Origin of the sequence: Pseudomonas brassicacearum subsp. brassicacearum (assembly GCF_008801605.1) — a bacterium.
Taxonomy (GTDB): Bacteria; Pseudomonadota; Gammaproteobacteria; order Pseudomonadales; family Pseudomonadaceae; genus Aquipseudomonas; species Aquipseudomonas brassicacearum.
This window is the reverse complement of the sequence record NZ_VZPJ01000012.1, coordinates 1-113,241: the sequence shown is the minus strand read 5'-3', so window position 1 is coordinate 113,241 and position 113,241 is coordinate 1. Positions and strand designations below refer to the sequence as shown.

Genomic DNA, 113,241 nt, shown 5'->3' with positions numbered 1-113,241 from the left:
ACGCCGGCCAACACCATGGTTGCGCTGCTGAGTAAATACAACATGCCAGCCCCCGCACCAGTGACGCTGGTGGCGGCCCAGGACGTGAAGCCCGTGGCCCCGGCCCCAGCGCCTGCGGCGAAAAAAGCCGTGACCCCGACCAGCAAAAAAGCACCGGCCAAAAAAGCCGTGGCCAAGGCACCTGCCAAGAAAGCCCCTGCCAAGGCCACTACCCCGGCGAAGAAAACCCAACCGGCCAAAGCCGCCACCGATACCAAGAAAGTCGCGGCCGCCGATACCCCCAAGCAGTGATGGGCTAACCACAAGGAACGCGCCATGACCCAACCGCTGGCTGATATGCGCCGCGACTACACCCGCGATGGCTTGACCGAGGCGCAAGCTCCGGCCGAGCCGTTTGCACTGTTCCACCAATGGTTCGCCGACGCGGTGAAAACCGAACAGGCCCCGGTGGAGGCCAACGCCATGACCTTGGCGACGGTGGATGCAGAAGGGCGCCCGCATTGCCGGATCCTGCTGCTCAAGGGCCTGGATGCCCTGGGTTTCACGTTCTTCACCAACTACGACAGCGCCAAGGGCCAGCAATTGGCCGCGAATCCATTCGCGGCCATGACGTTTTTCTGGCCGGCCCTGGAGCGCCAGGTGCGCATCGAGGGCAAAGTGGTGAAGGTCACCGCGCAGGAGTCGGACGCGTATTATCAGGTTCGCCCGCTAGGCAGCCGCCTCGGCGCCTGGGCTTCACCCCAGAGCCGAGTGATTTCAGGGCGCGCTGAGCTGGACGACTTGCTCAAGGCCACCGAACAACGCTTCAGCGACAGCCAACCGCACTGCCCGGAACATTGGGGCGGTTATCGTTTGCTGCCCGAGCGCATCGAGTTCTGGCAGGGGCGTCCGAGCCGCCTGCACGATCGCCTCAACTACCGCCTGCAAGGGGCGAACTGGACGCGCGAGCGTCTGGCGCCTTAACTTTCGGGGTAACCTGCCGCAGCGGTTTTAAGCCATTGCGGCAAGTCCCGGCGCTTGACCCCTTGCTCCCGGGCGCGGGCCAATTGTTGCAGCATGTAGGTCTTTTTCTGCTCATCCTGCCCCGCCAGGGACAGCGCCAGGTCGCGGTCCATCCAGCGTTTGATTCGTACGTACAGCCACCAGTGGAAGTACAAACCGGCCACGGTGACCGCGACGATGATGAAATAATCCATGAAAATCCCCGGGTTGATGACGCAGGTTTCGGAAATTGGCGCTACTGTTTGGTGAATTTTTCGGGTGCGCCTGTATCCCACCTGAATGAAAACAATTTTATCCCGGCGAGGCCGTGACAGGCGTCAAGCTGCGGAGTTTAATGAATCCCTGTCTTTTGGAGTTGATGCTATGCGTAAGTCTGTTTTGCTGGTTGCTTCCTTTTCCACGATGGCGATGTTGCTCACTGGCTGTCAGTCGAGCCTGACCGGTGACTCCTACTCCCGTGACGAAGCGCGTCGCGTGCAGACGATTCGCATGGGGACCATCGAGTCCTTGCGCCCTGTGAAGATCGAAGGCACCAAGACCCCGATCGGCGGTGCGGCCGGTGCGGTGGTCGGTGGTGTCGGTGGCAGTGCCATCGGTGGTGGCCGTGGCAGCATCGTCGCCGCTGTGATTGGCGCGGTAGCTGGTGGCCTGATTGGTTCTGCGACTGAGGAAGGCCTGACCCGTACCCAGGGTGTGGAAATCACCGTTCGTGAAGATGACGGTAGCATGCGCGCCTATGTGCAGCAGGTTCAGGAGAACGAGGTGTTCCGTGTGGGTGAGCGGGTTCGTATTTCCACTGTGGATGGTACGAGTCGCGTATCGCACTAAGCTTGAGTCGGTAAGAGAAAACGGCGCTTATTCCGGGAATGGAAAGCGCCGTTTTTTTATGGGGTTGGATTGGATTGGGTACATATCCGTTGCTGTGGTAACGGCCACTTAGGGTTCCGCCCTGACGGCGGCTCACTTTTGAAAAGCGCAAAAGTAACCAAAACGCTCTTGCCCCACCACTCGGTGCCTCGCCTAGGCTCGGCATGCCTGAACGAAGGCCTTGCTCCGTGGGCCCGCCGCGAAGGGCCATCCATGGCCCAGCGCGGCTACCTCGGCATCCATGCCGAGGTGCCCACTGCGCAAGGCCTTCGTTCAGCCATCGTGGTTAACGGGGCGCCCCAGATCAAAAACAGAACCGAGGCGGCCTGATAGCCGACCTGGTTCTGGGTGGGACCGTGTTTCTCCTGTGGGAGCGGGCTCCGGGTGCACACGAATAGGGCGCCTGCTGAAGATCCAATGTGGGAGCGAGCCTGCTCGCGATGGCGGTGGTTCAGTTACATGGATGCTGGGCTTGCTGGCCTCATCGCGAGCAAGCTCGCTCCCACAGGAAAAACGCGGTCCCACCCAGAACCAGGTCGGCTACTAGGCACGCCTCGTGGCGGACGTTGATCTCGGCGCCCCGTTAACCACGCTGGCCGAACGAAGGCCTTGCGCAGTGGGTATCCCGGCATGGATGCCGGGATAGCCGCGCTGGGCCATGGATGGCCCTTCGCGGCGGGCCCACGGAGCAATGCCGGAGTGAGGGCACACCGAGCCTAAGCGAGGTGCCAAGTGGTGGGGCAGAAGCGCTTTGCTTACTTTCGCGCTTTTCGAAAGTGAGCCGCCGTCAGGGCGGAACCCTAAGTGGCCGTTACCGCAGAAACGGATATACACACCATTCCTTAACCTCCCATGGCTCTCAAGACGCTAACGCAGAAGCAAGGATCAACCAGGCAATGCAGGCTGCTTGCGACTGGCCGCCGCCGTCACCGCATAACCCAACAACGCCGCCAGTATCGAACCAGTGAGAATCCCCATCCGGTCCATGCCCGCATAGTCGCTGACACCCGGCTCAAACGCGAGGGAGCCAACGAACAGGCTCATGGTGAACCCGATACCGCACAGGATCGCCACCCCCAATACCTGGCCCCAGTTGGCGCCAAGGGGCAGGCTGGCGATGCCGATTTTCACGGCCAGCCAGGTCAGGCCGAAGACGCCGACGGTCTTGCCCAGCAACAGGCCGATGGCAATGCCCATTGGCACATGATGGGTGAAGCTTTCGACGGTGACGCCGCTCAGGGACAAGCCGGCGTTGGCGAAGGCGAACAGCGGCAGGATGCCATAGGCCACCCAGGGATGCAGGGCATGTTCCAGGGTGAGCAGGGGCGAAGTCTCGGCGTTTTTCGTGCGCAGCGGGATGCAGAACGCGAGGGTTACCCCGGCCAGGGTGGCATGGACACCGCTCTTGAGCACGCAGACCCACAGAATCAGGCCCACAACCATGTAGGGCCCGAGCTTGACCACGCCCATCCGGTTCATCGCCACCAGCGCGGCGATGCAGGTTGCCGCCAGTATGAGCGACAGGCTGGACAGGGCGCCGGAGTAAAAGATCGCGATGATGATAATGGCGCCCAGGTCGTCGATGATCGCCAGGGTCATCAGGAACAGCTTGAGCGACACCGGCACCCGCTTGCCCAGCAAGGCCAGCACGCCGAGGGCGAACGCGATGTCGGTGGCCGTCGGAATTGCCCAGCCGGCGAGGGCGGGAGGATTGTCGCGGTTGAGGAACCAGTAGATCAGCGCCGGCACTACCATGCCGCCAATCGCTGCTGCACCGGGCAAGACGATTTGCGACGGTTTCGACAGTTGCCCGCCGAGGACCTCTCGCTTGACTTCGAGGCCGATGAGCAGGAAGAACATCGCCATCAAGCCGTCGTTGATCCACAGCAACAAGGGTTTGGCGATCTTCAACGCGCCGACCTGGGCGACCACCGGCGTGTCCAGCAGACCGTTATACAGCCAGGACAGCGGTGAATTATTGATGGCCAGGGCCAGCAGGGCGGCGGCGATCAGCAGCAGGCCGCTGGCAGCCTCCAGTTGGAAAAAACGTGTCAGAGAATTACGTAGAGCCACGATCGCTCTCCATTCATTGAATCAAAAAGATGGCACACCCTAACCCGTACTGTTAGTTGTTAAAACAAAAGTTATATTCTTTTTTGTTATATGTCGTTACAACGCTTGCTCCACGCAGTCAGGCAGTTATGGGCCATATTGGACCTTAGCTGTACCTGTGCGCGATGTCGGTTTTTTCCTAAGCTTGCGACTGGTTTTTCCGAGACCACGTTGCGCCTGCATGACCATCAGCTTTCCCCGCGTCGAACCGAGCCAGTGAGAAAACATCATGAACGACCATCGCCAGTGGGCGCGCGAAGCGATCCGCATCATCGAGGCTGACTTCCAGCGCAGCGCCGATACTCACCTGATTCCGCTGCCGCTGCCTGGCCTGCCGGGCATCGAACTGTATTTCAAGGATGAGTCCAGCCATCCCACCGGCAGCCTCAAGCACAGACTGGCTCGTTCGCTGTTTCTCTACGCGTTGTGTAACGGCTGGCTCAAGCCCGGAGCGCCGGTGATCGAGGCCTCCAGCGGCTCGACGGCGATTTCCGAGGCTTACTTCGCCAGGTTGCTGGGCCTGCCGTTCATTGCGGTAATGCCGGCGACCACCTCCCGGGAAAAAATCGCACAGATCGCTTTTTATGGCGGCCAGAGCCACCTGGTGGACGATCCTACGCAGATCTACGCCGAATCCGAACGCTTGGCCCACGAGCATGATGGACACTTCATCGACCAATTCACCTACGCCGAGCGCGCCACGGACTGGCGGGCCAATAACAACATTGCCGAATCGATCTTCCAGCAGATGCGCTTCGAGCGGCACCCGGAGCCGAGCTGGTTGATTTCAAGCCCCGGCACTGGCGGCACCACGGCCACTCTGGGGCGCTACGTCCGTTATCGCCAGCACGGTACCCGCGTGCTGTGTGCCGACGCCGAGCGTTCAGTGTTCTTCGACTACTACCGCAGCGGCGATGCCAGCCTGCGCCTGGATTGCGGTTCACGCATCGAGGGTATCGGCCGGCCACGGGTCGAGGCGTCGTTCTTGCCGAAAGTCATCGATGCGATGGTCAAGGTCCCGGACGCCTTGTCATTGGCGGCCATGCATTACCTGGCCCAGCGCTTGGGACGACGGGTCGGCGGGTCCAGCGGCACCAACCTGATCGGCGCACTCATGGCGGCCCGGCAGATGGTGGATGCGGGTGAGTCGGGGTCGATCGTGGCGATTTTGTGTGACGGTGGCGAGCGCTACGCCACGACCTATTACGACCCGGTGTGGCTCAAGGCCCAGGGGTATGAGTTGAGCGGGCTGATGGACATCGTGGCGGCGTGTGTGGAACGGGGCGAGGCGCTGCCGGAGAGCGTATTGCGGGCCAATATCTGAATCACTGAGGTCCCTTGTGGGAGCGAGCCTGCTCGCGATAGCGGTGGATCAGTCAACATCTGTGTTGATGACAGGCCGCCATCGCGAGCAAGCTCGCTCCCACAGGGTCATGCTGTTCACTCAGGCAAATTCTGCCTTGAGTGAACAGCATCGGCCCCTCAGGCCTCGAGCCCGAGGATATCCCGCGCCACCGCCTCGGCAATCCGGATCCCGTCCACGCCCGCCGACAGGATCCCGCCGGCATAACCGGCGCCTTCACCGGCCGGGAACAGGCCCTTGACGTTCAGGCTCTGCAGCGATTCGTTGCGGGTGATGCGCAGGGGCGATGAGGTGCGGGTTTCGATGCCAGTCAGCACGGCGTCGTGCAGCGAGTAACCGCGAATCTGTTTCTCGAACGCCGGCAGGGCCTCGCGGATCGCTTCGATGGCGAAATCCGGCAGGGCCAGGGCCAAATCGCCCAGGGACACCCCGGGCTTGTAGGACGGTTCGACGCTGCCCAGTGCCGTAGACGGTTTGCCGGCGATGAAGTCACCCACCAGTTGCGCCGGGGCCTCGTAGTTGCTGCCACCGAGTACGTACGCGTGGGATTCCAGGCGTTCCTGCAACTCGATCCCGGCCAGCGGGCCACCGGGATAATCCACTTCCGGGGTAATCCCGACGACGATGCCGGAGTTGGCGTTGCGCTCGTTGCGCGAATACTGGCTCATGCCGTTGGTCACGACGCGGTTCGGCTCGGACGTCGCGGCTACCACGGTGCCGCCCGGGCACATGCAGAAGCTGTACACCGAACGACCATTCTTGGCGTGGTGCACCAGTTTGTAGTCGGCGGCCCCAAGTTTCGGGTGGCCGGCGTACTTGCCCAGGCGCGCGCTGTCGATCAGCGATTGCGGGTGTTCGATACGGAAACCCACCGAGAACGGCTTGGCTTCCATGTACACGCCGCGGCTGTGAAGCATGCGGAAGGTGTCCCGGGCGCTGTGACCCAGGGCCAGGATCACATGTTTCGAATGAATCTGTTCGCCGCTGGCCAGTTCGACGCCGACCAGTTGGCCGTCTTCGATCAGTACATCGGTGACCCGCTGCTGGAAGCGTACTTCGCCGCCCAGGGCGCGAATCTGCTCACGCATGGTTTCCACCACACCTGTCAGACGGAACGTGCCGATGTGCGGCTTGCTGACGTAGAGGATTTCTTCCGGCGCTCCGGCCTTGACGAATTCGTGCAAAACCTTGCGGCCAAGGAATTTCGGATCCTTGATCTGGCTGTAGAGCTTGCCGTCGGAAAACGTCCCCGCGCCGCCTTCACCAAATTGCACGTTGGATTCGGGGTTGAGCACGCTTTTGCGCCACAGGCCCCAGGTGTCCTTGGTGCGCTGGCGCACTTCCGGGCCACGCTCGAGGATGATCGGCTTGAAGCCCATCTGTGCCAGCAGCAGGGCGGCGAAGATCCCGCACGGACCGAAGCCGACCACGATCGGCCGTTCGCTCAAGTCGGCCGGTGCCTGGCCCACCACTTTGTAGCTGACATCCGGCGCCTCGTTGACGTTACGGTCATCGGCGAACTTGCGCAGCAGGCTGGCTTCGTCGCGCACCGTCAGGTCGATGGTGTAGATGAAGCACAGTTCGGAGGATTTCTTGCGCGCGTCGTAGCTGCGCTTGAACAAGGTGAAGTCGAGCAGGTCATCGCTGGCGATACCCAGGCGCTGCACGATGGCGGGGCGCAGGTCTTCTTCGGGGTGGTCGATCGGCAGCTTGAGTTCGGTGATTCGTAACATGGTGGGATCCGGTTCGCGGGATGCACAACTGCACCAGGGCGTGAACCGGCGATTATAAGCCAAAACCGGCGAATCAGTCGTTGCGCGCACCACCGAAGTAGGCGCAGCCACGCTGGACCTGGCCGTTGACCCGCAGTTCGGCGCTCATGTGCTGCACACCGCCGGTGACGCTGTCGACGCAGCGCTGGGCGGCGAGCCAGAGCTCGACCTTCTGGCCATTGGCTTCGGTGCTGAGATTGAAGCGACCATCGCCCAGTTGTTCTTCAAGGTAAGGCACCGCCAGTGTCGGTTGGCCTTCACGCTCGAGCACCATGCCTTTGCCGCTGGCCTTGAGGTTCCATTCCGGGCCATGACCGGCGGCACGCAAGACCAGCAGTTTGAAATTACCGTCATCGCAAGCGGTGCCCGAGCGCTCCAGGCGATACAACTGTTCCAGGTCCAACTGGCTGTCGGTGCCGGCCGCTGCGCTGGAGACGATACGGCCGCGCACATCGGCAAACAGCTTGCCCTGGTCATCGGCCAGGCTGGCGGCCTGCTGCAGCACGCTGGTGCCACCGCTGTCATTGACGATGTAGCGGCGCTGTTCCTGGCACGGCTGGAACACCAGCTTGCCGTCGGCCGCCGTGAGCTCGCCCTGCATACGCGTCTGGCCGGCGTGGGAGGCGCTCTGACGAGGGGCATCGAGCAATTGGCAGCCGGTGAACAGCGGCAGGAGGGCGACAAACAGCAGGGAGCGGGCGGCACGCATCATTGGGTCTCCAGACAAGTGCCGCCACGTTACTCAGACTGATCCTGCATCACAAGGGGGTTAGCCCACGTGAAAGGTCTGACCGGTTTGCAGGCCTTCGACACTCTTGGCGTAGGCCAATGCGACATCGACGGCCGGAACCGGTTTGTAGCCGCGGAAGTACGGGGCGTACTTGTCCATGGCTTCCAGCAACACGTTCGGGCTCACCGAGTTGACCCGCAAGCCCCGTGGCAACTCGATTGCCGCGGCGCGCACGAAACTGTCCAGGGCACCGTTGACCAGGGCCGCCGAAGCACCACTCTTGATCGGATCGTGGCTGAGCACGCCGGTGGTGAAAGTGAAGGACGCGCCGTCGTTGGCGAACTCGCGGCCGATCAGCAGCAGGTTGACCTGGCCCATCAGTTTGTCTTTCAGACCCAGGGCGAAGCTGTCTTCGGTCATGTCGGCCAGGGGCGCAAAGGTGACGTTGCCGGCGGCGCAAACCAGGGCATCAAAGCGGCCTGTCTTTGCGAACAAGGCGCGGATTGAAGCGCTGTCGCTGATATCCACCTGCAGTTCACCGCTGTGGCGGCCGATTCGAACGATCTCGTGGCGCGGCGACAATTCGTTATCAATGGCCGAACCGATGGTGCCGTTAGCGCCGATCAACAGGATTTTCATGAGCTGTTCCTCAATGGGGTGAATGAGTTTTCAGTCTAGAGGGGTTCTTTCCATTGATAATCATGCTAATAGGCAACCTTTGGTTTTCAATTGGAAACAATCCAATGAGCGAAATGGATGACCTGGCGGCGTTCGCCGTGTTGATGGAGGCCGGCAGCTTCACCCAGGCGGCCCAGCAGTTAGGCTGCAGCAAGGGCCAGTTGTCCAAGCGCATCAGTCTGTTGGAGAGGCGGTTTTCGGTGGTGTTGCTGCAACGCACCACGCGGCGCCTGAGCCTCACGGCGGCAGGGGCGGCGTTGCTGCCCCAGGCCCAGGCGCTGCTGGTGCAGGTAGAAAGGGCGCGTCAGGCATTGGCCCGGTTGAAGGACGATATTTCCGGACCGGTGCGTATGACGGTTCCGGTTTCGTTGGGCGAAACGTTCTTCGAAGGCTTGCTGATGGAGTTCGCTCGTACGTATCCCAACGTGCAGATCGAGCTGGAGCTCAACAACGGTTACCGTGACCTGACCCGCGATGGTTTCGATCTGGCGATCCGTTCCGACGCCGCCATCGACGAGCGGCTGGTGGCCCGGCCATTGTTGGCGTGGCACGAAATGACCTGCGCCAGCCCGGCCTACCTGGAACGCTATGGCGAACCTGAGACCCCTCAGGCCCTGGCTGAGCATCGCTGCCTGCTCAACAGCCACTACAGCGGCCGGGAAGAATGGCTTTACCACCAGCAACACGAACTGCTGCGGGTCCGAGTGTCGGGGCCGTTCGCCAGTAACCACTACAGCCTGCTGAAAAAAGCCGCCTTGGCCGGCGCCGGAATCGCCCGGCTGCCGTCGTACCTGCTGCATGAGGAGTTGGCCGACGGACGCCTGCACTGGCTGCTGCGCGACTACCAGACCCGGCGCATGCCGATGTACCTGGTGCACCCGTACCAGGGTGGATTGCCCAAGCGCACCCAGGTGCTGGCTGACTATCTGATCGACTGGTTCAAGCGCAGCGGCGAGGCGTTGGATCGGCTTCAGCGATAGTCCATCCATTGGACAGTCCCTGTGGGAGCGAGCTTGCTCGCGAAGGCGGTGGCACATCCGGCATTTGTGCAAGCTGACCCGCCGCTATCGCGAGCAAGCTCGCTCCCACAGGGGATCTGTGTTCAGTCGTGGGCGTAACGCCTGGCAATCAGGTGGTCGATGGACAGTACCCCCGGCCCGCGCGCCATCAAGTAAAGCAAGACCGCTGCCCAGGTGCCATGGGTCGGGTAGGCGTCCGGGTAGACGAACAGCTGGATGGTCAAGGTCATCCCCAGCAAGGCCAGCGCTGAAAAGCGTGTCGCCAGGCCAAACAGGATCAGGACCGGGAACACATGCTCGGCAGAGGCTGCCAGGTGCGCAGCCAGTTCCGGTGACAGCAACGGCAGGGCGTATTCGCTTTTGAACAGGGGAACGGTCGAGTCCGCCAGCCGCGGCAGACCGATCTGGAAGGTGCCGTCGAACAGGTCGATGGCCAGGCCTTCGATTTTGGTCTGGCCGGATTTCCAGAACACCGCGGCAATCGAGAATCGCGCGATGAAGGCGATCAGGCTGTGGGGGATTTTCTCCAGCCATTGAATGGAACCGGCAATCAGCGTGTTCATGGGGATACCTGTCCAGCTAGGAGGTGAGTGATAGCTCTGTGGCGAATGAGCCCCGCCAGGGTCTGTTCCAGGTCGAGGTCGATTGAGGTTTCAATGGCGGCGGTCAGGGACCGCCCCTGTTGCAGGGCGCTGATGAACCCATGGGCCGTGTGATTGATCGCGAACACTTGCACATCGAGGCCGTCGCGCAGCACCAAGGCGTTTTGTGCAGCAGACGCCTCGAACGGTACGGGTGTCTCGTGCTGATGGGCGGCCCAGATCGTCACCACGGCGAAGGGCGATTGCAGCAGCCGCAGTGACGGGTGCAGACCGATCTTCAGGTGCCTTGTCAGCGTGGGGGATGACAGCGCCTCGACGATGCGTTCTTGCGCCATGGGCTCGGCGTCGGCGGCATGCCAGGCTTGCAGGTGCAGTCGTTCCAGGCGGGCGACGTCCGCCAGATACGGTACGCAGGCGGCGGGTTCGAAGCCTTCGATGAACCCGGCAAAATCATCCCCATAGTTGCTCATCACCGGGCTTCGCGGTGGCGCCGACTGGACGTAGACCCCAGCCATGCCTCGGAAAAATTCCTCGCCCACCAGTTGCGTCACCACCGGGTAATTGTCGGCCAGGGCGTTGATCAATGAGCTGAGCACGTTATTGCGGTACACCGCGAAGCGGCTCTGCGGGTCGGCGCCGTTGGCGCTGACCAGGCCGGGCGGACAAGCCTTGCGCGGGTCGAGCAGGGCGGCGGCGAATGTGCGCTGGTCGCTCATGACCGGGCTCCAACGGCATTTAAAAGTTGATCGGCCTGGCGCGCTTCGGCCAGCAGCACCTCCCATGGGGGGATGTGGTTGTCGCGCTCGATCAAGGTGGCTACCGGCCCGGTCTGCGCCAGAACCTTGAGGTACAGCTGCCAGACTGCGTTGTCGATTGGCGCGCCGTGGTCGTCTATCAACAGACGCTCGCCAAGGCTGTCGGTGTCTTCGGCAAAACCGGCCAGATGGATTTCGCCGGTCGCTTGCAGCGGCAGGGCGTTGAGGTAGGCCAGTGGATCGCGGCGGTGGTTGATGCACGAAACGTAAACGTTGTTCACATCCAGCAGCAGGCCGCAGCCGGTGCGCCGGATCACTTCGCTGATGAAGTGTGGCTCGTCGAGTGTCGAGGCTTCGAACGCCAGATAGGTCGCCGGGTTCTCCAGCAAGAGCGTGCGTTTGAGGCTGGACTGCACCTGGTCGACGTGTTCGCAGACACGGTCTAGGGTCGCTTCGCCGTAGGCCAGGGGGAGCAGGTCATTGAGGAACACCGGGCCGTGGCTGGACCAGGCCAGGTGTTCGGAAAAGGATTGGGGCTGATAGCGGTCGATCAATGCGGCCAGGCGCTGCAAATGCGCGATATCCAGCGGCCCCTCCCCACCGATCGACAGGCCGACGCCGTGCAGCGACAGCGGGTACTGTTCGCGTATCCGCCCCAGGAAGTGGTGAAGCGGCCCGCCGGCCACCATGTAGTTTTCCGCGTGCACTTCGAAAAAGCCCAGATCCGGTTGGGTCTGGAGCACCTCACGAAAATGCTCGCTCTTGAGCCCCAACCCTGCCCTTGGCGGCAGCCGGTTATCAGTGGCGAGGGATGGGGTATTCAACATGGTGACGGGCCTCAGGCAGATGCGATCAGGACTTGGCTTTGAACGCTTCGAGCTGGCCGAAACCAGTTGGGGAGGTTTTGCTTTCCATGGTGGTGCAAGTGCCTTTGGGTACCGATTTCCAGGAGTTGCCCTGATAGTCCATTTTTGATGTACCGGCGCAGGTGGTGCCGGCACCGGCGGCGCAGTCGTTCTTGCCTTTGAGGGCAACGCCGAAGCATTTTTCCATGTTGGCGTCGGCTGCGTGGACGGTCGAGACGGCTGTCATGCTCAGGGCAGAACCCAGGGCCAGGATCAGGGCGGTGGCGGACAGGGTGCGGGTCGAAGCAGTCATGATGATTCTCCAGTCATTCAGGGAAATGAACCGGCGTTAGCGCCGGTCTGCTGAACTAGAGAAGGGGGATGGGGAAGTGTTACAGCGGGTTCTCGATTTTTTTGTCTACTCAAAAAAAAACGGCCCGAAGGCCGTTTTTTTACTGCGACAGACTCAACCGCCCAGGTACGCCTCGCGCACTTTCGGGTCGGTCAGCAGGGCTTCACCGGTGCCTTGCATCACCACGCGACCGTTCTCCAGCACGTACGCCCGGTCGGCGATTTTCAGCGCCTGGTTGGCGTTCTGCTCCACCAGGAACACCGTCACGCCATCCTTGCGCAGTTGTTCGATGATGTCGAAGATCTGCTGGATGATGATCGGTGCCAGGCCCAGGGAAGGCTCGTCGAGCAGCAGCAGCTTGGGCTTGCTCATCAGCGCACGGCCGATGGCGAGCATTTGCTGTTCGCCGCCGGACATGGTGCCGCCGCGCTGGGTAAAGCGTTCTTTCAGGCGTGGGAAAAGGTGCAGGACCTTGTCCATTTGTTCCTGATAGTCGCCCTTGTCAGTGAAGAATCCGCCCATGGCGAGGTTTTCTTCCACGGTCAGCCGGGCAAATACCCGACGACCTTCCGGCACCACCGCGATGCTCTTGCGCATGATCCGTGACGAGTCCTGGCCCACCAGTTCCTCACCCATGTAGCGGATGCTGCCGCTGTGGGCCTGGGGCGAACCGCAGAGCGTCATCAGCAGGGTGGATTTGCCGGCGCCGTTGGCACCGATCAGCGTCACGATTTCGCCCTGGCGGACTTCGACGTTGACGCTGTGCAAGGCCTGGATCTTGCCGTAGAAGGTGGAAACGTTTTCGAATTGCAGCATTTACGCTTCCCCCAGGTAGGCTTTGATCACTTCAGGATTGTCGCGGATCTGTTCCGGCGAGCCGTTGGCCAGAGGGGTGCCCTGGTTGATCACGACGATGTGGTCGGAAATGCTCATGACCAGCTTCATGTCGTGCTCGATCAGCAGCACAGTGACGTTGTGCTCCTCGCGCAGCACGCCGATCAGCGCTTTCAGGTCTTCGGTTTCCTTGGGGTTCAGGCCGGCGGCCGGCTCGTCGAGCATGAGGATCCGCGGACGGGTCATCATGCAGCGGGCGATTTCCAGGCGTCGTTGCTGACCGTAGGCCAGGGTCCCGGCGGTACGGTTGGCGAATTCCTTGAGGTTGACCTTGTCCAGCCAGTACTCGGCGTACTCCATGGCGTCGCGTTCGCTTTTGCGGAACGCCGGGGTCTTGAACAGGCCGGCAAAGAAGTTGGTGTTCAGGTGACGATGCTGGGCGATCAACAGGTTTTCGACCGCCGTCATGTCCTTGAACAGCCGCACGTTCTGGAAGGTGCGCACCACACCCTTGCGGGCGATCTGGTGGCCGGGCAGGCCCTGGATCGGCTCGCCGTCCAGCACGATGGTGCCACCGGTGGGCTGGTAGAAGCCGGTCAGGCAGTTGAACACGGTGGTCTTGCCCGCGCCGTTCGGCCCGATCAGCGCAACGACCTGTTTCTCTTTCACGGTCAGGGCTACGCCATTGACCGCCAGCAAGCCGCCGAAGCGCATGCTTAAATTTTCAACTTTCAGGATCTCGCGGCTCATTTGCGCAGCTCCATGTGGGGGCGTTGCATAGGAAGCAGACCTTGAGGACGCCAGATCATCATCAGCACCATCAAGGCGCCGAACATCAACATGCGGTATTCGCTGAATTCACGCATCATTTCGGGCAGCAGGATCATCACGATGGCTGCCAGGATCACGCCCAGCTGCGAGCCCATCCCGCCCAGCACCACGATGGCGAGGATGATCGCCGACTCGATGAAGGTGAAGGATTCCGGCGTCACCAGGCCCTGGCGTGCGGCGAAGAAACTGCCGGCAAAACCGGCAAACGCAGCACCGAGGGTGAAGGCCGACAGCTTGATGATCGTCGGGTTGAGACCCAGGGCACGGCAGGCGATTTCGTCTTCACGCAATGCCTCCCAGGCGCGGCCGATCGGCATGCGCAGCAGGCGGTTGATGACGAACAGCGCGGCCAGGGCCAGCAACAGGGCAACCAGGTAGAGGAAGATCACCTTGTTGATCGAGTTGTATTCCAGGCCGAAGTACTCGTGGAAGGTCTGCAGGCCTTCGGCGGCTTTACGTTCGAAGGTCAGGCCGAAGAACGTCGGTTTCTCGATGTTGCTGATGCCGTTCGGGCCACCGGTGATGTCGGTCAGGTTGCGCAGGAACAGACGGATGATCTCGCCAAAACCCAGGGTCACGATGGCCAGGTAGTCACCGCGCAAGCGCAGGACCGGGAACCCCAGCAGGAAACCGAAGGTGGCGGCCATCATCCCGGCGATCGGCAGGCAGATCCAGAAGCTCAGGCCGAAGTAGTGGGACAGCAGCGCATAGCTGTAGGCGCCGACGGCGTAAAAGCCGACATAACCCAGGTCCAGCAGGCCGGCCAGGCCTACCACGATGTTCAGGCCAAGGCCGAGCATCACGTAGATCAGGATCAGCGTGGCGATGTCCACCGCGCCGCGGGAGCCGAAGAACGGCCAGACCAGTGCCACGACGATCAGGCCCAGCACGATCCAGCGCTGGGTCGATGGCAGGGTGAGGAAGTTGCTGGCCTTGGCCGGGATCACCGGCAGGCCGGGCGACGACTTCCACATGGCGCTGATCTGCGTGCTGAACAGCACCCGCAGGAACATCAGCAGCGAACACACGGCGATGGTCGCCAGGATGGCCGGGCTGGTGCCATGCACTTCCAGGTTGATGCCGACGATGGTCAGTTTAAGACCCAGTACCGGGTAGGCCACGGCCCAGACCAGCAGGGCGCTGAAGAGCGCCGATTTGAGATGCCTAGTCATACTTTCTCAACCTCCGGGCGGCCCAGGATGCCGGTCGGCCGGAATAACAGAACCAGAACCAACAAGCCGAATGCCACGACGTCCTTGTACTGGTCGCCGAAGATGTCGGCGCCAAAGGCTTCCGCCACGCCCAGCACCAGCCCGCCGAGCATCGCGCCGGGAATGCTGCCGATGCCGCCCAGTACCGCGGCGGTGAAGGCTTTCAGGCCGACGAGGAAGCCGGCGTTGGGGTTGATCACGCCGTATTGCATGCTCAACAGCACCGCGGCGATGGCCGCCAGGGCCGCACCGATGACGAAGGTCAGGGCGATGATGTTGTTGGTGTTGATGCCCAGCAGGTTGGCCATCTTGATGTCCTCGGCACAGGCGCGGCAGGCGCGGCCCAGGCGGGAACGGGAGATGAACAGCGTCAGGCCGAGCATGGCGACCAGGGTCACCACGAACACCACGATTTGCATGTAGGAAATCAGCACTTCATGTGCCCCGCCTGGCCCGATGGCAAAGTTGCCCGGAATCAGGTTGGGTATGGATTTGTCCTTGGAGTCTTGCGAAAGCAGTACCGTGTTCTGCAGGAAGATCGACATGCCGATGGCGGAAATCAGCGGGATCAGACGGTTGCTGCCGCGCAGGGGGCGGTAGGCGATCCGTTCGATGCTGTAGCCATAGGAGCTGGTGACGACGATGCTCGCGATGAAAGCCGCGGTCATCAACAGCGGGACACTGTCGAGTCCCATCATGCTCAGCCCGGCGATGGCGATGAACGCCACGTAGGAGCCGATCATGTACACCTCGCCGTGGGCGAAGTTGATCATTCCAATGATGCCGTAAACCATCGTATAGCCGATGGCGATCAGGGCATACGTGCTGCCAACGGTCAGGCCGTTAACCAGCTGCTGGAAGAAGTGATAGATGTCAGGCATTACAGCGCTCCTAAAAACCTGATACGCATTTCACTGGTGGAGTCATTTTCCCGCCCGGGTCCCGTGGATCTGCATCCACTTCGAACACGAGGTTTGCCAGCGAACCGCTGATGACGGTTTTGAGATTTTCAGGTGGGGAGACTGGCGGATCACGCCAGCGCGGCCCAATACATTTAAAACAAAGCCCACGGCACGCCGTGGGCTTTATTGGCAGTCAGTCAGACCAGGCCTTACTGAGGCGAAGCTTCGGTTTTAGGTTTGCCGAAGTGCCACTCGTAGACCACGAACTTGAAGTCCTTCAGGTCGCCCTTCGCGTCGAAGCTCAGGTCACCGGTTGGGGTCTTGAAGGTGCCGGCGTGGATGGCTTCAGCCACTTTGGCCGCGTCTTCGCTCTTGGCTGTGGTGATGGCCTGGGCAATCACCTGGACAGCGGAGTAGGACGGGAACACGAACGGACCGCTCGGGTCTTCTTTCTTGGCCTTGAACGCGTCAGCCAGGGCGACGTTGGCCGGATCCTGGTCGAAGGATTTCGGCAGGGTCACCAGCAGGCCTTCGGAAGCGTCCTTGGCGATTTGCGAGATGGAGTCGTTACCCACGCCTTCCGGACCCATGAACTTGGCCTTCAGGCCTTTTTCCTGGGATTGACGCAGGATCAGGCCCAGCTCCGGGTGGTAGCCGCCGTAGTAGACGAAGTCGACGTTGGCTTGCTTGAGCTTGGCGATCATCGAGGAGAAGTCTTTGTCGCCGGCGTTCACGCCTTCGAAGACGGCAACCTTGACGCCTTTGCCTTCGAGGGTTTTCTTCACGGCGCTGGCGATGCCTTCACCGTACTGCTGCTTGTCGTGCAGGACCGCAACGATCTTCGGCTTGACGTGGTCGGCGATGTAGTTGCCGGCCGCAGGGCCTTGGGCGCTGTCCAGGCCGATGGTGCGGAAGATCATCTTGTAGCCGCGAGCGGTGATGTCCGGGCTGGTAGCGGCCGGGGTGATCATGACCACGCCTTCGTCTTCATAGATGTCCGAAGCCGGCTGGGTGGAGCTGGAGCACAGGTGGCCGACCACGAACTTGACGCCGTCGTTGACGACTTTGTTCGCGACCGCGACCGCTTGTTTTGGATCGCAGGCGTCATCGTATTCAACGGCGACGAGTTGCTTGCCGTTGACGCCGCCCTTGGCGTTGATCTGTTCGATGGCCATTTTGGAGCCACTGAACTGCATGTCGCCGTATTGGGCTACAGGGCCGGTTTTTGGGCCGGCGATGCCGATCTTGATGGTGTCGGCGGCGAACGAATGGCTGGCAACCCCGGCCAGAACCATAGCGGCAAACAGTTTGGAAATCTGCTTAGTAGCCTTAGTCATAGTGCTCCACTCATGCTGTTGTAGTTTTTATAGTCCTGGCGCCGTAGCAGCAGAACCGGGTCAGATATCTTGGATATCCTCGCGGAAAATGCCCCCGGCAACTGTACCGGTACAGTGTAGAGCGCCGATTGTTGGCAAGGGAAGCTGGCGCTTGGGGGCAAAACCTGAGGGTGTCGCTTAATTGAAAGAAAAAGACAGAATAGCGGCGGGGTTTTGTCCGGTCATATCGGCAATCCTTGGCTTTCCTGCGCTTTTCAATCGGTACTGCAGTTACTACCGGGTTTTTCTGCCAGAGCACCGACGTTATCATTCGCGCCGATTTCTTTTCCGGACAGGTCCCATGAGTCAAGAACCTAGCACCCTCTATGCCAAGCTGCTTGGTGAAACCGCATCCATCACCTGGAAAGAGCTGGAGCCGTTCTTTGCCAAGGGTGCCCTATTGTGGGTCGATCCGGCACTGGATTTGATCGCAGCCGCCGAGGCCGTCGCCCAGGACGAAGGTACCAAAGTCGCCGCCTGGCTGGCCGCCGACCAGCTCGCCAAGCTGTCTGAAACGCGGGCGCTGGATTTTCTGGAACGCGATCCGCAGCTTTGGGCGGTGGTGGTTTCGCCCTGGATTATGATCCAGGAAAGGGCGTCGAACTGATCGATGCACCAAGTTGGTTCGTGTTCGGGTGGGCAAGAAAGTGTGTAGGTGAGTAGCGTGATGGCGTCCTGCCGTGGCGAAACGCCACAGGGGAGGGTGACGTATACGTAACGGGAACAGTTTATGGAGCAGCCTTTGGGCTGCTCAATTGTTTCTGGATGTTGTCCAGGTGCGGGATTCAGGACCGCTATCGCGAGCAGGTTCGCTCCCACATTGGGTCTGTGTTCACAAATCCCTGTGGGAGCGAGCTTGCTCGCGATTGGAGGCAACACGGTGCTGCGCCGGCCTCAGTAAGTCCTGCCAGTATGGTTATTAAGGGAAATAACCTTGGTCTTGCCAATGCGGTGACGGTAGATCTCGCGCAGGTACTTGATGGCTTTTTTCACGCAGTCGCGGGACAGGCGGATGTCGTTGATCGAGACGAACTTGTCCTTGTCGTTGATCAGCTCGCGATACTTCTTCTCGTACATCGGCTTGATCGCGTACCAGTTGGTGTCGAGGATCTTCGCCGGGTTTTCGAATTCGTTGAGCAGGTCGTCGATCCGTTCTTCGTCGAAGTCTTCATTGATGATGAAGTCCAGGATCGAGTTGTCCAGGGTGTCGTCGAAGCGGTACGGGGTGCGGGCGAAGCAGCGTTTGATGAAGGCCACGATCAGGGTCAGGAAATCATCCGACAGGCACGGGCTCTTGGCGATCAGGGTGGTCAGCGACAGGTTGGCCGACGCGCCGATCACCAACGCGTAACGCTTGAGCGTGGTGTTGGGGAACAGGCTGTTGAGGTGGGTCTTGAGCCGGTTCAGGTCCATGTAGGACAGCTTGTAGTCCTTGGGCAGGGAGACGATGGACACCACCGACGAGCAGTTCTTGAAGAAGTGCAGGTCATGCAGGGCCGCGGCGTCGTAGCCGGAATTCTTGTACTGCTCCAGCGACGCCCGGTAGCGCTTGGATTCGATCGGCAACAGACTGATGCCTTCGATGGCCTGGGTGACTTTGTTGAAGTGCGGCAGGTCGATGGAACGGAAGAACAGGTCGTCGATGTTCAGGCGCGGCGGTTCTTTCTCGAACACCTTGAACTTGTCGCCGCTCGGCGCCGGGGTTTCCGGGACGACGGACTCGGCGTAGGCAATCGCCACCGGGCCGGCCAGACTCATGAACAGGTCGTTGGCGTCCAGGCGAATGGTTTCGCCAATGTCGATGCCGGCACGGCGGAAGTAGTTCTGATCGTAGTCGGTGGTAACCGCCTGGGCCGTCAGGATGTTGAAGATCTGCTGGGAGATGTACTGGTTGGCGTGCTTCTCCATGGCATTGACATCAATGTTCTGGATGTTGCCGTCATCGCTTTCTTCGGCATAGCGCATGATGTCGTTGGAGATCAGCATCATCGCGTTCCATGGGCGGATACGGCCCATCACGCTGGCTTCGCTGCTGTCTTCGTTGGCGAAGTTGTACGAGAAATCCCATTCTTCCGACAGGTACTTGCACAGCAGGCGTCCGGCGTTGATGTGCAAGGCCTCGGACATTTCGCTGCGATGGTCGGAAATATTCGGCAGTACGCAGATGCCGCTGGTGAAAATCGGTTCGAAGACGAAGGAGTGACCGCTCTTGCTGTCGTGTTCGTCCATCGGCTTGGTGTCGAACGTCTTGTTCATGTACGAGTATTGCTGGGCCAGGCCGAACTCCGAGGCCATGCCTGAACCGGTACCGCCGCCAGCACTGAAGATCGAGAAGTACAGGCGCGACTGGTTGGCCTTGATGCCGCAGCTGTCGATCAGGTACGAGTGGATCATTTTCCAGTCGGGGCTGGAGAAGCGCTGGGTGTCCTTGTTCAGGATGATCTTGGCCAGGTACTGGCCCAGGATCGGCGCGTTACCGGCGCCACCGGCATGGACTTCCGACAAGTCCATGATCTTCATCTTGCTGTAGTCGCGCAAAAAGCCGCTTTTCTCGCCCTTGCGCGAAAAACGGATACGCCCGGCGATGTCCTTGTCCAGGTCGCCGAGCATCACCAGCGGTTCCACCAGGAACACCGGTTTGCTGGCCTTGCTGGTGCCAAGACGCAGGTTGTTGCGGATCCACTGCGCGGGGCTGTAGCCCTTGTCGCTGTAAGCCTTGTCTTCAGCATTGAATTCGTTGAGGTAGAACTTGCGGGCGTTGTACACCAGCTCCGCCACGTCCAGGGCGATGTTGGAACCGCAGCGCCCCAGGCCGATCAGGCACACCGACGGGAATTCCTGCTGGGCGCGGTCGCTCTCGTCTTCCACCAGATGGGGCGGTCGCGGGAACACCGCGTCGCGCAGGCCATCGAGGTTGTCGAGGATCCGGTCGGTGTTGGTTTCGGTGAAATACAGATACTGCTGAGTCGACAGGGGACGCGAGCTGCTCGATGGTTTCGAGACTTCAGGGCCGTTGGCGGCCGGGCTCAGGGTCAGATCGGATACCGCAGTGGCTGTTTTTTTGGAAGTCATTGTGCGCCATATGCCTGAACTGGTTGGCTCGACGAGCGCTGTCATCGAGCCATCGCGGATGGGAGCTCGCGTCCTGGATGGCGCGAAGGTCGGCCCCGAGCGTCCAGGGCTATAGCCTGGGCGCCGCTCGAGAGATTCTTTCCTGATAGGTTGAATCGGCCATCGGCAGGCGATCTTTAATCAAGAATGGGCGAAATGATGGCAATTGTTACAGGAAATTGACCGTTATCAAGAAACGCGCCGCTCGCCATGGGTGGGTATCAGCCTTGCGAATGATTGGAGACAGTCCGCGCACCGCTGTCTAGATTGCAGATTCCGCTAATGCTCCATAACAATAAAAGAGACGGACCCATGCAGAACTCGACCCAAGCGGCGAATGCCTGGCGCATTCTGTTCCTGTTGTTCCTGGCCAACCTGTTCAACTTCTTCGACCGCACCATCCCGGCGATCATCATCGAGCCGATCCGCATGGAGTGGAGCCTCAGCGACTTCCAGATCGGCATCATCGGCACCGCTTTCACCATCGTCTACGCCATTGCCGGGTTGCCATTGGGACGCATGGCCGATACCGGTTCGCGCAGCAAGTTGATGGGCTGGGGCCTGGCGACCTGGAGCGCGCTGACGGCGGTCAACGGTCTGGTGGGCAGTTTCTGGGCGTTCCTGCTGGTGCGCATGGGCGTCGGGATCGGCGAGGCGAGTTATGCGCCGGCGGCCAACTCACTGATTGGCGATCTGTTCCCGGCCCATCGCCGGGCGCGGGCCATGGGCATTTTCATGCTGGGCCTGCCGATTGGCCTGCTGCTGGCGTTCTTCACCATCGGCGCGATGGTCAAGGCCTTTGACAGCTGGCGCGCGCCGTTCTTTATCGCGGCGGTGCCAGGCTTGGTGCTGGCGTTGTTCATGTTCTTCATCAAGGAGCCCAAGCGCGGCGCGGCGGAAACCGTGCAGGTGTCCCAGGAAAAAATCGACCGGCCGATCCGTCGAGTGTTGGCGATTCCCACTTTCCTGTGGTTGGTGCTGGCTGGGTTGTGCTTCAACTTCGCCACTTATGCCTGCAACTCCTTCCTGGTGCCGATGCTGCAACGCTATTTCCTGATGCCGCTGCACGAGGCGGCGGTGGCCACCGGGATCATGGTGGGCGTGACCGGGTTGTTCGGCTTGACCCTCGGCGGCTGGATCGCCGACAAGATTCATCAGCGCGTGCCCAGTGGTCGCTTGCTGTTCGCCGCGTTCAGCCTGGTGATCTCGACGCTCACCACTGCCTGGGCATTGCATGCCGGGCGGATTGAAATCGGTGTGTTCGTCGCGGTGTTCAGTGTCGGCTGGTTGTTCGCCTATACCTTTTATACCTGCGTGTACACGGCGATCCAGGACGTGGTCGAGCCGCGCCTGCGGGCCACGGCGATGGCGCTGTTCTTCGCTGGCCTGTACTTGCTCGGTGGCGGCCTGGGGCCGGTGGTGGTGGGTGGCTTGTCCGACTACTTCGCCCGCACGGCCATGGCCGCGGCCGGGGTCGACCAGATGACCGAAGCGTTCAAGGCCATCGGCCTGCATGACGCGATGTACCTGATTCCGGTGGCACTGTTCCTGACCATGGTGTTCCTGTTCCTGGCGTCACGTTGCTTTGTGCGCGATGCCAAGCGGATGAAGGACGGGATGAGCGCGGTGGTGCTGCCCGAAGGTGTCGTGGCGACTGCCTGATATCCATCTGTGGGAGCAAGGCTTGCCCGCGATGAAGGCGATGCGGTCTTTCAGAAAACCGAGGCGCCTGTTTCGCGAGCAAGCTTTGCTCCCACAAATCCCTCGCCACAGGTTCTTGTGCATTCTTGCTAGCGGACCTTCTCATCTCGCCCGCGCAGCAAGCGATTGGGCATCGCCAGCGCCGCGGCCAACCCCAGCAGCGACACCGCCGCGCTGATCGCCAGCAAATGCCGGAACGTCGCCTGCAACTCCTGGCGCAAGGCATTTTGTGCCTCGCCCGGGGCGGCGTTCAGGCCGTCCAGCAAGACGCTGCCGGAATGCCCTTCACCGATCATCGACGAGCTGGCGAGCTGGGCGAAGCTTGAATCCTGCAGCAAGGCCAGCAGCAACGCGGACATCAGTGCCACGCCCACCGCGCCGCCAAGGGAGCGGAACAGGTTGGTGGTGCTGGTGGCGACGCCGATGTCCTGTTGGTGCACGGCGTTCTGCGCACCCACCAGTGAAGTGGGGAACTGCATGCCGGAGGCGATGCCGCTGAGCAGCATGAACAGGCTGCTCAGCCAGAGCGCGGCGGGCGGGGTGAAAGCCATGCCCAGGATAGCGAACGGGAAGAGCAGGGCGCCGCTCAGGATCATCGGCTTGTAGCGCCCCGTGACCGAGGTCCGGCGTCCGGCGAAATACGCGCCGATCGGCAGCCCGATTGCCAGCGGCAACAAGTGCAACGCCGCACTGTCGGCACCGGCGCCGGTCACGCTCTGGAAGCGTAACGGCACCAGCACCGTCAGGGAGATCGCCTGGAAGCTGGTGAAGAACACCGTGCACCAACACAGCACCGCATCGCGGTTGGCGAACAGGTGCATCGGCAACAACGGCTCCCGCGCCCGGCGCTCGTGCCAGGCGAACACCCCCAGCGCTGCTCCTGCGCAACCCAGCAATCCCAGCACTTCACGGCTGTGCCAGGCATGACCCTGGCCGACCTGGGTGATCCCCAGCAGCAGCGCCGTCAGGCCGATGATCAGCAACACGGTGCCCAGGTAATCGATGATCGGCGTGCGTTGCGGCACCGGCAACCCGACCAGGCTGCGTCGGGCCACCCACCAGGCCACCAGTCCCAGCGGCAGGTTGATCCAGAACACCCAGCGCCACGACAGGTACTCGGTCATGTAGCCGCCGAGCACCGGCCCGGCGACGCTGGCCACCGCGTACATGCTGCTGAAATAACCCTGGTAGCGACCGCGTTCGCGGGGCGGGATAATGTCGCCGATGATCGCCTGGCTCACCGAAATCATCCCGCCGGCGCCGATGCCCTGGAAAATCCGCGCCAGCACCAGTTGCTCCATGTTTTGGGCCAGGCCGCAGAACAGCGAGGCCAGGGTGAACAGGCCCATGCCGAACAGCATCAGTGGCCGGCGACCGTAGAGGTCACCGAGCTTGCCGTAGATCGGCACCGCCACGGTCATGGCGACCATGTAGCCGGAAATCACCCAGGCCAGCAGGCTGACGTCGGCAAACTGTGCGGAGATGGCCGGCATCGAGACGGCGACGATGGTCTGGTCCAGCGCACCCAGGAAAATCGCCAGCATCAGGGCTGCCAGCACGCTGCGGATGGCCGGTTTTGGGGCTTGGAGCGTATTGAACTGAGTCAAGGCAGAACCTGCGGGCATCGCGCCGGAGAGGCAAAATGGACGAAACCCGCAGTTTAAGTCGATAGGCGACTATTCGATAGCCTCGTAAGGAAGTCCGACGTAATTTTCCGCGATGGTCTTGCGACCGGCCTCGGAGTCGACGAAATATTCCAGCTCGGCTTCGCTGATGCGCTGGTTGAAGGCATCGTCGTCGAAGCGGTGCAGCATCGAAGTCATCCACCAGGAGAACCGTTCGGCTTTCCAGACGCGCCGCAGGCAGATGGCTGAATACTTCTCCAGCAGATCCACACGGCCGTCGCGATAGACCTTGAGCAGGATGTTGAACAGCGTGCTGACATCGCTGGCCGCCAGGTTCAGCCCTTTGGCGCCGGTGGGCGGGACGATGTGGGCCGCATCGCCTACCAGGAACATCCGCCCATACTGCATCGGCTCGACCACGAAGCTGCGCAGCGGGGCGATGCTTTTCTCGATGGACGGGCCGGTCACCAGGGCTTCGGCCAGGTCGGCGGGCAGGCGGTTTTTCAGTTCATCCCAGAAACGCTCGTCCGGCCAGTCGGCCACTTGTTCCTCGGCGGGCACTTGCAGGTAATAACGGGTGCGGGTCTTGGAGCGCATGCTGCACAAGGCAAAGCCGCGTGCGTGGCGAGCGTAGACCAGTTCTTCGTGGACCGGTGGGGTGTCGGCCAGCACGCCGAGCCAGCCAAACGGGTAGACGCGTTCGAAGACCTTGAGTTTTTCCGCAGGAATGGACTGTCGCGCCACGCCGTGGAAACCGTCGCAACCGGCAATGTAGTCGCAGTCCAGGCGCCAGGTTTCCCCTTCATGCTCGAAGGTCACGAAAGGGGTTTCGGTTTGCATGTCGTGGGGCTGGGCATTGCTGGCCAGGTACAGGGTCCGGGCGCCGGCGGCTTCGCGGGCGGCCATCAAGTCGCGGGTCACTTCGGTCTGGCCGTAGACCATGACATTTTTACCACCGGTCAGGCCCTTGAGGTCGATGTGCACCCGCCGATCGTTGAGCACCAGTTCAAAACCGTCATGGGGCAGGCCTTCGGTGTCCATGCGCTGGCCAACGCCAGCCTGGCGCAGCAGCTCGACCATGCCTTGCTCCAGCACACCGGCGCGGATGCGGCTCAGTACGTATTCCGGGGTCTGGCGTTCGAGGATGACAGTGTCGATTCCTGCGTTGTGCAGCAACTGGCCGAGCAGCAGGCCAGAGGGGCCGGCACCGATAATAGCGACTTGGGTCTTGAGGGTTTTCATTGTTGTTATGACTCGCACGAAGCACGCGACCAGGGTCGGTGTTGATTATTAGAAATCGAGTGCCTACATTTTTCGCTTGCGGACCTGTCAGTTGAAGGGGAAAACTGAGCCGATACCTGTTCTTTTTACCAATTGGTGCGATTATCGCCCGCAACCCCAGGCCCGGATCCACGTTATGAAAAAACCTGACCTGCCTTCGATCCCGGTGTTCAAGCTCTATGGCGAGAGCCAGGAATGGCCGACGCCGGACTTGTTGCACTGCGAGACCATCTCCAAGCGCAGTCGCGAGCATCAATGGGAAATCAAGCCTCATCGGCATGCCGATCTGTGCCAGTTGTTGTTTGTCTTCAAGGGCCAGGCGGAACTGGAAATCGAGGGCCGGCGCACGCTACTCACCGAACCGGCCGTGCAGATCCTGCCGCCGCTGTCGGTCCACGGCTTTCGTTTTTCCGAGGATGTGGAAGGTTACGTGGTGACCCTGGCGGCGCCGCTGGTCACGCACCTGCAAGCGCAACTGGGGCATTCGGTCAACGTCCTGGCCCAGGCCGAAAGCTACCCCGCCCTTGAGAATGCCGAGTACCTCAACAGCCTGTTCAGCGCCTTGCAGAATGAGTACGTGGGGCATCAACCGGCGCGGGAAATGCTGATGCATGCGCTGGTCAGCGTGATCATGGTCTGGGTCAGCCGCCAGGTGATGCAGCGACACACCCAGGCCCAGCGCCCGCAACGGGCCCGGGAATACCTCAACGGCTTCATTCAGTTGGTGGAAGAAACCTATCGCGAGCACGTCAAGGTCGAAGACCTGGCCCACCGCCTGGGCATTTCCGTGTCGCACCTCAACGGCACTTGCCGGGAACTGGCGGGGCAACCGGCGTTGCAGATCATGCATGAGCGCCAGTTGCTGGAAGCCAAGCGTCTGCTGACCTACACCGGCATGACCATCTACGAGATTTCCGAAATGCTCGGGTTTTCCGACCCGACCAACTTCACCCGGCTGTTCCGCCGACGCGTCGGCATCTCGCCCAAGGCGTTCCGGGACCGGCTCAAGACCGATCAACAGGACGACTGACCACGCCTCAGCGCAGGGCGTTCAGGGTTGCGCTGTGGGGGATGCACCGTTCGAAGTTGCAACTGGCGTATTCACGGGGCAGTTGCCTGGCCTGCTCGACCCGGTAGGCCGCGGTGCCGTACAGCGCAAGCGTGGCGGCGCAGGTGACGAAAATGGCGAGGCGTCTTTTTATTTTAATGTTCATGGCGGTGACCTCTGAACGAATACCCGGGGGTACTACTTTCAGAATAGGTCAGCCGTGGCGAGTTGCCAGCCTGGCAGTGAGTGTGTTTAACCCGATATTCAGAGCACTGATAACCCTTGTGGGAGCGAGCTTGTGGGAGCAAGGCTTGCCTGCGATGCAAACACCTCGGTGTAACTGATAGACCGAGGCGATGCCATCGCGGGCAAGCCTTGCTCCCACAGGTCTGCTCCCACAAACAGGGGTAGGGGGTTTCGGGCGGTTATGCCAGGTGTTCTGGTTTCATCGGGTCGCCCGGCTTGACGTCCAGTTGCTTGCGCACGTCCTCGAACATTTCGTCGTAGTACTTGTGCATCGAGCCGATGCTCGCGGTCTTGGGCAAGCCATACTTCTGGGCGACGCGCGTGGCATGGCGGGCGAAGTCGAAGGCCTGGTCCTTGGCCAGGAAGAACGTCTCGTCCAGGGACTTGTCTTCGACGGTGCCATGCACCCGGAATGACATGCCCGTGCCCTCCTTGCCGTCCTGATCGACCTTGTAGTCGATGAACAGGTTGTAGCTGAAGTCATCCTTGTTCAGCGCATGGCGCTCCATGTGCAGGTGTCCGGGTTCGAACATGGCCATAAGCAACTCTCCTTTGAAGGCATGGGGAGTAGGGCAGACCCTGGATCCGCCCCGCAAGTTTCCTGTTATCGATAAGCGATGCCAGGTGTCGCCGTGCTGATGCGGGTGCCGGCCTTGCCCTGGACGATCGCTTCGATGTCCGAGAGTGAACCGATCACCGCAACCTTGCCAGTGTTGCGCGCGAATTCGCAGGCGGCCTGTACCTTCGGCCCCATGGAGCCGGCAGCGAAGCCGAGCTTTTCCATTTCGTCGGGGTGGGCCTGGGCGATGGCTTTCTGGGTCGGCTTGCCGAAGTCTATGAACGCGGCGTTGACGTCGGTGGCGATCACCAGCAGATCGCTTTCCAGCTGTTCGGCCAGCAGCGCCGAGCACAGGTCCTTGTCGATCACCGCTTCCACGCCTTGCAGCTTGCCGTCGGCGTCGTACATCGTCGGGATGCCGCCACCGCCGGCGCAGATCACGATGCTGCCCTTTTCCAGCAGCCATTTGATCGGGCGGATTTCAAAGATGCGCTTGGGCCTGGGGCTTGCGACCACGCGGCGGAACTTGTCGCCGTCGGGGGCGATGGACCAGCCCTTTTCGGCCGCGAGCTTTTGCGCCTCGCTTTTGCTGTAGACCGGGCCGATGGGCTTGCTGGGCTTCTGGAAGGCCGGGTCGTTGCCATCCACTTCGACCTGGGTCAGGAGCGTGGCGAAGGGGACTTCGAAGTCCAGCAGATTGCCCAGTTCCTGTTCGATGATGTAGCCGATCATGCCTTCGGTTTCGGCGCCGAGCACGTCCAGCGGATACGGCGTGACCGAGGTGTAGGCCGCCGCCTGCAACGACAGCAGGCCGACCTGCGGGCCGTTGCCGTGGGCGATGACCAGTTGGTTGCCAGGGTGGATTTTCGCGATCTGTTCGGTCGCGGTGCGGATGTTGATGCGTTGATTGTCTGCGGTCATGGGTTCACCCCGACGCAGGAGGGCGTTACCGCCCAGGGCAACGACGATACGCATGGTGCTGTCCTTTCAAAAATGGAACGAGAACGCAGTGATGATCGTTCCCACGCTCTGCGTGGGAACTCCGCCCGGGACGCTCCGCGTCCCCTGTGACGCAGAGCGTCACCGGATGCATTCCCACGCAGAGCGTGGGAACGATCACTCTTCAAGCGCCTAGATATCCGCCAACGCCGACACCAGGATCGCCTTGATGGTGTGCATGCGGTTTTCCGCTTGCTCGAAGGCGATGTTGGCCGGCGATTCGAACACTTCCTCGGTCACTTCCACGCCATTGGCCAGGTTCGGATAACGGGCGGCGATGTCCTTGCCGACCTTGGTTTCGCTGTTATGGAACGCCGGCAGGCAGTGCATGAACTTCACCCGCGGGTTGCCCGAGGCTTTCATCATTTGCGCATTGACCTGGTAGGGCAGCAATTGCTCGATGCGCTCGTCCCAGGCTTCCACCGGCTCGCCCATGGACACCCAGATGTCGGTGTGGATGAAGTCCACGCCCTTGACGGCTTCCTTCGGGTCTTCGGTGATGGTGAGGCGGGCGCCACTTTCGGCGGCGAAGGCCTGGCACTGGTCGATGAAGTCCTGATGCGGCCACAAGGCTTTCGGCGCGCCGATGCGCACGTCCATGCCCAGTTTGGCGCCGATCATCAGCAGCGAATTGCCCATGTTGTAGCGGGCATCGCCCAGGTAGGCGTAGCTGATGTCATGCAGCGGCTTGTCGCTGTGTTCGCGCATGGTCAGGGTGTCGGCAATCATTTGGGTGGGGTGGAATTCAGCGGTCAGGCCGTTGAACACCGGCACCCCGGCGAACTTGGCCAGTTCCTCGACGATCTCCTGTTCGAAGCCTCGGTATTCGATGGCGTCGAACATCCGCCCCAGGACCCGGGCGGTGTCTTTCATGCTTTCCTTGTGACCGATCTGCGATGACACCGGGTCGATGTAGGTGACGTGGGCGCCCTGGTCATGGGCCGCGACTTCGAAGGCGCAGCGGGTGCGGGTCGAGGTCTTTTCGAAGATCAGCGCGATGTTTTTGCCTTGCAGGTGTGGACGCTCGGTGCCGGTGTATTTGGCACGTTTGAGGTCGCGGGACAGGTCCAGCAAGTAGTGCAGCTCGCGGTTGGTGTGGTGCATCAGACTCAGCAGGCTGCGGTTGCGCATGTTGAACGCCATGATGTGGATCTCCTCAGGTGTAGGTTATCCCCGGGGCCGGTCTCTGCCGTTGGATGCAGAGCAGTGCCGGCCCAGGCTCAAAGGTTAGTAATCGATCGGGTCGCGGATGATCGGGCAGGTCATGCAGTGACCGCCGCCCCGGCCCCGGCCCAGTTCGCTGGCACTGATGGTGATGACTTCCACACCGGCCTTGCGCAGCAGCGTGTTGGTGTAGGTGTTGCGGTCGTAGCCGATCACCACGCCCGGCTCCACGGCCACCACGTTGTTGCCGTCGTCCCATTGCTCGCGTTCGGCGGCGAAGCTGTTGCCGCCGGTTTCCACCACTCGCAGCGCTGGCAGCTTGAGGGCCGCGGCCACGGTGTCGAGGAAACTGCTGTCCTCGCGGCGCACGTCGATGCCGCCGGGTTTGCTCTCGTCAGGGCGCAGGGAGAAGGCGACGATCTGGCTCACCACTTCCGGGAAAATCGTGACCAGGTCGCGGTCGCAGAAGCTGAACACGGTGTCCAGGTGCATGGCGGCGCGGGATTTCGGCAAGCCGGCGACGATCACCCGCTCCACGGCTTTGTGCTTGAACAGGTTCAGCGCCAATTGGCCGATGGCCTGGCGGGACGAGCGTTCGCCCATGCCGATCAGCACCACGCCGTTGCCGATGGGCATCACGTCGCCGCCTTCGAGGGTGGCGTTGCCGTGCTCCTGGTCCGGGTCGCCGTACCAGACCTGGAAGTCAGCCTGGGTGAACTCGGGGTGGAATTTGTAGATGGCGCTGGCCAGCAGGGTTTCCTGGCGGCGCGCCGGCCAATACATCGGGTTCAGGGTCACGCCGCCGTAGATCCAGCAGGTGGTGTCGCGGGTGAACTGGGTGTTGGGCAGCGGCGGCAGGATGAAGCTGGAGTGCCCGAGGAAGTCGCGGAACATCTGGATGGTCTTGCCACCGAAGCTGTCCGGCAGGTCATCGGCCGAGACGCCACCGATCAGGAATTCGGCGATATGGCGCGGCTCCAGGCTGCGCAGCCACGAACCGACTTCGTTCACCAGGCCCAGGCCCACCGAGTTGGCGGTGATCTTGCGCTGCAGGATCCAGTCCAGGGCTTCGGGGATGGCGACGATGTCGGTCAGCAGGTTGTGCATCTCCAGCACGTCGATGTCGCGCTCGCGCATCTTGGTGACGAAATCGAAATGGTCGCGCTTGGCCTGGTTGACCCAGATCACATCGTCGAACAGCAGTTCGTCGCAGTTGTTCGGGGTCAGCCGCTGGTGGGCCAGGCCTGGGGAGCACACCATGACTTTACGTAATTTGCCGGCTTCGGAATGCACGCCGTATTTCACTTTTTCCGTGGTCATTACAAATCCTCCAGTTAGAACAATCAGCCAACTACAAGGTCAGGAAGCCGTCGTAGAGTCCGTAGGCCGCCACCAGGGCGCCTGCGATCACTGCGGCAAAAATCAGCTTCTCGACAGAGGTGAAAATCGGTTTGCCCAGCTCGTGCTTGGCCTTGGCGAACAGGATCGCGCCGGGGGCATAGAGCAGGGCGGAGAGCAGCAGGTACTTGATGCCGCCGGCATACAGCAGCCACACCGCGTAGATCAGGGCGATGGCACCGATGGCCAGGTCTTTGCGGCGCTCGGCCAGGGCGTTCTCATAGGTCTCGCCGCGCACCGCCAGCAGCACTGCGTAGGCCGCCGACCACAGGTACGGCACCAGGATCATCGAGGTGGCGAGGTAGATCAGTGACAGGTAGGTGCTGGCCGAGAACAGGGTGATGACCAAAAACAGCTGGACCATTGCATTGGTCAGCCACAGGGCGTTGGCCGGTACGTGGTTGGCGTTCTCCCGGCGCAGGAACTCGGGCATGGTGTGGTCTTTGGCGGCGGCGAACATGATCTCGGCGCACAGCAACACCCAGGACAGCAGGGCGCCGAGCAGCGAGATAATCAGGCCGACGCTGATCAGCACCGCGCCCCAATGCCCCACGACATGCTCCAGAACGGCGGCCATGGACGGATTCTGCAACTTCGCCAGTTCAGGCTGGGTCATGATGCCCAGGGACAGCACGTTCACCAGTACCAGGAACAGCAGCACGGTGATGAAGCCGATGACGGTGGCCTTGCCCACGTCGGTGCGTTTCTCGGCGCGGGCGGAAAAAATACTCGCGCCCTCGATGCCGATGAACACCCACACGGTGACCAGCATCATGTTGCGCACCTGGTTCAGCACGCTGCCCAGGTCTGGGTTCTTCAGGCCCCAGATATCAGCGGTGAAAATATCGAGCTTGAACGCGAATACGGCGATCAGCACAAACAATACAAGCGGTACGACCTTGGCGATGGTGGTCACCAGGTTGATGAATGCCGCTTCCTTGATGCCTCGCAATACCAGGAAGTGCACGGCCCATAGCAGGACCGATGAGCCGATCACCGCTGCGACGGTATTACCTTCACCAAACACCGGGAAGAAGTAGCCCAAGGTGCTGAACAGCAGCACGAAGTAGCCGACGTTGCCCAGCCAGGCGCTGATCCAGTAACCCCAGGCGGATGAGAAACCCATGTAGTCGCCGAACCCGGCCTTGGCGTAGGCGTACACCCCGCCATCCAGATCGGGTTTGCGGTTGGCCAGGGTCTGGAACACGAAGGCCAGGGTCAGCATGCCGACGGCGGTAATCGCCCAGCCGATCAGCACTGCACCGACATCGGCACTGGCCGCCATGTTTTGTGGCAAGGAAAAGATTCCCCCGCCGATCATTGAGCCGACCACCAGTGCAACCAGCGCACCCAATCGAAGTTTTCCGGGCGTATCAGACATTTGCGAGACTCCAGTGCAGGAGAAGAGAGTCAATAGACTAAGTCGATTTGAAAGTTGAATATCTGATCTGGATCAGTGCATGACAACATTCCATTGTTAATGAAGGAGTTAACACCGTCCGTTGGCGTCTTGAAGTTGCTCGAAAGGCCCGTTTCAGGGCATTTGGCAAAGGGTTTGTGAAGGTTTTCTTGCCGCAGGATTATTCACGCTAGTTGATTTCCGTTGAGTCGCAACTATTTTGTAGGCTGCATTCGTGACAAAAAAATAACGGGCGTCATGGTCTTTTTAATTACGCTCTTGGAGAATGGTCGAGTCATAAGCCTTTGGACTTTGTGTGGATGACGTTATTCAAAAACGTTATGTCGCTTTATTTACTTAATTTAATAGTGAGAAAAAATGCCGCAGCCGATTGAAAAGTTGCCACTGGGCGCACTGATCGCCCTGGTGGTGGGGTCAATGATCGGCGGCGGGATTTTTTCCCTGCCGCAAAACATGGCGGCTCGGGCCGATGTCGGTGCGGTGCTGATCGGCTGGTCGATTACTGCCGTCGGCATGCTGACCCTGGCCTTCGTGTTCCAGACCCTGGCCAATCGCAAGCCGGAATTGGACTCGGGCGTGTACGCCTATGCCAAGGCCGGGTTCGGCGACTACATGGGCTTCTCGTCTGCCTGGGGCTACTGGATCAGCGCCTGGATGGGCAATGTCGGCTACTTCGTCTTGCTGTTCAGCACCTTGGGCTACTTCTTCCCGGTGTTCGGCCAAGGCAACACGCCGGTGGCCATCGGCTGTGCGTCGTTATTGCTGTGGGCGGTGCATTTCCTGGTGCTGCGCGGGATCAAGGAGGCGGCGCTCATCAACCTGGTGACCACCGTGGCCAAGGTCGTGCCGCTGTTGATGTTCGTCGTCATGGCCGCCGTGGCCTTCAAGGCCGAGATTTTCACCCGCGATATCTGGGGCGCGATGAGCCCGGACCTGGGCAGTGTGATGGACCAGGTGCGGCACATGATGCTGGTGACGGTGTTCGTGTTCATCGGCATCGAAGGCGCCAGCGTCTATTCGGCACGGGCAGAGAGACGTGTGGACGTAGGGCGTGCGACGGTGATCGGGTTCCTCGGGGTATTGGCGCTGCTGGTGCTGGTGAATGTGTTGTCCCTGGGGGTCATGAGCCAGCCGGAACTGGCGCAGTTGCAGAACCCGTCCCTGGCCGGTGTCCTGGAGCACATTGTCGGGCCTTGGGGTGCGTTGCTGATCAGCCTGGGGCTGGCGGTTTCACTGTTGGGAGCCTTGCTGTCCTGGGCGCTGTTGTGCGCTGAAATCCTCTACGCCACCGCCCGGGACAAGACCATGCCGGCGTTCCTGACCAAGGAAAATGCCAACCACGCGCCGGTCAACGCGCTGTGGCTGACCAATGGCATGATCCAGCTGTTTTTGCTGATCACTCTGTTTTCCGCAGGCACCTACACCAGCCTGATCTACCTCGCCTCGTCGATGATCCTGGTGCCATACCTGTGGTCGGCGGCCTATGCGGTGCTGCTTTGCGCCCGGGGGGAAACCTACGAACAGGGCTCGGCCCGGCGCATGAAAGACCTGTTCATCGGTGGTGTGGCGCTGTGCTACGCGGTGTGGTTGCTGTACGCCGGCGGCGTGAAATACCTGCTGCTGTCGGCGTTGTTGTATGCGCCCGGGGTGATCCTGTTTGCCCAGGCCAAGCGCGAGCAGCGCCAACCCTTGTTCACCCATGTGGAAAAGGGGATTTTTGCTTGCGTGATGTCAGGGGCGGGCATGGCGGCGTATGGGTTGTACAGTGGGTTTTTGGAATTGTGAGGCTTACCGCGATGTTGAGGTGTCTCCTGTGGCGAGGGGGGTTATGTGGGAGCAAAGCTTGCTCGCGAAACAGGCACCTCGATTTCTGAGAGACCGCATCGCTTCCATCGCGGGCAAGCCTTGCTCCCACATCAACGCGTCACCAACGTGCTCTATGCGCGCCCAGCTCCGCCGCTGGCAAGGTCCATTGCAGCGGCGTCCCGGTGATTTTCAAGGGCACCTGCAGGCGATGGGCCGGTCCCCATGGGGTCTGTTCGACCACCAGGCCCTGATCATCCTCGGCCTCGGCTCGCAATGGGCTCGAATCCCCGACGCCACGCTCGATCAACAGCTTTGCCGTGCGTGCCAGTGACAAGCGTGCCGAGCCGCCGTGACCGCTTGCCAGGCGCCGGGACAACAACACCAGGGCGCTGGTCGCCAGCAGATAGCCGGTGCCGTGATCCAGCGCTTGCACCGGCAGTGGTGTCGGTTTGTCGGTGTGTTTCCAGCCCATGCCGGCTTCGGCGATGCCGCTGCTCATTTGCACCAGGCTGTCGAAGCCGCGCCGGTTCAGCCACGGACCGCTCCAGCCATAGGCATTGAGGCTGACGTCGATCAGGCCGGGGGCCATCTGCCGGCGCTGCTCGGCGCCGTAGCCCAGGCGTTCCAGGGCGTCGGCACGGTAGCCGTGCAAGAGGATGTCGGTGTCCTTGAGCAATGCCTCGAACGCCACGCGATCTTCGGCCCGATGCAAGTCGAGGCGGGCGCAGCGTTTGCCCAGGGTGACTTCCGGCACCACGCCGGGTTCGTTCCAGGTCGGCGGGTCGATGCGCAGCACGTCGGCCCCCAGGCCGGCGAGGAAGCGGCTGGCGACGGGGCCGGCCAGCACGCGGGTCAGGTCCAGCACCTTGAGCCCCGCCAGTGGCTGGGTCACGGAGCCGAGCCAGGGTTTGCGCTGCTCTCCAGTCGTCTCACTCAGGTGCACCAGCGGCTCGGCATTGACCGCCAGGCCTTGGGGATGGGCCTGCCACGCTTGCCACGAACGCATCTCGGCGGCGCAACCGCCAGCGTCGACCACGGCCTGCTCCAGCTCGGCCTTGTTCCATCGGGCCACCCTGGCCGCCATGTCGGCGCGGTCGGTACAGGTGCCGAGAACTTTTTCCGCCGCAAGGCGATGATGCGGTGCGTTGGTGTGCAGGCGAATCCAGCCGTCGGCGCTGGCGTAGTCGCCGGCCACCGGGTCCCACATCGGCGGCACGCTCCAGCCGATGGGGCGCAGGGAGGTGGAGAACCAGAACGACGCCAGGCGCCGGTCGACCTCGACAGGCGCCTGGCGAGCGGTTTGTTGCTGGATGAGTTCGGCGGTCGCCTGCCCGGCCACGGCGATGCTGGCGCTGGCCAGCTCCGTGACGGCGAAGGCCGAGGGCAGCGCGCCGTCGCCAGTGAAGGTGATCGGGGTCGTGGGCAAACCGAGTGCGGTTTGCATGGACGTGAGCAGATCTGACATCGAAAGCCCTCCAGTACGAGAGGGCGATCATAGTTCAAAAATCCGTTGGGGGCCGCTTTGCGGCCCAGCGGGAACAAGCTCCCTCGCCACGAGAGCCCTTTGCCTGTTCCGGGCGCGACCAGATCCACAGATTGCCCAGGCCCATGCCGGCGAGTGCGAGGTAAACCGGCCAGGCGTGGTCGAGCAGCACCAGCATCAAGCCCGCGCAGAGCAGCATGCTGGTGGTGGCACCGACCTTGGCCCGGCGCGGGATGACCTTGCCGTTGCGCCAGTTGTGCAGCATCGACCCGAACAGACGATGGTTCTCCAGCCAGGCGCTCAGGCGCGGCGAACTGCGGGTCGCGGCCCAGGCGGCCAACAGGATGAACTCGGTCGTCGGCAAGCCGGGCACGACGATGGCGACCAGGCCGATGGCCAGGCTGGTGTAGGCGAGCAGGGCGAAGAGCAGTTGGGTGAGTTTTGAGGGGCGGTTCATCAGCTTGCGTTCTGGCATGCGAATTTGCGGTGTGATCACTGATTGTTATTCGCTGATGTCCCTGTGGGAGCGAGCCTGCTCGCGATAGCGGTATGTCAGTCACATTGATGCTGACTGATCCAACGCCATCGCGAGCAGGCTCGCTCCCACAATGGAAAGTACGGACACTTCAGGCCAGTTCGGCCGCATAAGCGCGTTCCAGGAGCACCGTAAACCGGTTGAAGGCGTCCAGTGCGCCTTGGTCCGCCTCGGCTTCCTGTTGTTCGCTGAAGGCCAGGCCGTCGAGGGTGCGGGTGAAGGATTTCCAGCCTTCGGCGCGCCCTCCGGCAGGTTCTGCCAGGTGCCGGGCGCCGAAGGTCTCGCTCAATCCCAGGCCCACGGCACGCTTGATCAAGAACGCGGCGCCGAGCTTGGAGCCCTCGGAGACGAACAGCCAGCCCAGGGCTTCGGCCTGGGTCGGGTTTTTCACCGCACCGGCCACTGGCGCAGGGACTTCGGTGTCCAGGTCTGCCAGATCCGCCTTGGCCGCCTCTGCCCGGCACCGGGCCGGGAGGTCGGGGATCAGGGCGGACAGTTCGGCGTCGTTGTACAGCGCCACCAGTTCCGACTGGAACAGGTACTGAGCGACGACGAAACGGGCGAAGCTGGCCGGGGTTTCGAACGGGGCGTGGGCCTTGACCAGCGCGTCGAGCCGGCTGTGGGGCTCGTGGGTGATCTGGTTCAGACGTTGGGAGCGTGAAGCGGGATGTTGTGTGGTCATGAAAAAAATCCTTCGAATTAGACCGGTGTGGCAAGGGGTGTGGGAGCAAAGCTTGCCCGCGAAACAGGCGCCTCGATCTCTGAAAGACCGCATCGCCTGCATCGCGGGCAAGCCTTGCTCCCACATGACTCTCCTCATCACAGGTATTTGTTTTGCCTGGCAAATCGAGTCAGATATCCCAGATCAGGTTCACCGCGAAGTTACGCCCTGGTGCCGTCAGGCGATCGAGATTGGCGGGGCTCAGCACCGCCGCTTCGCCGACGCTGTCGTAGCCGCGCACGTCGTCCCACAGCCAGTACTTCTTGTCGGTGAGGTTGTAGAGGCCGCCGCTGACGGTTACGTCGTCGGTCACCTTGTAGAAACCGCTCAGGTCGAGGATGCCGAAGCCCGGTGTCTTGAACTGGCTGCTCACGCCATCGGGCGAGTTGAAGTTGCTGTCGTCGACGCGGTCCTTTTTCTTGACCAAGGTCCAACTGAGCAACGTGCCGTAGCGGTCCTGGTCGTAGCCCAGGCCGAACACGCCGGTCAGCGGGTTGACGCTGTTGAGCGGCTCGCCGGTGTCGTTGTTGCGACCGTACGCGTAGGCCACCGAGCCTTGGGTGTACAAGCCCTTCGGTGCGCCAAACACGTCCAGTTCCAGGCGTCCCCTGGCCTCGGCGCCCTTGATGGTGGCGTGCTGGATGTTGTTGCTCTGGAAGGTCAACTGGTCGGCGCCGGGGGTGATGGCATCTTCGTTGATGAAGTCGCGGTACTTGTTGTAGAACACCGCCACGTCGAACGAGCCGGAATCGAAACGGCCGCGCAGGCCGGTCTCGTAGCTCTTGCTTTTTTCCGGTTCCAGATCGGGGTTGGGTTCTACGCTATAGCCGGCGCCGGGGTTGTCGAAACGACCGTACAGGGCCTTGGCGGTCGGGGTGCGAAAGCCTTCGGCGTACTGGCCGTACCAGGTGTACTCATCGCTCAGGGCGTAGGTCACGCCGAACTTCGGTGAGACGCGGTGCCAGGTCTTGTTCTTGCCGCTGACGTCACCGCCGCCGCTGGGGTCCACGGTGTTGAGGAATTCCTCGGTCAGGTGCGGCTTGAGCCGGGTGTAGTCGTAGCGCAGGCCAGGCGTGAAGGTCCATTTGTCCCAACTGATCTGGTCCTGGGCGAACAGGCTGTAGGTGTTGATGGTCGGGTCCGGGAAATCGCTGGCTTTTGCCAGCACGTCCCGGGTGCTGATGGCGCCTACCGCGGAGCAACCGACGCCGACCGCCAGGCACACGCCATTGCCGCTGCGCGAGCCGGTGACTTTCTGCTGCTTGAGGGTGGTGCCGTAAGTCAGCGCGTGATCGGTGTCGGCTACGCTGAAGGCCTTGTCCAGTTGCGCGTCGAAGACCCACTGTTTCTCTTCATAGAGGGTCTCCCGGGTGCGCAGGACCCGGCGGGTGATGGGGAAGTAGAATTCGGCGGTGCTCTGGTCGGTCTTGGCGACCTGGTGATTCAGGCTCCACTTCATGTGATCGGCCAGCAGGCTGTCGAGGGCGAAGCTGTGCTCCAGGCCGAAACGCTCGCGGGTGATGGTGTCGTTGCCGGTGCGCCACTGGTACATGCCGCCGGGCAGCACAGAGGCGGGGATGGCCGGTTGACCGTTGGCGTAGGGGCCGCCGTAGGCGCTTTTCAGGTCGCTGTCGCGGTCGTCCTTGTATTTCTCGTAGACCAGGCCAAGGCGTGATTCATCGCTGTAGTTCCAGCCGAGCTTGGCCAGCACGTTGTTGGCGCGCACGTCTTCGGGGTTGGCGGCGGTGCGGTCCAGGCCCGTGCCGTTGTGGCTGCCGTAGGATTCGGTTTCATGACCGTCGCGTTGGCTGTAGTGCAACAGGCCGTCGAACTGCCCGCTGCGGCCAGCGACGGTGGCGGACTTGAGCCAGCTTTCGTCGGCGGAGCTGTAGCCGGTCTTCAGGCGGGCGCCAACGTCTTGGCCCGGCTTGATGATGTCATCTGGATCGAGAGTGAAATAGCTGACGGCACCACCAATGGCATTGCTGCCGTACAGCACCGAGGCCGGGCCGCGCAGGATTTCCACGCGCTTGATGATTTCCGGGTCGACGTAGTTGCGCTGGGTCTTGGCGTAGGGGCCGTTGAAGAAGCCGCCGGGGATCTCCACGCCGTCGACCTGGGTCAGGATCCGGTTGCCGTCGATGCCGCGGATATTGTAGCCGCTGATACCGCCGCGCTGGCCCGCGCCGCCCACCGATACGCCCGGCTCATAGCGCACCAGGTCCTTGAGGGTATTGACGTTGTTGCGGTCCAGTTCCTGGCGGTCGTGGACGGTGACCGTGCTCGGCACGCTGGTGATGTCCTGTTCCTGGCGGGTGGCGCTGATGGTCACCTGTTGCAACTCCAGCGCGCTGCCGGCACTGCGTTTTTCCAGGACGACGCTGTTGTCGCCCAGCTTGCGGTAGCTCAGGTTGGTCCCCACCAACAGGCGCTCCAGGGCTTTTTCAGGTGGCAGCGAGCCGTTCACCCCAGGCGAGGCTACGCCTGCAGCCAGTTCCGCCGGCATGCCGACTTGCCAGCCGGTGACCGCAGTGAATGCATTCAGGGCCGAGACCAGTGGCTGCCGGGCGATGGCAAAGCTGTAGTCGCCCATGTTGCGTGCAGCGGGTTGCACGGTGGTGGCGGCCAGGGCGAGCGGCGCGGCGCCGGCCATCAGCAGGGCGGCGGTGAGCAGTGACAGCGTGCAAGAGGGGGCAAGGAACCGGCAAGTAAGACGAGAGGACATCGATAGCGCTCCGTGTCGCATCTGTTATAGGTGCAGATTCACATCGTTGGATGCGAATCAATTGCATTGGCTATAACGAGACGAATCAACGGAGCCTATCGAGTAAAAATAATTCTCATTTAGTTCAGGATCACCAGCGCCGGGAACTCCTGGAGCCGAGCCGAGGTGATATGGGCCAGCGAACGGACCACCTCCAGCGGCTGGTCGAGGCGGTAATTGCCAGTCACAGCAACGTTGGCCAATTGTTCGTTACCGTTGATGATCCAGCCAGGGTAATAGCGTCGCAGCTCGGCCAGTACCTGGTTTAATGGCCGGTTTTCGAACACCAGCCGACCCTGGACCCAGGCCAGGTCGGTGTTGGCATCGAGCCGGGCCGGACGGTCGAAGCCGTTGGGGCCGATGCGGATGCTTTCGCCGGCTGACAGCCGCACATGGGTGTCGTTGCGGGTGGCCCGCAGGTCCACGTCGCCGCGCTGCACCTGGACCTGGGCCACGCCGTCGAGGTAACGCACGGCGAACGTGGTGTCGCTGACGCTGGCCATGACCGGGCCGGCATCGATTTCCAGCGGCAGGCTACGGTTGCCCGGGACTTCGAAAAACGCCTCGCCCTTGTACAGACGCGCCACCTGCCGCTGCTCGTTGAACGTGCTGGAGAAGGCCGAATCGGTGTTGAGCAGGACCTTGGAGCCGTCCTCCAACTGCAAGCGCTGGCGCTCACCGACCACGGTCAGGTGGTCGGCCTGCAAGCGCAGGGGCAGGTCGCTGAAGTTGAACAGGCCGAGAAACAGCACTGCGGCAGTGGCCAGGGGCTTCCAGTGGGCGCGCAGGCGCGACAGCGCGGTGACCTTGGGCGTGGCTTCAAGTTGGCGGGCACTTTCCATCACCTGCGGGCCGTTCCAGATCGCCTGGGCCCGGGCGAACGCCTCGCCATGGCGTGGATCGGCCGCCAGCCAGGCGTGGAACTGCCGCGTCTGTTCCTCGCTGGGGTTGTCCAGCAGGATCAGCCAGTCCAGCGCCTGTTCCATGGCATGGGCGGTTTGCTGCGTCGCAGTGTGCTCGGCAGAGCGGTGATTGTCCGTCACAGTCGGTTCTCGGTATTTAGCGGCACGGGCTCAAGCTACAAGCTGTACGCAGCAAGTGGCAAGCGTGTGCGCAGCTTATGGCCTGAAGCGTGGAGCGGGTCACTGCTCGCCGTGGCTACGTTCAGCCACACCCACACAGATCGCCATGATCAATTTCAGTTCCTTTTGCACGGTGCTCAGGGACACGCCCAGGCGTTCGGCGATTTGCTGGTAACTGTGGCCATGCAGGCGGCTGAGAATGAAGATCTGCTGCTGTCGCGAACTCAGGGCCTGGAGGCTGACGTTCAGGCGCTCGAGCAGTTGTTGGGCATGGGCGGCGTCCTCGGCGCTGCTCTGGGGGGCGACGACGTTGTGGACGACCTCCGGCGGTACGTCATCCAGCAAGGTTCGCGACTGGATGCGTCGGGCACGCAGATGGTCCAGCGCCAGGTTGCGGGCGGTCTGGAAAACAAAGGGTTCGAGGTGCTCGACCGTGCGTTCGCCCAGTGCGCGGGTGACGCGCAGGTAGGTTTCCTGGAGCAGGTCTTCGGCGGTACTGGGGTTGCTGACCATGCGCTCGAGGGTGCGCAGCAGCGGCGTGCGCTGGGCGAGGAAGACGTGATGAAAGCGAGATTGACTCACGGTAGGGCCCGATCCGGTTTGAGTAGATGATAATGCTTATCATCTGCTGGGCAGGTCAAGCCTTCATTTCATCACGCCGAAACCCTGTGTGGAGCGCAAACCTGTGGGAGCAAAGCTTGCTCGCGATAGCGATTTCAAAGCCAGCACAGATGCTGCATGTGACGGTGTCATCGCGAGCAAGCTTTGCTCCCACAGGCCTGCTCCCAGGGTTTGCTCTTACAGGCCCGCTCCACATTGGCCAGCAATGAGTTACTCGGCGTTACACAACGCCAGGCAGTTATCCAGCATGCGGTTGGAGAAGCCCCATTCGTTGTCATACCAGGCCAGTACCTTGAGCAGCTTGCCGCTGGCCTTGGTGTGGTTGGCGTCGAAGATCGACGACAGCGGGTTGTGGTTGAAGTCACTGGAGACCAGCGGCAGGGTGTTGTAGCCGAGGATCTTCGAATGCTGGCTGGCATGGCGCAGCAGTTCGTTGACTTCTTCGGCCGACGCTTCGCGCTTGAGCTGCACGGTCAGGTCGACCAGGGACACGTTGATCACCGGTACACGCACCGCCATGCCGGTCAGCTTGCCCGCCAGTTCCGGCAGCACCAGGCCCACCGCCTCGGCGGCGCCGGTCTTGCTCGGGATCATGTTCTGGGTCGCCGAACGGGCGCGGTACGGGTCGCTGTGGTAGACGTCGGTCAGGTTCTGGTCGTTGGTGTAGGCATGGATGGTGGTCATCAGGCCGCTTTCGATGCCCAGCTCGCGGTGCAGTACCTGGGCCACTGGGGCCAGGCAGTTGGTGGTGCACGAAGCGTTGGAGATGATCTGGTGGGACTGGCGCAGGATATCGTGGTTCACACCGTACACGACGGTGGCATCGGCGCCCTTGGCCGGGGCCGAGATGATCACCTTGCGGGCGCCGGCGCTGATATGCGCGGCTGCCTTGGAGCGATCGGTGAACAGGCCGGTGCATTCGAACACGACGTCGATTTTTTCAGCCGCCCAAGGCAGTTCGGCCGGGTTGCGGATGGCGCTGACCGAGATGCGGTCGCCATTGACCGTCAGGCTTTCGTGATCGTGCTGCACGTCGGCATCGAACGTGCCGTGGACGGTGTCGAACTTGAGCAGATGAGCATTGATTGCACTGTCACCCAGGTCGTTGATGGCGACGATCTGCAGGTCGCGACGATAGCCTTGGGTATACAGTGCACGGAGGACGTTGCGGCCGATGCGGCCAAAACCATTGATTGCGATTCTAAGAGTCATTAACTGCGCCGCCGTCGATTTGTTGTTGGAATTACAAGATTATTCGCATAAAAATAGAAAACAAGCCTTTTTAGTGGCAATATTTTGTTTTATCTACAACGAGTGACCTGAATCAACTGGTCCGAATGGTCAAAAATCGTCTGTCGCCTCGCCTTTTACACAGCGTGCAGCGGGCTTTTGATCAGCATAGACAATCAGGTCGCCACACCCGTTAGCCTGGAGTTCTACACATGCATCCCCGCGTTCTTGAGGTCACCGAACGGCTTATCGCCCGCAGCCGCGCCACGCGTCAGGCTTACCTTGCATTGATCCATGGTGCTGCCAGCGACGGTCCGATGCGCGGCAAGCTGCAGTGCGCCAACTTCGCTCACGGCGTGGCTGGTTGCGGCACCGAAGACAAGCATCACCTACGGATGATGAACGCCGCCAACATCGCCATCGTGTCGTCCTATAACGACATGCTCTCGGCCCACCAGCCCTACGAAACCTTCCCGGAACAGATCAAGAAAGCCCTGCGCGAAATCGGCTCGGTCGGCCAGTTCGCCGGTGGCACGCCAGCGATGTGCGATGGCGTGACCCAGGGCGAGGCGGGGATGGAACTGAGCCTGCCGAGCCGCGAAGTGATCGCCCTCTCAACGGCGGTGGCGCTGTCCCACAACATGTTTGACGGCGCACTGATGCTCGGCATCTGCGACAAGATCGTCCCGGGCCTGATGATGGGCGCGCTGCGCTTCGGTCACTTGCCGACGATCTTCGTGCCAGGCGGGCCGATGGTCTCGGGCATTTCCAACAAGGAAAAAGCCGACGTCCGCCAGCGCTACGCCGAAGGCAAGGCCACCCGCGAAGAGCTGCTGGAATCGGAGATGAAGTCCTACCACAGCCCCGGCACCTGCACCTTCTACGGCACCGCCAACACCAACCAGTTGTTGATGGAAGTGATGGGCCTGCACTTGCCGGGTGCCTCGTTCGTCAATCCGAATACGCCATTGCGCGATGCCCTGACCCGTGAAGCGGCGTTCCAGGTCACGCGCATGACCAAGCAGAGCGGCAACTTCATGCCCATCGGCGAAATCGTCGACGAACGCTCGCTGGTCAACTCCATCGTTGCGCTGCACGCCACTGGCGGCTCTACCAACCACACCCTGCACATGCCGGCCATCGCCATGGCGGCGGGCATCCAGCTGACCTGGCAGGACATGGCCGACCTCTCCGAGGTGGTGCCAACCCTGAGTCACGTCTACCCGAACGGCAAGGCCGACATCAACCACTTCCAGGCGGCGGGCGGGATGTCGTTCCTGATCCGTGAATTGCTGGAAGCCGGTTTGCTCCACGAAAACGTCAACACCGTGCTCGGTCACGGCCTGAGCCGCTACACCCAGGAACCGTTCCTCGAGGACGGCGAGCTGGTGTGGCGCGACGGCCCGATCGAAAGCCTCGACGAAAACATCCTGCGCCCGGTGGCTCGCGCGTTCTCGTCTGAAGGCGGCCTGCGGGTGATGGAAGGCAACTTGGGCCGTGGGGTGATGAAGGTCTCCGCCGTGGCCTTGGAAAACCAGGTTGTCGAAGCGCCTGCGATGGTGTTCCAGGATCAACAGGACCTGGCCGACGCGTTCAAGGCCGGCCTGCTGGAGAAAGACTTCGTCGCGGTGATGCGTTTCCAGGGCCCGCGCTCCAACGGCATGCCGGAGTTGCACAAGATGACGCCGTTCCTCGGCGTATTGCAGGACCGTGGCTTCAAAGTGGCGCTGGTGACCGACGGGCGCATGTCTGGCGCATCGGGGAAAATCCCGGCGGCCATTCATGTCAGCCCCGAAGCTTATGTCGGTGGTGCGTTGGCCCGGGTGCAGGAGGGCGATATCATCCGTGTCGATGGCGTCAAAGGCACCTTGGAATTGAAGGTGGACGCCGAGGAATTCGCCGCGCGCACGCCGGCCAAGGGCCTGTTGGGCAACAACATCGGCACTGGTCGCGAGCTGTTCGGTTTCATGCGCATGGCCTTCAGCTCGGCGGAGCAGGGCGCCAGCGCCTTCACCTCTGCCCTGGAGACGCTTAATTGAAACTGGCTTTGGTCGGTGATATCGGTGGGACCAACGCACGCTTTGCGCTGTGGAAAAACCACACCCTGGAAAACATCCAGGTGCTGGCAACGGCGGATTATGCCTGCCCGGAAGATGCCATTCAGGTGTACCTCAGTGGCCTGGGCCTGAAGCCGGGCGCCATCGGTTCGGTGTGCCTGTCGGTGGCCGGTCCCGTGAGCGGCGATGAGTTTCGCTTTACCAACAATCACTGGCGCCTGAGCAACCTGGCGTTCTGCCAGACCTTGCAGGTGGAGAAGCTGTTGCTGGTCAACGACTTCTCGGCCATGGCCCTGGGCATGACTTGCTTGCGTCCCGATGAGTACCGGGTCGTGTGCGAAGGCACCCCGGAGCCGTTGCGCCCGGCAGTGGTGATCGGCCCGGGCACCGGGCTGGGCGTCGGTACGCTGCTGGACCTGGGCGAGGGTCGTTTCGCGGCGTTGCCGGGGGAGGGCGGCCATGTCGACCTGCCCATGAGCAGCCCGCGGGAAACCCAGCTGTGGCAGCACATCTACAACGAAATCGGCCACGTCAGCGCCGAAACCGCCCTGAGTGGCAGCGGCTTGCCTCGGGTGTACCGGGCCATTTGCGCAGTGGACGGCCATGTGCCGGTGCTCGACACCCCCGAATCCATCACTGCCGCTGGCCTGGCTGGCGACCCGATTGCCCTGGAAGTGCTCGAGCAGTTCTGCCGCTGGCTGGGGCGCGTGGCCGGCAACAATGTGTTGACGCTGGGCGGGCGTGGCGGTGTCTATATCGTCGGGGGCGTGGTCCCGCGGTTTGCCGATTTCTTCCTCGAAAGTGGTTTCGCCCGTTGCTTCGCCGACAAGGGCTGCATGAGCGATTACTTCAAGGGCATTCCGGTCTGGCTGGTGACCGCGCCGTACTCGGGCCTGATGGGCGCGGGTGTGGCGTTGGAGCAAAGTTAAGACCGCGTCGCTTGCATCGCGGGCAAGCCTTGCTCCCACAAGATGTGCTTGATCTTGCGGGGAGCACTGTGGGAGCAAAGCTTGCTCGCGATAAGGTCCGAACAGGCGATAAAAAACTCGATGTCCATCAGGCATAATCGCCCCCATCCAAACAACAAGGACGAGGCCCGTGAGTTCAGTGAACAAATCGATTTTGTTGGTCGACGACGACCAGGAGATTCGCGAACTGCTGGACACCTACCTCAGCCGTGCGGGGTTCCAGGTGCGGACCACACCCGACGGTGCCGGGTTTCGCCAGGCGCTGAACGATGCACCGAGCGACCTGGTGATCCTTGATGTGATGCTGCCCGATGAAGACGGCTTCAGCCTTTGCCGCTGGGTTCGCCAGCATCCACGCCAGGCCCATGTGCCGATCATCATGCTCACCGCCAGTTCCGACGAGGCCGACCGGGTCATTGGTCTTGAACTGGGCGCCGATGATTACTTGGGCAAGCCTTTCAGCCCACGGGAATTGCAGGCGCGCATCAAGGCGCTGCTGCGTCGGGCGCAATTCGGCCAGGAACGCTCCGGCGGCGAAGTGCTGGCCTTCGATGAATGGCGGCTGGACATGGTCAGTCATCGGTTGTTTCACACCGACGGTGAAGAAGTGATTCTCTCCGGTGCCGATTTCGCCCTGCTCAAGTTGTTTCTCGATCATCCCCAGGAAATCCTCGATCGCGACACCATCGGCAATGCGACCCGTGGTCGTGAGCTGATGCCCCTGGACCGAATCGTCGACATGGCAGTCAGTCGCCTGCGCCAGCGCCTGCGTGATACCGACAAGCCGCCACGGCTGATTCGCACGGTGCGTGGCAGCGGTTATCAGCTGGCGGCCAGTGTGGTTGCCAGCAATGGTCATTGACTGGATCAAAAAAGTCGCCCGACGGGTACCGGTACCGCGCTCGTTGCTGGGGCGGATGCTGTTGCTGACCTTGCTGGTGGTGCTGTTCGCCCAGACCCTGTCCAGCCTGATCTGGGTCTCGCAACTGCGCGCCACCCAGCTCGAAGGTCTGGTCACCAGTGCCCGCAGCCTGGCTCATTCGATGACCGCCAGCGTCAGTTATTTGCGTTCGCTGCCAGTGGCGTATCGGCCATTGGTGCTGGACCAGTTGCGCAGCATGGGCGGCACGCGGTTTGTCGTGACGCTCAACGATAAGCCCCTGGGTATGGATGTGCTGCCGATCACGCCGCGCAAACTGGCGGTGCTCAAGGCAGTGGACGACGTGCTGCGCCGGTCCCTGGGCAATAGCGCCGACATCTCGGTGAATTTTGTCAGCCCCGACGACCTGCGGATCTTCAATGCCGGGCTCAAGCTCGATGAGCTGCCCCGTTCGTGGGCTCACTACGCCTTGACCCTGGAACCGGTGAACCCGCCGGTGCTGGTCACGCAGATCCAGATGGCGCCGGGGGAGTGGCTGTACATCGCCTCGCTGCTGCCCGAACCCTACACCAGCCTCGAAGAGCAGGACCTGCCCAAGCAACAGGTCGGTTTCATCGTGCTCACCAGCAGCTTGTTGTTGCTGTTCATCGGTTTGCTGGTGCACTGGCAGAGCCGACCGCTCAAGCGTTTGGCCCGGGCCGCGCGGGACATGTCCCTGGGCGCCGAAGTGGAGCCGGTGGCCGAGGGCGGTGGTAGCGAAGTGGTGGAGGTGGGGCGTGCGTTCAATGCCATGCGCGAACGCATCAGCCGTTACCTGACGGAGCGCAGTCAATTGTTCAGCGCGATCTCCCACGACTTGCGCACACCGATCACCCGATTGCGGCTGCGAGTCGAGCTGCTGGAAGACGAGAACCTGCAGGCCAAGTTCGGTCGTGACCTGGATGAGCTGGAACTGCTGGTCAAAGGCGCGCTGCAATGCGTCAAGGACACCGACATCCACGAAAACATCGAGCCGGTGGACCTCAACCATGTGCTCGATTGCCTGGTCGAACCTTACCTGGCGCCCAACGGCAACGGCCGGGTGACCCAGGATGGCCGGGCGCTGGCGCCATATCCCGGCAAGCCGCTGGCCCTCAAGCGCTGCATCGGCAACCTGATCGACAACGCCTTGAAATACGGCCAGAACGCCCACCTGCACATCGATGACGATGAAACTGCCTTCATCCTGCACGTCGACGACGAAGGCCCCGGCGTGCCGGAACAGCGCCTGGAGCAGGTCTTCGAACCGCACTTCCGCCTCGCCGGGCAGCAGCAAGGCTATGGCCTGGGCCTGGGCATCGCCCGCAACATCGCCCACAGCCATGGCGGGGAAGTGAGCCTGCAGAACCTGCGCGAAGGGGGGTTGCGGGTGACGTTGCAGTTGCCTCGCAGTGTGGAGTAGCCAGCCGTGTTGACTGATCATTCCCACGCTCTGCGTGGGAATGCAGCCCGGGACGCTCTGCGTCCCATCTAAAGCCGAACGCGGAGCGTCCGTTGATGCATTCCCACGCAGAGCGTGGGAACGATCATCAAAGTAAATGTCACAACTCGGTGACATAACTCGCCCCTTTCGTTACCTGCCCCTCGCCATCCCTTGTTTAGACTCCCTGCGTCAAAACAACAAAAAAGGTACCACCCAATGGACACCTTCCAACCGGCCTTCAGCAGTTGGCTGAACGCCCCTGCCCACCAGCAATGGCTTGCCGACGAAGGCTTGCGGCTGCTGGCGTTCGCCAAGGCGTCGAAGCTGGCGGACGGCTTCGGCAACCTGGACGAGGGCGGCCACCTGCCGGCCGATGCCCGGGCCGAGACCATGAACACTGCGCGCATGACCCACAGCTTCGCCATGGCCCACATCCAGGGCCTGCCGGGGTTTGCCGAGCTGGTGGACCACGGCGTCCAGGCGCTGAGCGGCTCCTTGCGCGACGCCGAGCACGGTGGCTGGTTTGCCACGACGCGGCCTGATGAAGACGGCGCGGGCAAGGCGGCCTACCTGCATGCCTTCGTTGCCCTGGCGGCCAGTTCCGCGGTGGTGGCCCAGCGTCCCGGCGCCCAGGCGTTGCTGGACGAAGCGGTGCGGATCATCGATGAGCATTTCTGGAGCGAGGAAGAGGGGGCACTGCGCGAATCCTTCAACCGCGACTGGAGCGAGGAAGAGGCCTATCGTGGCGCCAACAGCAACATGCACGCCACCGAAGCCTTCCTCGCCCTGGCCGATGCCACCGACGACCCACGCTGGCTGGCTCGCGCCCTGCACATCGTCGAACGGGTGATCCACACCCATGCCGCCGCCAACGACTACCTGGTGGTGGAGCATTTCGATCGCCACTGGCAGCCGCTGCGCGAATACAACCAGGACAACCCTGCCGATGGTTTTCGTCCCTACGGCACCACCCCAGGCCACGGTTTCGAATGGGCGCGACTGCTGCTGCACCTTGAAGCGGCGCGCGTCCAGATCGGCATGCTGACCCCGGGCTGGCTGGCCCAGGATGCGCAAAAGCTCTTCGACCATAACTGTCGTCACGGCTGGGACGTCGATGGTGCGCCGGGCATTGTCTACACCCTGGATTGGGACAACCGCGCCGTGGTTCGCCATCGCCTGCACTGGGTTCACGCCGAAGCGGCGGCCGCTGCCAGCGCCTTGCTCAAGCGCACCGACGAGGCGAAGTACGAAGCCTGGTACCGGCGCTTCTGGGAGTTCTGTGACAAACATTTCATCGACCGCTGCAACGGCAGTTGGCATCACGAACTCGATCCGCAAAATTGCCCCAGCGCCGATATCTGGCCGGGCAAGCCGGACCTGTATCACGCCTGGCAGGCGGTCCTGATTCCGCGCCTGCCCTTGGCACCAAGCATGGCCTCAGCCCTGGCGCGGTTATCCAGTCCTTCGCCTGTGTAACCATGTCGTGACATTTGCACGTCCCTTCGTTACCTGCGAAGGGATTCCCTCTGATTAGAATCCATGCAGCGCAAGCACCAGACTTGCATGCATAACAACAAGAAAGGTAATTCTAGATGAATGCGATTTCTCGCCTCGCTACTGTCATTTCTCTTGCTTCCTTGCTTCCCGTCGCAGCATTCCCTGTCACTACCCTTGCCGCCGAATCCAAAGGTTCCGTGGAAGTCGTCCACTGGTGGACGTCGGGTGGCGAAAAAGCCGCGGTCGATGTGCTCAAGGCCCAGGTAGAAAAAGACGGCTTTACCTGGAAGGACGGCGCTGTCGCCGGTGGTGGCGGTTCCACTGCCATGACCGTGCTCAAGAGCCGTGCCGTGGCCGGCAACCCACCGGGCGTCGCCCAGATCAAGGGTCCGGACATCCAGGAATGGGCGTCCACCGGGCTGCTCGACACCGACATCCTCAAAGATGTTGCCAAAGCCGAGAAGTGGGACGGCCTGCTCGACAAGAAAGTCTCCGATACCGTGAAGTACGAAGGTGACTACGTCGCCGTGCCGGTGAACATCCACCGCGTCAACTGGCTGTGGATCAACCCGGAAGTCTTCAAGAAAGCCGGCATCACCAAGAACCCGACCACCCTCGAAGAATTCTACGCGGCCGGCGACAAGCTCAAGGCAGCGGGCTTTATTGCGCTCGCCCACGGTGGCCAGCCTTGGCAGGACAGCACCGTATTCGAAGCCGTGGTGCTCTCGGTCATGGGCGCTGATGGCTACAAGAAAGCCCTGGTCGACCTGGACAGCAAGGCGCTGACGGGGCCGGAAATGGTCAAGGCGCTGACCGAACTGAAGAAAGTCGCGACCTACATGGACGCCGACGGCAAGGGCCAGGACTGGAACCTTGAAGCGGCCAAGGTCATCAACGGCAAGGCCGGCATGCAGATCATGGGTGACTGGGCCAAGAGCGAGTGGACCGCGGCGAAGAAAGTCGCCGGCAAGGACTACGAGTGCGTGGCCTTCCCGGGCACCGACAAGGCCTTCACCTACAACATCGACTCCCTGGCGGTGTTCAAGCAGAAGGACAAGGGCACTGCGGCTGGCCAGCAGGACATCGCCAAAGTCGTGTTGGGCGAGAACTTCCAGAAAGTCTTCAGCATCAACAAAGGCTCGATCCCGGTTCGTAACGACATGCTCGGCGACATGGCCAAGTACGGTTTCGATTCCTGTGCCCAGACCGCTGCCAAGGACTTCCTGACAGACGCCAAGTCCGGCGGCCTGCAGCCAAGCATGGCGCACAACATGGCGACCACGCTGGCCGTACAGGGTGCGTTCTTCGATGTGGTGACCAACTACATCAACGACCCGAAAGCCGACCCTGCCGATGCCGCCAAGAAACTCGGCGCAGCGGTTCAGTCTGCGAAGTAATTAGCGCCGCTTCCCTTGTGGGAGCGAGCCTGTGGGAGCAAAGCCTGCTCGCGATGAACGATAACGCGGTCATTGGAAAGACCGAGGTGCCTTCATCGCGAGCAAGCTCAGCTCCCACACAAACCCGCTCCCACACAGGGAATGTTTTGTAGTCCTTTTCTCTTGTACTGGATCTTCCCATGAGTTCTGTTGCTGTGTTCAGCAAGGCCTCGCCGTTCGATGCATTGCAGCGCTGGCTCCCGAAACTGGTGCTGGCGCCGAGCATGTTCATCGTCCTGGTGGGCTTCTATGGCTATATCTTGTGGACGTTCGTCCTGTCGTTCACCACGTCGACGTTTCTGCCGAACTACAAATGGGCAGGCCTGGCGCAATACGCGCGGCTGATGGACAACGATCGTTGGTGGGTGGCGAGCAAGAACCTGGCGCTGTTCGGCGGCCTGTTCATCGGTATCACCCTGGTGATCGGCGTGTTGCTGGCGGTGTTCCTTGACCAGCGCATTCGTCGCGAAGGTTTCATCCGCACCATTTATCTGTACCCGATGGCGCTCTCGATGATCGTCACCGGTACGGCCTGGAAATGGCTGCTCAACCCGGGCATGGGCCTGGACAAATTGTTGCGTGACTGGGGTTGGGAAGGCTTCCGCCTGGATTGGCTGATCGACCCGGATCGCGTGGTGTATTGTCTGGTGATCGCCGCGGTATGGCAGGCCTCGGGTTTCATCATGGCGATGTTCCTGGCCGGCCTGCGGGGTGTCGATCAATCGATCATCCGTGCCGCGCAGATCGATGGCGCGAGCATGCCGCGCATCTACTGGAAAGTGGTGCTGCCGAGCCTGCGCCCGGTGTTCTTCAGCGCCGTGATGATCCTGGCGCACATCGCGATCAAGAGCTTCGACCTGGTGGCCGCGATGACGGCCGGCGGCCCGGGCTACTCCTCCGACCTGCCAGCCATGTTCATGTATTCCTTCACGTTCAGTCGCGGTCAGATGGGCATGGGCTCGGCCAGTGCAATCCTGATGCTCGGTGCGATTCTCGCAATCATCGTGCCTTACCTGTACTCCGAGCTGAGGACCAAGCGTCATGACTAGTCTCGCTGCCAAACCTTCCATCAGCCTGAGTCGCATCGCCATCTACGCGGTGCTGATCCTCGCCGTACTGCTTTACCTGGTGCCGTTGGTGGTCATGCTGTTGACCAGCTTCAAGACGCCGGAAGACATCAGCACCGGCAACCTGCTGAGCTGGCCGACCGTGGTCAGTGGCATCGGCTGGGTCAAGGCCTGGGCCACCGTCGACGGCTACTTCTGGAACTCGATCAAGATCACCGTCCCGGCGGTGCTGATCTCTACCGCCATCGGTGCCTTGAACGGCTACGTGCTGTCGATGTGGCGTTTTCGCGGTTCGCAGTTGTTCTTCGGCCTGTTGCTGTTCGGGTGCTTCCTGCCGTTCCAGACCGTCCTGCTGCCGGCCTCGTTCACCCTCGGCAAAATGGGCCTGGCCAGCACCACCACAGGCCTGGTGTTTGTGCACGTGGTCTACGGCCTGGCATTCACCACGCTGTTCTTCCGCAACTACTACGTCAGCATTCCCGATGCATTGGTGAAGGCGGCGCGACTGGACGGTGCGGGGTTCTTCACCATTTTCCGGCGGATCATCCTGCCAATGTCCACCCCGATCATCATGGTCTGCCTGATCTGGCAGTTCACGCAGATCTGGAACGACTTCCTGTTCGGCGTGGTGTTCTCCAGCGGTGACTCGCAGCCCATCACGGTGGCGCTGAACAACTTGGTCAACACCAGTACCGGGGCCAAGGAATACAACGTGGACATGGCGGCGGCGATGATCGCCGGGCTGCCGACCCTGCTGGTCTATGTGGTCGCAGGCAAGTATTTCGTGCGCGGTCTGACGGCCGGCGCAGTCAAGGGGTAATCATGGCAACGCTTGAACTTCGCAACGTAAACAAGACCTATGGTGCCGGCCTGCCGGACACCCTGAAGAACATCGAGTTGTCGATCAAGGACGGTGAGTTCCTGATCCTGGTCGGACCTTCGGGCTGTGGCAAGTCGACACTGATGAACTGCATCGCCGGCCTTGAGACCATCACCGGCGGCGCGATCATGATCGGCGACCAGGATGTCAGCGGCATGAGCCCGAAAGATCGCGACATCGCCATGGTGTTCCAGTCCTACGCGCTGTACCCGACCATGAGCGTGCGCGAGAACATCGAGTTCGGTCTGAAAATCCGCAAGATGAAACAGTCGGACATCGACGAAGAGGTCAACCGCGTGGCCAAGCTGCTGCAGATCGAGCACCTGCTCAATCGCAAGCCCGGCCAGCTCTCCGGCGGCCAGCAACAGCGTGTGGCCATGGGCCGGGCACTGGCGCGGCGGCCGAAGATCTACCTGTTCGATGAACCACTGTCCAACCTCGACGCCAAGTTGCGGGTCGAGATGCGTACCGAAATGAAGCTGATGCACCAGCGCTTGAAGACCACCACGGTCTACGTGACCCACGACCAGATCGAAGCGATGACCCTGGGCGACAAGGTGGCGGTGATGAAGGACGGGATCATCCAGCAGTTCGGTACGCCGAAAGACATCTACACCAACCCGGCCAACCTGTTCGTGGCGAGTTTCATCGGTTCGCCACCGATGAACTTCATCCCGCTGCGCCTGCAACGCAAGGACGGTCGCCTGCTGGCGCTGCTCGACAGCGGCCAGGCTCGTTGCGAACTGCCGATGGGCATGCAGGACGCCGGCCTGGAAGACCGCGAAGTGATCCTGGGCATGCGCCCGGAGCAGATCATGCTGGCGGGCAGCGAGGCCAACGGCTTGCCGACCATTCGCGCCGAAGTCCAGGTCACCGAGCCCACCGGGCCGGACACCCTGGTGTTCGTCAACCTCAACGACACCAAGGTCTGCTGCCGCCTGGCGCCGGACGTGGCACCGCAAGTCGGGGAGACCCTGACGCTGCAATTCGATCCATCGAAAGTGTTGCTGTTCGACGCCAAGTCCGGTGAGCGCCTGGGCGTGGCCGGCCAGGCGCAAGCCGATGCCCGGTCGGCGAACGTGGCGCAGTTCAAAGGCCGATGAAGAACAAATGGGGGAGCAGGCCTGCTCCCACAGCAAGGAGTATGCGGTGGATGGGGACATCCGCCGCAATCGTTGTAAACCGCGTTAGATAAAAACAGTTAATAACAATAAAGACGAGGATGTAGGGATGAAGAAGAAAAATAACGCCCAGCTTATCTGCCAGTTGTCAGCCGTTGCGGCGATGATGCTGGCCGGTAGCGCACACGCTGCCGACGCGTTCAGCGCCGATTCGCAGTGGATGACGGGTGACTGGGGTGGCGAGCGGACCAAGCTGATCGAGCAAGGTATCGATATCAAGGCTGACTACGTCGGTGAAGTGGGCGCCAACCTGCATGGCGGCTACAACAACGACAAGACGGCGCGTTACTCCGACCAGTTCGGTCTGGGTGTGGCGCTGGACCTGGAAAAACTGATGGGCTGGGATAACACCCAGGCCAAGGTCCAGCTTACCAACCGTAACGGTGAAAACATTTCCAATGACCGTGTCGGCGACCCGCGTGCCGGCACCTTGAGTTCTTCCCAGGAAGTCTACGGCCGTGGCCACATGGTCCGTCTGACCCAATTGTGGATCAAGCACCAGTTCCTCGATGGCAAGCTGGACGTCAAGGCCGGTTACTTCGGCGAAGGCGAAGACTTCAACACCTTCCCTTGCGAGTTCCAGAACCTGGCATTCTGTGGGTCCCAAGCGGGTAACTGGGCGACCGGCATCTGGTACAACTGGCCGGTCATGCAGGCGGCGATTCGCGTGAAGTACAACATCACGCCTGAGTTCTATGCGCAGATCGGTGCATACAACCAGAACCCATCGCAACTGGAACACGGTAACGGCTTCAAGCTCAGCGGCAGTGGTACCAAGGGTACCGTCATCCCAGTCGAGCTGGTCTGGTCGCCGAAGGTCAACAACCTGCCGGGCGAATACCGTGTCGGGTACTACAAGAGCACGGCTGATGCCAATGACGTCCGTGAAGACGACAATGGCGATGACGCCGCGACTACCGGCAACGCCTATCGCAGCCACAACAGCAAACACGGCTACTGGTTTGTCGCGCAACAACAACTCACCACTCACAACGGTGACGCTTCCCGCGGCCTGAACATCGCGGCCAACGCGACCTTTCACGACAAGGACACCAACTTCGTCGACAACTACCAGTCGCTGATGTTCGTGTACAAGGGGCCGTTTGATGCGCGTCCTAAAGATGACATCGGGATTGGTTTCTCCCGTATCCATGTCAACGATGACGTGAAGAAAAACGCTGAGCTGACCAACGCTGCCAATGGTGTCACCGACTACAACGACCCACTGTTCGCACCGCTGCGTAGCACTGAGTACAACTACGAACTCAACTACGGCGTCCACGTCACCAACTGGCTGACCGTGCGTCCCAACCTGCAATACATCACTCATCCAGGTGGTGTGGATGAAGTCGATAACGCGCTGGTGGCCGGCCTGAAAATTCAGTCGGTGTTCTAACGTTGTTGCGATAAGCTCCTCTCTATGTGCGCATATTTGCGGACGGCCAAGGCTGTCCGCTTTTTTTTGGGGTACGTGTTTGGTTGCGCGCAGACCTGTGGGAGCAAGCTTTGCTCCCACAGATAAATCGCCTTGCCACAACAAGCGTTGCAAACAGATGAGCAATTCAATGATTTCCAGGACCGCGGCCCATGCATGAGCATCCGCTACAACGCTTTTTCAGATCCTTGCGCGAACGCCCGGTGTTCGCGTGGGAGCGCTATCGGCAGCGCGATGTGTTGGTGATCGACCACCCGTTGTGCCAGGCGGTGTTCAGTCGCCAGGGCGCACAGTTGCTGCATTTTCAACCGCGAGGCCAAAAGCCGTGGTTGTGGTGCGCGGCCAAGTGGCCACACGTCGGGGCGATCCGTGGCGGGGTGCCGGTGTGCTGGCCTTGGTATGGTCGTCATCCCAGCGAAAACGCCTGGCCATCCCACGGTTGGGCGCGGTTGATCGACTGGAAGTTGCTCGACAGCCGCAGTGATGAAGACGGTGTGCATTTGCACTGGCAACTGCAGCTGTGCGACTGGCAAGTGGACCTGCATGCGGACTTGGGTGAACGCATGGAACTGCGCCTGAGCACCGAGCACCAGGACAGCCTGCCGTGCCAGCTGAGCCAGGCTTTGCACGCCTATTGGCGTATTGGAGACGTCGGTGAGGTAGCGCTGTCTGGGCTCGAGGGCGCACAGGGTTACGATCAGTTGAGCCGTGCGGTTTGCCAGCAGGAAGGCGAGTTGCGGGTCGAGGGCGGCTGCCAGCGGGTGTTCCAGCATGAGGGGGAATTGCAGCTCAAGGACCACGCCTGGCAGCGCGAATTGTGCATCGACACCGGCGACAGCGCCGACACCGTGGTCTGGCATCCCGGCGCGCGACCGTTGCTGGGAGTGAGTTGGGATGAGGTTAGCGAATTCGTCTGCGTCGAAGCGGCCAGTGGCGGCACCGACAGCCTGTGCCTGGCGCCGGGGGAGCGGGCGCACCTGAGTTTGCAGGCGTGGGTGGGGGCTTAGCTCTGGATCTGCGGTGAGGCGGCTGGCCCCATCATCGGATCGCCGCCCGGAGCAAGCTCGCTCCCACAGGGGGCTTGTGAACGCCGAAGATCCAGTGTGGGAGCGAGCCTGCTCGCGAAGACGGACTATCAGGCACCGAAGATTCTGGACCGAATCAGTTGAACTCATCCCCCACCGGATACCGGCTGGCATTCAAGCTTTCCTTGATCTTGCGCAGATGCGGCTGGAAGTCCACGCCCCGACGCAGGGTCATGCCGGTGGCGAGCACGTCCAGTACGGTGAGCTGGATGATCCGTGAGGTCATCGGCATATAGATATCGGTGTCTTCGGGCAGCGGAATGTTCAGGCTCAAGGTACTGGCCTTGGCCAATGGCGAGCCTTCGGCGGTCAGGCCCAGCACCGACGCGCCGTTTTCCCGGGCGATGCGCGCCACTTCCACCAGCTCGCGGGTACGACCGGTGTAGGAAATGATCACGAACAGTTCACCGGTATGGGCCACCGACGCGATCATGCGCTGCATCAGTACGTCGGCGTGAGCGGTCACCGCCAGGTTGAAGCGGAAAAACTTGTGCTGGGCATCCAGCGCCACCGGGGCGGAGGCGCCGAGACCGAAGAAGTGGATCTGCCGGGCCTGGATCAGCAGGTCCACGGCGCGACTGATCAAATTGGGATCAAGGGCCTGGCAGGCGCTGTCCAATGAGGCAATGGCACTGCCAAAGATTTTCCGGGTGTAGGCTTCCGGGTTGTCGTCGGCCTCCACCGCACGGCTCACATAAGCAGCGCCGCTGGCCAGGCTTTGGGCCAGTTGCAGCTTGAGTTCCGGGTAACCGCTGACGCCGAACGAGCGGCAGAAACGGTTGACGGTCGGTTCACTGACCGAAGCCGCCTGGGCGAGGGCGGCGATGCTGAAGCGGGTCGCCTGCTGCGGGTTGAGCAGGATGATCTCGGCCACTTTGCGTTCGGCCTTGTTCAGGTCTTCAAGGCGACTCTGGATCTGTTCCAGTAAATTTCGCACGCGGTCCATACAAGATTCCTAGGAAGACGGGTCTTTGATACGACCCTTTGCGGTGGCCTATCCTACTGATGGCTCCGACGGACCACCACTCGGAATCGGTATTTTCGAAAAATGTTGTGGTTATTACTACATTTTTCCTTGAGTGATACCTTGAAAAAAGGTATTTGTAGTTTAACTTGATAAAAGAACAAACATCATGCCTTCGATTACGGTTGAACCGTGCACCTTTGCCTTGTTCGGCGCGTTGGGCGATCTGGCCTTGCGCAAGCTTTTTCCTGCCCTGTATCAGCTCGATGGCGCCCAGTTGCTGCACGAGGACACGCGAATCATTGCGCTGGCCCGTGAACCCGGCAGTGAGCAGCAGCACCTGGCATTCATCACCGCCGAACTGCGTCGCTACGTCGGGGAAAAAGACCTGGATGAAGGCGTACTCGAGCGCTTCCTGGCACGGTTGACCTACCTGCACGTGGATTTTCTCAAGGCCGACGATTACGTCGCCTTGGCCGAAGCAGCCGGTTCGACCCAGCAGGTCATTGCCTATTTCGCCACCCCAGCGGCGGTGTATGGGGCGATTTGCGAGAACCTGGCGAAGGTTGGCTTGAGCGAAAACACCCGTGTCGTGCTGGAGAAGCCCATCGGCTCGGACCTGGAGTCTTCGCGCAAGGTCAACGACGCCGTGGCGCAGTTCTTCCCGGAAAACCGTACCTATCGCATCGACCATTACCTGGGTAAAGAGACGGTCCAGAACCTGATCGCGCTGCGGTTCGCCAACAGCCTGTTCGAAACCCAGTGGAACCAGAACTACATTTCCCACGTGGAAATCACCGTGGCCGAGAAGGTCGGTATCGAAGGCCGCTGGGGCTATTTCGACAAGGCCGGTCAACTGCGGGACATGATCCAGAACCACCTGTTGCAGCTGCTGTGCCTGATCGCCATGGACCCACCGGCCGACTTGTCCGCTGACAGTATCCGTGACGAGAAGGTCAAGGTGCTCAAGGCCCTGGCGCCGATCAGCCCGGAAGGCCTGACCACCCAGGTGGTGCGCGGCCAGTACATCGCCGGCCACAGCGAGGGCAAGGCAGTGCCTGGCTACCTCGAAGAACCCAACTCCAACACCCAGAGCGACACCGAGACGTTCGTCGCCCTGCGCGCCGACATCCGCAACTGGCGTTGGGCCGGGGTGCCGTTTTACCTGCGTACCGGCAAGCGCATGCCGCAAAAGCTGTCGCAGATCGTCATCCACTTCAAGGAACCGTCCCACTACATCTTCGCGCCCGAGCAGCGCTTGCAGATCAGCAACAAGCTGATCATCCGCCTGCAACCGGACGAAGGGATTTCCTTGCGAGTGATGACCAAGGAGCAGGGCCTGGACAAGGGCATGCAATTGCGCAGCGGTCCGTTGCAACTCAACTTCTCCGACACCTATCGCAGCGCACGTATTCCCGATGCCTACGAGCGGTTGTTGCTGGAAGTCATGAACGGCAATCAGAACCTGTTTGTCCGTAAAGATGAAATTGAAGCCGCGTGGACGTGGTGTGACCAGTTGATCGCCGGGTGGAAGAAATCCGGCGATGCGCCCAAGCCGTATGCGGCTGGGTCCTGGGGGCCGATGAGCTCCATTGCACTGATCACGCGGGATGGGAGGTCATGGTATGGCGATATCTGAATTGAAACTGCCGCAGGGCGTTAGCGCCCATGAATTCAAGAACCCGGTGGTGCTGGCCGAAGGCCTGGCGCTGAACGTGGCCGAGCAGTTGCGCAATGCAATCGAGGCGCGCGGTGCGGCGACCCTGGTGGTCTCCGGTGGCCGCAGCCCGGTGGCGTTTTTCCAGCACCTGGCCAAGCAGGCGCTGGACTGGTCCAAAGTGGTGGTCAGCCTGGCCGATGAGCGCTGGGTACCGGTTGAACACGCCGACAGCAATGCCGGCCTGCTCAAGCGTTACCTGCTGCAAGGCGCGGCGGCCAAGGCCCAGTTCCTGAGCCTCTATAGCGCCAGCGCCAACCTGGAAGCGGCTGCCGAGCAGGCCGATCGCCTGTTGGCCGAGCTGCCGCCGATCGATGTGCTGGTATTGGGCATGGGCGATGACGGGCACACCGCCTCGCTGTTCCCAGGTAGCCCGAACCTGGCCCAGGCCCTGGACGCCAATGGCACACGTCGCTGCTGGCCGATGCTGGCGCCGACCGTGCCGCACCAGCGCTTGACCATGAGCCGCGCCTTGCTGGCTTCGGCGCAACATAAAGTGCTGTCGATTTCCGGTCAGTCGAAATTGACCACCTTGAACGCTGCGGTGGCCGGTGACGATGTCGCCGAAATGCCGATCCGCGCGTTTCTGCAATCTACGTTAGAGATTTACTGGTGCCCATGAACCAAGGATCAGCCGCTATGACAAACCCATCCCCGACCGTTTCCATGGCGGACAAAGTTGCCCTGATCGACAGCCTCTGCGCCAAGGCGCGGATCCTGCCGGTGATCACCATCGCCCGTGAACAGGACATCCTGCCGCTGGCCGATGCCCTGGCCGCCGGTGGCCTGACGGCGCTGGAAGTGACGCTGCGTTCCCAATACGGCCTCAAGGCCATCCAGGTGCTGCGCGAGCAACGTCCGGAGCTGGTGACCGGTGCTGGCACGGTGCTCGACCGCCACATGCTGGACGCCGCCGAGGCGGCCGGTTCACAGTTCATCGTCACCCCGGGCATCACCCGTGATCTGCTTGAGGCCAGCGTCTACAGCCCTATCCCGTTACTGCCAGGTATCAGCAACGCTTCGGGCATCATGGAAGGCTACAGCCTGGGCTATCGCCGCTTCAAATTGTTCCCGGCCGAAGTCAGTGGCGGCGTCGCGGCCATCAAGGCCTTGGGTGGCCCGTTCGGCGAAGTGAAATTCTGCCCGACCGGCGGCGTGAGCCCGGCCAACATCAAGAGCTACATGGCGTTGAAAAACGTGATGTGTGTGGGCGGAAGCTGGATGCTTGATCCTGAGTGGATCAAGAACGGCGACTGGGCCCGCATTCAGGAATGCACCGCCGAGGCCTTGGCGCTGCTGGACTGATTGTTTTACCGAACCTCGTTGGGTGTTCTACGGTTTTACGGTGCGCTTGGTCGGCGCGCCGTTTTTTTTTGCCTGGGTTTTATCTCTCCAAGCAGGGTGAACACTGAATTTGTGGCGAGGGGATTTATCCCCGCTGGGCTGCGCAGCAGCCCCAAACAAGGTTGACTCAACCTATCTGACGCACCGAGTTGTCAGGTTTTGGGGCCGCTGCGCGCCCCAACGGGGATAAATCCCCTCGCCACAACTACATTCGGTTCAGGTGAATAAGTGCTTGGGTCAACCGCTCGATATCACTCGCCAAGGTAATCAGCCCCGGGGTAATGCGAATGCACGGTCCGACGCTGGTATGGCGCACCACGGTGAAGATTCCATGCTCATTGAGCAATCGATCGGCCATCGCTTGTTGATCGGCTCGGGCGGTGAAGCGCATCGCGGTGATCCCGCAATAGAGACGCCGGTCATCCGGGGTCATGACTTCGATGCCCGGCACATCGCGCACGGCGCTCACCCACAGGTCACGCAGATAACAGAGGCGCGCGCCTTTGGCCGAAGCGCCACCCAGGGCCTGGTGTTCTTCGAAGACCAGCGGCAGGGTGAGCAAGGCAGGGATGTTGGGCGTGCTGTGGGGCGTGCGCGAGCGGACGTCGGTGGCGGGGTAGCTGTCTTCGTCCATGTCCGGGTCGATGTCGGCCAAGCGCTGCGGGGCGATGTACAGGAAGCCCTGGGAGAGGGGCCCGCCAATCCACTTCTGCAGGTTGAACCCGGCGAATTCGATCCCGAGCTTCTTCAGGTCGAAATCGATCTGGCCCAGGGCGTGGGCACCGTCGAGGATGATGTCGACGGCAAACTCGCGGGCATTCTCTGCGATGGCCTGGACCGGCATCACCAGCCCGGTGAGGTGGTTGACGTAGGTCAGCGCCATCAACTTGAGGCGAGGGTAGCGAATGAACGCTTCGCGGTAAGTGCCCACCAGGCTTTCGAAACTGGCCGGGTGCTGGTGGACGATTTCGATCACCTCCACGCCACGCTGGCGGGCCAGCCAGCGCATTGCACTCTTGACCGAGGCGTATTCCAGATCACAGATCAGTACTTGATCCCCTGGCTTGAGGCCGTTGTAGTTGCGAATCAGCGTCTGCAAGGCATCCACCGCGCTGCCAGCCAACCCCACGCTCTGGGGTGAAGCGTGGATAAGCTGGGCCACCTGTCGACGAATGGCTTCGCCGTGTTCACGGTCGAAATGCTGGCGCACGTACACCGAGTTGCCTCGGTTGATGAACTCGATGTTGCGCTGGTACTCCTCCACCACGGTGCGGGACATGCGTGCGAAGTAACCGTTTTCCAGGTTGAGCGGCCCGACGGGATCGACGTCATAGCGGCCGACAAACGTCTGCCAGAAAGCTTCATCGTGGGCGCGTAGCGTGTTTTCGGGCATGACGGGGGCTCAACTGGTCAGGGGCGAGGCTTGGGCTTGCCGTGTTTGGCACGCAATGGATCGAGCAGGTCCGACAGCCCGTTGTGATCGATTTCCTGCATCAGTGCCAGCAAACCACCCAGTTCACCGTGAGGAAAACCCTCGCGGGCGAACCAGTTCAGGTATTGACCGGGCAGGTCAGCCAGGATTCGACCCTTGTATTTGCCGAACGGCATTTGACGCGTGACGAGCAATTCGAGCTTTTCCGGGTTCATGGCAATCGTCTGATTCAAGTCTGCCTCGAAAATACAGGCATTCTGCATGCAGGCCAAATGACAGATCATGCAAATAACGCGGATACAGTTTTCTTGTTTTTTTGTAACTAACTGATTTTAAAGAAAATTAAATGGGTTCTTTGACTGGCATGGCCGATGCAACATCCCTTGCAGGTTTTTTATTCACCAAGCAAAGGAACTGAAAAATGACTGACATCAACAAAGAATCCATCTCCGTCTTGAACGACCTGATCGAGACCAGCAAAGATGGCCAGGAAGGCTTCAAGACCTGCGCTGAAGACATCAAGCACCCACAACTCAAGGCGCTGTTCGTTCAACGTGCTGCCGATTGCGCGACTGCTGCGGCTGAACTGCAAGCGGCGGTTCGCTCCCTGGGCGGCGATCCGGAAACCTCCACCAGCGTCGCCGGTGACCTGCACCGTCGTTGGGTGGACGTGAAATCCATGTTCACCGGCAAGGACGAAGAAGCGGTGCTCAACGAAGCCGAGCGTGGCGAAGACCATGCGCTCAAGGCCTACAAGGAAGCGCTCGAGAAAATCACCAAGCACAACCTGGTCGGCATTCGTGACCTGGTTGAGCGTCAGTACCACGGTGTGCAACGCAACCACGACCAGGTCAAGGCCCTGCGCAACCAGGCGCGCGCCAGCTAACAACGCGTCCTGATCGAAAAAAAACGCCAGCATGCTGGCGTTTTTTTGTGGCGACGACTCAGATTTAAGGTGAACACTGTTGTGGCGAGTGAGGGCGATGGCATTTCAACTCGCTCAGCATCAAACAGAAAAGTGTGTTGTTGAATCCATCAATAATCAGCTCTGGACTCGGATAGATAGCTAGCTAATAATTGCGTCGTCTATCCCCCTGCATTGCATCTATTGTTACTGGCGTCCCCCAAAGAGTTTTTCGCGTGCCCATTACCTTCCAGGCCTTGTTTGCCCCTGACCGCCTCGCTTTGCAGTTCGCCATCAAGACGGTGCTTGGTGCTGGGCTGGCGTTGTGGCTGGCGCTGCGCTGGGGGCTGGAGCAGCCGTCATGGGCGCTGATGACCGCGATCATCGTCGCCCAGCCACTGTCCGGGATGGTGGTGCAGAAGGGGTTGGCGCGATTGGTCGGCACGCTGGCGGGCACCGTCATGTCGGTGGTGTTCATGGGCCTGTTTGCCCAGGCGCCCTGGTTGTTCCTGCTGGCCTTGGCGCTCTGGCTGGGGTTGTGCACAGCGTGTTCGACGCTGCTGCGCAGTGCCTGGTCGTATTCGTTCGTGCTGGCCGGTTACACGGTGGCGATCATTGCCTTGCCAGCCATTTCCCATCCGCTGGGTGTGTTCGAGCAGGCGGTGGCGCGCTGCACCGAGATCAGCCTGGGCATTGTCTGCGCCACGGCGGCCAGTGCCTTGCTCTGGCCGTTGCGGGTCGAGCGGCAACTGGCCGGTCAGGCCCTTGCGGCCTGGCAGAGCGGCATGCTGGCCGCCCGCGTGACCCTGGCTGGCGATGTCCAGGCGCGAAAAGGGTTGCTGGAAATTCTGGGCAGGATCGTCGCGGTGGATGCCCAGCGCGAACATGCCTGGTTCGAAGGCAGCCGTGGTCGACAGCGAGCCCGAGCCATCAGCGGCTTGAGCCAGAAATTGCTGATGTTGCTGCGCCTTTCGCGCTCGGTGCGGCGGCAGTGGAAACAGCTCGACCCCGAGGAGGCCGAGGCCCTCCAACCCTGGATGAACGAGGTACAGCAGGCCCTCGATGCCGACAGTGCGACCTTGCAGGCCTTACGCCCCCGGGTATGGGATGCGTCTCACGACCCGCAGATCAGCTCGGCGCAAAGTTACTGCCTGGCGCGGTTCGCCTTGTTGCTCGATACCGCCCTGGCGGCCTGCGCAGCCTTGACGGCGGTACGGGAGGGCAGGGAGGCGGCGGATCCACCGCGAACCCTGGCGCCTCATCGTGATCTGTCCCTGGCCATGGTCTTTGGTGCTCGCAGCGCCCTGGCGTTCCTGGCGGTTGCCTGTTTCTGGCTGGCGACTGCCTGGCCCGCCGCTTCGGGTGCGCTGGTGCTGACGTGCGTGGTGTGCAGCCTGTTTGCCAGTCGCGAAAACGGCGCGCAGATCGGCATGAGTTTTCTGCGGGGCATCCTGTTGGCCGTGCCGACGGCGTTCGTGATCGGTGAACTCGTACTCCCGCAATGGAGCAGTTTTGCGATGCTCTGCATGGCCATGGGCGTGCCGTTGTTTTTCGGCGCGCTGGGTATGGCCAAGCCGCAGATCTTCGCCACGGCGACCTCGTTCTGCCTGCATTTCGTGGTGTTGATTTCACCGCTCAATGCCATGAAGTACGACGTCGCGGCGTTCTTCAACAACGCCCAGGCCATGATGATTGGCGTGGGCGCGGCGGTGCTGGCCTTCAATCTGCTGATTTTGCGCAACCCGGCCTGGCACAGCCGCCGCCTGCTGGCCGCGACCCTCCACGATCTGGTGCGCCTGACCCATCGCAGTCTGCGTGGCGCCGAGAGCTGGTTCGGCGGGCGCATGGCCGACCGGCTGTTGCAGTTGGCGCGGCATTACCCCGAATTGCCGGTGCAGGCGCGCAGCCGTTGGGATGATGGTTTGCTTGGGTTGGACATTGGCGATGAACTGTTGCATTTGCGCCTGAGCCTGGCCGTCGCCCAGGTGCCCGATACCCGGGCGCAGCGCCGTTATTTCGAAGCGCTGGAGCAGGTGCTCGAACACGGCCCGACCGGTGACCAGGCCGATGCGCTGGCCCCGGCAAGCGCCGAGCTCCTGAAGGTGTTGTCGAGCCAGCCGCCCGGTGACGCATTGAAGCTGGCCCAGGGCGCGGTGGTGCAATTGCAAAACAGCTGGCGCGCCTGGTGCCACCAGCACGAACCTGAACGACGGGAGCACAGCCATGGGCTTGCGTGAGTGGTCGATTGGCGGGGTGTTGCTCAGCCCGTTCCTGATTTATGTGGTGCTGGCGTTGCTGGTGACCGGTGCGTTGCGCCTGTTGCTCAGCCTGGTGCCGGCCGGGCGCTGGATCTGGCATGAAGCCTTGTTCGACTGCGCCCTGTATGTCTGTGTCCTGACCGTTATTACCGTGGTCCTCGGGCCGCTATAGGAGTTGAACATGCGTACATCCGTACGTGTCGCCGTCACGCTGTGCATGGTGGCCGTGGCGATCTTCGCCGGGTTTCACCTGTGGCAGTACTACATGCTCACACCCTGGACCCGCGATGCGCGGATCCGCGCCGACGTGGTGGTGATTGCACCCGATGTGTCGGGTTGGGTGCGCGAGCTCAAGGCGGTGGATAACCAACAGGTCAAGGCCGGCGATGTGTTGCTGAGTATCGACCGCGAGCGTTTCGAGGCGGCGGTGGAGAAGGCTCGGGCGGTGGTGCAGACGCGCCAGCAGCAACTGAGCCTGCGTGAACACGAAGCCAGCCGCCGTGCGGCCCTTGGACCCCAGGCCATCAGCGCCGAACTGCGGGAAAACGCCCAGATCAACGCCGGCATCGCCCGCGGCGAACTGCGCGAAGCCCAGGCCGAGGCCAAGGTGGCCGAGCTCAACCTGGCCCGCAGCCAGGTCCTGGCCCCACGCAACGGCCACATCACCAACCTGCGCCTGGCCGAAGGCAACTACGTGAATGCCGGGCAGCCAGTGATGGCGTTGATCGACGACTCGACGTTCTATGTGCAGGCCTATTTCGAAGAAACCAAGTTGCCGAGGATCCGCGTGGGCGATCCGGTCAAGATCTGGCTGATGAGCGCCGGCCATGCGCTGGAGGGTCATGTCGAGAGCATCAGCCGTGGCATTACCGACCGCAACACCAATCCCGATGCGCAGTTACTGGCGGAGGTCGAGCCGACCTTCAACTGGGTGCGCCTGGCCCAACGGATACCGGTGCGGATCAAGTTGGACAAGTTACCGGAGGGGGTGAACCTGAGCGCGGGGATGACGGCGAGCGTGCAGGTGCGCGAAGACCAGCCATAACTTGCCGCGTAACCGTCATTGTGGCGAAGGCCTGCTGTGTGGGAGCAAGGCTTGCCCGCGATGAAGATAACTCGGTCTCTCAGGGAACCGAGGTGCCTGCATCGCGAGCAAGCTTTGCTCCCACACAACGGCTCGCCACAAGTCACTCACCATAGGCGCCTGTGAATCAACCGACGGTGATCGCCGGCAACGTCGGCAAGGTCACGGTCTGCTGCTTGCGCGGTGCGAGGATTTCGGCTTCGCCGTCCACCACCAGCTCGTCGCGCTGGTTGAACACGCGCGTGGCGATGCGCACACGGAATTTCGGCAGTTTTTCCAGGATCTCCAAGCGCACGGTCAGGGTGTCGCCGATTTTCACCGGCTTCTGGAAGCTCATCTGCTGGCCGATATAGATAGTGCCCGGCCCAGGCAACTCGCAGGCCACCGCGGCGCTGATCAGCGCACCGCTGAACATGCCATGGGCGATGCGCTCCTTGAACATGCTCGCGGCGGCGAACTCGGCGTCCAGGTGCACCGGGTTGTGATCGCCCGACATCGCCGCGAACAGCTGGATGTCACGCTCTTCGACGGTCTTGCTGTAGCTGGCGGTCTGGCCTACTTCGAGGGCTTCGTAAGGAGTGTTGGTAACCTGGGTCATCTGTTTCAAATCCTGTGAAGGAGTAAAGGAAAAATGCTGCAAGCCTACTCGCTGCGTGGCGGCCGCTTGTGGCTCAGGGCCTGGGCAATCCAGGCCAGTACGTCGGCGGTCACTTCATCGCGGTTGGTTTCATTGAACAGTTCGTGCCGGGCCTGCGGGTAAATCGTCAATTGCAGGTGCCGGATGCCGGCGTCACGCAAGGCGTCGGCCAGATCCTTCAGACGCTTGCCTTCGCTCACCGGATCACATTCGCCACCGATCACCAGCACGGGCAGGCCCGGATCGATCTGGGCGAGATTGGACGCTTTGCTGATTTGCTGCAACCCGCCGAGCAGGTCGACCCACAGTTGATTGGTGCAGCGAAAGCCACACAGCGGGTCGTGGACATACTGGTCGACTTCGGCCGGGTCGCGGCTGAGCCAGTCGAAGGGGGTACGCGTGGGTTTGAATTTCTTGTTGAAACTGCCGAACGACAGCCACTCGATCAACGCGCTGCGCCCCGTGGCACCCTGGCGCCGACGTTCGAAGCGGGCGATCAGGCGAGCGCTGCGGTAGAGCGTCACCGGTTGAAAGTTCGATCCGCTGAGAATCGCCCCGTGCAGGCTGGCGCTGTGATGCAACAGGTAACCCTGGGCGATGTAGCTGCCCATGCTGTGGCCCAGCAGCAGGATCGGGGTATCGGGGTATTGCTGGACGATGTGGTGGTTGAGGCTGGCCAGATCGCCCACGACCTTGGCCCAGCCGTCCTCGTCGGCAAAATGGCCGAGAATCGCTTCCTCGCCGGTCTTGCCATGGCCGCGCAGGTCCATGGCGCAGACACCGTAGCCTTCGTCGCACAACGCCTGGGCCAGACGGGCGTAGCGGCCGCTGTGTTCGGCCATGCCGTGGGCCAGCATGATCACCGCCAAAGGGGCGGTTTCGGGCAGCCACTGGTTGACGAACAGGCGGCTATGGTCGGTCGCGGTCAGCCAGAACGTTTGGTGGATCATGGCGATTCCTTTGCACAAAGTCAGACGCAGCGTCGCTGCATTGTATAGCGCATCCGCTGCGTCTCGCCTGATCAGGCCACGCCATGGCAGGAAGATTCACACAATCTATGACGCAGGTTGCCATATTTGCCTGATTGGCCATAGCTGCTAGTGTCCCAGGAGCTCCGCCTCTGCAAGCGATACAGATGCGGCCCGGACATGCTCAGGTAAAGAGGACAAAAACAATGCAGCCTGATTTCTGGAATGACAAACGCCCGACCGGCGTGCCCCTGGATGTTGATCTTGGGGCCTACAAGTCGGTGATCGAGGTGTTCGAACGTTCCTGTAAGAAATTTGCCGACCGTCCGGCGTTCAGCAACATGGGGGTGACCCTCACCTATGCCGAGCTGGAGCGCTACAGCGCGGCTTTCGCCGGCTACCTGCAAGCCCATACCGACCTGGCGCCGGGTGATCGAATCGCGGTGCAGATGCCTAACATCCTGCAGTACCCGATCGCCGTGTTCGGTGCCTTGCGCGCCGGGCTGATCGTAGTCAACACCAACCCGTTGTACACCGCGCGGGAAATGCGTCATCAGTTCAAGGACTCCGGTGCCCGGGCGCTGGTGTACCTGAATATGTTCGGGCAGAAAGTCCAGGAGGTGTTGCCCGATACGGACCTGCAGTACCTGATCGAAGCGAAGATGGGTGACCTGATGCCCACCGCCAAGGGCTGGCTGGTCAACACGATGGTGAGCAAGGTCAAGAAAATGGTCCCGGCCTATTCGCTGCCCCAGGCCATTTCCTTCAAGAGCGCCTTGCGCCTGGGGCGCGGCCAGGGCATCAAGCCGCTGAAAGTCAGCCTCGACGATATTGCGGTGTTGCAATACACCGGCGGCACCACCGGATTGGCAAAGGGCGCGATGCTGACCCACGGCAACCTGGTGGCCAACATGCAACAGGCCCGGGCCTGCCTGGGGCAGCTCGGCGATGACGGCCATCCACTGTTGCGCGAAGGCCAGGAGGTCATGATCGCACCGCTGCCGCTGTACCATATCTATGCGTTCACGGCGAACTGCATGTGCATGATGGTGACCGGCAACCACAACGTGCTGATCACCAATCCGCGGGACATCGGTGGTTTCATCAAGGAACTGAAGAGCTGGCGTTTCTCGTTGCTGCTGGGGCTCAACACGTTGTTCGTGGCATTGATGGACCATCCGGATTTCAAGACCCTGGATTTTTCCAGCCTCAAGGTCACCAACTCGGGCGGCACGGCGCTGATCAAGGCCACTGCCGAGCGTTGGGAGCAGATCACCGGTTGTGGCATCACCGAAGGTTATGGCCTGACCGAAACTTCGCCAGTGGCCAGTGCCAACCCTTACGGCGGCAAGTCCCGGTTGGGCACGGTGGGGATGCCGGTGCCAGGCACGCTGATGAAAGTGATCAACGACGATGGCGTCGAGCAGCCCCTGGGCGAGCGCGGTGAGCTGTGCATCAAGGGCCCGCAGATCATGAAAGGCTACTGGAACAAGCCTGAGGCCACGGCCGAAGTGCTGGACCACGAGGGCTGGTTCAAGTCCGGCGATATCGCGGTGATCGACCCGGACGGTTTCGTGCGCATCGTCGATCGCAAGAAGGACATGATCATCGTCTCGGGCTTCAATGTGTACCCCAACGAGATCGAAGACGTGGTGATGGCCCATCCCAAGGTGGCCAACTGCGCGGTAATCGGTGTGCCGGACGAGCGTTCGGGGGAGGCGGTGAAGCTGTTCGTGGTGGCGCGGGAAACCGGCGTCAGCCTTGAAGAACTCAAGGCCTACTGCAAGGAGAACTTCACCGGCTACAAGGTACCCAAGCACATTGTGCTGCGGGAGTCGTTGCCCATGACGCCGGTGGGCAAGATTCTGCGGAGGGAGCTGCGCGATATTGCCTGAGGTCCGCCGGGGTATCTGTCCTGACGAAAACCTGTGGGAGCACATCTTGCTCGATAGCGGTGGAACAGCCTCATTTGTATTGGCTGACATATCCCTATCGCGAGCAAGCTGTGCTCCCACAGTTGTTTGATTCAGAGAGATTTAACAGGCTGTAGATTTTTTACTCTAAAAATGACCATAAAATATTCATGAGTCATGTTTGTGACTGTGGGGGCTGCTTTTGGCTCTAGTCGGCCCCTGGCAAAGCTGCTACTCTCGGCGCGCTTTTGTGACTTCTCGGCCTTGATTCAAGCCAGATTCACCAATAAACACACACCAATAATAATCGCATCAAATGCGGTGAGAATTCGCGTTGCTGAGGAGTGGGCTTCCATGATTGAAGACTTTTGGAAGGATAAGTACCCAGCTGGGATTGCTGCCGACATCAATCCAGACGAGTATCCGAATATTCAGGCGGTGTTGAAGCAGTCCTGCCAACGCTTTGCCAACAAGCCGGCATTCAGCAACCTCGGCAAGACGATCACCTACGGTGAACTCTACGAGTTGTCCGGTGCCTTTGCCGCGTACCTGCAACAGCATACCGATTTACAGCCCGGCGATCGAATCGCCGTGCAACTGCCCAACGTTCTCCAGTACCCGGTGGCCGTGTTCGGGGCGATCCGCGCCGGGCTGATCGTGGTCAACACCAACCCGCTGTATACCGCGCGGGAAATGGAACACCAGTTCAACGACTCCGGGGCCAAGGCGCTGGTGTGCCTGGCGAACATGGCGCACCTGGCCGAGACCGTGGTACCCAAGACGAGCGTCAAGCACGTCATCGTCACCGAAGTCGCCGACCTGCTGCCGCCGCTCAAGCGCCTGTTGATCAACAGCGTGATCAAGTACGTCAAGAAGATGGTCCCGGCCTATCACTTGCCCAAGGCCGTCAAGTTCAACGATGTGCTGAGCAAAGGCCACGGCCAACCCGTGAGCGAAGCGAACCCCACCAGTGACGATGTGGCCGTGCTGCAATACACCGGCGGCACTACTGGCGTGGCCAAGGGCGCGATGCTCACTCATCGCAACCTGGTGGCGAACATGCTGCAGTGCAAGGCGCTGATGGGCTCCAACCTCAATGAAGGTTGCGAGATTCTGATCACGCCGCTGCCGCTGTACCACATCTACGCCTTCACCTTTCATTGCATGGCGATGATGCTGATCGGCAACCACAACATCCTGATCAGCAACCCGCGTGACCTGCCGGCGATGGTCAAGGAGCTGTCGAAGTGGAAGTTCAGCGGTTTCGTCGGCCTCAATACGCTGTTCGTGGCCCTGTGCAACAACGAAGCCTTCCGCAAGCTGGATTTCTCTGCCCTGAAAGTCACCCTGTCTGGCGGCATGGCCCTGCAACTGGCAGCAGCCGAGCGCTGGAAAGCAGTGACCGGTTGCCCGATCTGCGAAGGCTACGGCATGACCGAAACCAGCCCGGTGGCCACCGTCAACCCGATCCAGCACATCCAGATCGGGACTATCGGCATTCCGGTGCCGTCGACGCTGTGCAAGGTGATCAATGACGCGGGTGTCGAACAGCCATTGGGCGAAATCGGCGAATTGTGTGTGAAAGGTCCGCAGGTCATGAAGGGCTACTGGCAGCGCCAGGAAGCCACCGACGAGATCCTCGACAGCGAAGGCTGGCTCAAGACCGGTGACATTGCGTTGATCCAGCCGGACGGCTACATGCGCATCGTCGATCGCAAGAAAGACATGATCCTGATCTCCGGTTTCAACGTGTACCCCAACGAACTGGAAGATGTGCTGGCAACCCTGCCGGGCGTGCTGCAGTGCGCGGCCATCGGCATACCGGACGAGAAGTCCGGCGAGGCGATCAAGATCTTCATCGTCGCCCGGCCGGGTGTCACGTTGACCAAGGAACAGGTGATGGAACACATGCGTGCCAACGTCACCGGCTACAAGGTGCCCAAGGCCGTGGAGTTCCGTGATGCCTTGCCGACGACCAATGTGGGCAAGATCCTGCGGCGCGAGTTGCGGGATGAAGAGCTCAGGAAACTGGGGCTGAAGAAGTAAGACCGTTGCCAATGAAAAGCCCCGCTGATGCGGTGATGCTATTCACTTAAGGAAACGGCGCTTTTCCGAGGGAGGGAAAGCGCCGTTTTCTTTTGGGCTGGATTGGGTACATATCCGTTACCGCAGCAACGGATCTACACACCAAAGCTAGGAAATCGCATTACAACCTGAACTGCGCAAAATCCAGATTGGTACCCCCCGGACGCATGTCCTGCAGGTAGGAATCCTTGTCAGCGCTCAATTCCAGGCTCAGGGCCGCCTTGCGCTTGCCCTGGTTGCGCACTTCCAGGCCTTCCATTTTCTCGCGCAGGAACACGGTCGGCACCTTCAGGTGCAGCAGCTCATCGGTGGCCGGCGTGTGCAGCAGCAGGTGAATCCATTCGTATTGACCAATGGCCAGGCGCCCCACCGGGATATCGAACCAGAAGATGTTGCGGTTACGGTTCAATTCGCTGAAGTGGCAGTTGTTGACGCCCAGTACGGCGCCGCCCAGTTCCTGGTTTCTGCGGGCGATGGCCTGCTTTTTATCGAGTTTCATAACGTTCCTACGGGGTTGGAGCTTCAGGCCGCAGCCTGAATACGTGGGGCATTCTCGGTGGTTGCCGGGCAAACATAAAGCCCCGGCTGTAGGAACAATGAAACTTGGCTTGGCAATCGTCGGTCAATTCAGCGTCGGGCATGAAAGACGAAATTGATCCAACGTCGCCAAACAGGCTACTTTGTTGTGATAACGGCCCCTGAGTCGCCAAGCGACCCCCTTTTTTTGCGGCGAAAGGAGACGCACATGATGTTCCCGGCCTTGAAAGGCTTACCCTTGCATCGTGTGATGATGCGCACCGTGACCGAGTTTCTCGACGACGAGATGTCGACCTACGCCTCGGCATTGGCTTACCAAATGCTGTTTTCGCTGTTTCCTTTCATTCTCTTTTTGATCGCATTGATCGGCTTCCTGCACCTGCCGGACTTCTTCTCCTGGCTGCGCCTGCAATCGGAGCTGGTGCTGCCGCCCCAGGCCCTGGAGCAGGTCAACCCGGTGATCGACCAGCTCCAGCAATCCAAGGGCGGGCTGTTGTCGGTGGGTATCGTCATTGCGTTGTGGACCGCCTCGGCGGGCGTGCGGCTGATGATGAGCGCGATGAACGCCGCCTACGATGTGGTCGAGGGCCGTCCGGCCTGGAAGCGTTTTCCGCTGTCGATTTTCTACACCATCGGCATCGCCGGCATGCTGTTGGCCGCCGCTGCACTGATGGTGCTCGGACCGCAGGTGATGGGCTGGATCGCGGCCCAGGTCGGATTGGAGACGTTCATCGTCACGCTGTGGACGATCGTGCGCTGGCCGGTGATTGTGTTTCTGTTGATGGTGGCCGTGGCGCTGATCTATTACGTGATGCCCGACGTCAAGCAGGAGTTCCGCTTCATCACCCCGGGCTCTGTGCTGGCGGTGGTGGTGTGGATCGTCGCCTCCCTGGGATTCGCCTTCTACGTCAAGACCTTCGCCGACTACAACGCCATGTACGGCAGCATCGGTGCGATCATCGTGTTGTTGCTGTATTTCTATATTTCTTCGGCGGTGCTGCTGCTCGGTGCGGAGATGAATGCGGTGATCGAGCACATGTCCACCGAGGGCAAGAACCCGGGCGAAAAGAGCGCGGGCGAGCACGAAAAACAGCATGTGTCGGGCCTGGGCCGCGACCATTCCATCCCTCATCCCCACCCTGACGAAGCCCGACCATGATCCGTGACATCCTGAAAATGGGCGACGAACGCCTGCTGCGTATCGCCCCACCGGTGCCCGCCGAAATGTTCGACAGCCCAGAGTTGTGGCAACTGATCGACGACATGTTCCAGACCATGGAAAGCGTCGGCGGTGTCGGCCTGGCGGCGCCACAGATCGGCGTGGACCTGCAACTGGTGATCTTCGGCTTCGAGCACAGCGAGCGTTATCCTGACGCCGAGGCGGTGCCCCAGACCATCCTGATCAACCCGCTGATCACCCCACTGGGCCCGCAGATGGAAGAGGGCTTCGAAGGTTGCCTGTCAGTGCCGGGCCTGCGCGGGGCGGTCGAGCGCTACCAGGATATCCGCTACGAAGGCTTCGATCCCAAGGGCGAGCCGATCGTGCGTTACGCCTCGGGCTTTCATGCGCGGGTGGTGCAACATGAATGCGATCACCTGATCGGGCGCTTGTACCCGTCGCGTATCAGTGATTTCAGCAAGTTCGGGTTTACCGAGGTGATGTTCCCGGACCTGGACCCTACGGCCGACGATTGATAACCCACCACAGAACACTGTGGGAGCGAGCTTGCTCGCGATTGCGGTGTGTCAGCCACTATTGATGCAACTGACCTGACGCCATCGCGAGCAAGCTCGCTCCCACAATGGGGTGTGTTGATTTTCAGGATTTTGCAGGCGCAAGCCCCATCGCAATCATCGGCTTGCTACGCGCATACCGGCTCAGGCGTTCGGCCATCGCATAGGGCAGTTCGGGGTCGAAGCTGAAACCACTCCGTTCATAAAAACCGCGCAGATCCGGGTGGCAGAACAGCCACACCGGTTCATTCACGCCGTTCACCGCTTCGGCGATCAACCGTGCGGCGATGCCTTGTACTCGGTACGCCGGGGCGACGAACAACCCTGTCAACCAATGCCCACCCGACACCGGCCGCAGGCACAGGGCGGCGACGATCTCATCGCGCCGCGCCACCCAGAGCTGCGCGTCACGCACCGCTTTCATCGAGGATTGGTGGGCGCGATAGAACTTGTTCATCAGCGGCCAGAGCGACTCTTCGAGCGCTGCATAATGGATTTCGGACATGACAGGGTCATGGGCGATAAGGGGAGGGCGATTATAAAAGAACGCAGGTGCGGCGATAGGTGTATACCTGACTTCACATCCCGTATGAGTGGAGTACGTATCATGGCCAAAGGCATGGATTCAAAAAAAGCGGCAAAGAAAAAACCGGCGAAAACTGCCGATGAAAAGCGCGCCGACAAAAAAACCAAGAAGGTGAACCTGTTCGGTCATTGAACCGATACTGCTTCGGTTGGCCTCAGGTTTGAGCTGGGGCGCTAACCCCCAGCTCAAATGCTCCGCCATGCGCGAGGCTTAAAGCGAGGCGAGAAACATATCCGTGGCCGAGGCTTTGTCGTCGGTGCGGCTCTGCTGGGCCTTTTCCACCTGTGCGATCGCCGACTTGTCCTGCATGCGCTGGGCAATTTCCTGGCTGACAGCCATCTGCTTCTCAGGCGGCATCGCCTCGAACTCTTCCTCGGTAATGCCCATCTCTTCGAGAATGCTGTCGCGCAGGCGCTCTTCGGGCGTCTTGCTCATGTAGTCCTTGAATTCTGCCGTCGCAGAACCACCCAATGTCGTGGTTTCTTCGGATGCTGGTGAAGCCACGGTCTGCAATTGCACGCGGGTCTTGGCGAACGCCTCGTCGACGTTGTCGCTGATGGCGGTGCTCGCATTGACCTGTTGCGTGGCTCGTTGGGTGAAGGACTCCTGGACCTGGGCAGCGCCCTGGCTGGCCTGGGCCTGGACGTTATCGCGCAAAGCCTGCAACGCGGCACTTTGCAGGCCGCTGGCGGCTTCGGCAGTGGGATCTTCGCCCGGGCGTTTGAGCGGCAAGACCATCGCTTGCTGTTTTGCACTGACCAACATGATGAATACCTGTGGGTAATGACTGAGCGATGGGCAGGAGCAATTCCCATGCCGTCGCCGCGAGGCCCGTATTCCAACGCGATGGGCTGGCGCGGGGCGAGCGGGGCGGCCAATCCTTGCCGTTCGTCGGCATGGATCGACCGCATCGTGCCGGGCTCAGGTGCTTTCGCGGACCTTGAGCTCAAAGCCCATGTCCACCACCGGCTGCGCGATGCGGTTGCCGGCCATTAACGTCAGCATTTGCTCGGCTGCGCGGCGGCCGATGGCTTCCCGTGGGGTGCTGATGCTGCTCAGGCGCGGCACCGTGTGGGCCGAGGCGGGCAGGTCGTTGAAGCCCAGCACCGCAACCTGCTCGGGAATCTTGATGCCGCAGCGAAGGGCCTCGAACAAGGCACCGTGGGCCAGGTCGTCGTTGCCGAAGAAGATCGCATCGACATCGGGGTGGTTGTCCAGCAACTGCAGGAACAATTCGCCGCCCAGGCCTACCGATGACGGGCGCGGGGTCAGCAGTTCCAGGTCCGGGTCATACAGACCGGCTTTCTGCAGGGCGCGGCGAAAACCTTCGCCACGCAGCAGGGTGCGTTGGTCCAGTTGCGCGCCGATGTAGGCCAGGCGCTTGCGGCCCTTGGAGATCAGATGCTCGGCCGCCGTTTCGCCGGCCTTGAGCTGGGAGAAGCCGACGCAATTGAGCCCCGCGCCGGGGTCCAGTTCCATCATGTACACGCAGGGAATATTGCTGGCCTCGATCATGCGTCGGGCGCTTTCGGTGCGGTCGAAACCGGTCAACAGCAAACCACGCGGCTGATAGGCCATGTAGTTGCGCAACAGGTCTTCTTCTTCGTCCCGGGAATAGTGGTAGTTGCCGATCACCACTTCGAAACCCTTGGGTCGCAGGACCCGATGAATGGCTTCCAGGGTGTCGATGAACAACAAGTTGGACAACGACGGCACCAGCACCACCACCGAATGGCTCTGGGCCGAAGCCAGGGCGCGGGCGGCGGGGTTGACGACGTAGTTGAGCTCCACGGCGGCCTGGCGGACCTTTTCCACCAGATCGACGGCTACGGTGCTGACGCCGCGCAGGGCACGGGAGGCGGTGATCGGGCTGACACCGGCCAGGCGTGCGACTTCGTTGAGCGTAGGGCGACCGGTGGTGCGAGTATTCTTATCGTTTTTAGGGGCGGTCATCAGGGCGGCTTGCCAAACAAAAATCAAGGCACTAAGGTAGCGCTGTCTCGACGCGGCTGCAATTGCGTAAGTGGGGTTTGCCTGATCCCCCGTGTGCTGGTGTCGTGAACGAACATGCTGCAACCACAAAAATGACAAGAAGGCGTCGGCAACTTCTGCTTTTGCTGCGGTGTCATAACTGGCAAAGGTAGCGCTGTCTGCGCGCTGAGGTGTTACATGAATAATCCCATCACCGCCCTGGTCATCATGGGCGTTGCCGGTTGCGGCAAAACTTGCGTCAGCCAGGCGCTATGCGAGCTGAGCGGCGCCACTGCCATTGAAGGCGACACTTTCCACCCAGCGGCCAACATCCAGAAGATGAGCGCCGGTATTCCCTTGAACGACGACGACCGTGCCGGCTGGCTCGACAGCCTGTGCGATGAGTTGCGCCGTGTCGATGCCACGGGCGAGCGCCCGGTGCTGACCTGCTCGGCCCTCAAGCACAGTTATCGCGAGCGTCTGCGCAGTGCCTTGCCTGGCCTGGGCTTCGTATTCCTTGAATTGACCCCCGAAGTGGCCGCCGACCGCGTTTCCCATCGTCCCGGCCATTTCATGCCGTCGACCCTGATCGACAGCCAGTTTGCCACCCTTCAATCCCCTGTCGGCGAGCCCCTGACCCTGGCTCTGGATGCGTCCAGCCACAGCGTTGAAGAGTTGGCGCATCAGGCTTACGTCTGGTGGTTGGACCATGGTTTGAAGCTTGCCGGCTGAGTTTCAAAAAATTTGCGTCAGAAAGATAGCGCTACCCCGACGGCTAACCAATAACTGCTTCAATAACAACAACAAATCAGGAGACACCTCCCATGTTCGGCATGTCCCACGAGACGTTCCTGCTGCTTGATGCAGTGGTCACGGTGATCGGACTCATCATCCTCATCACCAAGTTCAAATTCCACCCGTTCATTGCACTGACCATCGCCGCCGCGTTCCTCGGCCTGACGTCGGGCATGCCGACCGGCACCATCATCAAGGCGTTCCAGGACGGCTTCGGTGGTGTGCTGGGCTTTGTCGGCATCATCCTGGCGCTGGGCACGATGCTCGGCAAAATGATGGCCGAGTCGGGCGGGGCCGATCAGATCGCCCAGACCCTGATCCGCGCCTTCGGCAAGGACAAGGTGCAGTGGGCCATGATGTTCGCCGCGTTCCTGGTGGGCATCCCGCTGTTCTTCGAAATCGGCTTCGTGTTGCTGATCCCGCTGGTGTTCATCGTCGCACGTCGCACCGGCGTGTCGATCATCAAGATCGGTATCCCGCTGCTGGCCGGTCTTTCCGCCGTCCACGGTCTGGTGCCGCCGCACCCGGGGCCGCTGCTGGCGATCGGCGTGTTTGGCGCGGACATCGGCAAGACCATTCTCTATGGCCTGATCGTAGCGCTGCCGACGGCCATCATTGCCGGGCCGATCTTTGGTACGTTCATTGCCAAGCACATCCCCGGCCATCCGAACCAGGAGCTGGTGGACCAACTGGCCCGCGAGACGGACTCCGCCGAACTGCCAAGCTTCAGCATCACCCTGATCACCGTGCTGTCGCCGGTATTCCTGATGTTGCTCAAGACGTTCGCTGACGTAGCGCTGCCCGATGGCAACCTCTTCCGCGCCTGGATGGACATGATCGGCCACCCGATCTCGGCGTTGCTGCTGGCGTTGCTGCTGTCGCTTTACACCTTCGGCTACAAGCAGGGCATCGGTGCCAACCAGATGCTCAAATGGCTGGATGCCAGCCTTGCGCCGACCGCCGCGATCATCCTGATCATCGGTGCCGGTGGTGGCTTCAAGCAGATGCTGGTGACCAGTGGTGTGGGCGACGTGATCGGCCACATGGCGGTGAGTGCGCAGATCTCGCCGATCCTGCTGGCGTGGCTGGTGGCTGCGGTGATCCGCATTGCCACAGGCTCGGCGACGGTGGCGACCATTACCGGTGCCGGGATCGTGGTGCCAGTGGTGGGGATGATGCCGGGTGTGAACCGTGAGCTGCTGGTGCTGGCGACCGGTGCCGGTTCGTTGATCCTGTCCCACGTCAACGACGCGGGCTTCTGGCTGGTCAAGCAGTACTTCAACATGACCGTGGCCGAAACGTTCAAGACCTGGACCGCGATGGAAACCATCCTGTCCGTGGTGGGATTGATCTTTATCCTGCTGCTGTCGCTGGTGGTCTGAACCAGAGCAATACCCAACTGTGGGAGCGAGCTTGCTCGCGATGGCGGTGTAACAGTCGACAGAGATGCTGACTGTTATGTCGCTATCGCGAGCAAGCTCGCTCCCACACTGGTTTCGGGTGATCAACAGATCCAGGGTGGGAGCAAACTCCCACCGTTGTTTTTGCGTCAGGCGCCAGGTTTGTTTATCAACCCATCCGCCCGGAACATCCCACGTATCCCGCGCACGGCCTGGCGAATCCGGTCCTGGTTTTCGATCAGCGCGAAGCGCACGTGATCATCCCCATATTCCCCGAACCCCACCCCCGGCGAGACGCAGACCTTGGCTTCGGCCAACAGCTTCTTGGCAAATTCCAGTGAGCCCAGATGGGCATAGGCTTCGGGAATCTTGGCCCAGACGTACATCGACGCCTTGGGGTTTTCCACCATCCAGCCCAGTTCATGCAGGCCCTTGACCAGTACGTTGCGGCGCTGGCGGTACTGCTCGGCGATGTCGCGCACGCATTGCTGGTCGCCTTCCAGGGCGGCGATGGCGGCCACTTGCAGCGGGGTGAAGGTGCCGTAGTCGTGGTAGCTCTTGATCCGCGCCAGGGCGTTGACCAGTTCCGGGTTGCCCACCATGAAACCGATGCGCCAGCCGGCCATGTTGTAGCTCTTGGACAGGGTGAAGAACTCCACCGCGATGTCTTTCGCGCCAGGCACCTGCATGATCGACGGGGCTTTCCAGCCGTCGTAGACGATGTCGGCGTAGGCCAGGTCGTGGATCACCAGGACGTCGTACTGCTTGGCCAGGGCGATGACCCGTTCGAAGAAATCCAGCTCCACGCACTGGGCGGTGGGGTTGGAGGGGAAGCCGAGGATCATCATCTTCGGCTTGGGAATCGAGCCGCGAATGGCCCGCTCCAGTTCAGCGAAGAAATCCACCCCTGGCACCAGCGGTACCGAACGCACCTGGGCGCCGGCGATCACCGCGCCGTAGATGTGGATCGGATAGCTGGGGTTGGGCACCAGCACCGTGTCGCCCTGGTCCAGGGTTGCCAGCATCAGGTGGGCCAGGCCTTCCTTGGAACCGATGGTGACGATGGCTTCGGTTTCCGGGTCGATGTCCACCTCATAGCGGTCCTTGTACCAGCGCGAAATGGCGCGGCGCAGGCGCGGGATGCCTTTGGAGGTGGAATAGCCGTGGGTGTCTTCCCGCTGGGCGACGGTGACCAGCTTTTCCACAATGTGCGGGGGCGTGGCGCCGTCGGGGTTACCCATGCTCAAGTCGATGATATCTTCGCCGCGCCGACGCGCAGCCATCTTCAGCTCGGCAGTGATATTGAATACGTACGGGGGGAGTCGATCGATACGCGCAAAGCGGCGCGGCGAACCTTGTTCGGCCATTGTTGCCTCGAGATACGTGAGCGCCCGGAACCGTCCGAGCGACGTTGGCCACTGCGGTGGCCTGCGGCGCAAGATAATCGGGCGGATGTCGGATTGTCCAGTAGCCGCGCACAACTATTTTCGACGACACTGTCGACCTCGCCACGCAGCCATCAACGCCGGCTGCGGGCAGTTGAATTCGCTGTAGCCCAATCGAACGGAATGAATGATGGAATTTTCCAGCGGTTTCCTGCTGAGTCTCTCCCTGTGCCTGGACATAGGCGTGGCCAATATCGCGATGATCACCCTGGCGATGCAGCGCGGTTACTTCCAGGGTTTCGCCCTGGGCCTGGGCACCTGCGTGGGCGACCTGGTCTACGCCGTCCTGGCCCTGGCGGGCATGACTGTCCTGCTGCAATACGAAGCGGTGCGCTGGGTGCTGTGGCTGGGTGGCTCGGTGCTGTTGCTGTATTTCGCGGCGAAGATGATCCATTCGGCGATCTATCACAGCGCCGTGCTGGCCGAGGCTGGGGAGGTGCAGGGCAACTCCCCGCGCCAGGAGTTCTTTCGCGGGATTTTCCTGGCCATGTCATCGCCCAGTGCCATCCTCTGGTTCGCTGCGGTGGGCGGCACACTGATCGCGCGTTCGGGTGGTGGCACCTTGCTCAGCTCGGCGCTGTTCCTCAGTGGTTTTCTCTGTGCCGGGTTGTTGTGGTGCGCGGCCCTGTGCCTGGCGGCGACCCAGGGCGGCAAATTGTTGGGGGATAAACTGCTGCGTTACTCCTATTGGGCATCCGCCGCGATCTTCTGCTATTTCGCGGTGTACGTGATTGTTTCTGGCTACAACGAGTTTGTCGGAAAAGCCGTCACCAGCGCCTTGCCTGGAATCTGACAAGCGAAACGGCCCTGGCAATCACGGTTTGGCTTCTATACTGCCAAGCCCGACTTCACGTTTGCTGGAGTGTTGCCGCATGGAAAAGCCCAAACGCGATTACATAGCCGAACCACGCTTTGAACAGGGACGTTTTCAGCTTATTGCCGGCTTTGGTGCTCGGTTTACCCAGGACACTGCCCAAGATATTCCTTTGCTCTGGGAAAAGTTCCTGCCCTGGCTCGGCAAGGTGCCAGGGCAGAAAGATGAAGTGACCTACGGCGTGTGTTGCAACCCGGACGGGAAGGGTGGGTTCGAATACATCGCTGGCGTGGAAATCAGCCGGCTCGACGATCTGCCGGAACAATACCGCTGGATCGAAATCCAGCCGGGGTATTACGCCGTCTTCGAACATAAGGGGTCGTTGAAACAACTGCCGGACACGTTCCAATACATCTGGAAGGAGTGGCTGCCGCGTTCCGGTCACACGGCGGCGCAATTGCCGGAGTTCGAGCGCTACAGCGAGGACTTCAACCCCAGGACCGGCGAAGGCACCCTGGAGATCTGGATCCCGCTCAAGCCAAGTTGATCGTCGCTGCTTCAGTACAGGCTGGCCTGCACCCGCGCAGGTGCTTCACGGTCATAAGTCTCGGCATCGAACTGCCCATCATTCAAGCGCTTGTGGATCGCCCCGGCGCTGGGCAGGGCCGAGCGTTCGAGATGGCGAGCCGGATTCCACAGGTCTGAGCGCACGATGGCTTTGGCGCAATGGAAAAACGCCGCTTCGACCGTCACCAGCAGCACCGTGCGAGCCGGCTTGCCGTTGACTGCAAAGCGCTCCAGCAGCGCGGGTTCGGCGCTGATCCGGGCCGTACCGTTGACCCGCAAGGTTTCGCCAATCCCGGGAATGAGGAACAGCAGCGATACCCGCGGATCGTGCAGGACGTTGCGCAGGGTGTCGATGCGGTTGTTGCCGGGACGATCCGGCAAGGCCAGGGTGCACTCGTCGAGGACCTGCACGAAACCCGGCACATCGCCCCGCGGCGAGCTATCAAGGCCGTCGGGCCCTGCCGAACCGATGACCACCAGCGGCGAGGCCCGGACCATCGCCTGGTAATCCTCGTTCAGGAAGGGGATCTGTTTGCGCACTGCCCGTTCGTGGGGCAGGCCATAAAGCGCTTCCAGCTGTTCAATCGACGTCAACATCATCCATTCATCCTGAGTCTATGGGTCAAGGTCCATCAAAACGCCAACCCCATTCGCCGCTCGTAACCGATGCGGCCCTTGTAGGCCTCGCCACTGTCGACCCAGCCCAGCCGGGTGTACAGGCCGATGGCCGAGTCGTTATCGGCGTCAACCGAGAGCTCCAGCCCGCGGATTTCCGGCCAGGCGGCTCGCGCCACGGCGGGCAGCGCCTGCAGGCAGGCCTTGCCATAACCTTTGCCCTGGGCCCGGTGATCGACTTGCAGGGCATGCAGGGTGGCGCTGTGTTCATTGGCCCAGGCGGGCAGTACCGGCGGGCGCTTGAGCAGCAGGAAGGCCACCGGCACCTCTTCAGCCAATAGCGCAAACCCTTTGACCCCGGGGCCGGGCTTGGACAGCAGCGTGTGCAGGGCGCCGTGGATATCGCCGGCGAACTTGATCTGTTCGGGGTGGATTTCGATGGCGCTGACCTGTTCGCGTTGCAGCGGGGTCAGGTCTTCGTAGGGTACGAGCTGAGCGGTCACAAAAACATCCGTTGTTTACCAGCAGAATAGGACCTGGATTCTAGCGAATTTTTTCTTTGAATTATTTTTGTTGGGTTGTCGATTCGCTGTTTCTCCAAACGACAAAGGGTGTCTTCAACAAAAAACCGCGGAGAATCACCATGAATACCCAAGCCACTGAAACCGAAATCCAGGCCCTGATCGACACCTATCGCCAAGCGGTCATGGCCAAGGACGTCGAAAAGGTCATGGCGCTCTATGACGAAGACATCGTCTCGTTCGATGCCATCCAGGCCTTGCAATTCAAGGGCAAGACCGCTTACCGGGCCCATTGGCAAGCCTGCATGGAAATGTGCCCCGGCCCGCACAAGTTCGACTTCCATCAGGTCAAGATTACCCCGGCCGAGAACATCGCCTTCGCCCACTGGCTGGCCTATTGCGGCGGCACCAACGACAAAGGCGAGGAACAAGCCTGCTGGATGCGCGTGACGGCCTGCTACCGGCGTGTAGCCGGGCAATGGCGGATCGTCCATGAACATTGGTCCGCGCCGTTCGACCCGATGGCCGGTACGACGCTGTTCGACCTGCAACCCTGATCGTCGGTTTTTTTGCTGAGCCTCATTCTGCCGTCCATAGTTGATCAGTCCGATCACGGAGCCTTCCATGAAGTACCTATGCCTGGTGTATAGCAACGAACACACGCTGCACAACTCGCCCGACAGCCCGGAGGACGCCGAGTGCATGGCCTATGCCGAATCGATCCAGGGCAGTGGGCGGATGCTGGCCGCCGAGGCCCTGGAGTCGGTGCAGACCGCTACCACGGTGCGCATGCGCGGCGGCAAGCTGTCGATCACCGACGGCCCGTTCGCCGAAACCAAGGAGCAACTGGCGGGCTTCTACCTGATCGATGCCAAGGACCTCAACGAAGCCATCCAGGTCGCCGGCAATATCCCGGCGGCCCGGGTCGGCTGCGTCGAAGTGCGACCGGTACGCCAACTGAACCCCTGAACAACAAATACAAACAGGACTTCATTCATGAACTTTGCAGCTGCCCCTTACGCGTTATCCATCAGCCGAATGATCGACGCTCCGCGTCAGAAGATTTTCCGCGCCTGGACCGAGCCCGCCTTGCTGGTCCAATGGTGGGGCCCCCATGGCATGACCACGCCGGAGTGCGAAATGGACCTGTGGGTCGGCGGTCAGTTTCGCACCCTGATGCGCGCGCCCGACGGCAGTGAATACCCGACCATGGGCGTGTTCCTGGAAATCCTCGCCCCGCAGCGCCTGGTGTTCACTGACGCGTTCGTGCCCGGTTGGATTCCCTCCGGCAAAGCCTTCATGACCGCTGAGGTACTGCTCGAGGAGGTGGACGGCAAAACCCGTTACACCGCCCGTGCGCTGCACTGGAGCGAGGAGGATCGCCAGGCGCACGAAGCCATGGGCTTCCATGAGGGCTGGGGCCAGAGCCTGGACCGGCTTGAAACATTGGTCACCCAAGGCATGCCCGACTGATGTCGGTCGAAGCGGTCAAGGCGCGGGTCGAGCAGGTTTATCGGCAAGACTCGCGGCGGATCCTGGCGACGTTGATTCGCCTGCTGGGGGATTTCGATCTCGCCGAAGAAGCCTTGCACGAGGCCTTCTTCATTGCGGTCGAGCGCTGGCAGCGCGACGGGGTGCCGGACAACCCGCGGGCCTGGCTGGTGTCTGCCGGGCGTTTCAAAGCCATCGACAGTTTGCGCCGGCGCGCGCGTTTCGCCGCGTCCCGGCCGATGTTGATCGCCCAGCTCGAAGAGCTGGAGCAGGGCCAATGGAGTGACGAAGACGTGGAAGACGATCGCCTGCGGCTGATTTTCACCTGTTGCCACCCGGCTCTGGCGGCGGACGCGCAGGTGCCCCTGACGCTGCGGGAAGTCTGCGACCTGACCACCGAGCAAATCGCCCGGGCTTTCCTCGCCGCCCCGGCGGCCATTGCCCAGCGCATCGTACGGGCCAAGGCGAAGATCCGCGATGCCAGGATCCCCTACCAGGTGCCGTCTCGCGCGGAACTGCCGGAACGGCTGGACAGCGTGCTGCGGGTGATCTACCTGGTGTTCAACGAAGGTTATTCGGCCTCGATGGGCGCCGAGCTGACCCGCGAAGACCTGACGCGCGAAGCCATCCGCCTCGGGCGCCTGCTGATGGAGTTGCTGCCCGAGGCTGAGGTCATGGGGTTGCTGGCGTTGATGCTGCTGCACGAATCCCGGCGTCCGGCGCGAACTTCATCGACCGGTGAGCTGATCCTGTTGGATGAACAGGCGCGATCCTTATGGGATGCCGAGCTGATCGCCGAGGGCTGTGCGTTGGTGGAAGCCGCGCTGAAAACTCGCCGGTTCGGGCCGTACTGCCTGCAAGCGGCGATTGCGGCGGTGCATGCCGAAGCGCCGACGGCGCAGGAGACCGACTGGCCGCAGATCGTCGGGCTTTATGATGTGCTGCTGCGCGCCGTGCCATCGCCGGTGATCGAACTCAACCGCGCCGCTGCCCTGGCCAAGCGCGATGGACCGGAAGCCGGCTTGCGCCTGGTCGAGGCGATCCTGGGGCGTGGGGAATTACTCGACTATCACCTGGCCTACTCGGCGCAGGCGGAGTTCTGTCGTCAACTGGGACGCTTGGACGAGGCGAGGTCGGCGTATCGACGCGCGCTTGAGTTGACGCAGCAATTGCCGGAACGGCGGTTTATCGAAGGGCGGCTTGCGGGGTTGCAATGATGAATCACAAGCAACGAAATTCCTGTGGGAGCGAGCTTGCTCGCGATGGCGGTAGACCGGCCAACATGAATGTCGACTGATAGCCCCCAATCGCGAGCAGGATCGCTCCCACAGGTTTGTGGCTTGGCTGGCTGCGTTAACCGTCAGCCAGCCGGCGTTGATCAGAACTCGTGATCAGCGTTGTCCGGGTTCAGGTCGCTGATGCCCAGTTTGCCCGCAGCCTGTTCGATCGAACCGGTCTGCTTGACCAGTGCGGCGATGGCGTCGCGCACGATCTGGTTGCCCGCGGTGTTGCCGGCGGCGATCAGTTGGTCGTAGTGCTCACCTTTGTTGGCGTGATCGACCATGACCTGGATCTTGGCCTCGGTGTCGGCCAGGTCGGCCTTGAGCGCGGTGTCCGCGGCCGGATCGGCCTTGGCGACCAGGGACGACAGGCTCGCGCCGGTCATCTTGGTGCCGTCGACGCGGGTGTATTCGCCCAGGTACACGTTACGTACACCCTTGGCATCGTAGAAATGCGAGTTATGGGTGTTGTCGCTGAAGCAATCCTGCTCGTCTTCTGGCGAGTTGGCTTCCAGGGACACTTTCATGCGTTCGCCCGCCAGTTCCCCCAGGGAAAGGCTGCCCATGCCGAACAGCATCTTGCGCAGGCCGCTTTCGGCGGGCTCGGCTTCCAGGGTGGCGCGGTAGTTGTCAGACACGTTCGGCTTCCAGTTGCCGACCATCTCTTCGAGGTCGTTGACCAGCAATTGGGTCACGGACTTGAGGTAGGCACGACGACGGTCGTTGTGACCGCCGGTGGCGCCAGCGCCTTGCAGGTAGTCCGACGCCGGGCGGTTACCCGCGCCAGGGCCGGTGCCGTTGAGGTCCTGGCCCCACAGCAGGAATTCGATGGCGTGGTAGCCGGTGGCGACGTTGGCCTCGGAACCGCCCAGCTCATTGAGGCTGGCGAGTTTTTCCGGGGTGATGTCCTTCACATCGACCTTGTCTTCGCCGACCTGGACTTCGGTGTTGGCGATGATGTTGGCGGTGGCGCCCGGGTTACCCAAGGCGTGCTCGTAGGATTTGTCGACGTAGTCGATCAGGCCCTCGTCCAGGGGCCAGGCGTTCACCTGGCCTTCCCAGTCGTCGATGATGGTGTTGCCGAAGCGGAACACTTCGCTTTGCAGGTAAGGCACGCGTGCGGCGACCCAGGCAGTCCGGGCGGCCTTCAGGGTCTCGGCGTTCGGCTTGGCCAGGAACGCGTCGACGGCGGTTTGCAGGGTTTTTGCCGTGGATTCGGCATCGCTGTAGACGGCATAGACGATGTCGGCATAGTGCGCGACAACGGCCTTGGCGGCAGCTTCGTCGATTTTGCCGGCGGCAGCAGGGGCGACCGGTGCCGCGGTGCTGGCGGCAGGCGTTGGCGCTTGCGGCGCGGCGGCCTTGTCTTTGCCTTCGCCGCAACCGGCGAGGGAAATAGCGATAGCCAGCAGACTGGCAGTAGCCAGGGGCATACGAATCATGGCAAACATCCTGCTTCGATGATGGACGGGACAGGCGCGAGGTGCGCAAAACTGCGACATAATGCGAAAGATTTGCATTATGTGTAAAGGGTTGCAGGTGTAAATATTTCTTATTTAATGATGGGAGATTGCCGCCTTCGGTAGCGTCTGTAGGAGCTGCCGAGCGAAGCGAGGCTGCGATCTTTTCACTGATGCTTGAATCCCAGGCGAACAAACCGAAGATCGCAGGCTTCGCCAGCTCCTACAAAGGCTTGGCGCCGGGGGGAGAAATCAGATGATGGAAACCTTGCTGCGCTCGGCCTGCTTCAGGTAAAGGCCCAATTCCCGTGCCGGCAGCGGTTTGCTGTAGTAATACCCCTGACCTTCGTGGCAGCCCTCGGCGATGATGTAGGCTTCCTGTTCGACCGTCTCGACGCCTTCGGCAATGACCTGCATCCCCAGGCTCTTGCCCAACTGGATGATGGCCCGGACGATGGTTGCATCGTCCTCGTCGTCGAGCAGGTCCTGGACGAAGCTCTTGTCGATCTTGATCTTGTCCAGCGGCAGGCTCTTGAGGTAGCTCAGGGACGAATAGCCGGTCCCGAAGTCATCGATGGCAATCAGCGCCCCGGAGCGGCGCAGGCTCAGCAAATGCTGGGCAGCGGTGGTGATGTCTTCCATCAGGCCGGTCTCGGTAACTTCCAGCTCCAGGCTGCGCGGCGGCAGCCGGTACATTTGCAGGAGATTGTTCACCACCCGCGGCAGTTCGGCGTGGTGCAGTTGCACCGTCGACAGGTTGACCGCCATGCGCAGGTCGAGGAAGCCCTGGTCGTGCCATTCGCGCAATTGCCTGCAAGCCTGGTCCAGCACCCATTCACCGATGGCGATAATGGTGCCGTTCTGCTCGGCCAGGGGAATGAACAGATCCGGCGGCACCAGGCCGTGCTCGGGATGGTGCCAGCGGATCAGGGCTTCGGTGCCCACCACCCGCAGGTCGCGGTAGCTGATCTGCGGCTGGTACACCAGGGTGAACTGCTCGCGGGCCAGGGCCTCGCGCAAGTCTTTCTCCAGTTCGCGACGGCGGCGCATCTCGCTGTCGACGCTGGCGATGTAGAACTGGTAGCGATTGCGCGAGCGGCTCTTGGCCAGGGTCATGGTCTGCTCGGCTTTCTGCAACAGTTTCTCGGTGCTGTCGCCGTCTTCGGGGAAGAGGGTGATGCCGATGGTGGCCCGCAGGCGGATTTGTTGATCGTCGATGGCGAACGGCGCTTCCAGGTCATCGAGGATGCTCTGGGCCAGTTCGGCGGCCTCGTAAGGCTGTTCGATGTCGGCCTGGACCAGGGCGAACTGGTCGCCCCCCAGCCGCGCCAGTGCGCCGAGCCGGCCGCTGTGGGCCCGCAGTCGGTCGGCCAGGGCCAGCAGCAACTGGTCGCCGGTCTGATAGCTGAACTGTTCGTTGATGCCCTTGAAGTCATCCAGCCCCACACACAGCACCGCCACCCGGCGTTGCAGGCGCCCGGCGTCCACCAGGATCTTGTCCAGTTGCTGTTGCAGCTGCTGGCGGTTGGGCAGGCCGGTGAGGAAGTCGTACTGGGCCATGCGCAGCAGGCTGTTTTCCGCTTCGTGGCGTAGGTGCGTGTTGCGCTCGATGGATTCGAGCAGTTGGTTGGCCGTATTGATCCACAGGCCCAGCTCGTTTTGTTCGTGACCGCGCAACTGCGGGATTTTGTGCTCGCTGGGGCGATCGGGGTTGATTTCGGTCAGGTGCTGGATGATCCGCGACAATGGTTTGGTCAGCAGCCAGTGATAGACCAGGTACAGCACCAGGCCCATGGCCAGGGCTCGCAGCATCCCGGAAATGAAAATGATCACCGAGTTGACGATGAAGCCTTCGCCGTAGGTGGCGGTGTCGAGGGTAATGCTCAGGTCGCCGTAATATTCGCTATAGGGGCCGCGTCCCACCAGTTGCGTGGTAAAGGTGCGCTCCTTGCCCAGGATCAGGTCGGTCAGCCAGCGGCTTTCGGAGTGCTGCAAGGGCCGGGTTTTTTCGGCGAGCATGGTTTCGCGTGGATGGCCGATGGAAGCCATGCGTACGGCTTCGTCCTGGAACAGGCCCTCGATCACTTGCATGCCCATCTCCCGGTCCAGGCTGTAGACGGCCTGGGTCGAAGGATCACGGAACATGTCGAGGATCCGCTGGGCGTCACTGGCGACGGCCTGGTTGGTTTTGTAGGCATCGTACACGATCTGGGCGCAGCTCAAGACCATGCCAACGATCAATGCCGAGAGGAGCACGACCCGGAGCAACTTCACAGACAAGCTGTTCTTGAGTTCCAGCTTCAAAGAGTGGTTCCTTGTTCCGTGCGGGTAGCGTCAAGTTGCCATGAGTATTGGCAATCCTGTGATGTCAGTCAAAGGGACAATCAAACACAAGGGTTTTCGCTTGAAACCTCACCGATGTACGTTTTTTCCAGAGTGATTGCTCTACGACCATTGTGTCGGTTGGAAGGGGCCGCAACTTGAGGCCTCCAGGGATTTTTTCTTGGGTTCCAGACCCGAGGTATTTTGCCTGCGGTCATTTTTGCCCGGCAAAAAAAACCCGGCACGACGCCGGGTTTTCTTGTCTGGCATCGACGCTTAGGCGGTGAAGGCTTTGCCTTCGAACTGCTCGGCGACGAATTTCCAGTTGACCAGGTTCCAGAACGCTTCGACGTATTTCGGACGAACGTTGCGGTAGTCGATGTAGTAGGCGTGTTCCCACACGTCGCAGGTCAGCAGCGGGGTGTCGCCGCTGGTCAGCGGGTTGCCGGCGCCGATGGTGCTGGCCAGGGCCAGGGAACCGTCAGCCTTTTTCACCAGCCAGCCCCAGCCGGAACCGAAGGTGCCGATGGACGTCTTGCTGAATTCTTCCTTGAACTTGTCGAACGAACCGAAGGCCTTGTTGATGGCTTCAGCCAGCGCGCCGGTTGGTTGACCGCCGGCGTTTGGCGCCAGGCAGTTCCAGTAGAAGGTGTGGTTCCAGACCTGAGCGGCGTTGTTGAAGATACCGCCCGAGGAAGTCTTGACGATTTCTTCCAGGGTCTTGCCTTCGAACTCGGTGCCAGGCACCAGGTTGTTCAGGTTCACGACATAGGTGTTGTGGTGCTTGTCGTGGTGGTATTCCAGAGTCTCTTTGGAGATGTGCGGCTGCAGTGCATCGTGTGGATAGGGCAGCGGCGGCAATTCGAAAGCCATGGTGATTCTCCTAATCAGGTCAGTTGCGGTGAGCGCAAGGCCGATCACGGGCGGCCAGACTAGCGCCGGGGAGTTTGTACTCTTTGCGGCGCAGGAGTCGGATCATAGCACCGGGGGTGCGGCATAACCACGCAACAACTGTGTGGAATAGAGGTTCCAGAGCGGTTTGGAATAATCAGCCGTTCACGATCAATTGCACCGCCACGGTAAACATCATCGTCGCCACGAGCAGGTCGAGGATCCGCCAGGTGCTTGGGCGAGCGAGCCAGGGTGCCAGCCACGCAGCGCCGAAGGCCAGGGTGAAGAACCACAGCAGCGAGGCACTGGCCGCGCCCACGACATAGGCGCCGGGCACGCTCTGCTGGGCACCGAGGGAGCCGATCAGCAGCACGGTGTCGAGGTAGACGTGGGGGTTGAGCAGCGTCACCGCCAGGGCGCTGAGCAGCACCGCCCGCAGCGAGCGCACGGCCTGGTTTCCCCCCTGTTGCAGGCTTTGCTTCGAGCAGGCCCGGCGCAGTGCCAGGCTGCCGTACCAGAGCAGGAAAGCCGCACCGCCCCAGCGGGCTATCGACAGCAGCAACGGACTCTGGGCCAGCAATGTCGCCAAGCCGAAAACCCCGGCGGCGACCAGCAGCGCATCGAATGTGACGCACAGCGCCGCCACGGGCAGATGATGTTCGCGGCGCAGGCTCTGGGCCAGCACAAATGCGTTCTGGGCGCCGATGGCCATGATCAGCCCAAGGGCTACCAGCAGGCCGTTCATATAACTTTGCCACATAGGTTTGATCCCCGGTTTGTGTACGAATGCTGGCCATTCTCCGGGGAAGGGTTGTATAAGAAAAACCAATCCTGCTGATTGCTCATTAGGAAAACTGATGTTCGACTACAAATTGCTTTCTGCCCTGGCTGCCGTGGTCGAGCAGGCCGGTTTCGAACGCGCGGCCCAGGTGTTGGGTTTATCGCAATCGGCCATTTCCCAACGGATCAAACTGTTGGAAGCGCGCATCGGCCAGCCCGTGCTGGTACGTGCCACGCCGCCGGCACCCACGGAGATCGGCCGACGGCTGCTCAATCACGTGCAACAGGTGCGTCTGCTTGAGCGCGACCTGCAAAGCCTGGTGCCGGCCCTGGATGAAGAGGGTCTGCCGGAACGTTTGCGCATCGCCTTGAACGCCGACAGCCTGGCAACCTGGTGGGCGGCGGCCGTGGGCGATTTCTGCGCCGAGCATCACCTGTTGCTCGACCTGGTGGTGGAGGACCAGACCGTTGGCCTCAAGCGCATGCGCGCCGGTGAAGTGGCGGCGTGTGTCTGCGCCAGCGAACGTCCGGTGGCGGGCGCCCGCAGCGTGTTGCTGGGAGCGATGCGCTACCGGGCGCTGGCCAGCCCGGCGTTCATTGCCCGGCATTTCCCCGACGGGGTACGGGCCGATCAACTGGCCCATACGCCGGCATTGGTGTTTGGCCCGGATGACTTCCTGCAGCACCGCTACCTTGCGTCCGTGGGCGTGGAGGGCGGTTTCGAGCACCATCTGTGCCCCTCGTCCGAAGGTTTCATTCGTCTTGCTGAAGTCGGGCTGGGCTGGGGGCTCGTGCCGGAGCTGCAAGTGCGCGAACAGCTGGAGCGAGGCGTGCTGGTGGAATTGCTGGCAGATAAACCGATCGATGTGCCGCTGTACTGGCATCATTGGCGCAATGGCGGGCAGTTGCTCGGCTTGTTGACCGAACAGTTGATCCGCTCCTCCCGGCAGTGGCTGGTGCCTTGGGAGGCGCAGTAGACGTCAAGCTGCTGGTAAAAGCGGCGCACAGATAAATTTGCAGGTTGTAGCGCGAGACTCGTAACCGCATTTCTTAGGAGCATTCATGAAAATTCTGGTCACCGGCGCGAGCGGCTTCATCGGCGGGCGCTTCGCGCGTTTCGCCCTGGAGCAAGGCCTGGATGTACGGGTCAACGGTCGCCGGGCCGAGAGCGTGGAGCACCTGGTGCGTCGCGGTGCACAGTTTGTCCAAGGGGATCTGAGCGACCCGCTGCTGGCCCGGGATTTGTGCCTGGATGTCGAAGCGGTGGTGCATTGCGCCGGCTCCGTGGGGCTCTGGGGCCGTTATCAGGATTTCCACCAGGGCAATGTCCAGGTCACGGAAAATGTCGTCGAGGCTTGCCTCAAGCAAAAGGTTCGCCGGCTGGTTCATCTGTCCTCGCCGTCCATCTACTTCGACGGGCGTGACCACCTCGGGTTGACTGAAGAACAAGTGCCCAAGCGCTTCAAGCACCCTTACGCCGCCACCAAGTACCTGGCTGAGCAGAAAGTCTTCGGCGCCCAGGAGTTCGGCCTCGAAGTGCTGGCCCTGCGCCCGCGTTTCGTGACCGGCGCCGGTGACATGAGCATTTTTCCGCGGCTGTTGAAAATGCAGCGCAAGGGGCGCCTGGCAATTGTCGGCAACGGGCTGAACAAAGTGGATTTCACCAGCGTGCAGAACCTCAACGAAGCGCTGCTCAGCAGCCTGCTGGCGACCGATTCAGCGTTGGGCAAGGCCTATAACATCAGCAATGGGGCACCGGTTCCTCTGTGGGATGTGGTCAATTATGTGATGCGCCAGATGGAAGTCCCACAGGTCCGGCGTTATCGTTCCTACGGCTTGGCTTATAGTGTCGCGGCCCTGAATGAAGGTTTCTGCAAATTGTGGCCGGGCCGCCCCGAACCGACGCTGTCGCGCCTGGGCATGCAGGTCATGAACAAAAATTTCACCCTGGACATCAGCCGGGCCCGGCATTATCTCGATTATGATCCGCAGGTCAGCCTGTGGACCGCCCTCGATGAATTTTGTGCCTGGTGGAAGGTCCAAAGTGCCCGCTGATCGCCCCGTCATGAACCGAGTGCCAGGTTCGGGGTCAATCGGTGCGGCGGGTGAGGGGGTTATACTCACCGCATCAAGCCATCACCGGTTTCCCAAAGGTTGAACCATGCCCATGCGTAACGATGCCAACGACGACTTCGATGATGTACCGAGCCTGCGGATGCGGGCCGACATTCCCGATGACGATGATTTCCTGCCCAACCGCCAGCCTCACGTGCAAGCGCGCCCGGCGCCCGTTGCCGCGGCCAAGGTCAAGGGGCCCAGCACCGGGCCGCTGTGGGCATTGGTCGGCGCGCTGCTGTGTGCGTTCGGTTTCCTGGCCTGGTGGAGCTTCCAGCAGATTTCCCTGATGGAGCAGCAACTGGTGGCCACCCAGGAGAGCTTCGCGCGGATCAGTGAAGATGCGGCGGGACGACTGCAGGAGTTTTCCGGCAAGGTCGTCGCCGGCCAGTCCAACGTGATGAGCGACAGTGAGGCCTTGAAACTGCAGATCAAGCAGTTGGAAAGCAAGCTGCAGGATCAGGGCAAGCAATTCGACAACAAACTGCTGGAGCAGTACAAGCAACAGCAAGCTACCTTCGGTCCGTCTGCCGACCTGGACAAGGAACTGGCCCAGCTCATTGCCCAGGCCACTGAACAGCAGAACACCAACACTCAGTTGCAAGCTTCCAACAAGGAGCTCCAAGCCCAGGTCAAGACGCTGGTGGCTGAAGTTACTGCCCTGAAAAGCCAAGGCGAGGGTGGCGCTCTGGATGCTCAGCTCAAGAGCATCGGTGCCGACATCACCGCCCTGAAAAGAGCCACTTCCAACTCGGCTATCGATCGCCTGGAGCAGGATGTGATCGTGCTCAAGAGCCAGCAGGACAAGGGCGGCAATACCGCCGAGTTCGACGCCTTCCGCGGCCAGGTCACCCGTAATATCAACACCCTGCAGGCGCAGATCCAGAACTTGCAGCAGCAACTCCGCAGTCAATAAGCCTGTTGGCGTTTGTTCGCGATAGTGGCGTGTCAGTGCGCATCATGCTGAATGTGCCGCCGTTATCGCGAGCAAGCTCGCTCCCACAGGGTAAGCACCTCCAGTGTGGGAGCGAGCTTGCTCGCGATGACGTCCTGTCAGTCAGTATCAATACCCACTGATGCACCAGGCCTCCCCAGCAATTCCCTGAATACTCCAACATCACCCCACGCCGTCTACGCTCTTGAAACACCAACAAGAACGAGGGGCGCGCATATGGTTTTTTTTCACAGGATGGCCTGGCTGGGCGCAATGCTTGTGCTGGGGCTGGCACCGGTTCATGCAGCGACACCGGATGACGGCCAGGCGGCCCGCTCGCTGCTGGAAAAGGCCTTGGCCTATTACCACGACAACGGCGACAAAGCCTTTGCCGCTTTCAGTCGCCAGGGGGATTTCGTCGACAAGGATCGCTACGTATTCGTGGTGGATACCCAGGGTGTGATGCTCGCCAGCGGCGGGCCTTCCTCAGCGCTGATCGGGCGAGACGTGTCCGAAGTGCTGGGCCCGGACCTGCGCAAAGCCTTCAAGGACGCCTTGAAAACTCCCGAGGCCAGCGGCATCCAGCAAGCCGAGTACCGTTGGCAGAACTGGGCGGACGGCAAGGTTGAGCGCAAGCATGTGTATTTCCAGCGTGTCGGCGAGCGAATCCTGGCCGTCGGCTACTACCTGCCACGGGCTTCCGCCGAACAGGCCAAGGCGTTGCTGGACAAGGCCTCGAGCGACCTGCTGAAAAACGAGAAAGCCACGCTGACGGCGGTTAACTCCCTCAAGGGCGGTTATCTGCAGGATGACCTGTATGTCTTTGTCGTTGACCTCGATACCCGGCGGTATGTCGGCCATGGCACCAACCTGCGCTTGATCAATACCGATTTTGCCAAGGTCAAGGATCCGGATGGCAAACCGGTGGGGGAGCCGATCCTGACCATGATCGGCAAGCAGGATGTGGGGGAGTATGAGTATCGTTGGAAGAACCCGGTGACTGGCAAGGTTGAGGACAAGCATGCTTACCTGAAGAAGGTTGGGCATTTTCTGGTGGCGGTGGGGTATTACAGTCCTTGAGGGGGGCTTCGTTTGGTGTGTATATCCGTTGCTGCGGTAACGGCGGCTTATGGTTCCGCCCTGACGGCGGGTCACTTTCGAAAAGCCCGGAAGCCGGCCCAGTCGAAAGTAACCAAAGCGCTTCTGCCCCACCACTTGGTGCCTCGCCTAGGCTCGGCATGCCTGAACGAAGGCATTGCTCCGTGGGCCCTTCGCGGCGGGCCCACGGAGCAATGCCGGAGTGAGGGCATGCCGAGCCTAGGCGAGGCACCAAGTGGTGGGGCTGAAGCGCTTTTGGTTACTTTTGGCGCTCTTCCAAAAGTGACCCGCTGTAAGAGCGGAACCGCCAGCCGCCGTTACCGCAGCAACGGATATACACCCGATAAAACCACCACAGCGGGGACCCATATCGGGCCCCCCCGTCAATCTCAGCCCGCCACCAAAACCCGAATCGCCTCCAAACGCAACGCCGCCTTCTCAAGCATCGCCAGGCCTTGCTCGCGCTGTTGGCGCAGGGCTACCAGTTCGCTGTCGCGCACGGTCGGGTTGACCGCTTGCAGGGCGGTCAGGCGGGCCAGTTCCTCGTCGGTATCGGCGGCCAGGCGACGTTGGGCCTCGGCCACGCGTTCGGCGTGACGCGGGGCGATCTTTTCTTCGCCGGCATTGATCCGTGGCGTGAGCTGGTCGCGCTGGGCCTGGATGAACTTGTTGGCGCTGGCACGGGGCACGCTTTCGAGCTGGTCGTTCAAGGTTTCGAACGAGACCCGGGCGGCGAGGTCGTTGCCGTTGGTGTCCAGCAGGCAGCGCAGGGCGGCCGGCGGCAGGTAGCGGCCCAGTTGCAGCGAGCGTGGGGCCACTACTTCACTGACGTAGAGCAGCTCCAGCAACACGGTGCCGGGCTTGAGGGCCTTGTTCTTGATCAGCGCCACGGCGGTGTTGCCCATGGAACCGGACAGCACCAGGTCCATGCCGCCTTGCACCATCGGGTGCTCCCAGGTGATGAACTGCATGTCTTCGCGCGACAGCGCCTGGTTGCGGTCGTAGGTGATGGTCACGCCTTCGTCGTCGCCCAGCGGGAAGCTGGCGTCGAGCATTTTTTCGCTCGGCTTGAGGATCAGCGCGTTTTCCGAATGATCCTCGCTGTCGATACCAAAGGCGTCGAACAGGGTTTCCATGTAGATCGGCAGGGCGAACTGGTCGTCCTGCTCGAGAATGGCTTCCACCAGCGCATCGCCTTCACCAGCGCCGCCAGAGTTGAGCTCCAGCAAACGGTCGCGACCGGTGTGCAGCTCGGCCTCCAGGCGCTCGCGTTCGGTGCGGGCTTCGTCGATCAGCGCTTGCCACTGGCCATCGTCGGCTTCTTCCAGCAATGGCAGCAGGCGCGGGCCGAACTGATGCTGCAAGGCGTTGCCAGTCGGGCAGGTGTTGAGGAAGGCATTCAGGGCTTCGTGATACCACTGGAACAGCCGCGCTTGCGGGCTGGTTTCCAGGTACGGCGCATGCAGCTCGATGGTGTGCTTCTGGCCGATCCGGTCCAGACGACCGATGCGTTGCTCGAGCAAGTCCGGGTGCGCTGGCAGATCGAATAGCACCAGGTGATGGGCGAACTGGAAGTTGCGGCCCTCGCTGCCGATTTCCGAACAGATCAGCACCTGGGCACCGAACTCTTCGTCGGCGAAATAGGCCGCCGCGCGGTCGCGCTCCAGAATGTTCATGCCTTCGTGGAACACCGTGGCCGGGATACCGGAACGCACGCGCAGGGCGTCTTCCAGGTCCATGGCGGTTTCGGCGTGGGCACAGATCACCAGTACTTTGGTGCGCTTGAGCATCTTCAGGGTGTCGATCAGCCACTCCACCCGCGGGTCGAAACGCCACCAGCGTTCTTCTTCGCTGGCGTCCGGCTGGGCCTGGAAGCTGACTTCCGGGTACAGCTCGGGGTGATCGCCCAGGGGCAGCTCGAGGTACTCGTCCGGGCACGGCAGCGGGTAGGCGTGCAGCTTGCGCTCGGGGAAGCCTTGCACCGCTGCGCGGGTGTTGCGAAACAGCACGCGGCCGGTGCCGTGGCGGTCCAGCAGTTCACGCACCAGGCGAGCACTGGCTTCGACATCGCCATCATTGACCGCGGTCAGCAACGCTTCGCCTTCATTGCCCAGGAAGCCTTGTATGGTCTTGTGGGCCTCAGGCGAAAGACGGCCTTTGTCCAACAGCTCCTGCACGGCTTCGGCCACCGGGCGATAGTTTTCGCTCTCGGCGCGGAAGGCCTTGAGGTCGTGGAAGCGATTTGGGTCCAACAGGCGCAGGCGAGCAAAGTGGCTGTCCTGGCCCAGTTGTTCCGGGGTTGCGGTCAGCAGCAGCACGCCCGGGATTGTCTCGGCGAGTTGTTCGACCAGCGCGTACTGCGGGCTGACCTGATCTTCGTGCCACACCAGGTGATGAGCCTCGTCGACCACCATCAGGTCCCAGCCGGCGGCGAACAGCGCGTCCTGGGCCTTCTCGTCGTCCACCAGCCACTCCAGCGCCACCAGGGCCAGTTGAGTGTCTTCGAACGGGTTGCTGGCATCGCTTTCGATGAAGCGTTCTTCGTCGAACAGCGCGACCTGCAGGTTGAAGCGCCGGCGCATTTCCACCAGCCATTGGTGCTGGAGGTTTTCCGGCACCAGGATCAGGACGCGGTTGGCGCGGCCGGACAGCAGTTGACGGTGGATGACCAGGCCGGCCTCGATGGTCTTGCCCAGGCCCACTTCGTCCGCCAGCAATACCCGCGGCGCAATGCGGTCGGCCACTTCACGGGCAATGTGCAATTGGTGGGCGATAGGCTGGGCACGAACGCCGCCCAGGCCCCAAAGCGAAGACTGTAACTGGCGGCTGGTGTGTTCCAGGGTGTGGTAGCGCAGGGAGAACCAGGCCAACGGGTCGATCTGGCCGGCGAACAGACGGTCGCTCGCCAGGCGGAACTGGATAAAGTTCGACAGTTGGGTTTCCGGCAGGGTGACGACTTCGTTCTGCCCGTTGAGGCCGTGATAGACCAGCAACCCGTCGACGTCATCGACTTCGCGCACGGTCATTTTCCAGCCTTCGAAGTGAGTGATCACATCGCCCGGCGAAAACCGTACACGGGTGAGCGGCGCATTCCGTAGCGCGTACTGGCGAGTGTCGCCAGTGGCCGGATAGAGCACGGTCAACAAGCGGCCGTCCTGTGCCAGAACGGTGCCTAAACCCAGCTCGGCTTCGCTGTCACTGATCCAGCGTTGCCCCGGTTGATACTGCTGCGCCATGCTGCCTGACTCCCGCCTTGAAAAAGCCGGTTATCTTAACGGAAGGATCCCTCAGACCAAAGGATTTACGTACGCTGATTAGTTACTGACGGCACGGAACTTAAGCTTGCCCAGCGATCAAACAAGCTCGGCCCTGGGGATCGCTGCAATGCCAACTGGGTCACAAGTTTCAGACCGGCGGTTCAAGCTGCCACTTTCCCAGCCGACAACCTGAAGACAGGAGACCTTTATGTTGCCACCCATGCTCCCTTTGAGCGCCGTACCCATCACCGCTCAACAGGATCCGGTTCGCCAGCGACCGGACATACCGCCCGTGGTCCCGGTGCAGCCAAGCTCCAACGAAAGCACCATCGACCTGCAAAACCGCGACCCGGAAGAGGCCGCGCTGCTGTTGCGCGAGGAACAGCGTCGCCGGCAGGAGCGCGACAAGCGCCACCGCGAGGCCAATGAAGACCCTGAAGAGCATCTGGCCGTACCGGGGACCGAACTCAACGCCGACAACACCGTGCCGGTGGTGCCGCTGATAGACGAAGAGTCGCGCCAGGGCTTGTGGGTCGATATCCAGATCTGATCCAGGTGTTTGCCGACGTACGCAGGCTGGTCAACTCCGCCAACAGCCCGCATCATGGGCGCATCCGCAATTCACTGCACGATGCCCACACGCCATGAGCCAAGACGACAAGCTGATCGACCTCAGTGCCGAGCGCGCCAAGCGCGTTCACGACCTCAACGAAAAACGCCTCAATGAAGTCCGCCAGGCTTTCGAGCAGGCCATGCCGTTGGGCAAGCCCAAGAAAAAGTCGAAAAACAAACCGAAAAAGCGCTGAACCCCCTCGATCCATTGATGCAGATCAGTTATTTCCCCACCTTTTCGCCCCGTTGCGGGCGTTATTGACCCCGGTCAATTTTCATCCAGGCCTGATTGGTTAACTTGAACCCATCGCAACAGGGGCAAGACCAGGAGGCCAGTCATGTTTTTCGATAATGTGGTGTTTGCCGGGGTGTTGACGGTCGGCCTCATGGTCGTGTTTTTCGCAGGCTTTGGATTATTCATCTGGAAAGACGCGCACAAGCGGAAAAAACCGTAGGTCTTTCCGGCTACAACGAGCACGCAAGGCATTTTGGGCGACTTCGGTCGCCCTTTTTTTTGTTCGTGATTCTCCAGCCAGATACCCAATCAACTGTGGGAGCGAGCTTGCTCGCGATAGTGGTATGTCTGTAGATACATGTGTTGACTGACCCACCGCCATCGTGAGCAAGCCCGCTCCCACAGGTGTCTGACGTCAGGGCATAAAAAAAGGTGCGAACCGCAAGGATCGCACCTTTTTTTGAGTCGCTGGAATCAGCTACCCAGAGCCTTGGACGCCAGCCAGAACAGCCCGGCCGACAGCGCCACCGTGGCTGGCAGGGTCAGCACCCAGGCCAGCAGGATGTTGCGCACGGTGCCACCTTGCAGGCCGCTCTTGTTCGCGACCATGGTACCGGCCACGCCCGAGGACAGTACGTGGGTGGTGGAAACCGGCAGGCTGAAGATGTTCGCCATGCCGATCATGCACGCGGTGGTGATCTGCGCCGACATGCCCTGGGCGTAGGTCATGCCTTGCTTGCCGATCTTCTCGCCGATGGTCAGTACCACACGCTTCCAGCCGACCATGGTGCCCAGGCCCAGTGCCAGGGCGACCGCCAGGATCACCCAGAACGGGGCGTACTCGGTGGTGCCGGTCAGGTCCTTGCGCAGCTTGTTCAGGTCGTCTTTCTCACGGGCGGCCAGGCCTGGCAGCTTGCCGACCTTCTTCGCCGTGTCGTCCAGGCAGAGCAGGTAGCGACGCACTTCGATACGGCTTTCCGACGGCAGCGAATGGTAATCGGCGACGCCCTTGAGGGTGTTGAGCAGGGCATCGATGGTGGGTTCGGTCTGCTGCGGGTTGCACCGGAATTTTTCCGGCAGATCGCCTTCCACGCTCTTGCCCAGTGCCAGGAATTCACCCAGGGATTCGCTGTTGCGCTGGTAGAACTGGCTCAGGTGCAGGGTCGCGTCGCGGGTCCGCTCGATCTGATACGTGGTGCTGCTCAGGTCGAGTACGAACTGCGAAGGCACGATACCGATCAGTACCAGCATGATCAGGCCGATGCCTTTCTGGCCATCGTTGGAGCCGTGGACAAAACTGACGGCCATGGCCGAGATCACCAGTACCAGGCGGTTCCAGAACGGCGGGTGCTTCTTGTCGTCGATCTGGCGGCGCTGTTCCGGTGTCTTGTGCATCTTCGACAGCGGACGCCACCATTTCAGGCCGATCAGCACCAGGGCAGCGATCAGGAAACCGGCCATGGGCGAGAACACCAGGGAGGCGCCGATATCGATCGCCTTCTGCCAGTTCACTCCGTCGGCCAACGGGATATCGTTGATCAACGCGTTGGCCAGGCCCACGCCGAGGATCGAGCCGATCAACGTGTGGGAACTGGACGCCGGGATACCGAAGTACCAGGTGCCCAGGTTCCAGGTAATGGCCGCTGCGAGCAGCGAAAACACCATGGCCAGTCCATGTCCGGTGTTCACATTGATCAGCAGCTCTACGGGCAGCAAGTGAACGATGGCGTACGCCACCCCCACACCGCCCAGCAGCACACCGAGGAAATTGAACACACCGGAAAAGAACACCGCCAGATGAGGCGGCATGGCTTTGGTGTAGATAACAGTGGCAACCGCGTTAGCGGTGTCATGAAAGCCGTTGATGAACTCGAAGGCGAGGACAAAAGCCAGGGCGAGCAAGAGGCTCACAAGCACCCAAGCATCCAGTCCGCTGAATAAATCGATCATGAAGGTTTTCTGACCCGGTCATAAGGGGGCGCGATTATGCCAGAAAACCATGGCAATCGATGCATTGCCTGCTCGTCGGCAACATTCTTCAACGAAATAATTTGCAGGAATGCCTCTGGCGCGAGGTTTTCCGTGGGGCGCGTAACCCTTTGATTCAGGGGCGCAAAGCGTCCCGGAACCTGATCGCCGCCCGCTGTAGAGCACTTCGAGCGGTTGTATGAAATATCTGAAATGAAGGTCGGCCATGAGCCTTCCCCGGCCGTCGGACGGGAGCGGATGGCGGCCCGCTCATGGCGGGCGTGCGCTGTGGTTTCCGGCCTGGGTAGTGGCCGGAGACCTCCTCACAAGAACATCAGGCCCTGAGCGTCACTGCTCTTCGGCTTTGAGTTCTTTTTCCATTTTCTGGAGTTCCTGGGTGAAGGCCTGGTCCTGAACGGTGGCGCGCTTACGCCAGGGTTTGCGTTCCGGTTCAGGCTGCGCGGCGTAGGTGGTGATTTCCCCGCCGTAAACTTCCTTGTAACGTTGTTCCTGGCGCTCAAGTTCCGCGCGCAGTTCGTCTTTCGTCACAGTTGTACCTAATTAATTGAAATTGAATCTGGTGATACGCACTGCATGTAGACATGCAGACGGCCACGGCACCAGAGCTGACAGCTGACGTAGCATCAGGGCTTCGTGTTGTTGCCAATACAGGGGAAGCGACCCTAAAGGTGCTTCGGGCGCCAGGGTATTAACCAAGGTGCCTGCGTACGGGAGCGGTCGATTGGCCGTACCGTCGCTGAATTGCATTATAGCGGTCCAGCTGAATAACACTATCGGGAAATATTTAAAGGGGCCTGTTGTTGTGTGAAACGATGTTTGTATGTGCAAACTTGTGTCAATCAGGTTTCAGAAGATGCTTGCTAGTGCCGATGTCCTGATGCCATTCAAGGCGACAAGTTCAATATCGCCCACGCCCTCACGTCAAATCGCTTGTTGCTCTCGCTCAACTTGTTATCGAGCGTTCGACGGCTGGCGAACTCATGACACCGGGCAGGATTGCGATTATCGGTTGCCGGTTCGATAATCGAACGCTGTTGGCGGTCCGACCCTTGTCTGTCCGTCGGACAGCCGCTTGTAATAGCCGTCATTCCCGGGGAAGACCAGACATGAACGACCAATTGCGCAATGCTTTCACTTCAGTCGCGCCACCGATCGTCGCCTCGCCGGCCAAGCGGATCCAGGCCCTGACTGGCGATCCAGATTTCATGACGTCCCTGGCCCGCGGATTGGCCGTGGTCCAGGCCTTCCAGGAACGCAAGCGGCACCTGACCATCGCCCAGATCAGCCATCGCACGGAAATCCCTCGCGCCGCCGTCAGACGTTGCCTGCATACCTTGATCAAGCTTGGCTACGCCACCACGGACGGGCGCACTTATTCGCTGCTGCCCAAAGTGCTGACCCTGGGGCACGCCTATCTGTCCTCGACACCCCTGGCCGTTTCTGCCCAGCCGTACCTGGACCGCATGAGCGAGCAACTGCACGAAGCCTGCAACATGGCGACGCTCGAAGGCGACGACATCCTCTATATCGCTCGATCAGCCACCACCCAGCGCCTGATTTCGGTCGATCTGTCGGTCGGAGGGCGTCTGCCAGCCTATTGCACTTCGATGGGCAGGATTCTCCTGGCGGCCCTGGATGATGCTTCGTTGCGCGACTACCTGGACCATGCCGACCTGCAAGCCAAGACCAGCCGCACCTTGCACACCCCCGAGGCGTTGCTTGAATGCCTGCAACAGGTGCGGCAGCAGGGCTGGTGTATCGTCGACCAGGAACTGGAACAGGGCCTGCGTTCGATTGCCGTGCCGGTGTATGACGCTTCCGGTCAAGTGGTGGCCGCGCTCAACGTCAGTACCCATGCCGGGCGGGTCAGCCGCAATGAGCTGGAACAGCGTTTCCTGCCAGGCCTGCTGGGGGCCAGCCGCGACTTGAGCGCGCAGCTGTTCACTTAAGCTGTTCGATAAACGCACACAGTCGGCGGCGATGAATTGACGGTATTTGCCTGCCCTCATTAATGTCGCGCAGCGTCATCCGGCGTGTTTCGCCGGTCCCTGATCGTTCGCCTGCGTTTATCGCGTGGAATAAAAATAAAATGAATCAGCCCCAGACCTCCGTAGGCAACTGCCTCGATGTGCAGTCCTTCATCAATGCCCAACCCATTTCGCGCTACCAGTGGCGGGTGGTGATTCTTTGTTTCCTGATTGTTTTCCTCGACGGCCTCGATACAGCGGCCATGGGCTTCATCGCCCCGGCGCTGTCCCAGGACTGGGGTATCGATCGCGCCAGCCTTGGCCCGGTGATGAGCGCCGCGCTGATCGGCATGGTGTTTGGCGCATTGGGTTCAGGGCCGCTGGCTGATCGCTTCGGACGAAAAGTCGTACTGGTGGGCGCGGTCCTGCTGTTCGGCGCGTTCAGCCTGGCGTCGGCCTACAGCACCAACGTCGATCAATTGCTGGTACTGCGTTTCCTGACCGGTCTGGGATTGGGCGCCGGGATGCCGAACGCCACCACCTTGCTCTCGGAATACACCCCGGAACGCAAGAAATCCCTGTTGGTGACCAGCATGTTCTGCGGCTTCAACCTGGGCATGGCCGGCGGCGGGTTCATCTCCGCCAAGCTGATACCGGCGTTCGGTTGGCACAGCCTGCTGCTGATTGGCGGGATCCTGCCGTTGATCCTGGCGGTCGTGTTGCTGTTCTGGCTGCCAGAGTCGGCGCGTTATCTGGTGGTGCGCAATCGCGGCACCGACAAGGTGCGCAAGACCCTGGCGCCGATCGAACCGAACACGGTGGCCCAAGCGGCGAGTTTCAGTGTGCCGGAACAGAAAACCGTGAAAGCCCGCAACGTGCTGGCGGTGATCTTCTCTGGCACCTACAGCGCTGGCACCTTGCTGCTGTGGCTGACCTATTTCATGGGCCTGGTGATCGTCTACCTGTTGACCAGTTGGCTGCCGACCCTGATGCGCGACAGCGGCGCGAGCATGGAGCAGGCAGCGTTTATCGGTGCGCTGTTCCAATTCGGCGGCGTGTTGAGCGCCGTCGGGGTGGGTTGGGCGATGGACCGGTTCAATCCGCACAAGGTCATCGGCATTTTCTACCTGATGGCCGGGTTGTTTGCCTACGCAGTGGGGCAGAGCCTGGGCAACATCACTTTGCTCGCCACCCTGGTGCTGGTGGCCGGCATGTGCGTCAACGGTGCGCAATCGGCGATGCCTTCCCTGGCCGCGCGTTTCTACCCGACCCAGGGTAGGGCCACCGGTGTCTCGTGGATGCTGGGCATCGGTCGTTTCGGCGCGATCCTCGGCGCCTGGATGGGCGCGACCCTGTTGGGCCTGGGCTGGAACTTCGAACAAGTCCTGACCGCCCTGGTGATCCCGGCGGCCCTGGCGACCACGGCGGTGGTGATCAAGGGCATGGTCAGCCATGCGGATGCGACCTGAGCCCACGACATAACCCCTGTGGAAGACAAATCTGAGGGCATGCAGGCTCCCACAGGGTCTGCTTCCACAGGGGCTCTGTGTGCTTGGCGAATATAGATAGCCAAACAACAATCTGTTCGATAAACGAACACTCAGTCGATTATCGGATTGTTTGGCTTTTCCCCCAGGCTTAATCTTCAGTCACTCCGGCGCTTAACCTCGCGCCTTTTTCTTCATGTCGGTCTACTGGAACACGGGAGCCTGCCCCATGGCTGAAATCCTTTCGCTGCACGACGCGGTGAAGCAATTCGTCAACGACGGCGATACCGTCGCGCTCGAAGGCTTCACTCACCTGATCCCTACGGCGGCGGGTCATGAAATCATTCGCCAGGGAAAGAAAGACCTGACCCTGGTGCGCATGACACCTGACCTGATCTATGACCAGTTGATCGGCGCCGGTTGTGCTCGCAAGTTGATTTTCTCCTGGGGCGGCAACCCTGGCGTCGGGTCGTTGCACCGCTTGCGCGATGCCGTGGAGAAGCAGTGGCCACACCCGCTGGAGATCGAGGAACACAGCCACGCCGACCTGGCCAACGCCTACGTCGCCGGCGCCTCTGGCCTGCCGTTCGCGGTGCTGCGGGCCTACGCCGGTTCCGACCTGCCGAAGGTCAACCCACTGATCAAGAGCGTGACCTGTCCCTTCACCGGTGAAGTATTGGCCGCTGTACCTTCGGTGCGCCCGGACATCACGGTGATCCACGCCCAGAAAGCCGACCGCAAGGGCAACGTGCTGCTGTGGGGCATTCTCGGCGTGCAGAAAGAAGCGGCCCTGGCCGCCAAGCGTTGCATCGTCACCGTGGAAGAAATCGTCGACGACCTGAACGCGCCGATGAACGCTTGTGTACTGCCGACCTGGGCATTGAGCGCCGTGTGCCTCGTGCCGGGTGGTGCCCATCCGTCCTACGCCCACGGCTACACCGAGCGTGACAACCGTTTCTACCAGGCGTGGGATCCGATCGCCCGGGACCGTGAGACCTTTACCGCATGGATCAACGAATACATCCATGGCACTAAAGACTTCAGTGAATTCCAGGCCAGACTGGCAGCCGCTTCGCAGGTGAAACCATGACTTACTCCACCAACGAAATGATGACCGTCGCCGCGGCGCGTCGCTTGAAGAACAATGCCGTGTGCTTCGTTGGCATCGGCCTGCCGTCGAAAGCGGCCAACCTGGCGCGGCTGACGTCGTCGCCGGACGTCGTGCTGATCTACGAATCCGGCCCGATCGGTGCCAAGCCCAGCGTACTGCCGCTGTCCATCGGCGACGGTGAGCTGGCGGAAACCGCCGATACCGTCGTACCGACCGGTGAGATTTTTCGCTACTGGCTGCAGGGCGGGCGCATTGACGTCGGTTTCCTCGGCGCAGCCCAGGTCGACCGTTTCGGCAACATCAACACCACGGTGGTGGGCGACTACCATCAGCCGAAAGTCCGCCTGCCGGGTGCCGGTGGCGCACCGGAAATCGCCGGTTCGGCCAAGAGCGTGTTGATCATCCTCAAGCAGTCGGCTCGCTCGTTTGTCGACAAGCTGGATTTCATCACTTCGGTCGGCCATGGTGAAGGCGGCGATTCGCGCAAACGTCTGGGCCTGCCCGGCGCCGGTCCCGTGGGCATCATCACCGACCTGTGCATCATGGAACCGGAAGCCGACACCCATGAGTTCGTGGTCACTGCGCTGCACCCCGGCGTGACCCGCGAGCAAGTCATTGCGGCCACCGGGTGGGCGATCCGTTTCGCCGACCAGGTGCAAACCACCGCCGAGCCGACCGAGCTGGAGCTGAGCGCACTGCGCGACCTGGAAGCTCGTACTGCGGCGGCCCACGGTCAGACACCGGGAGAAGCCTGATGCGCGACGTTTATATCTGTGATGCGATTCGAACCCCCATCGGTCGGTTTGGCGGCGGTTTGTCCGCCGTGCGCGCCGACGACCTGGCGGCCGTGCCGATCAAGGCGCTGATGGAGCGCAACCCATCGGTGGACTGGAGCGCAGTGGACGAAGTGTTTCTCGGCTGCGCCAACCAGGCCGGCGAAGACAACCGCAACGTGGCGCGCATGGCGCTGTTGCTGGCGGGCCTGCCGGAAAGCATTCCCGGCGTGACCCTCAACCGCCTTTGCGCCTCGGGCATGGACGCCATCGGTACGGCGTTCCGTGCCATCGCCAGTGGTGAGATGGAGCTGGCCATCGCCGGTGGGGTGGAGTCAATGTCCCGTGCGCCGTTTGTGATGGGCAAGGCCGACGCGGCGTTTTCCCGCAACATGAAGCTGGAAGACACCACCATCGGCTGGCGTTTCATCAACCCATTGATGAAAGCCCAGTACGGTGTGGACGCGATGCCGCAGACCGCTGATAACGTGGCTGATGACTACGCCGTGTCCCGCGCCGACCAGGACGCTTTCGCCTTGCGCAGCCAACAGCGCACGGCAGCGGCCCAGGCGGCAGGTTTTTTCGCCGAAGAAATCGTTCCGGTGCGTATCACCCACAAGAAAGGTGAAACCGTGGTCGAGCAGGATGAGCATCCTCGCGCCGATACCACGCTGGAAACCTTGAGCAAACTCAAACCGGTCAATGGTCCCGACAAAACCGTCACTGCCGGCAACGCCTCGGGTGTCAACGATGGCGCGGCTGCACTGATCCTGGCGTCGGCCGAAGCGGTAAAAAAACACGGCCTGACGCCGCGCGGCAAAGTGCTGGGCATGGCCAGTGCCGGCGTGGCGCCGCGGGTGATGGGCGTCGGGCCGGTGCCGGCGGTGCGCAAGCTCATTGAGCGCCTGGGCCTGGCGGTTGCGGATTTCGATGTGATCGAACTCAACGAAGCTTTTGCCAGCCAGGGCCTGGCGGTGTTGCGCGATTTGGGGCTGGCGGACGATGCGCCCCAGGTCAACCCGAACGGCGGAGCCATCGCCCTCGGCCATCCCCTGGGCATGAGCGGGGCGCGCTTGGTGATGACGGCGCTGCACCACTTGGAAAAGACCGGCGGCAAGAAAGGCTTGGCGACCATGTGCGTCGGCGTCGGCCAAGGGCTGGCGCTGGCGATCGAACGCGTCTGACGCGTCGTTCTACTAATAAGAATTCGAGGAACGCTGCATGACTGACAAGCCTGGTTATCGTCGCCCCCAAGCGGGCACCCAGCCGGAGTATCTGCACCCGCCGTACCAGTCCACCAACCTGCGCTCGCCGTCCAAGCCGTTGGTGTTTCTGCCTCATTCGCTGTCGGAAATTACCGGCCCGACTGTCGGTGCCGACCGCGTGCAAGAGAAGGACCACGACCTGACCGCCCAGCATGCCGGCGAGCCGCTGGGGGAGCGGATCATCATTCACGGGCGCGTGCTGGACGAGCATGGCCAGCCGGTGCCGGGCATCCTGGTGGAGATCTGGCAGGCCAACGCCGCCGGTCGCTACAACCATGACCGCGACAACCATGACGCGCCACTGGACCCGAATTTCACCGGCACCGGTCGCACCGTCACCGACGCCGATGGTTGGTATCAGTTCCAGACCATCAAGCCTGGCGCCTATCCGTGGGGCAACCATCACAATGCCTGGCGCCCGGCGCACATCCATTTCTCACTGTTCGGGCCGAGCATTCTGACGCGCCTGGTGACGCAGATGTATTTTCCGGGCGACCCGTTGCTGGAATACGACCCGATCTACAACTGCGTGCCGGACACCCGCGCCAAGGAACGCTTGATCGCCAGTTTCGACCTGGAAAAAACCGTCCCTCACTACGCCCTCGGTTACCGCTGGGACATCGTCTTGCGCGGCCGCGATGCCACGCCGATGGAGAAATAAGATGACGCTCACCGCCACCACGTCCCACACCGTTGGCCCTTACTACCACATAGGCCTGACCTGGCTGAACCGCGAAGACCTGACCGTCGCACAAACCCTCGGTCAGCGCGTGGCGATCACCGGGCAGGTGGTCGACGGCAATGGCCAGTTCGTCAACGACGCGATGCTGGAAGTCTGGCAGGCCAACGCTGCCGGTAAATACGCCCACCCGGAAGACGACCAGGACAAACCCCTGGACCCGCACTTCGAAGGCTTTGGCCGGGTGCCGGTGGATGCCGAAGGGCGCTTCCGATTCACCACCATCAAGCCGGGCACTGTGCCAGGGTTGAACGGTACGACCCAGGCACCGCATCTGGTGGTGCTGGTGTTCGCTCGCGGGCTGGTCAAGCATTTGCTGACGCGTATCTATTTCGACGGCGAACAGGCCAACGAAACCGACCCGCTGCTGGCCTGCGTACCCGAGGAGCGTCGCGCCACGATCGTGAGCAAGCCCGATGCGTCGGGTGTGTATCAATGGAACGTGATCCTGCAGGGCACGGATGCCGAGACGGTGTTCTTCGATTACTGAGTGAGTCAACACTGGCGCCATCGCGGGCAAGCCTTGCTCCCACAGGGGTACACGACATGCGATGGGCAATGGCAACAACCTCTGTGGGAGCAAGGCTTGCCCGCGATAGCGTCAGTCCAGGCAATGCAATACTGTGGAACGGGACTGTTACTAAGTGTGTCTAGACTTTGTTAAGTCCCCAACGAGCGAGTAACCCATGACCACCCCAACCAGCCACTACACCGGTGAAGAACGCAGCAAGCGCATCTTCGCCATCGTCGGTGCCTCATCCGGCAACCTGGTCGAATGGTTCGACTTCTACGTCTACGCGTTCTGCGCGATTTATTTCGCGCCGGCGTTCTTCCCCTCGGACAACCCTACGGTGCAACTGGTCAACACGGCCGGTGTGTTCGCCGCCGGTTTCCTGATGCGGCCTATCGGCGGTTGGATTTTCGGCCGGGTGGCGGACCGTCACGGGCGCAAGAACTCGATGATGATCTCGGTGCTGATGATGTGCTTCGGCTCGTTGCTCATCGCCTGCCTGCCCACTTACAAGGACATCGGCGTCTGGGCGCCGCTGTTGCTGTTGTTCGCGCGTTTGCTGCAGGGGCTGTCGGTGGGTGGCGAATACGGCACCACCGCCACCTACATGAGCGAAGTCGCCCTCAAGGGCCAACGCGGCTTTTTCGCCTCGTTCCAGTACGTGACGCTGATCGGCGGGCAATTGCTGGCGGTGTCGCTGGTGGTGATCCTGCAACAGTTCCTCAGCGAAGACGAGCTGCGTGCCTATGGCTGGCGGATTCCATTCGTGGTGGGTGCCGTGGCTGCGTTGATTTCCCTGTTCCTGCGGCGCTCCCTGAAGGAAACCAGCAGCAAGGAAATGCGCGAGAACAAGGACGCCGGCAGCATTATGGCGTTGTTTCGCAATCACAAGGCCGCGTTCATCACCGTGCTGGGCTACACCGCCGGTGGTTCGCTGATTTTCTACACCTTCACCACTTACATGCAGAAATACCTGGTGAACACCGCCGGCCTGCACGCCAAGACCGCCAGCTACATCATGACCGGCGCGCTGTTCCTCTATATGTGCATGCAGCCGTTGTTCGGCATGCTGGCGGACAAGATTGGCCGGCGTAATTCCATGCTCTGGTTCGGAGCCCTGGGGGCGTTGTGCACGGTGCCGATCCTGCTGACCCTCAAAAGCATCAGCAGCCCGTTCCTGGCGTTTGTCCTGATTACGTTGGCGCTGGCGATTGTCAGTTTCTACACCTCCATCAGTGGCCTGGTGAAAGCGGAAATGTTTCCACCTGAAGTGCGGGCGCTGGGAGTAGGGTTGGCTTACGCGGTGGCCAATGCGATTTTTGGCGGCTCGGCGGAGTACGTTGCCTTGAGCCTGAAGGCCCAGGGCATGGAGAACACTTTTTACTGGTATGTCACGGTGATGATGGTGGTGGCGTTCCTGTTCAGCCTGCGCCTGCCCAAGCAGCCGGCGTATTTGCACCACGACCTTTGACCCAACCGCGCCGGCCGTGAGGCCGGCGCACCCAAGGACTGTTTATGAGCGAACGACCGGGCAATCAGCTGTTCGATGCCTACTTCACGGCTCGCGACATGCGCGAGGTGTTCTGCGATGCGGGGCGGGTCCAGGCCATGCTGGATGTCGAGGCCGCGCTGGCCCGGGCCGAGGCGCGGGTAGGGTTGATCCCCCAGGATGCGGTGGCGCCGATCGAGAACGCCTGCCGTGCCCAGTTGTACGATTTTTCGGCATTGAGCGAAGCGATTGCCAGTGCCGGCAATTCGGCGATCCCGTTGGTCAAGGCATTGGGCAAGCGCATCGCCACCGAGAGCGCCGAGGCCGAGCGCTATGTGCACCTGGGCGCGACCAGCCAGGACGTGATGGACAGCGGGCTGGTGCTGCAACTGCGCCAGGCGTTGGGCTTGATCGAGGCGGAGCTGGCGCAACTGGCCGGCACCCTGGCCCGCCAAGCCGAACGCTACGCCGCCACGCCGCTGGCCGGGCGCACCTGGTTGCAGCATGCGACGCCGGTGACCCTGGGGATGAAAATCGCCGGTTGGCTGGGGGCGATCACCCGCAGTCGCCAACGTTTGAAAGAACTCAAGCCGCGCTTGCTGGTACTGCAATTCGGCGGCGCCTCCGGAACGCTCGCCGCGTTGGGTGAGCAGGCGCTGCCTGTCGCCGAAGCCCTGGCTGCCGAGTTGCAACTGAACCTGCCGGAACAGCCGTGGCACACCCAGCGCGATCGCCTGGTGGAGTTCGGCGCGGTGCTGGGTTTGATCGCCGGTAGCCTGGGCAAGCTGGGCCGCGACATCAGCCTGTTGATGCAGACCGAAGCCGGCGAAGCGTTCGAGCCGTCGGCGCCGGGCAAGGGCGGTTCGTCGACCATGCCGCACAAACGCAACCCGGTGGGCGCGGCAGTGCTGATCGGCGCAGCGACGCGAGTACCTGGCTTGTTGTCGACGCTGTTCAGCGCCATGCCCCAGGAACACGAGCGCAGCCTGGGCCTGTGGCACGCCGAATGGGAAACCCTGCCGGAGATCTGCTGCCTGGTGTCCGGTGCCTTGGAACAGGCGCGGCTGCTGGCCGAAGGGCTGGAAGTGGACGCGGCGCGCATGGCCCGCAACCTGGAACTGACCCAGGGATTGGTGCTGGCCGAAGCGGTGAGCATCGTCCTGGCCCAGCGTGTGGGGCGCGACACGGCGCACCATCTGCTGGAGCAATGTTGCAAGCGCGCCGTGGCCGAGCAACGGCATTTGCGTGATGTGCTGGGGGATGAACCCCAGGTCACTGCGCAGCTATCCGCGACCGAGCTTGATCATCTGCTCAACCCGGCGCACTACCTCGGACAAGCCCAGACCTGGGTCGCCCGGGCCGTGGCCGAACACCTTTTCTTGAACGCCTGAAAGGAGATTGTTGTGGGATTCGTCAAACTCGCCGAGGGCGATCTGAACTATCGTTTTGATGGGCCGCAAGACGCCCCGGTGTTGGTGCTCTCCAATTCCCTGGGCACCGATCTGCACATGTGGGACGAGCAGGTTGCGGCCTTCAGCGAACACTTTCGCGTGCTGCGCTTCGACACGCGCGGACATGGCCAGTCGCTGGTGACCGAAGGCCCCTACAGCATCGAACAACTGGGCCGCGATGTGCTGGCGATGCTTGATCAGTTGAACCTCGACAAGGTGCATTTCTGTGGCTTGTCCATGGGCGGGTTGATCGGCCAGTGGCTGGGGATCAATGCCGGCGAGCGTCTGCACAAACTGGTGGTGTGCAACACCGCGGCCAAGATCGGCGATCCGTCGGGGTGGAACCCGCGCATCGAAACCGTGCTGCGTGACGGCAAGGCGGCGATGGTGGCGTTGCGCAATGCCTCGATTGCCCGTTGGTTTACCCCTGACTTTGCCGAGGCCCAGCCTGCGACGGCAAAAAAAATCACCGACATGCTCGCCGCCACTTCGCCCCAGGGCTATGCGGCCAACTGTGCGGCGGTGCGTGATGCCGATTTCCGCGAGCAGTTGTCGTCGATTCGCGTACCGTTGCTGGTGATCGCCGGCACCGAAGATGCCGTGACGCCGCCGTCGGGTGGGCACTTCATCCAGGAGCGGGTCCGTGGGGCCGAGTACGCCGAGTTCTACGCCGCGCACCTGTCCAACGTCCAGGCCGGTGCCGCGTTCAGCGCGCGGGTGTTGGATTTCCTGCTCGATTCTGGCCGTGCCTGAGGAGTTTTTTGTGGACGAGAAACAACGTTACGACGAAGGCATGCAAGTACGCCGCGCGGTCCTGGGCGATGCCCACGTCGATCGCAGCCTCAGTGCCCTGACCGAGTTCAACAGCGAATTCCAGGAGATGATCACCCGCCACGCCTGGGGTGATATCTGGACCCGCCCGGGCCTGCCGCGCCACACCCGCAGCCTGATTACCATTGCCATGCTGATCGGCATGAACCGCAACGAAGAACTCAAGCTGCACCTGCGCGCCGCCGCCAACAACGGCGTGAGCCGCAGCGAGATCAAGGAAGTGATCATGCAGAGCGCCATCTACTGCGGCATCCCGGCGGCCAACGCGACCTTCCACCTGGCCGAATCCGTCTGGGATGAACTGGGCGTCGAATCGCGGGTTTGAGAACCACCGCCGATCCCTGTGGGAGTCAATACTGTGGGAGCAAAGCTTGCTCGCGATGCAATGCCACACTCACCAGAAATGCCACAGACCCACCGCTATCGCGAGCAAGCTTTGCTCCCACACGGGATCTTCAGTGAGCACTGATTTTGTGCTCGGCACCGATTCCTTGTGGGAGCGAGCCTGCTCGCGATGACGGTGGTACTGCCTCCCTCCATGTTGGGTTTTTACAGCAGGCTGATCGGATAGCTGACGATCAACCGGTTCTCATCGAACTCATTGGTGCTGTAATCCCGACGCATCGTCGAGTTTCGCCACTTCACATTGAGGCTCTTCAGCGCGCCGCTCTGCACGGTATAGGCCAGCTCACTTTCACGGCCCCATTCCTTGCCGTCGTCAACGGTGGCGGTGTGCACGTTGTCACCGCTGATGTAGCGGTTCATCAGGGTCAGGCCCGGCACGCCGACAGCGGCGAAGTTGAAGTCGTGGCGCACTTGCCAGGATTTTTCCTTGGCGTTGTCGTAGCTGGAGTTGTAGCTGTCGTTGG

General features: G+C 61.4%; 107 protein-coding genes (1 of these 107 only partly in view). 57 read left to right on the top strand and 50 right to left on the bottom strand.

All coding sequences use genetic code 11. The features are described 5' to 3' along the window. Together F7R20_RS23935 and pdxH are read left to right on the top strand one after the other, a co-directional pair. Nucleotides 1-291 carry the end of an OmpA family protein gene (locus tag F7R20_RS23935; RefSeq protein WP_003198444.1) on the top strand. Its footprint begins 822 nt before the window's first position, so the window shows 291 of its 1,113 coding nt (coding positions 823-1,113); the start codon falls outside the window, past its left edge; the stop codon is at nt 289-291. A 24-nt stretch (nt 292-315) separates the two neighbouring features. Next, on the top strand, nt 316-963 hold the full coding sequence (pdxH, locus tag F7R20_RS23930; protein WP_003198446.1) for a pyridoxamine 5'-phosphate oxidase: 648 nt from the start codon (nt 316-318) through the stop codon (nt 961-963). On the opposite strand, the gene F7R20_RS23925 is transcribed toward pdxH, so the two are convergent. Next, nucleotides 960-1,196, bottom strand: a complete 237-nt coding sequence (locus F7R20_RS23925) for a hypothetical protein (RefSeq protein WP_003198448.1) — start codon at nt 1,194-1,196, stop codon at nt 960-962. The genes pdxH and F7R20_RS23925 overlap by 4 nt on opposite strands. Before the next feature lie 169 nt (nt 1,197-1,365). On the opposite strand from F7R20_RS23925, the gene F7R20_RS23920 reads away from it, so the two are divergent. Continuing rightward, nucleotides 1,366-1,830: an outer membrane lipoprotein gene (locus F7R20_RS23920; RefSeq protein WP_003184697.1), complete on the top strand. Its 465-nt coding sequence runs from the start codon at nt 1,366-1,368 to the stop codon at nt 1,828-1,830. A gap of 924 nt (nt 1,831-2,754) precedes the next feature. Here F7R20_RS23920 and nhaA read toward each other — a convergent pair. Continuing rightward, on the bottom strand, nt 2,755-3,942 hold the full coding sequence (nhaA, locus tag F7R20_RS23910) for a Na+/H+ antiporter NhaA (protein ID WP_003198454.1): 1,188 nt from the start codon (nt 3,940-3,942) through the stop codon (nt 2,755-2,757). A gap of 265 nt (nt 3,943-4,207) precedes the next feature. Here nhaA and F7R20_RS23905 point away from each other — a divergent pair, with 265 nt between their 5' ends. Beyond that, the gene (locus tag F7R20_RS23905; protein ID WP_172681393.1) at nt 4,208-5,305 is read left to right on the top strand and encodes a PLP-dependent cysteine synthase family protein; all 1,098 of its coding nucleotides are present in this window, start codon (nt 4,208-4,210) and stop codon (nt 5,303-5,305) included. Between the two features lie 158 nt (nt 5,306-5,463). On the opposite strand, the gene F7R20_RS23900 is transcribed toward F7R20_RS23905, so the two are convergent. From F7R20_RS23900 to F7R20_RS23890, 3 genes are all read right to left on the bottom strand, one after another. Next, complete coding sequence (locus F7R20_RS23900; protein ID WP_003198458.1) at nt 5,464-7,077, bottom strand: NAD(P)/FAD-dependent oxidoreductase; 1,614 nt, start codon at nt 7,075-7,077, stop codon at nt 5,464-5,466. A gap of 73 nt (nt 7,078-7,150) precedes the next feature. Next, nucleotides 7,151-7,825: a COG3650 family protein gene (locus F7R20_RS23895; RefSeq protein ID WP_003198460.1), complete on the bottom strand. Its 675-nt coding sequence runs from the start codon at nt 7,823-7,825 to the stop codon at nt 7,151-7,153. 60 nt (nt 7,826-7,885) lie between these two features. Beyond that, complete coding sequence (locus F7R20_RS23890) at nt 7,886-8,485, bottom strand: short chain dehydrogenase (protein WP_003198462.1); 600 nt, start codon at nt 8,483-8,485, stop codon at nt 7,886-7,888. 104 nt (nt 8,486-8,589) lie between these two features. Here F7R20_RS23890 and F7R20_RS23885 point away from each other — a divergent pair, with 104 nt between their 5' ends. Then, nucleotides 8,590-9,504 carry a LysR family transcriptional regulator gene (locus F7R20_RS23885; RefSeq protein WP_003198464.1) on the top strand — a complete coding sequence of 305 codons (915 nt, stop codon included), beginning with the start codon at nt 8,590-8,592 and terminating at the stop codon, nt 9,502-9,504. Nucleotides 9,505-9,626: 122 nt separating this feature from the next. Here the strand turns inward: F7R20_RS23885 and F7R20_RS23880 are convergent, their stop codons facing one another. The 9 genes from F7R20_RS23880 to F7R20_RS23840 form a co-directional block, all read right to left on the bottom strand. Beyond that, entirely contained in the window at nt 9,627-10,106 is a 480-nt protein-coding gene (locus F7R20_RS23880; RefSeq protein ID WP_003198466.1) for a DoxX family protein, read from the bottom strand. Continuing rightward, entirely contained in the window at nt 10,103-10,861 is a 759-nt protein-coding gene (locus F7R20_RS23875) for an HvfC/BufC N-terminal domain-containing protein (RefSeq protein ID WP_003198467.1), read from the bottom strand. The genes F7R20_RS23880 and F7R20_RS23875 overlap by 4 nt, the downstream gene beginning before the upstream one ends. Continuing rightward, entirely contained in the window at nt 10,858-11,727 is an 870-nt protein-coding gene (gene bufB, locus F7R20_RS23870; protein ID WP_003198469.1) for an MNIO family bufferin maturase, read from the bottom strand. Before bufB ends, F7R20_RS23875 begins: the two co-directional genes overlap by 4 nt. A gap of 25 nt (nt 11,728-11,752) precedes the next feature. Next, complete coding sequence (locus F7R20_RS23865; protein ID WP_003198472.1) at nt 11,753-12,058, bottom strand: BufA1 family periplasmic bufferin-type metallophore; 306 nt, start codon at nt 12,056-12,058, stop codon at nt 11,753-11,755. A gap of 153 nt (nt 12,059-12,211) precedes the next feature. Continuing rightward, the gene (locus F7R20_RS23860) at nt 12,212-12,913 is read right to left on the bottom strand and encodes an ABC transporter ATP-binding protein (protein WP_003198474.1); all 702 of its coding nucleotides are present in this window, start codon (nt 12,911-12,913) and stop codon (nt 12,212-12,214) included. Then, nucleotides 12,914-13,681 carry a high-affinity branched-chain amino acid ABC transporter ATP-binding protein LivG gene (gene livG / locus F7R20_RS23855; protein ID WP_003198476.1) on the bottom strand — a complete coding sequence of 256 codons (768 nt, stop codon included), beginning with the start codon at nt 13,679-13,681 and terminating at the stop codon, nt 12,914-12,916. Beyond that, the gene (locus F7R20_RS23850) at nt 13,678-14,934 is read right to left on the bottom strand and encodes a high-affinity branched-chain amino acid ABC transporter permease LivM (RefSeq protein ID WP_003198478.1); all 1,257 of its coding nucleotides are present in this window, start codon (nt 14,932-14,934) and stop codon (nt 13,678-13,680) included. Before F7R20_RS23850 ends, livG begins: the two co-directional genes overlap by 4 nt. After that, a complete protein-coding gene (gene livH, locus F7R20_RS23845) occupies nt 14,931-15,854 on the bottom strand; it encodes a high-affinity branched-chain amino acid ABC transporter permease LivH (RefSeq protein WP_003198480.1) in 924 nt (307 codons plus the stop codon). The genes F7R20_RS23850 and livH overlap by 4 nt, the downstream gene beginning before the upstream one ends. 230 nt (nt 15,855-16,084) lie before the next feature. Then, nucleotides 16,085-17,212, bottom strand: coding sequence for a branched-chain amino acid ABC transporter substrate-binding protein (locus F7R20_RS23840; protein ID WP_003198482.1), 1,128 nt, complete (start codon nt 17,210-17,212; stop codon nt 16,085-16,087). Between the two features lie 340 nt (nt 17,213-17,552). Between F7R20_RS23840 and F7R20_RS23835 the strand changes: the two genes are divergently transcribed. Further along, entirely contained in the window at nt 17,553-17,858 is a 306-nt protein-coding gene (locus tag F7R20_RS23835) for a DUF2288 domain-containing protein (RefSeq protein ID WP_003198483.1), read from the top strand. Nucleotides 17,859-18,145: 287 nt separating this feature from the next. Here the strand turns inward: F7R20_RS23835 and F7R20_RS23830 are convergent, their stop codons facing one another. Beyond that, nucleotides 18,146-20,323 carry a hypothetical protein gene (locus F7R20_RS23830; protein ID WP_003198485.1) on the bottom strand — a complete coding sequence of 726 codons (2,178 nt, stop codon included), beginning with the start codon at nt 20,321-20,323 and terminating at the stop codon, nt 18,146-18,148. A 351-nt stretch (nt 20,324-20,674) separates the two neighbouring features. Between F7R20_RS23830 and F7R20_RS23825 the strand changes: the two genes are divergently transcribed. After that, nucleotides 20,675-22,024 (top strand): spinster family MFS transporter, encoded by a 1,350-nt coding sequence (locus F7R20_RS23825; RefSeq protein WP_003198487.1) that lies wholly within the window; start codon nt 20,675-20,677, stop codon nt 22,022-22,024. Between the two features lie 128 nt (nt 22,025-22,152). Here the strand turns inward: F7R20_RS23825 and F7R20_RS23815 are convergent, their stop codons facing one another. Both F7R20_RS23815 and pobA read right to left on the bottom strand, forming a co-directional pair. Continuing rightward, on the bottom strand, nt 22,153-23,688 hold the full coding sequence (locus F7R20_RS23815; RefSeq protein ID WP_013692425.1) for an MDR family MFS transporter: 1,536 nt from the start codon (nt 23,686-23,688) through the stop codon (nt 22,153-22,155). 51 nt (nt 23,689-23,739) lie between these two features. Continuing rightward, nucleotides 23,740-24,930, bottom strand: a complete 1,191-nt coding sequence (gene pobA, locus F7R20_RS23810; protein ID WP_003198491.1) for a 4-hydroxybenzoate 3-monooxygenase — start codon at nt 24,928-24,930, stop codon at nt 23,740-23,742. 175 nt (nt 24,931-25,105) lie between these two features. On the opposite strand from pobA, the gene F7R20_RS23805 reads away from it, so the two are divergent. After that, complete coding sequence (locus tag F7R20_RS23805) at nt 25,106-25,999, top strand: helix-turn-helix domain-containing protein (protein WP_003198494.1); 894 nt, start codon at nt 25,106-25,108, stop codon at nt 25,997-25,999. 7 nt (nt 26,000-26,006) lie between these two features. On the opposite strand, the gene F7R20_RS31730 is transcribed toward F7R20_RS23805, so the two are convergent. The 6 genes from F7R20_RS31730 to arcD (F7R20_RS23780) form a co-directional block, all read right to left on the bottom strand. Then, nucleotides 26,007-26,183: a hypothetical protein gene (locus F7R20_RS31730; RefSeq protein ID WP_003198496.1), complete on the bottom strand. Its 177-nt coding sequence runs from the start codon at nt 26,181-26,183 to the stop codon at nt 26,007-26,009. A gap of 259 nt (nt 26,184-26,442) precedes the next feature. Then, entirely contained in the window at nt 26,443-26,802 is a 360-nt protein-coding gene (locus F7R20_RS23800) for a DUF5064 family protein (protein ID WP_003198498.1), read from the bottom strand. Nucleotides 26,803-26,867: 65 nt separating this feature from the next. Beyond that, nucleotides 26,868-27,797, bottom strand: coding sequence for a carbamate kinase (gene arcC / locus F7R20_RS23795; RefSeq protein WP_003198500.1), 930 nt, complete (start codon nt 27,795-27,797; stop codon nt 26,868-26,870). Between the two features lie 156 nt (nt 27,798-27,953). Further along, a complete protein-coding gene (locus tag F7R20_RS23790) occupies nt 27,954-28,964 on the bottom strand; it encodes an ornithine carbamoyltransferase (RefSeq protein ID WP_003198502.1) in 1,011 nt (336 codons plus the stop codon). Nucleotides 28,965-29,048: 84 nt separating this feature from the next. Continuing rightward, the gene (gene arcA / locus F7R20_RS23785) at nt 29,049-30,305 is read right to left on the bottom strand and encodes an arginine deiminase (protein WP_003198506.1); all 1,257 of its coding nucleotides are present in this window, start codon (nt 30,303-30,305) and stop codon (nt 29,049-29,051) included. A 31-nt stretch (nt 30,306-30,336) separates the two neighbouring features. Further along, nucleotides 30,337-31,764, bottom strand: a complete 1,428-nt coding sequence (gene arcD / locus F7R20_RS23780; RefSeq protein ID WP_003198507.1) for an arginine-ornithine antiporter — start codon at nt 31,762-31,764, stop codon at nt 30,337-30,339. Between the two features lie 396 nt (nt 31,765-32,160). Here arcD (F7R20_RS23780) and arcD (F7R20_RS23775) point away from each other — a divergent pair, with 396 nt between their 5' ends. Further along, nucleotides 32,161-33,588, top strand: coding sequence for an arginine-ornithine antiporter (arcD, locus tag F7R20_RS23775; protein ID WP_013692427.1), 1,428 nt, complete (start codon nt 32,161-32,163; stop codon nt 33,586-33,588). A 139-nt stretch (nt 33,589-33,727) separates the two neighbouring features. On the opposite strand, the gene F7R20_RS23770 is transcribed toward arcD (F7R20_RS23775), so the two are convergent. The 7 genes from F7R20_RS23770 to gap form a co-directional block, all read right to left on the bottom strand. Further along, the gene (locus F7R20_RS23770) at nt 33,728-35,074 is read right to left on the bottom strand and encodes a CoA transferase (RefSeq protein WP_003198509.1); all 1,347 of its coding nucleotides are present in this window, start codon (nt 35,072-35,074) and stop codon (nt 33,728-33,730) included. Nucleotides 35,075-35,108: 34 nt separating this feature from the next. Then, nucleotides 35,109-35,549 (bottom strand): YbaN family protein, encoded by a 441-nt coding sequence (locus F7R20_RS23765; RefSeq protein ID WP_033028171.1) that lies wholly within the window; start codon nt 35,547-35,549, stop codon nt 35,109-35,111. Nucleotides 35,550-35,718: 169 nt separating this feature from the next. After that, nucleotides 35,719-36,309 carry a biliverdin-producing heme oxygenase gene (locus F7R20_RS23760; protein ID WP_003198514.1) on the bottom strand — a complete coding sequence of 197 codons (591 nt, stop codon included), beginning with the start codon at nt 36,307-36,309 and terminating at the stop codon, nt 35,719-35,721. 169 nt (nt 36,310-36,478) lie between these two features. After that, nucleotides 36,479-39,073, bottom strand: coding sequence for a TonB-dependent receptor (locus F7R20_RS23750; RefSeq protein WP_003198516.1), 2,595 nt, complete (start codon nt 39,071-39,073; stop codon nt 36,479-36,481). Nucleotides 39,074-39,192: 119 nt separating this feature from the next. Continuing rightward, complete coding sequence (locus tag F7R20_RS23745; RefSeq protein WP_003198517.1) at nt 39,193-40,155, bottom strand: FecR family protein; 963 nt, start codon at nt 40,153-40,155, stop codon at nt 39,193-39,195. Nucleotides 40,156-40,254: 99 nt separating this feature from the next. Then, complete coding sequence (locus F7R20_RS23740) at nt 40,255-40,776, bottom strand: RNA polymerase sigma factor (RefSeq protein ID WP_003198520.1); 522 nt, start codon at nt 40,774-40,776, stop codon at nt 40,255-40,257. Nucleotides 40,777-41,025: 249 nt separating this feature from the next. Further along, a complete protein-coding gene (gene gap / locus F7R20_RS23730; protein WP_003198523.1) occupies nt 41,026-42,027 on the bottom strand; it encodes a type I glyceraldehyde-3-phosphate dehydrogenase in 1,002 nt (333 codons plus the stop codon). Nucleotides 42,028-42,257: 230 nt separating this feature from the next. Here gap and edd point away from each other — a divergent pair, with 230 nt between their 5' ends. The 11 genes from edd (at nt 42,258) to F7R20_RS23675 (ending at nt 55,915) form a co-directional block, all read left to right on the top strand. Beyond that, nucleotides 42,258-44,084, top strand: coding sequence for a phosphogluconate dehydratase (gene edd / locus F7R20_RS23725; RefSeq protein ID WP_003198525.1), 1,827 nt, complete (start codon nt 42,258-42,260; stop codon nt 44,082-44,084). Then, nucleotides 44,081-45,031, top strand: a complete 951-nt coding sequence (locus tag F7R20_RS23720) for a glucokinase (protein ID WP_003198527.1) — start codon at nt 44,081-44,083, stop codon at nt 45,029-45,031. The genes edd and F7R20_RS23720 overlap by 4 nt, the downstream gene beginning before the upstream one ends. A gap of 169 nt (nt 45,032-45,200) precedes the next feature. Beyond that, nucleotides 45,201-45,932 carry a response regulator gene (locus tag F7R20_RS23715; protein ID WP_003184616.1) on the top strand — a complete coding sequence of 244 codons (732 nt, stop codon included), beginning with the start codon at nt 45,201-45,203 and terminating at the stop codon, nt 45,930-45,932. Continuing rightward, nucleotides 45,922-47,391, top strand: coding sequence for an ATP-binding protein (locus F7R20_RS23710; protein WP_003198529.1), 1,470 nt, complete (start codon nt 45,922-45,924; stop codon nt 47,389-47,391). The genes F7R20_RS23715 and F7R20_RS23710 overlap by 11 nt, the downstream gene beginning before the upstream one ends. Before the next feature lie 237 nt (nt 47,392-47,628). Further along, the gene (locus tag F7R20_RS23705) at nt 47,629-48,888 is read left to right on the top strand and encodes a D-mannose isomerase (protein ID WP_003198531.1); all 1,260 of its coding nucleotides are present in this window, start codon (nt 47,629-47,631) and stop codon (nt 48,886-48,888) included. Between the two features lie 116 nt (nt 48,889-49,004). Continuing rightward, complete coding sequence (locus F7R20_RS23700) at nt 49,005-50,306, top strand: ABC transporter substrate-binding protein (RefSeq protein WP_003198532.1); 1,302 nt, start codon at nt 49,005-49,007, stop codon at nt 50,304-50,306. Nucleotides 50,307-50,485: 179 nt separating this feature from the next. Next, nucleotides 50,486-51,394, top strand: coding sequence for a carbohydrate ABC transporter permease (locus F7R20_RS23695; protein ID WP_003198535.1), 909 nt, complete (start codon nt 50,486-50,488; stop codon nt 51,392-51,394). After that, nucleotides 51,387-52,232, top strand: a complete 846-nt coding sequence (locus tag F7R20_RS23690) for a carbohydrate ABC transporter permease (protein ID WP_003198539.1) — start codon at nt 51,387-51,389, stop codon at nt 52,230-52,232. Before F7R20_RS23695 ends, F7R20_RS23690 begins: the two co-directional genes overlap by 8 nt. A 2-nt stretch (nt 52,233-52,234) precedes the next feature. Next, nucleotides 52,235-53,395 (top strand): ABC transporter ATP-binding protein, encoded by a 1,161-nt coding sequence (locus F7R20_RS23685; RefSeq protein WP_003198541.1) that lies wholly within the window; start codon nt 52,235-52,237, stop codon nt 53,393-53,395. Nucleotides 53,396-53,522: 127 nt separating this feature from the next. Then, nucleotides 53,523-54,869, top strand: a complete 1,347-nt coding sequence (locus F7R20_RS23680; protein WP_003198542.1) for a carbohydrate porin — start codon at nt 53,523-53,525, stop codon at nt 54,867-54,869. Between the two features lie 191 nt (nt 54,870-55,060). Further along, nucleotides 55,061-55,915, top strand: coding sequence for a D-hexose-6-phosphate mutarotase (locus F7R20_RS23675; protein WP_003198545.1), 855 nt, complete (start codon nt 55,061-55,063; stop codon nt 55,913-55,915). Nucleotides 55,916-56,069: 154 nt separating this feature from the next. Here F7R20_RS23675 and F7R20_RS23670 read toward each other — a convergent pair whose 3' ends face one another. Then, nucleotides 56,070-56,930, bottom strand: coding sequence for a MurR/RpiR family transcriptional regulator (locus F7R20_RS23670; RefSeq protein WP_170842276.1), 861 nt, complete (start codon nt 56,928-56,930; stop codon nt 56,070-56,072). A gap of 196 nt (nt 56,931-57,126) precedes the next feature. Here F7R20_RS23670 and zwf point away from each other — a divergent pair, with 196 nt between their 5' ends. From zwf to F7R20_RS23655, 3 genes are read left to right on the top strand one after another with little or no spacing between them, the layout of a single operon-like run. Further along, a complete protein-coding gene (zwf, locus tag F7R20_RS23665; protein WP_003198549.1) occupies nt 57,127-58,596 on the top strand; it encodes a glucose-6-phosphate dehydrogenase in 1,470 nt (489 codons plus the stop codon). Then, entirely contained in the window at nt 58,583-59,296 is a 714-nt protein-coding gene (gene pgl, locus F7R20_RS23660; RefSeq protein ID WP_028236907.1) for a 6-phosphogluconolactonase, read from the top strand. The genes zwf and pgl overlap by 14 nt, the downstream gene beginning before the upstream one ends. Nucleotides 59,297-59,313: 17 nt before the next feature. After that, nucleotides 59,314-59,979 carry a bifunctional 4-hydroxy-2-oxoglutarate aldolase/2-dehydro-3-deoxy-phosphogluconate aldolase gene (locus F7R20_RS23655; protein WP_013692437.1) on the top strand — a complete coding sequence of 222 codons (666 nt, stop codon included), beginning with the start codon at nt 59,314-59,316 and terminating at the stop codon, nt 59,977-59,979. Between the two features lie 244 nt (nt 59,980-60,223). On the opposite strand, the gene F7R20_RS23650 is transcribed toward F7R20_RS23655, so the two are convergent. Then, entirely contained in the window at nt 60,224-61,411 is a 1,188-nt protein-coding gene (locus F7R20_RS23650; protein WP_003198557.1) for an aminotransferase class V-fold PLP-dependent enzyme, read from the bottom strand. Between the two features lie 17 nt (nt 61,412-61,428). Beyond that, nucleotides 61,429-61,665, bottom strand: coding sequence for a DUF3820 family protein (locus F7R20_RS23645; protein WP_027912035.1), 237 nt, complete (start codon nt 61,663-61,665; stop codon nt 61,429-61,431). Between the two features lie 206 nt (nt 61,666-61,871). Here F7R20_RS23645 and F7R20_RS23640 point away from each other — a divergent pair, with 206 nt between their 5' ends. The 4 genes from F7R20_RS23640 to F7R20_RS23625 all read left to right on the top strand — a co-directional run bounded on the left by F7R20_RS23640 (nt 61,872) and on the right by F7R20_RS23625 (nt 65,657). Next, nucleotides 61,872-62,336 carry a ferritin-like domain-containing protein gene (locus F7R20_RS23640; protein ID WP_003198561.1) on the top strand — a complete coding sequence of 155 codons (465 nt, stop codon included), beginning with the start codon at nt 61,872-61,874 and terminating at the stop codon, nt 62,334-62,336. Between the two features lie 254 nt (nt 62,337-62,590). After that, nucleotides 62,591-64,591, top strand: coding sequence for an FUSC family protein (locus tag F7R20_RS23635; protein WP_003198563.1), 2,001 nt, complete (start codon nt 62,591-62,593; stop codon nt 64,589-64,591). Beyond that, a complete protein-coding gene (locus F7R20_RS23630) occupies nt 64,578-64,784 on the top strand; it encodes a DUF1656 domain-containing protein (protein ID WP_003198565.1) in 207 nt (68 codons plus the stop codon). The genes F7R20_RS23635 and F7R20_RS23630 overlap by 14 nt, the downstream gene beginning before the upstream one ends. Before the next feature lie 9 nt (nt 64,785-64,793). After that, entirely contained in the window at nt 64,794-65,657 is an 864-nt protein-coding gene (locus F7R20_RS23625; RefSeq protein WP_003198567.1) for an efflux RND transporter periplasmic adaptor subunit, read from the top strand. 166 nt (nt 65,658-65,823) lie between these two features. On the opposite strand, the gene F7R20_RS23620 is transcribed toward F7R20_RS23625, so the two are convergent. Both F7R20_RS23620 and F7R20_RS23615 read right to left on the bottom strand, forming a co-directional pair. Then, a complete protein-coding gene (locus tag F7R20_RS23620; protein WP_003198569.1) occupies nt 65,824-66,294 on the bottom strand; it encodes a MaoC family dehydratase in 471 nt (156 codons plus the stop codon). A 44-nt stretch (nt 66,295-66,338) separates the two neighbouring features. Continuing rightward, entirely contained in the window at nt 66,339-67,283 is a 945-nt protein-coding gene (locus F7R20_RS23615) for an alpha/beta hydrolase (RefSeq protein WP_003198571.1), read from the bottom strand. A gap of 224 nt (nt 67,284-67,507) precedes the next feature. Between F7R20_RS23615 and fadD2 the strand changes: the two genes are divergently transcribed. Beyond that, on the top strand, nt 67,508-69,196 hold the full coding sequence (gene fadD2 / locus F7R20_RS23610; RefSeq protein WP_003198573.1) for a long-chain-fatty-acid--CoA ligase FadD2: 1,689 nt from the start codon (nt 67,508-67,510) through the stop codon (nt 69,194-69,196). Nucleotides 69,197-69,568: 372 nt separating this feature from the next. After that, complete coding sequence (gene fadD1, locus F7R20_RS23605) at nt 69,569-71,260, top strand: long-chain-fatty-acid--CoA ligase FadD1 (protein ID WP_003198575.1); 1,692 nt, start codon at nt 69,569-69,571, stop codon at nt 71,258-71,260. 160 nt (nt 71,261-71,420) lie between these two features. Here fadD1 and F7R20_RS23600 read toward each other — a convergent pair whose 3' ends face one another. After that, nucleotides 71,421-71,798 (bottom strand): hypothetical protein, encoded by a 378-nt coding sequence (locus F7R20_RS23600; protein WP_003198577.1) that lies wholly within the window; start codon nt 71,796-71,798, stop codon nt 71,421-71,423. A 246-nt stretch (nt 71,799-72,044) separates the two neighbouring features. Between F7R20_RS23600 and F7R20_RS23595 the strand changes: the two genes are divergently transcribed. Beyond that, entirely contained in the window at nt 72,045-72,995 is a 951-nt protein-coding gene (locus F7R20_RS23595; protein ID WP_003198579.1) for a YihY/virulence factor BrkB family protein, read from the top strand. After that, nucleotides 72,992-73,531: a peptide deformylase gene (def, locus tag F7R20_RS23590; protein WP_003198581.1), complete on the top strand. Its 540-nt coding sequence runs from the start codon at nt 72,992-72,994 to the stop codon at nt 73,529-73,531. The genes F7R20_RS23595 and def overlap by 4 nt, the downstream gene beginning before the upstream one ends. A 124-nt stretch (nt 73,532-73,655) precedes the next feature. On the opposite strand, the gene F7R20_RS23585 is transcribed toward def, so the two are convergent. The 3 genes from F7R20_RS23585 to gntR all read right to left on the bottom strand — a co-directional run bounded on the left by F7R20_RS23585 (nt 73,656) and on the right by gntR (nt 76,109). Next, the gene (locus F7R20_RS23585) at nt 73,656-74,075 is read right to left on the bottom strand and encodes a GNAT family N-acetyltransferase (RefSeq protein ID WP_003198583.1); all 420 of its coding nucleotides are present in this window, start codon (nt 74,073-74,075) and stop codon (nt 73,656-73,658) included. Between the two features lie 291 nt (nt 74,076-74,366). Beyond that, nucleotides 74,367-74,921 carry a hypothetical protein gene (locus F7R20_RS23580; RefSeq protein WP_003198586.1) on the bottom strand — a complete coding sequence of 185 codons (555 nt, stop codon included), beginning with the start codon at nt 74,919-74,921 and terminating at the stop codon, nt 74,367-74,369. A gap of 156 nt (nt 74,922-75,077) precedes the next feature. Next, nucleotides 75,078-76,109 carry an HTH-type transcriptional regulator GntR gene (gene gntR, locus F7R20_RS23575; RefSeq protein ID WP_027912033.1) on the bottom strand — a complete coding sequence of 344 codons (1,032 nt, stop codon included), beginning with the start codon at nt 76,107-76,109 and terminating at the stop codon, nt 75,078-75,080. Between the two features lie 216 nt (nt 76,110-76,325). Between gntR and F7R20_RS23570 the strand changes: the two genes are divergently transcribed. Then, nucleotides 76,326-76,859 carry a gluconokinase gene (locus F7R20_RS23570; protein ID WP_003198590.1) on the top strand — a complete coding sequence of 178 codons (534 nt, stop codon included), beginning with the start codon at nt 76,326-76,328 and terminating at the stop codon, nt 76,857-76,859. A gap of 92 nt (nt 76,860-76,951) precedes the next feature. After that, complete coding sequence (locus tag F7R20_RS23565; RefSeq protein WP_003198592.1) at nt 76,952-78,304, top strand: GntP family permease; 1,353 nt, start codon at nt 76,952-76,954, stop codon at nt 78,302-78,304. A gap of 167 nt (nt 78,305-78,471) precedes the next feature. Here the strand turns inward: F7R20_RS23565 and alaC are convergent, their stop codons facing one another. Beyond that, complete coding sequence (gene alaC, locus F7R20_RS23555) at nt 78,472-79,689, bottom strand: alanine transaminase (RefSeq protein ID WP_003198594.1); 1,218 nt, start codon at nt 79,687-79,689, stop codon at nt 78,472-78,474. A gap of 208 nt (nt 79,690-79,897) precedes the next feature. Here alaC and F7R20_RS23550 point away from each other — a divergent pair, with 208 nt between their 5' ends. Together F7R20_RS23550 and F7R20_RS23545 are read left to right on the top strand one after the other, a co-directional pair. Further along, complete coding sequence (locus F7R20_RS23550) at nt 79,898-80,560, top strand: LysE family translocator (RefSeq protein WP_003198596.1); 663 nt, start codon at nt 79,898-79,900, stop codon at nt 80,558-80,560. 79 nt (nt 80,561-80,639) lie between these two features. Next, complete coding sequence (locus F7R20_RS23545) at nt 80,640-81,128, top strand: GyrI-like domain-containing protein (RefSeq protein WP_003198597.1); 489 nt, start codon at nt 80,640-80,642, stop codon at nt 81,126-81,128. Between the two features lie 11 nt (nt 81,129-81,139). On the opposite strand, the gene F7R20_RS23540 is transcribed toward F7R20_RS23545, so the two are convergent. Together F7R20_RS23540 and F7R20_RS23535 are read right to left on the bottom strand one after the other, a co-directional pair. Continuing rightward, complete coding sequence (locus tag F7R20_RS23540; protein WP_027912031.1) at nt 81,140-81,745, bottom strand: pyridoxamine 5'-phosphate oxidase family protein; 606 nt, start codon at nt 81,743-81,745, stop codon at nt 81,140-81,142. Nucleotides 81,746-81,780: 35 nt separating this feature from the next. Further along, nucleotides 81,781-82,266: a GNAT family N-acetyltransferase gene (locus F7R20_RS23535; RefSeq protein WP_003198602.1), complete on the bottom strand. Its 486-nt coding sequence runs from the start codon at nt 82,264-82,266 to the stop codon at nt 81,781-81,783. A 140-nt stretch (nt 82,267-82,406) separates the two neighbouring features. Between F7R20_RS23535 and F7R20_RS23530 the strand changes: the two genes are divergently transcribed. The 4 genes from F7R20_RS23530 (at nt 82,407) to F7R20_RS23515 (ending at nt 84,992) form a co-directional block, all read left to right on the top strand. Further along, the gene (locus F7R20_RS23530) at nt 82,407-82,841 is read left to right on the top strand and encodes a YybH family protein (protein WP_003198604.1); all 435 of its coding nucleotides are present in this window, start codon (nt 82,407-82,409) and stop codon (nt 82,839-82,841) included. Between the two features lie 67 nt (nt 82,842-82,908). After that, the gene (locus tag F7R20_RS23525; RefSeq protein WP_003198606.1) at nt 82,909-83,253 is read left to right on the top strand and encodes a YciI family protein; all 345 of its coding nucleotides are present in this window, start codon (nt 82,909-82,911) and stop codon (nt 83,251-83,253) included. 27 nt (nt 83,254-83,280) lie between these two features. Further along, nucleotides 83,281-83,757, top strand: a complete 477-nt coding sequence (locus F7R20_RS23520; RefSeq protein WP_003198608.1) for an SRPBCC family protein — start codon at nt 83,281-83,283, stop codon at nt 83,755-83,757. After that, nucleotides 83,757-84,992, top strand: a complete 1,236-nt coding sequence (locus F7R20_RS23515; RefSeq protein ID WP_003198610.1) for an RNA polymerase sigma factor — start codon at nt 83,757-83,759, stop codon at nt 84,990-84,992. Before F7R20_RS23520 ends, F7R20_RS23515 begins: the two co-directional genes overlap by 1 nt. Before the next feature lie 161 nt (nt 84,993-85,153). Here F7R20_RS23515 and F7R20_RS23510 read toward each other — a convergent pair whose 3' ends face one another. From F7R20_RS23510 to F7R20_RS23495, 4 genes are all read right to left on the bottom strand, one after another. Further along, nucleotides 85,154-86,497: an imelysin family protein gene (locus F7R20_RS23510; protein WP_003198612.1), complete on the bottom strand. Its 1,344-nt coding sequence runs from the start codon at nt 86,495-86,497 to the stop codon at nt 85,154-85,156. 270 nt (nt 86,498-86,767) lie between these two features. After that, complete coding sequence (locus tag F7R20_RS23505) at nt 86,768-88,819, bottom strand: putative bifunctional diguanylate cyclase/phosphodiesterase (protein ID WP_003198614.1); 2,052 nt, start codon at nt 88,817-88,819, stop codon at nt 86,768-86,770. 294 nt (nt 88,820-89,113) lie between these two features. After that, nucleotides 89,114-89,710: a superoxide dismutase gene (locus F7R20_RS23500; protein WP_003198616.1), complete on the bottom strand. Its 597-nt coding sequence runs from the start codon at nt 89,708-89,710 to the stop codon at nt 89,114-89,116. A 175-nt stretch (nt 89,711-89,885) separates the two neighbouring features. Further along, a complete protein-coding gene (locus F7R20_RS23495) occupies nt 89,886-90,488 on the bottom strand; it encodes a LysE/ArgO family amino acid transporter (protein WP_003198617.1) in 603 nt (200 codons plus the stop codon). A gap of 97 nt (nt 90,489-90,585) precedes the next feature. Here F7R20_RS23495 and F7R20_RS23490 point away from each other — a divergent pair, with 97 nt between their 5' ends. From F7R20_RS23490 to F7R20_RS23475, 4 genes are all read left to right on the top strand, one after another. Further along, nucleotides 90,586-91,485 (top strand): LysR family transcriptional regulator ArgP, encoded by a 900-nt coding sequence (locus F7R20_RS23490; RefSeq protein ID WP_003198619.1) that lies wholly within the window; start codon nt 90,586-90,588, stop codon nt 91,483-91,485. 85 nt (nt 91,486-91,570) lie between these two features. Then, nucleotides 91,571-92,563 (top strand): NAD-dependent epimerase/dehydratase family protein, encoded by a 993-nt coding sequence (locus tag F7R20_RS23485; protein WP_003198621.1) that lies wholly within the window; start codon nt 91,571-91,573, stop codon nt 92,561-92,563. 106 nt (nt 92,564-92,669) lie between these two features. Continuing rightward, a complete protein-coding gene (locus F7R20_RS23480) occupies nt 92,670-93,539 on the top strand; it encodes an ATPase (protein WP_013692448.1) in 870 nt (289 codons plus the stop codon). Nucleotides 93,540-93,794: 255 nt separating this feature from the next. Next, nucleotides 93,795-94,637 (top strand): cache domain-containing protein, encoded by an 843-nt coding sequence (locus F7R20_RS23475; RefSeq protein ID WP_003198625.1) that lies wholly within the window; start codon nt 93,795-93,797, stop codon nt 94,635-94,637. A 407-nt stretch (nt 94,638-95,044) separates the two neighbouring features. Here F7R20_RS23475 and rapA read toward each other — a convergent pair whose 3' ends face one another. Beyond that, nucleotides 95,045-97,891, bottom strand: a complete 2,847-nt coding sequence (rapA, locus tag F7R20_RS23470) for an RNA polymerase-associated protein RapA (RefSeq protein WP_003198627.1) — start codon at nt 97,889-97,891, stop codon at nt 95,045-95,047. A gap of 229 nt (nt 97,892-98,120) precedes the next feature. Here rapA and F7R20_RS23465 point away from each other — a divergent pair, with 229 nt between their 5' ends. The 3 genes from F7R20_RS23465 (at nt 98,121) to ccoM (ending at nt 98,979) form a co-directional block, all read left to right on the top strand. Beyond that, nucleotides 98,121-98,462, top strand: a complete 342-nt coding sequence (locus F7R20_RS23465; protein ID WP_003198629.1) for a hypothetical protein — start codon at nt 98,121-98,123, stop codon at nt 98,460-98,462. A 94-nt stretch (nt 98,463-98,556) separates the two neighbouring features. Beyond that, nucleotides 98,557-98,718 carry a hypothetical protein gene (locus tag F7R20_RS31725; RefSeq protein ID WP_003198631.1) on the top strand — a complete coding sequence of 54 codons (162 nt, stop codon included), beginning with the start codon at nt 98,557-98,559 and terminating at the stop codon, nt 98,716-98,718. Between the two features lie 144 nt (nt 98,719-98,862). After that, nucleotides 98,863-98,979 (top strand): cytochrome c oxidase subunit CcoM, encoded by a 117-nt coding sequence (gene ccoM / locus F7R20_RS32100; protein ID WP_014336959.1) that lies wholly within the window; start codon nt 98,863-98,865, stop codon nt 98,977-98,979. A 254-nt stretch (nt 98,980-99,233) separates the two neighbouring features. Here ccoM and F7R20_RS23460 read toward each other — a convergent pair whose 3' ends face one another. Further along, nucleotides 99,234-100,709 (bottom strand): inorganic phosphate transporter, encoded by a 1,476-nt coding sequence (locus tag F7R20_RS23460; protein WP_003198633.1) that lies wholly within the window; start codon nt 100,707-100,709, stop codon nt 99,234-99,236. 366 nt (nt 100,710-101,075) lie between these two features. After that, the gene (locus F7R20_RS23455; protein ID WP_003198635.1) at nt 101,076-101,276 is read right to left on the bottom strand and encodes a hypothetical protein; all 201 of its coding nucleotides are present in this window, start codon (nt 101,274-101,276) and stop codon (nt 101,076-101,078) included. A 578-nt stretch (nt 101,277-101,854) separates the two neighbouring features. Between F7R20_RS23455 and pcaR the strand changes: the two genes are divergently transcribed. The 11 genes from pcaR to pcaC all read left to right on the top strand — a co-directional run bounded on the left by pcaR (nt 101,855) and on the right by pcaC (nt 112,697). After that, nucleotides 101,855-102,697: a pca regulon transcriptional regulator PcaR gene (gene pcaR, locus F7R20_RS23450; RefSeq protein WP_003184507.1), complete on the top strand. Its 843-nt coding sequence runs from the start codon at nt 101,855-101,857 to the stop codon at nt 102,695-102,697. 140 nt (nt 102,698-102,837) lie between these two features. Continuing rightward, nucleotides 102,838-104,184, top strand: coding sequence for an MFS transporter (locus F7R20_RS23445; RefSeq protein WP_003198637.1), 1,347 nt, complete (start codon nt 102,838-102,840; stop codon nt 104,182-104,184). 247 nt (nt 104,185-104,431) lie between these two features. Further along, the gene (locus tag F7R20_RS23440) at nt 104,432-105,292 is read left to right on the top strand and encodes a CoA transferase subunit A (RefSeq protein WP_003198638.1); all 861 of its coding nucleotides are present in this window, start codon (nt 104,432-104,434) and stop codon (nt 105,290-105,292) included. After that, nucleotides 105,289-106,068: a CoA-transferase subunit beta gene (locus tag F7R20_RS23435; RefSeq protein WP_003198639.1), complete on the top strand. Its 780-nt coding sequence runs from the start codon at nt 105,289-105,291 to the stop codon at nt 106,066-106,068. Before F7R20_RS23440 ends, F7R20_RS23435 begins: the two co-directional genes overlap by 4 nt. Next, on the top strand, nt 106,065-107,270 hold the full coding sequence (gene pcaF / locus F7R20_RS23430) for a 3-oxoadipyl-CoA thiolase (protein ID WP_172681394.1): 1,206 nt from the start codon (nt 106,065-106,067) through the stop codon (nt 107,268-107,270). Before F7R20_RS23435 ends, pcaF begins: the two co-directional genes overlap by 4 nt. 37 nt (nt 107,271-107,307) lie before the next feature. After that, entirely contained in the window at nt 107,308-108,012 is a 705-nt protein-coding gene (gene pcaH, locus F7R20_RS23425; RefSeq protein WP_003198643.1) for a protocatechuate 3,4-dioxygenase subunit beta, read from the top strand. 1 nt (nt 108,013) lies between these two features. After that, nucleotides 108,014-108,580: a protocatechuate 3,4-dioxygenase subunit alpha gene (gene pcaG, locus F7R20_RS23420; RefSeq protein ID WP_013692452.1), complete on the top strand. Its 567-nt coding sequence runs from the start codon at nt 108,014-108,016 to the stop codon at nt 108,578-108,580. A gap of 196 nt (nt 108,581-108,776) precedes the next feature. Beyond that, nucleotides 108,777-110,072 carry an MFS family transporter gene (locus F7R20_RS23415; protein WP_003198647.1) on the top strand — a complete coding sequence of 432 codons (1,296 nt, stop codon included), beginning with the start codon at nt 108,777-108,779 and terminating at the stop codon, nt 110,070-110,072. Nucleotides 110,073-110,116: 44 nt separating this feature from the next. Then, nucleotides 110,117-111,481 carry a 3-carboxy-cis,cis-muconate cycloisomerase gene (locus F7R20_RS23410; RefSeq protein WP_003198649.1) on the top strand — a complete coding sequence of 455 codons (1,365 nt, stop codon included), beginning with the start codon at nt 110,117-110,119 and terminating at the stop codon, nt 111,479-111,481. A 12-nt stretch (nt 111,482-111,493) separates the two neighbouring features. Continuing rightward, nucleotides 111,494-112,294 (top strand): 3-oxoadipate enol-lactonase, encoded by an 801-nt coding sequence (gene pcaD, locus F7R20_RS23405; RefSeq protein ID WP_003198651.1) that lies wholly within the window; start codon nt 111,494-111,496, stop codon nt 112,292-112,294. 10 nt (nt 112,295-112,304) lie between these two features. Beyond that, nucleotides 112,305-112,697, top strand: a complete 393-nt coding sequence (pcaC, locus tag F7R20_RS23400) for a 4-carboxymuconolactone decarboxylase (protein WP_003198653.1) — start codon at nt 112,305-112,307, stop codon at nt 112,695-112,697. Nucleotides 112,698-112,921: 224 nt separating this feature from the next. Here pcaC and F7R20_RS23395 read toward each other — a convergent pair. Then, nucleotides 112,922-113,241 (bottom strand): OprD family outer membrane porin (locus F7R20_RS23395; protein ID WP_151180616.1); only part of this gene is annotated, 320 nt, incomplete at its 5' end.

Bases quoted from the DNA above. Each gene is read 5' to 3' on its own strand.
- F7R20_RS23830 (WP_003198485.1), bottom strand. From the start codon at position 20,323: ATGACTTCCAAAAAAACAGCCACTGCGGTATCCGATCTGACCCTGAGC.
- F7R20_RS23750 (WP_003198516.1), bottom strand. From the start codon at position 39,073: ATGTCCTCTCGTCTTACTTGCCGGTTCCTTGCCCCCTCTTGCACGCTG.
- F7R20_RS23440 (WP_003198638.1), top strand. From the start codon at position 104,432: ATGGCTGAAATCCTTTCGCTGCACGACGCGGTGAAGCAATTCGTCAAC.
- F7R20_RS23460 (WP_003198633.1), bottom strand. From the start codon at position 100,709: ATGATCGATTTATTCAGCGGACTGGATGCTTGGGTGCTTGTGAGCCTC.
- F7R20_RS23545 (WP_003198597.1), top strand. From the start codon at position 80,640: ATGGAAAAGCCCAAACGCGATTACATAGCCGAACCACGCTTTGAACAG.
- F7R20_RS23655 (WP_013692437.1), top strand. From the start codon at position 59,314: ATGACAAACCCATCCCCGACCGTTTCCATGGCGGACAAAGTTGCCCTG.
- F7R20_RS23640 (WP_003198561.1), top strand. From the start codon at position 61,872: ATGACTGACATCAACAAAGAATCCATCTCCGTCTTGAACGACCTGATC.
- F7R20_RS23520 (WP_003198608.1), top strand. From the start codon at position 83,281: ATGAACTTTGCAGCTGCCCCTTACGCGTTATCCATCAGCCGAATGATC.
- F7R20_RS23770 (WP_003198509.1), bottom strand. From the start codon at position 35,074: ATGTCAGATCTGCTCACGTCCATGCAAACCGCACTCGGTTTGCCCACG.
- F7R20_RS23410 (WP_003198649.1), top strand. From the start codon at position 110,117: ATGAGCGAACGACCGGGCAATCAGCTGTTCGATGCCTACTTCACGGCT.
- F7R20_RS23490 (WP_003198619.1), top strand. From the start codon at position 90,586: ATGTTCGACTACAAATTGCTTTCTGCCCTGGCTGCCGTGGTCGAGCAG.
- F7R20_RS23445 (WP_003198637.1), top strand. From the start codon at position 102,838: ATGAATCAGCCCCAGACCTCCGTAGGCAACTGCCTCGATGTGCAGTCC.
- F7R20_RS23710 (WP_003198529.1), top strand. From the start codon at position 45,922: ATGGTCATTGACTGGATCAAAAAAGTCGCCCGACGGGTACCGGTACCG.
- F7R20_RS23800 (WP_003198498.1), bottom strand. From the start codon at position 26,802: ATGGCCATGTTCGAACCCGGACACCTGCACATGGAGCGCCATGCGCTG.
- F7R20_RS23500 (WP_003198616.1), bottom strand. From the start codon at position 89,710: ATGGCTTTCGAATTGCCGCCGCTGCCCTATCCACACGATGCACTGCAG.
- F7R20_RS23435 (WP_003198639.1), top strand. From the start codon at position 105,289: ATGACTTACTCCACCAACGAAATGATGACCGTCGCCGCGGCGCGTCGC.
- F7R20_RS23825 (WP_003198487.1), top strand. From the start codon at position 20,675: ATGCAGAACTCGACCCAAGCGGCGAATGCCTGGCGCATTCTGTTCCTG.
- F7R20_RS23540 (WP_027912031.1), bottom strand. From the start codon at position 81,745: ATGTTGACGTCGATTGAACAGCTGGAAGCGCTTTATGGCCTGCCCCAC.
- F7R20_RS23620 (WP_003198569.1), bottom strand. From the start codon at position 66,294: ATGACCCAGGTTACCAACACTCCTTACGAAGCCCTCGAAGTAGGCCAG.
- F7R20_RS23415 (WP_003198647.1), top strand. From the start codon at position 108,777: ATGACCACCCCAACCAGCCACTACACCGGTGAAGAACGCAGCAAGCGC.
- F7R20_RS31730 (WP_003198496.1), bottom strand. From the start codon at position 26,183: ATGAACATTAAAATAAAAAGACGCCTCGCCATTTTCGTCACCTGCGCC.
- F7R20_RS23680 (WP_003198542.1), top strand. From the start codon at position 53,523: ATGAAGAAGAAAAATAACGCCCAGCTTATCTGCCAGTTGTCAGCCGTT.
- F7R20_RS23615 (WP_003198571.1), bottom strand. From the start codon at position 67,283: ATGATCCACCAAACGTTCTGGCTGACCGCGACCGACCATAGCCGCCTG.
- F7R20_RS23550 (WP_003198596.1), top strand. From the start codon at position 79,898: ATGGAATTTTCCAGCGGTTTCCTGCTGAGTCTCTCCCTGTGCCTGGAC.
- alaC (WP_003198594.1), bottom strand. From the start codon at position 79,689: ATGGCCGAACAAGGTTCGCCGCGCCGCTTTGCGCGTATCGATCGACTC.
- F7R20_RS23805 (WP_003198494.1), top strand. From the start codon at position 25,106: ATGAAAAAACCTGACCTGCCTTCGATCCCGGTGTTCAAGCTCTATGGC.
- F7R20_RS23485 (WP_003198621.1), top strand. From the start codon at position 91,571: ATGAAAATTCTGGTCACCGGCGCGAGCGGCTTCATCGGCGGGCGCTTC.
- F7R20_RS23880 (WP_003198466.1), bottom strand. From the start codon at position 10,106: ATGAACACGCTGATTGCCGGTTCCATTCAATGGCTGGAGAAAATCCCC.
- F7R20_RS23495 (WP_003198617.1), bottom strand. From the start codon at position 90,488: ATGTGGCAAAGTTATATGAACGGCCTGCTGGTAGCCCTTGGGCTGATC.
- F7R20_RS23600 (WP_003198577.1), bottom strand. From the start codon at position 71,798: ATGAAACTCGATAAAAAGCAGGCCATCGCCCGCAGAAACCAGGAACTG.
- F7R20_RS23700 (WP_003198532.1), top strand. From the start codon at position 49,005: ATGAATGCGATTTCTCGCCTCGCTACTGTCATTTCTCTTGCTTCCTTG.
- F7R20_RS23650 (WP_003198557.1), bottom strand. From the start codon at position 61,411: ATGCCCGAAAACACGCTACGCGCCCACGATGAAGCTTTCTGGCAGACG.
- fadD1 (WP_003198575.1), top strand. From the start codon at position 69,569: ATGATTGAAGACTTTTGGAAGGATAAGTACCCAGCTGGGATTGCTGCC.
- F7R20_RS23850 (WP_003198478.1), bottom strand. From the start codon at position 14,934: ATGACTAGGCATCTCAAATCGGCGCTCTTCAGCGCCCTGCTGGTCTGG.
- F7R20_RS23840 (WP_003198482.1), bottom strand. From the start codon at position 17,212: ATGACTAAGGCTACTAAGCAGATTTCCAAACTGTTTGCCGCTATGGTT.
- F7R20_RS23580 (WP_003198586.1), bottom strand. From the start codon at position 74,921: ATGTTGGTCAGTGCAAAACAGCAAGCGATGGTCTTGCCGCTCAAACGC.
- F7R20_RS23475 (WP_003198625.1), top strand. From the start codon at position 93,795: ATGGTTTTTTTTCACAGGATGGCCTGGCTGGGCGCAATGCTTGTGCTG.
- F7R20_RS23585 (WP_003198583.1), bottom strand. From the start codon at position 74,075: ATGTCCGAAATCCATTATGCAGCGCTCGAAGAGTCGCTCTGGCCGCTG.
- F7R20_RS23705 (WP_003198531.1), top strand. From the start codon at position 47,629: ATGGACACCTTCCAACCGGCCTTCAGCAGTTGGCTGAACGCCCCTGCC.
- F7R20_RS23875 (WP_003198467.1), bottom strand. From the start codon at position 10,861: ATGAGCGACCAGCGCACATTCGCCGCCGCCCTGCTCGACCCGCGCAAG.
- F7R20_RS23860 (WP_003198474.1), bottom strand. From the start codon at position 12,913: ATGCTGCAATTCGAAAACGTTTCCACCTTCTACGGCAAGATCCAGGCC.
- F7R20_RS23595 (WP_003198579.1), top strand. From the start codon at position 72,045: ATGATGTTCCCGGCCTTGAAAGGCTTACCCTTGCATCGTGTGATGATG.
- F7R20_RS31725 (WP_003198631.1), top strand. From the start codon at position 98,557: ATGAGCCAAGACGACAAGCTGATCGACCTCAGTGCCGAGCGCGCCAAG.
- zwf (WP_003198549.1), top strand. From the start codon at position 57,127: ATGCCTTCGATTACGGTTGAACCGTGCACCTTTGCCTTGTTCGGCGCG.
- livG (WP_003198476.1), bottom strand. From the start codon at position 13,681: ATGAGCCGCGAGATCCTGAAAGTTGAAAATTTAAGCATGCGCTTCGGC.
- gntR (WP_027912033.1), bottom strand. From the start codon at position 76,109: ATGACCGCCCCTAAAAACGATAAGAATACTCGCACCACCGGTCGCCCT.
- livH (WP_003198480.1), bottom strand. From the start codon at position 15,854: ATGCCTGACATCTATCACTTCTTCCAGCAGCTGGTTAACGGCCTGACC.
- F7R20_RS23760 (WP_003198514.1), bottom strand. From the start codon at position 36,309: ATGACCACACAACATCCCGCTTCACGCTCCCAACGTCTGAACCAGATC.
- F7R20_RS23685 (WP_003198541.1), top strand. From the start codon at position 52,235: ATGGCAACGCTTGAACTTCGCAACGTAAACAAGACCTATGGTGCCGGC.
- fadD2 (WP_003198573.1), top strand. From the start codon at position 67,508: ATGCAGCCTGATTTCTGGAATGACAAACGCCCGACCGGCGTGCCCCTG.
- F7R20_RS23790 (WP_003198502.1), bottom strand. From the start codon at position 28,964: ATGGCGTTCAACATGCGCAACCGCAGCCTGCTGAGTCTGATGCACCAC.
- F7R20_RS23690 (WP_003198539.1), top strand. From the start codon at position 51,387: ATGACTAGTCTCGCTGCCAAACCTTCCATCAGCCTGAGTCGCATCGCC.
- F7R20_RS23675 (WP_003198545.1), top strand. From the start codon at position 55,061: ATGCATGAGCATCCGCTACAACGCTTTTTCAGATCCTTGCGCGAACGC.
- F7R20_RS23515 (WP_003198610.1), top strand. From the start codon at position 83,757: ATGTCGGTCGAAGCGGTCAAGGCGCGGGTCGAGCAGGTTTATCGGCAA.
- F7R20_RS23885 (WP_003198464.1), top strand. From the start codon at position 8,590: ATGAGCGAAATGGATGACCTGGCGGCGTTCGCCGTGTTGATGGAGGCC.
- arcD (WP_003198507.1), bottom strand. From the start codon at position 31,764: ATGTCTGATACGCCCGGAAAACTTCGATTGGGTGCGCTGGTTGCACTG.
- arcC (WP_003198500.1), bottom strand. From the start codon at position 27,797: ATGCGTATCGTCGTTGCCCTGGGCGGTAACGCCCTCCTGCGTCGGGGT.
- arcA (WP_003198506.1), bottom strand. From the start codon at position 30,305: ATGACCACGGAAAAAGTGAAATACGGCGTGCATTCCGAAGCCGGCAAA.
- pdxH (WP_003198446.1), top strand. From the start codon at position 316: ATGACCCAACCGCTGGCTGATATGCGCCGCGACTACACCCGCGATGGC.
- F7R20_RS23900 (WP_003198458.1), bottom strand. From the start codon at position 7,077: ATGTTACGAATCACCGAACTCAAGCTGCCGATCGACCACCCCGAAGAA.
- bufB (WP_003198469.1), bottom strand. From the start codon at position 11,727: ATGTTGAATACCCCATCCCTCGCCACTGATAACCGGCTGCCGCCAAGG.
- F7R20_RS23510 (WP_003198612.1), bottom strand. From the start codon at position 86,497: ATGATTCGTATGCCCCTGGCTACTGCCAGTCTGCTGGCTATCGCTATT.
- F7R20_RS23625 (WP_003198567.1), top strand. From the start codon at position 64,794: ATGCGTACATCCGTACGTGTCGCCGTCACGCTGTGCATGGTGGCCGTG.
- F7R20_RS23920 (WP_003184697.1), top strand. From the start codon at position 1,366: ATGCGTAAGTCTGTTTTGCTGGTTGCTTCCTTTTCCACGATGGCGATG.
- F7R20_RS23630 (WP_003198565.1), top strand. From the start codon at position 64,578: ATGGGCTTGCGTGAGTGGTCGATTGGCGGGGTGTTGCTCAGCCCGTTC.
- edd (WP_003198525.1), top strand. From the start codon at position 42,258: ATGCATCCCCGCGTTCTTGAGGTCACCGAACGGCTTATCGCCCGCAGC.
- pobA (WP_003198491.1), bottom strand. From the start codon at position 24,930: ATGAAAACCCTCAAGACCCAAGTCGCTATTATCGGTGCCGGCCCCTCT.
- F7R20_RS23565 (WP_003198592.1), top strand. From the start codon at position 76,952: ATGTTCGGCATGTCCCACGAGACGTTCCTGCTGCTTGATGCAGTGGTC.
- ccoM (WP_014336959.1), top strand. From the start codon at position 98,863: ATGTTTTTCGATAATGTGGTGTTTGCCGGGGTGTTGACGGTCGGCCTC.
- F7R20_RS23465 (WP_003198629.1), top strand. From the start codon at position 98,121: ATGTTGCCACCCATGCTCCCTTTGAGCGCCGTACCCATCACCGCTCAA.
- F7R20_RS23815 (WP_013692425.1), bottom strand. From the start codon at position 23,688: ATGCCCGCAGGTTCTGCCTTGACTCAGTTCAATACGCTCCAAGCCCCA.
- pcaR (WP_003184507.1), top strand. From the start codon at position 101,855: ATGAACGACCAATTGCGCAATGCTTTCACTTCAGTCGCGCCACCGATC.
- pcaH (WP_003198643.1), top strand. From the start codon at position 107,308: ATGACTGACAAGCCTGGTTATCGTCGCCCCCAAGCGGGCACCCAGCCG.
- rapA (WP_003198627.1), bottom strand. From the start codon at position 97,891: ATGGCGCAGCAGTATCAACCGGGGCAACGCTGGATCAGTGACAGCGAA.
- F7R20_RS23890 (WP_003198462.1), bottom strand. From the start codon at position 8,485: ATGAAAATCCTGTTGATCGGCGCTAACGGCACCATCGGTTCGGCCATT.
- gap (WP_003198523.1), bottom strand. From the start codon at position 42,027: ATGACTCTTAGAATCGCAATCAATGGTTTTGGCCGCATCGGCCGCAAC.
- F7R20_RS23525 (WP_003198606.1), top strand. From the start codon at position 82,909: ATGAAGTACCTATGCCTGGTGTATAGCAACGAACACACGCTGCACAAC.
- F7R20_RS23480 (WP_013692448.1), top strand. From the start codon at position 92,670: ATGCCCATGCGTAACGATGCCAACGACGACTTCGATGATGTACCGAGC.
- pgl (WP_028236907.1), top strand. From the start codon at position 58,583: ATGGCGATATCTGAATTGAAACTGCCGCAGGGCGTTAGCGCCCATGAA.
- def (WP_003198581.1), top strand. From the start codon at position 72,992: ATGATCCGTGACATCCTGAAAATGGGCGACGAACGCCTGCTGCGTATC.
- F7R20_RS23895 (WP_003198460.1), bottom strand. From the start codon at position 7,825: ATGCGTGCCGCCCGCTCCCTGCTGTTTGTCGCCCTCCTGCCGCTGTTC.
- pcaG (WP_013692452.1), top strand. From the start codon at position 108,014: ATGACGCTCACCGCCACCACGTCCCACACCGTTGGCCCTTACTACCAC.
- F7R20_RS23765 (WP_033028171.1), bottom strand. From the start codon at position 35,549: ATGAACCGCCCCTCAAAACTCACCCAACTGCTCTTCGCCCTGCTCGCC.
- F7R20_RS23530 (WP_003198604.1), top strand. From the start codon at position 82,407: ATGAATACCCAAGCCACTGAAACCGAAATCCAGGCCCTGATCGACACC.
- F7R20_RS23835 (WP_003198483.1), top strand. From the start codon at position 17,553: ATGAGTCAAGAACCTAGCACCCTCTATGCCAAGCTGCTTGGTGAAACC.
- F7R20_RS23695 (WP_003198535.1), top strand. From the start codon at position 50,486: ATGAGTTCTGTTGCTGTGTTCAGCAAGGCCTCGCCGTTCGATGCATTG.
- F7R20_RS23645 (WP_027912035.1), bottom strand. From the start codon at position 61,665: ATGAACCCGGAAAAGCTCGAATTGCTCGTCACGCGTCAAATGCCGTTC.
- F7R20_RS23865 (WP_003198472.1), bottom strand. From the start codon at position 12,058: ATGACTGCTTCGACCCGCACCCTGTCCGCCACCGCCCTGATCCTGGCC.
- F7R20_RS23570 (WP_003198590.1), top strand. From the start codon at position 76,326: ATGAATAATCCCATCACCGCCCTGGTCATCATGGGCGTTGCCGGTTGC.
- arcD (WP_013692427.1), top strand. From the start codon at position 32,161: ATGCCGCAGCCGATTGAAAAGTTGCCACTGGGCGCACTGATCGCCCTG.
- F7R20_RS23925 (WP_003198448.1), bottom strand. From the start codon at position 1,196: ATGGATTATTTCATCATCGTCGCGGTCACCGTGGCCGGTTTGTACTTC.